At 57.9% G+C, this 115,343-nt stretch carries 95 protein-coding genes and 3 pseudogenes (1 of these 98 only partly in view); 43 read left to right on the forward strand and 55 right to left on the reverse strand.

Going from position 1 to position 115,343, the window contains the following annotated elements; genetic code table 11:
- Nucleotides 1-175 precede the first annotated feature (175 nt).
- The 3 genes from ACZ0A4_RS07965 to ahpF all read left to right on the forward strand — a co-directional run bounded on the left by ACZ0A4_RS07965 (nucleotide 176) and on the right by ahpF (nucleotide 3,502).
- A complete protein-coding gene (locus ACZ0A4_RS07965; RefSeq protein WP_463573960.1) occupies nucleotides 176-1,114 on the forward strand; it encodes a site-specific integrase in 939 nt (312 codons plus the stop codon).
- Nucleotides 1,115-1,251: 137 nt separating this feature from the next.
- Nucleotides 1,252-1,815, forward strand: a complete 564-nt coding sequence (gene ahpC, locus ACZ0A4_RS07970) for an alkyl hydroperoxide reductase subunit C (protein ID WP_007912224.1) — start codon at nucleotides 1,252-1,254, stop codon at nucleotides 1,813-1,815.
- A 124-nt stretch (nucleotides 1,816-1,939) separates the two neighbouring features.
- The gene (ahpF, locus tag ACZ0A4_RS07975; protein WP_463573961.1) at nucleotides 1,940-3,502 is read left to right on the forward strand and encodes an alkyl hydroperoxide reductase subunit F; all 1,563 of its coding nucleotides are present in this window, start codon (nucleotides 1,940-1,942) and stop codon (nucleotides 3,500-3,502) included.
- A 267-nt stretch (nucleotides 3,503-3,769) separates the two neighbouring features.
- Here the strand turns inward: ahpF and gloA are convergent, their stop codons facing one another.
- Nucleotides 3,770-4,291: a lactoylglutathione lyase gene (gene gloA, locus ACZ0A4_RS07980; RefSeq protein WP_463573963.1), complete on the reverse strand. Its 522-nt coding sequence runs from the start codon at nucleotides 4,289-4,291 to the stop codon at nucleotides 3,770-3,772.
- A 139-nt stretch (nucleotides 4,292-4,430) separates the two neighbouring features.
- Here gloA and ACZ0A4_RS07985 point away from each other — a divergent pair, with 139 nt between their 5' ends.
- Entirely contained in the window at nucleotides 4,431-4,949 is a 519-nt protein-coding gene (locus ACZ0A4_RS07985; RefSeq protein WP_463573964.1) for a DUF4946 domain-containing protein, read from the forward strand.
- A 219-nt stretch (nucleotides 4,950-5,168) separates the two neighbouring features.
- Here ACZ0A4_RS07985 and ACZ0A4_RS07990 read toward each other — a convergent pair whose 3' ends face one another.
- From ACZ0A4_RS07990 to ACZ0A4_RS08000, 3 genes are all read right to left on the reverse strand, one after another.
- Complete coding sequence (locus ACZ0A4_RS07990) at nucleotides 5,169-5,534, reverse strand: histone-like nucleoid-structuring protein, MvaT/MvaU family (protein ID WP_077573093.1); 366 nt, start codon at nucleotides 5,532-5,534, stop codon at nucleotides 5,169-5,171.
- 234 nt (nucleotides 5,535-5,768) lie between these two features.
- Nucleotides 5,769-7,304, reverse strand: a complete 1,536-nt coding sequence (locus tag ACZ0A4_RS07995) for an EAL domain-containing protein (protein WP_463573965.1) — start codon at nucleotides 7,302-7,304, stop codon at nucleotides 5,769-5,771.
- A 118-nt stretch (nucleotides 7,305-7,422) separates the two neighbouring features.
- Entirely contained in the window at nucleotides 7,423-8,292 is an 870-nt protein-coding gene (locus ACZ0A4_RS08000) for a LysR family transcriptional regulator (RefSeq protein WP_463573966.1), read from the reverse strand.
- A 78-nt stretch (nucleotides 8,293-8,370) separates the two neighbouring features.
- Between ACZ0A4_RS08000 and ACZ0A4_RS08005 the strand changes: the two genes are divergently transcribed.
- Together ACZ0A4_RS08005 and hppD are read left to right on the forward strand one after the other, a co-directional pair.
- The gene (locus tag ACZ0A4_RS08005; RefSeq protein WP_463573968.1) at nucleotides 8,371-9,318 is read left to right on the forward strand and encodes a DMT family transporter; all 948 of its coding nucleotides are present in this window, start codon (nucleotides 8,371-8,373) and stop codon (nucleotides 9,316-9,318) included.
- A gap of 245 nt (nucleotides 9,319-9,563) precedes the next feature.
- A complete protein-coding gene (gene hppD / locus ACZ0A4_RS08010; protein ID WP_463573970.1) occupies nucleotides 9,564-10,640 on the forward strand; it encodes a 4-hydroxyphenylpyruvate dioxygenase in 1,077 nt (358 codons plus the stop codon).
- Nucleotides 10,641-10,729: 89 nt separating this feature from the next.
- On the opposite strand, the gene rarD is transcribed toward hppD, so the two are convergent.
- Complete coding sequence (gene rarD, locus ACZ0A4_RS08015) at nucleotides 10,730-11,611, reverse strand: EamA family transporter RarD (RefSeq protein WP_463573972.1); 882 nt, start codon at nucleotides 11,609-11,611, stop codon at nucleotides 10,730-10,732.
- Between the two features lie 234 nt (nucleotides 11,612-11,845).
- A complete protein-coding gene (locus ACZ0A4_RS08020; RefSeq protein WP_463573973.1) occupies nucleotides 11,846-12,859 on the reverse strand; it encodes an aldo/keto reductase in 1,014 nt (337 codons plus the stop codon).
- A gap of 225 nt (nucleotides 12,860-13,084) precedes the next feature.
- Here ACZ0A4_RS08020 and ACZ0A4_RS08025 point away from each other — a divergent pair, with 225 nt between their 5' ends.
- Nucleotides 13,085-15,034 (forward strand): Ig-like domain-containing protein, encoded by a 1,950-nt coding sequence (locus tag ACZ0A4_RS08025; protein ID WP_463573974.1) that lies wholly within the window; start codon nucleotides 13,085-13,087, stop codon nucleotides 15,032-15,034.
- A 103-nt stretch (nucleotides 15,035-15,137) separates the two neighbouring features.
- On the opposite strand, the gene ACZ0A4_RS08030 is transcribed toward ACZ0A4_RS08025, so the two are convergent.
- Nucleotides 15,138-16,037 carry a LysR family transcriptional regulator gene (locus ACZ0A4_RS08030; protein ID WP_463573975.1) on the reverse strand — a complete coding sequence of 300 codons (900 nt, stop codon included), beginning with the start codon at nucleotides 16,035-16,037 and terminating at the stop codon, nucleotides 15,138-15,140.
- 98 nt (nucleotides 16,038-16,135) lie between these two features.
- Here ACZ0A4_RS08030 and ACZ0A4_RS08035 point away from each other — a divergent pair.
- Nucleotides 16,136-16,288: pseudogene (locus ACZ0A4_RS08035) on the forward strand (VOC family protein); the annotation flags it as partial.
- A 270-nt stretch (nucleotides 16,289-16,558) separates the two neighbouring features.
- Here ACZ0A4_RS08035 and ACZ0A4_RS08040 read toward each other — a convergent pair.
- A complete protein-coding gene (locus tag ACZ0A4_RS08040) occupies nucleotides 16,559-17,869 on the reverse strand; it encodes an MFS transporter (RefSeq protein ID WP_134177374.1) in 1,311 nt (436 codons plus the stop codon).
- A 171-nt stretch (nucleotides 17,870-18,040) separates the two neighbouring features.
- On the opposite strand from ACZ0A4_RS08040, the gene ACZ0A4_RS08045 reads away from it, so the two are divergent.
- The 4 genes from ACZ0A4_RS08045 to ACZ0A4_RS08060 all read left to right on the forward strand — a co-directional run bounded on the left by ACZ0A4_RS08045 (nucleotide 18,041) and on the right by ACZ0A4_RS08060 (nucleotide 23,576).
- Nucleotides 18,041-19,159 (forward strand): sugar diacid recognition domain-containing protein, encoded by a 1,119-nt coding sequence (locus ACZ0A4_RS08045; RefSeq protein ID WP_463573976.1) that lies wholly within the window; start codon nucleotides 18,041-18,043, stop codon nucleotides 19,157-19,159.
- Nucleotides 19,160-19,377: 218 nt separating this feature from the next.
- A complete protein-coding gene (locus ACZ0A4_RS08050) occupies nucleotides 19,378-20,520 on the forward strand; it encodes a glycerate kinase (RefSeq protein WP_463573977.1) in 1,143 nt (380 codons plus the stop codon).
- 201 nt (nucleotides 20,521-20,721) lie between these two features.
- On the forward strand, nucleotides 20,722-22,347 hold the full coding sequence (locus ACZ0A4_RS08055; RefSeq protein ID WP_463573978.1) for a methyl-accepting chemotaxis protein: 1,626 nt from the start codon (nucleotides 20,722-20,724) through the stop codon (nucleotides 22,345-22,347).
- 41 nt (nucleotides 22,348-22,388) lie between these two features.
- Nucleotides 22,389-23,576 (forward strand): pyridoxal phosphate-dependent aminotransferase, encoded by a 1,188-nt coding sequence (locus ACZ0A4_RS08060; RefSeq protein ID WP_463573979.1) that lies wholly within the window; start codon nucleotides 22,389-22,391, stop codon nucleotides 23,574-23,576.
- A gap of 143 nt (nucleotides 23,577-23,719) precedes the next feature.
- Here ACZ0A4_RS08060 and ACZ0A4_RS08065 read toward each other — a convergent pair whose 3' ends face one another.
- The 8 genes from ACZ0A4_RS08065 to ACZ0A4_RS08100 form a co-directional block, all read right to left on the reverse strand.
- Nucleotides 23,720-24,697, reverse strand: a complete 978-nt coding sequence (locus ACZ0A4_RS08065) for a 2-hydroxyacid dehydrogenase (RefSeq protein WP_463573980.1) — start codon at nucleotides 24,695-24,697, stop codon at nucleotides 23,720-23,722.
- A 13-nt stretch (nucleotides 24,698-24,710) separates the two neighbouring features.
- Nucleotides 24,711-26,009, reverse strand: coding sequence for an MFS transporter (locus tag ACZ0A4_RS08070; RefSeq protein WP_463573981.1), 1,299 nt, complete (start codon nucleotides 26,007-26,009; stop codon nucleotides 24,711-24,713).
- Between the two features lie 57 nt (nucleotides 26,010-26,066).
- The gene (locus ACZ0A4_RS08075) at nucleotides 26,067-27,086 is read right to left on the reverse strand and encodes a sugar kinase (protein ID WP_463573982.1); all 1,020 of its coding nucleotides are present in this window, start codon (nucleotides 27,084-27,086) and stop codon (nucleotides 26,067-26,069) included.
- Nucleotides 27,079-27,861, reverse strand: a complete 783-nt coding sequence (locus ACZ0A4_RS08080; protein WP_463573983.1) for a sugar phosphate isomerase/epimerase family protein — start codon at nucleotides 27,859-27,861, stop codon at nucleotides 27,079-27,081. The genes ACZ0A4_RS08075 and ACZ0A4_RS08080 overlap by 8 nt, the downstream gene beginning before the upstream one ends.
- Before the next feature lie 175 nt (nucleotides 27,862-28,036).
- Entirely contained in the window at nucleotides 28,037-29,065 is a 1,029-nt protein-coding gene (locus ACZ0A4_RS08085; protein ID WP_463573984.1) for a LacI family DNA-binding transcriptional regulator, read from the reverse strand.
- Between the two features lie 141 nt (nucleotides 29,066-29,206).
- On the reverse strand, nucleotides 29,207-29,848 hold the full coding sequence (locus ACZ0A4_RS08090; protein ID WP_463573985.1) for a DUF1345 domain-containing protein: 642 nt from the start codon (nucleotides 29,846-29,848) through the stop codon (nucleotides 29,207-29,209).
- Nucleotides 29,849-30,030: 182 nt separating this feature from the next.
- Nucleotides 30,031-33,129, reverse strand: a complete 3,099-nt coding sequence (locus ACZ0A4_RS08095; RefSeq protein WP_463573986.1) for a multidrug efflux RND transporter permease subunit — start codon at nucleotides 33,127-33,129, stop codon at nucleotides 30,031-30,033.
- A gap of 15 nt (nucleotides 33,130-33,144) precedes the next feature.
- Entirely contained in the window at nucleotides 33,145-34,302 is a 1,158-nt protein-coding gene (locus ACZ0A4_RS08100) for an efflux RND transporter periplasmic adaptor subunit (protein ID WP_463573988.1), read from the reverse strand.
- A 291-nt stretch (nucleotides 34,303-34,593) separates the two neighbouring features.
- Between ACZ0A4_RS08100 and ACZ0A4_RS08105 the strand changes: the two genes are divergently transcribed.
- From ACZ0A4_RS08105 to ACZ0A4_RS08115, 3 genes are all read left to right on the forward strand, one after another.
- A complete protein-coding gene (locus ACZ0A4_RS08105; protein WP_463573989.1) occupies nucleotides 34,594-35,295 on the forward strand; it encodes a response regulator in 702 nt (233 codons plus the stop codon).
- 4 nt (nucleotides 35,296-35,299) lie between these two features.
- Nucleotides 35,300-36,601 (forward strand): ATP-binding protein, encoded by a 1,302-nt coding sequence (locus ACZ0A4_RS08110; RefSeq protein ID WP_463573990.1) that lies wholly within the window; start codon nucleotides 35,300-35,302, stop codon nucleotides 36,599-36,601.
- A 161-nt stretch (nucleotides 36,602-36,762) separates the two neighbouring features.
- Nucleotides 36,763-39,027 (forward strand): hypothetical protein, encoded by a 2,265-nt coding sequence (locus ACZ0A4_RS08115; protein ID WP_463573991.1) that lies wholly within the window; start codon nucleotides 36,763-36,765, stop codon nucleotides 39,025-39,027.
- Here the strand turns inward: ACZ0A4_RS08115 and ACZ0A4_RS08120 are convergent.
- The 3 genes from ACZ0A4_RS08120 to ACZ0A4_RS08130 form a co-directional block, all read right to left on the reverse strand.
- The gene (locus tag ACZ0A4_RS08120; protein WP_463573992.1) at nucleotides 39,011-39,766 is read right to left on the reverse strand and encodes an anti-sigma factor family protein; all 756 of its coding nucleotides are present in this window, start codon (nucleotides 39,764-39,766) and stop codon (nucleotides 39,011-39,013) included. The two genes, ACZ0A4_RS08115 and ACZ0A4_RS08120, sit on opposite strands and share 17 nt — an antisense overlap.
- The gene (locus ACZ0A4_RS08125) at nucleotides 39,763-40,248 is read right to left on the reverse strand and encodes a sigma-70 family RNA polymerase sigma factor (protein ID WP_463577510.1); all 486 of its coding nucleotides are present in this window, start codon (nucleotides 40,246-40,248) and stop codon (nucleotides 39,763-39,765) included. The genes ACZ0A4_RS08120 and ACZ0A4_RS08125 overlap by 4 nt, the downstream gene beginning before the upstream one ends.
- 63 nt (nucleotides 40,249-40,311) lie before the next feature.
- Entirely contained in the window at nucleotides 40,312-40,845 is a 534-nt protein-coding gene (locus ACZ0A4_RS08130) for a tetratricopeptide repeat protein (RefSeq protein WP_463573993.1), read from the reverse strand.
- Between the two features lie 159 nt (nucleotides 40,846-41,004).
- Here ACZ0A4_RS08130 and ACZ0A4_RS08135 point away from each other — a divergent pair, with 159 nt between their 5' ends.
- Entirely contained in the window at nucleotides 41,005-41,778 is a 774-nt protein-coding gene (locus ACZ0A4_RS08135) for a methyltransferase domain-containing protein (RefSeq protein ID WP_463573995.1), read from the forward strand.
- 56 nt (nucleotides 41,779-41,834) lie between these two features.
- On the opposite strand, the gene ACZ0A4_RS08140 is transcribed toward ACZ0A4_RS08135, so the two are convergent.
- A complete protein-coding gene (locus tag ACZ0A4_RS08140; RefSeq protein WP_463573996.1) occupies nucleotides 41,835-42,173 on the reverse strand; it encodes a DUF2834 domain-containing protein in 339 nt (112 codons plus the stop codon).
- A 249-nt stretch (nucleotides 42,174-42,422) separates the two neighbouring features.
- Here ACZ0A4_RS08140 and ilvA point away from each other — a divergent pair.
- Nucleotides 42,423-43,412: pseudogene (ilvA, locus tag ACZ0A4_RS08145) on the forward strand (threonine ammonia-lyase, biosynthetic); the annotation flags it as partial.
- A gap of 30 nt (nucleotides 43,413-43,442) precedes the next feature.
- Here ilvA and ACZ0A4_RS08150 read toward each other — a convergent pair.
- Complete coding sequence (locus ACZ0A4_RS08150) at nucleotides 43,443-43,748, reverse strand: NIPSNAP family protein (RefSeq protein ID WP_064362707.1); 306 nt, start codon at nucleotides 43,746-43,748, stop codon at nucleotides 43,443-43,445.
- A gap of 21 nt (nucleotides 43,749-43,769) precedes the next feature.
- On the reverse strand, nucleotides 43,770-44,255 hold the full coding sequence (gene eco, locus ACZ0A4_RS08155) for a serine protease inhibitor ecotin (RefSeq protein WP_463573998.1): 486 nt from the start codon (nucleotides 44,253-44,255) through the stop codon (nucleotides 43,770-43,772).
- 367 nt (nucleotides 44,256-44,622) lie between these two features.
- Here eco and ACZ0A4_RS08160 point away from each other — a divergent pair, with 367 nt between their 5' ends.
- A complete protein-coding gene (locus ACZ0A4_RS08160) occupies nucleotides 44,623-44,892 on the forward strand; it encodes a DUF1652 domain-containing protein (RefSeq protein ID WP_007912157.1) in 270 nt (89 codons plus the stop codon).
- Here the strand turns inward: ACZ0A4_RS08160 and ACZ0A4_RS08165 are convergent.
- Both ACZ0A4_RS08165 and ACZ0A4_RS08170 read right to left on the reverse strand, forming a co-directional pair.
- Nucleotides 44,889-45,287 carry a hypothetical protein gene (locus ACZ0A4_RS08165; protein ID WP_463573999.1) on the reverse strand — a complete coding sequence of 133 codons (399 nt, stop codon included), beginning with the start codon at nucleotides 45,285-45,287 and terminating at the stop codon, nucleotides 44,889-44,891. The two genes, ACZ0A4_RS08160 and ACZ0A4_RS08165, sit on opposite strands and share 4 nt — an antisense overlap.
- Nucleotides 45,288-45,376: 89 nt before the next feature.
- Entirely contained in the window at nucleotides 45,377-45,646 is a 270-nt protein-coding gene (locus ACZ0A4_RS08170) for a DUF2790 domain-containing protein (protein ID WP_016985200.1), read from the reverse strand.
- Nucleotides 45,647-46,141: 495 nt separating this feature from the next.
- Between ACZ0A4_RS08170 and ACZ0A4_RS08175 the strand changes: the two genes are divergently transcribed.
- Entirely contained in the window at nucleotides 46,142-46,438 is a 297-nt protein-coding gene (locus ACZ0A4_RS08175; protein WP_093431206.1) for a hypothetical protein, read from the forward strand.
- Between the two features lie 70 nt (nucleotides 46,439-46,508).
- On the opposite strand, the gene ACZ0A4_RS08180 is transcribed toward ACZ0A4_RS08175, so the two are convergent.
- The 7 genes from ACZ0A4_RS08180 to ACZ0A4_RS08210 form a co-directional block, all read right to left on the reverse strand.
- Nucleotides 46,509-47,279 (reverse strand): PoNe immunity protein domain-containing protein, encoded by a 771-nt coding sequence (locus ACZ0A4_RS08180; RefSeq protein ID WP_463574001.1) that lies wholly within the window; start codon nucleotides 47,277-47,279, stop codon nucleotides 46,509-46,511.
- A complete protein-coding gene (locus ACZ0A4_RS08185) occupies nucleotides 47,254-48,063 on the reverse strand; it encodes a PoNe immunity protein domain-containing protein (protein ID WP_463574003.1) in 810 nt (269 codons plus the stop codon). Before ACZ0A4_RS08185 ends, ACZ0A4_RS08180 begins: the two co-directional genes overlap by 26 nt.
- Before the next feature lie 190 nt (nucleotides 48,064-48,253).
- A complete protein-coding gene (locus ACZ0A4_RS08190; protein WP_463574004.1) occupies nucleotides 48,254-49,033 on the reverse strand; it encodes a PoNe immunity protein domain-containing protein in 780 nt (259 codons plus the stop codon).
- Between the two features lie 123 nt (nucleotides 49,034-49,156).
- The gene (locus tag ACZ0A4_RS08195; RefSeq protein WP_463574006.1) at nucleotides 49,157-50,101 is read right to left on the reverse strand and encodes a PoNe immunity protein domain-containing protein; all 945 of its coding nucleotides are present in this window, start codon (nucleotides 50,099-50,101) and stop codon (nucleotides 49,157-49,159) included.
- A gap of 191 nt (nucleotides 50,102-50,292) precedes the next feature.
- Complete coding sequence (locus ACZ0A4_RS08200; RefSeq protein WP_463574008.1) at nucleotides 50,293-51,231, reverse strand: PoNe immunity protein domain-containing protein; 939 nt, start codon at nucleotides 51,229-51,231, stop codon at nucleotides 50,293-50,295.
- 4 nt (nucleotides 51,232-51,235) lie between these two features.
- Entirely contained in the window at nucleotides 51,236-52,792 is a 1,557-nt protein-coding gene (locus ACZ0A4_RS08205) for a hypothetical protein (RefSeq protein WP_463574010.1), read from the reverse strand.
- The gene (locus ACZ0A4_RS08210) at nucleotides 52,789-55,080 is read right to left on the reverse strand and encodes a type VI secretion system Vgr family protein (RefSeq protein ID WP_463574011.1); all 2,292 of its coding nucleotides are present in this window, start codon (nucleotides 55,078-55,080) and stop codon (nucleotides 52,789-52,791) included. Before ACZ0A4_RS08210 ends, ACZ0A4_RS08205 begins: the two co-directional genes overlap by 4 nt.
- Before the next feature lie 374 nt (nucleotides 55,081-55,454).
- Here ACZ0A4_RS08210 and ACZ0A4_RS08215 point away from each other — a divergent pair, with 374 nt between their 5' ends.
- On the forward strand, nucleotides 55,455-56,756 hold the full coding sequence (locus ACZ0A4_RS08215) for an OprD family porin (RefSeq protein ID WP_463574012.1): 1,302 nt from the start codon (nucleotides 55,455-55,457) through the stop codon (nucleotides 56,754-56,756).
- 131 nt (nucleotides 56,757-56,887) lie between these two features.
- Here ACZ0A4_RS08215 and ACZ0A4_RS08220 read toward each other — a convergent pair whose 3' ends face one another.
- The 12 genes from ACZ0A4_RS08220 to ACZ0A4_RS08275 all read right to left on the reverse strand — a co-directional run bounded on the left by ACZ0A4_RS08220 (nucleotide 56,888) and on the right by ACZ0A4_RS08275 (nucleotide 70,355).
- On the reverse strand, nucleotides 56,888-57,508 hold the full coding sequence (locus ACZ0A4_RS08220; RefSeq protein ID WP_463574014.1) for a transglycosylase SLT domain-containing protein: 621 nt from the start codon (nucleotides 57,506-57,508) through the stop codon (nucleotides 56,888-56,890).
- A gap of 45 nt (nucleotides 57,509-57,553) precedes the next feature.
- The gene (locus tag ACZ0A4_RS08225; protein ID WP_463574016.1) at nucleotides 57,554-58,492 is read right to left on the reverse strand and encodes a carbohydrate kinase family protein; all 939 of its coding nucleotides are present in this window, start codon (nucleotides 58,490-58,492) and stop codon (nucleotides 57,554-57,556) included.
- A 13-nt stretch (nucleotides 58,493-58,505) separates the two neighbouring features.
- The gene (gene xylB, locus ACZ0A4_RS08230) at nucleotides 58,506-60,002 is read right to left on the reverse strand and encodes a xylulokinase (RefSeq protein ID WP_463574017.1); all 1,497 of its coding nucleotides are present in this window, start codon (nucleotides 60,000-60,002) and stop codon (nucleotides 58,506-58,508) included.
- A gap of 262 nt (nucleotides 60,003-60,264) precedes the next feature.
- The gene (locus tag ACZ0A4_RS08235) at nucleotides 60,265-61,737 is read right to left on the reverse strand and encodes a mannitol dehydrogenase family protein (protein WP_463574018.1); all 1,473 of its coding nucleotides are present in this window, start codon (nucleotides 61,735-61,737) and stop codon (nucleotides 60,265-60,267) included.
- A gap of 15 nt (nucleotides 61,738-61,752) precedes the next feature.
- Complete coding sequence (locus ACZ0A4_RS08240) at nucleotides 61,753-62,856, reverse strand: ABC transporter ATP-binding protein (protein WP_463574019.1); 1,104 nt, start codon at nucleotides 62,854-62,856, stop codon at nucleotides 61,753-61,755.
- Between the two features lie 165 nt (nucleotides 62,857-63,021).
- On the reverse strand, nucleotides 63,022-63,852 hold the full coding sequence (locus ACZ0A4_RS08245) for a carbohydrate ABC transporter permease (protein WP_034154211.1): 831 nt from the start codon (nucleotides 63,850-63,852) through the stop codon (nucleotides 63,022-63,024).
- A gap of 8 nt (nucleotides 63,853-63,860) precedes the next feature.
- On the reverse strand, nucleotides 63,861-64,787 hold the full coding sequence (locus ACZ0A4_RS08250) for a carbohydrate ABC transporter permease (protein WP_038367588.1): 927 nt from the start codon (nucleotides 64,785-64,787) through the stop codon (nucleotides 63,861-63,863).
- Nucleotides 64,788-64,960: 173 nt separating this feature from the next.
- The gene (locus ACZ0A4_RS08255) at nucleotides 64,961-66,271 is read right to left on the reverse strand and encodes an ABC transporter substrate-binding protein (protein WP_463574021.1); all 1,311 of its coding nucleotides are present in this window, start codon (nucleotides 66,269-66,271) and stop codon (nucleotides 64,961-64,963) included.
- Between the two features lie 342 nt (nucleotides 66,272-66,613).
- Nucleotides 66,614-67,519: a helix-turn-helix domain-containing protein gene (locus ACZ0A4_RS08260; protein WP_463574023.1), complete on the reverse strand. Its 906-nt coding sequence runs from the start codon at nucleotides 67,517-67,519 to the stop codon at nucleotides 66,614-66,616.
- Nucleotides 67,520-67,598: 79 nt separating this feature from the next.
- Complete coding sequence (locus ACZ0A4_RS08265; protein WP_463574024.1) at nucleotides 67,599-68,456, reverse strand: phospholipase; 858 nt, start codon at nucleotides 68,454-68,456, stop codon at nucleotides 67,599-67,601.
- Nucleotides 68,457-68,606: 150 nt separating this feature from the next.
- Nucleotides 68,607-69,917 carry a glycosyltransferase gene (locus ACZ0A4_RS08270; protein ID WP_463574026.1) on the reverse strand — a complete coding sequence of 437 codons (1,311 nt, stop codon included), beginning with the start codon at nucleotides 69,915-69,917 and terminating at the stop codon, nucleotides 68,607-68,609.
- A 69-nt stretch (nucleotides 69,918-69,986) separates the two neighbouring features.
- Nucleotides 69,987-70,355: a response regulator gene (locus ACZ0A4_RS08275; RefSeq protein ID WP_463574027.1), complete on the reverse strand. Its 369-nt coding sequence runs from the start codon at nucleotides 70,353-70,355 to the stop codon at nucleotides 69,987-69,989.
- 263 nt (nucleotides 70,356-70,618) lie between these two features.
- Here ACZ0A4_RS08275 and ACZ0A4_RS08280 point away from each other — a divergent pair, with 263 nt between their 5' ends.
- The 5 genes from ACZ0A4_RS08280 to ACZ0A4_RS08300 are packed head-to-tail and all read left to right on the forward strand — an operon-like array spanning nucleotide 70,619 to nucleotide 77,163.
- Nucleotides 70,619-74,110, forward strand: a complete 3,492-nt coding sequence (locus tag ACZ0A4_RS08280; protein WP_463574028.1) for a response regulator — start codon at nucleotides 70,619-70,621, stop codon at nucleotides 74,108-74,110.
- Complete coding sequence (locus ACZ0A4_RS08285; protein ID WP_463574030.1) at nucleotides 74,110-74,943, forward strand: CheR family methyltransferase; 834 nt, start codon at nucleotides 74,110-74,112, stop codon at nucleotides 74,941-74,943. The genes ACZ0A4_RS08280 and ACZ0A4_RS08285 overlap by 1 nt, the downstream gene beginning before the upstream one ends.
- Nucleotides 74,940-75,533, forward strand: coding sequence for a chemotaxis protein CheB (locus ACZ0A4_RS08290; RefSeq protein WP_141125547.1), 594 nt, complete (start codon nucleotides 74,940-74,942; stop codon nucleotides 75,531-75,533). The genes ACZ0A4_RS08285 and ACZ0A4_RS08290 overlap by 4 nt, the downstream gene beginning before the upstream one ends.
- On the forward strand, nucleotides 75,527-76,741 hold the full coding sequence (locus ACZ0A4_RS08295) for a hybrid sensor histidine kinase/response regulator (RefSeq protein ID WP_463574031.1): 1,215 nt from the start codon (nucleotides 75,527-75,529) through the stop codon (nucleotides 76,739-76,741). The genes ACZ0A4_RS08290 and ACZ0A4_RS08295 overlap by 7 nt, the downstream gene beginning before the upstream one ends.
- A gap of 44 nt (nucleotides 76,742-76,785) precedes the next feature.
- The gene (locus ACZ0A4_RS08300; protein ID WP_003225116.1) at nucleotides 76,786-77,163 is read left to right on the forward strand and encodes a response regulator; all 378 of its coding nucleotides are present in this window, start codon (nucleotides 76,786-76,788) and stop codon (nucleotides 77,161-77,163) included.
- 269 nt (nucleotides 77,164-77,432) lie between these two features.
- On the opposite strand, the gene ACZ0A4_RS08305 is transcribed toward ACZ0A4_RS08300, so the two are convergent.
- Nucleotides 77,433-78,242: a hypothetical protein gene (locus tag ACZ0A4_RS08305; RefSeq protein WP_463574032.1), complete on the reverse strand. Its 810-nt coding sequence runs from the start codon at nucleotides 78,240-78,242 to the stop codon at nucleotides 77,433-77,435.
- On the opposite strand from ACZ0A4_RS08305, the gene ACZ0A4_RS08310 reads away from it, so the two are divergent.
- Together ACZ0A4_RS08310 and ACZ0A4_RS08315 are read left to right on the forward strand one after the other, a co-directional pair.
- Nucleotides 78,232-78,747, forward strand: coding sequence for an RHS repeat-associated core domain-containing protein (locus ACZ0A4_RS08310; RefSeq protein ID WP_463577511.1), 516 nt, complete (start codon nucleotides 78,232-78,234; stop codon nucleotides 78,745-78,747). The two genes, ACZ0A4_RS08305 and ACZ0A4_RS08310, sit on opposite strands and share 11 nt — an antisense overlap.
- The gene (locus ACZ0A4_RS08315) at nucleotides 78,744-79,103 is read left to right on the forward strand and encodes a hypothetical protein (protein WP_463574033.1); all 360 of its coding nucleotides are present in this window, start codon (nucleotides 78,744-78,746) and stop codon (nucleotides 79,101-79,103) included. Before ACZ0A4_RS08310 ends, ACZ0A4_RS08315 begins: the two co-directional genes overlap by 4 nt.
- Before the next feature lie 15 nt (nucleotides 79,104-79,118).
- Here ACZ0A4_RS08315 and ACZ0A4_RS08320 read toward each other — a convergent pair whose 3' ends face one another.
- From ACZ0A4_RS08320 to ACZ0A4_RS08330, 3 genes are all read right to left on the reverse strand, one after another.
- Nucleotides 79,119-80,789 (reverse strand): ATP-binding protein, encoded by a 1,671-nt coding sequence (locus ACZ0A4_RS08320; RefSeq protein ID WP_463574034.1) that lies wholly within the window; start codon nucleotides 80,787-80,789, stop codon nucleotides 79,119-79,121.
- The gene (locus ACZ0A4_RS08325) at nucleotides 80,786-82,288 is read right to left on the reverse strand and encodes an ATPase domain-containing protein (protein ID WP_463574036.1); all 1,503 of its coding nucleotides are present in this window, start codon (nucleotides 82,286-82,288) and stop codon (nucleotides 80,786-80,788) included. The genes ACZ0A4_RS08320 and ACZ0A4_RS08325 overlap by 4 nt, the downstream gene beginning before the upstream one ends.
- 131 nt (nucleotides 82,289-82,419) lie before the next feature.
- Nucleotides 82,420-83,475 (reverse strand): tetratricopeptide repeat protein, encoded by a 1,056-nt coding sequence (locus ACZ0A4_RS08330; RefSeq protein WP_463574037.1) that lies wholly within the window; start codon nucleotides 83,473-83,475, stop codon nucleotides 82,420-82,422.
- A 171-nt stretch (nucleotides 83,476-83,646) separates the two neighbouring features.
- Here ACZ0A4_RS08330 and ACZ0A4_RS08335 point away from each other — a divergent pair, with 171 nt between their 5' ends.
- The 3 genes from ACZ0A4_RS08335 to ACZ0A4_RS08345 are packed head-to-tail and all read left to right on the forward strand — an operon-like array spanning nucleotide 83,647 to nucleotide 86,960.
- Complete coding sequence (locus tag ACZ0A4_RS08335) at nucleotides 83,647-85,782, forward strand: FUSC family protein (protein ID WP_463574039.1); 2,136 nt, start codon at nucleotides 83,647-83,649, stop codon at nucleotides 85,780-85,782.
- On the forward strand, nucleotides 85,772-85,972 hold the full coding sequence (locus ACZ0A4_RS08340) for a DUF1656 domain-containing protein (protein ID WP_016987298.1): 201 nt from the start codon (nucleotides 85,772-85,774) through the stop codon (nucleotides 85,970-85,972). Before ACZ0A4_RS08335 ends, ACZ0A4_RS08340 begins: the two co-directional genes overlap by 11 nt.
- Nucleotides 85,973-85,976: 4 nt before the next feature.
- The gene (locus tag ACZ0A4_RS08345; protein ID WP_463574040.1) at nucleotides 85,977-86,960 is read left to right on the forward strand and encodes an HlyD family efflux transporter periplasmic adaptor subunit; all 984 of its coding nucleotides are present in this window, start codon (nucleotides 85,977-85,979) and stop codon (nucleotides 86,958-86,960) included.
- Nucleotides 86,961-87,019: 59 nt separating this feature from the next.
- Here ACZ0A4_RS08345 and ACZ0A4_RS08350 read toward each other — a convergent pair whose 3' ends face one another.
- The 6 genes from ACZ0A4_RS08350 to ACZ0A4_RS08375 form a co-directional block, all read right to left on the reverse strand.
- On the reverse strand, nucleotides 87,020-88,441 hold the full coding sequence (locus tag ACZ0A4_RS08350) for an efflux transporter outer membrane subunit (protein WP_141125555.1): 1,422 nt from the start codon (nucleotides 88,439-88,441) through the stop codon (nucleotides 87,020-87,022).
- Nucleotides 88,438-91,617 carry an efflux RND transporter permease subunit gene (locus ACZ0A4_RS08355; RefSeq protein ID WP_038367649.1) on the reverse strand — a complete coding sequence of 1,060 codons (3,180 nt, stop codon included), beginning with the start codon at nucleotides 91,615-91,617 and terminating at the stop codon, nucleotides 88,438-88,440. The genes ACZ0A4_RS08350 and ACZ0A4_RS08355 overlap by 4 nt, the downstream gene beginning before the upstream one ends.
- A gap of 15 nt (nucleotides 91,618-91,632) precedes the next feature.
- Nucleotides 91,633-92,886, reverse strand: coding sequence for a multidrug efflux RND transporter periplasmic adaptor subunit MexE (mexE, locus tag ACZ0A4_RS08360; protein ID WP_463574042.1), 1,254 nt, complete (start codon nucleotides 92,884-92,886; stop codon nucleotides 91,633-91,635).
- 272 nt (nucleotides 92,887-93,158) lie between these two features.
- The gene (locus ACZ0A4_RS08365; RefSeq protein ID WP_463574043.1) at nucleotides 93,159-94,898 is read right to left on the reverse strand and encodes a dipeptidase; all 1,740 of its coding nucleotides are present in this window, start codon (nucleotides 94,896-94,898) and stop codon (nucleotides 93,159-93,161) included.
- A 197-nt stretch (nucleotides 94,899-95,095) separates the two neighbouring features.
- Complete coding sequence (locus ACZ0A4_RS08370) at nucleotides 95,096-95,611, reverse strand: hypothetical protein (protein ID WP_463574044.1); 516 nt, start codon at nucleotides 95,609-95,611, stop codon at nucleotides 95,096-95,098.
- Between the two features lie 97 nt (nucleotides 95,612-95,708).
- Nucleotides 95,709-96,623, reverse strand: coding sequence for a LysR family transcriptional regulator (locus ACZ0A4_RS08375; RefSeq protein WP_034154182.1), 915 nt, complete (start codon nucleotides 96,621-96,623; stop codon nucleotides 95,709-95,711).
- 270 nt (nucleotides 96,624-96,893) lie between these two features.
- On the opposite strand from ACZ0A4_RS08375, the gene ACZ0A4_RS08380 reads away from it, so the two are divergent.
- The 4 genes and pseudogenes from ACZ0A4_RS08380 (at nucleotide 96,894) to pgm (ending at nucleotide 103,140) form a co-directional block, all read left to right on the forward strand.
- Nucleotides 96,894-97,916: a zinc-dependent alcohol dehydrogenase family protein gene (locus ACZ0A4_RS08380; RefSeq protein ID WP_016983050.1), complete on the forward strand. Its 1,023-nt coding sequence runs from the start codon at nucleotides 96,894-96,896 to the stop codon at nucleotides 97,914-97,916.
- Nucleotides 97,917-98,464: 548 nt separating this feature from the next.
- On the forward strand, nucleotides 98,465-99,931 hold the full coding sequence (locus ACZ0A4_RS08385; protein WP_463574046.1) for a hypothetical protein: 1,467 nt from the start codon (nucleotides 98,465-98,467) through the stop codon (nucleotides 99,929-99,931).
- Nucleotides 99,932-99,986: 55 nt separating this feature from the next.
- Nucleotides 99,987-101,388 (forward strand): annotated as a pseudogene (locus tag ACZ0A4_RS08390) (aminotransferase-like domain-containing protein).
- 105 nt (nucleotides 101,389-101,493) lie between these two features.
- Nucleotides 101,494-103,140 carry a phosphoglucomutase (alpha-D-glucose-1,6-bisphosphate-dependent) gene (gene pgm / locus ACZ0A4_RS08395; RefSeq protein WP_463574047.1) on the forward strand — a complete coding sequence of 549 codons (1,647 nt, stop codon included), beginning with the start codon at nucleotides 101,494-101,496 and terminating at the stop codon, nucleotides 103,138-103,140.
- Nucleotides 103,141-103,209: 69 nt separating this feature from the next.
- Here the strand turns inward: pgm and ACZ0A4_RS08400 are convergent, their stop codons facing one another.
- The gene (locus tag ACZ0A4_RS08400) at nucleotides 103,210-103,905 is read right to left on the reverse strand and encodes a pirin family protein (protein ID WP_141125568.1); all 696 of its coding nucleotides are present in this window, start codon (nucleotides 103,903-103,905) and stop codon (nucleotides 103,210-103,212) included.
- A gap of 279 nt (nucleotides 103,906-104,184) precedes the next feature.
- Here ACZ0A4_RS08400 and ACZ0A4_RS08405 point away from each other — a divergent pair, with 279 nt between their 5' ends.
- Nucleotides 104,185-106,659, forward strand: a complete 2,475-nt coding sequence (locus ACZ0A4_RS08405) for a UvrD-helicase domain-containing protein (protein ID WP_463574049.1) — start codon at nucleotides 104,185-104,187, stop codon at nucleotides 106,657-106,659.
- Nucleotides 106,660-106,708: 49 nt separating this feature from the next.
- On the opposite strand, the gene ACZ0A4_RS08410 is transcribed toward ACZ0A4_RS08405, so the two are convergent.
- Nucleotides 106,709-106,981: a DUF1652 domain-containing protein gene (locus tag ACZ0A4_RS08410; protein ID WP_463574051.1), complete on the reverse strand. Its 273-nt coding sequence runs from the start codon at nucleotides 106,979-106,981 to the stop codon at nucleotides 106,709-106,711.
- 263 nt (nucleotides 106,982-107,244) lie between these two features.
- Between ACZ0A4_RS08410 and ACZ0A4_RS08415 the strand changes: the two genes are divergently transcribed.
- From ACZ0A4_RS08415 to ACZ0A4_RS08450, 8 genes are all read left to right on the forward strand, one after another.
- Nucleotides 107,245-108,057, forward strand: coding sequence for a helix-turn-helix domain-containing protein (locus tag ACZ0A4_RS08415; RefSeq protein WP_463574052.1), 813 nt, complete (start codon nucleotides 107,245-107,247; stop codon nucleotides 108,055-108,057).
- Between the two features lie 52 nt (nucleotides 108,058-108,109).
- Nucleotides 108,110-109,516, forward strand: coding sequence for an NAD(P)/FAD-dependent oxidoreductase (locus tag ACZ0A4_RS08420; protein WP_463574053.1), 1,407 nt, complete (start codon nucleotides 108,110-108,112; stop codon nucleotides 109,514-109,516).
- Nucleotides 109,517-109,545: 29 nt separating this feature from the next.
- On the forward strand, nucleotides 109,546-109,890 hold the full coding sequence (locus ACZ0A4_RS08425) for a cupin domain-containing protein (protein ID WP_016983059.1): 345 nt from the start codon (nucleotides 109,546-109,548) through the stop codon (nucleotides 109,888-109,890).
- A 59-nt stretch (nucleotides 109,891-109,949) separates the two neighbouring features.
- The gene (locus tag ACZ0A4_RS08430; protein ID WP_463574054.1) at nucleotides 109,950-111,035 is read left to right on the forward strand and encodes a polyamine ABC transporter substrate-binding protein; all 1,086 of its coding nucleotides are present in this window, start codon (nucleotides 109,950-109,952) and stop codon (nucleotides 111,033-111,035) included.
- A gap of 172 nt (nucleotides 111,036-111,207) precedes the next feature.
- Nucleotides 111,208-111,666 carry a hypothetical protein gene (locus ACZ0A4_RS08435; protein ID WP_463574055.1) on the forward strand — a complete coding sequence of 153 codons (459 nt, stop codon included), beginning with the start codon at nucleotides 111,208-111,210 and terminating at the stop codon, nucleotides 111,664-111,666.
- A gap of 398 nt (nucleotides 111,667-112,064) precedes the next feature.
- Nucleotides 112,065-113,510 carry a serralysin family metalloprotease gene (locus ACZ0A4_RS08440; RefSeq protein ID WP_463574056.1) on the forward strand — a complete coding sequence of 482 codons (1,446 nt, stop codon included), beginning with the start codon at nucleotides 112,065-112,067 and terminating at the stop codon, nucleotides 113,508-113,510.
- Nucleotides 113,511-113,603: 93 nt separating this feature from the next.
- A complete protein-coding gene (locus ACZ0A4_RS08445) occupies nucleotides 113,604-114,032 on the forward strand; it encodes an AprI/Inh family metalloprotease inhibitor (protein WP_463574057.1) in 429 nt (142 codons plus the stop codon).
- Between the two features lie 203 nt (nucleotides 114,033-114,235).
- Nucleotides 114,236-115,343 carry the 5' portion of a type I secretion system permease/ATPase gene (locus tag ACZ0A4_RS08450; RefSeq protein WP_077572994.1) on the forward strand. It continues 668 nt past the right edge of the window, so only the first 1,108 of its 1,776 coding nucleotides appear in the window; it begins with the start codon at nucleotides 114,236-114,238; its stop codon lies off the right edge, out of view.

A 115,343-nucleotide genomic window follows, 5' to 3' on the forward strand; every position in this document is an offset into this window, starting at 1 on the left:
GAACTCCTACGGTTACGTACTGTGGTACATGCCACTAAAGTACGCAGTGTACCATTCAGAAAATAAAGGTAAACCTTTGATAATAGAGACGCGGGATATACTGGTATTACCCAGTCTCAGACGGCAAAATGCATTTCTGCATCCTTGTATCAGTACGCCAGCGAGAAAACAGCCCATGAGCGATCTGGATCGCTATCTGCAAGCCGCCACACGTGACAACACCCGCCGTAGCTATCGGGCGGCCATTGAGCATTTCGAAGTGAAGTGGGGTGGGTTTCTACCGGCGACCGCCGATAGCGTTGCGCGTTATCTGGTGGCACACGCGCAGGAACTGTCGATCAATACGTTGAAACTGCGTCTGTCGGCGCTGGCGCAATGGCACAACAGCCAAGGGTTTGCCGATCCGACCAAGGCGCCGGTGGTGCGCAAGGTTTTCAAAGGCATTCGCGCGTTGCATCCAGCGCAGGAGAAACAAGCCGAGCCGTTGCAGTTGCAGGATCTGCAGCGCGTCATCGATTGGCTTGAGCATGAAATACAAACCGCGAGAGAGCAGCAGGACCGCCCGTTACTCCTCAAGGCTTACCGTGATCGCGCCTTGATCCTGCTGGGATTCTGGCGCGGTTTCCGCAGCGATGAACTGTGTCGCTTGCAAATCGAGCACGTGCAGGCACAGGCCGGCAAAGGCATCACCTTGTATCTGCCGCGCAGCAAGGGCGATCGGGAGAATCTCGGGCAGACCTATCAAGCTCCGGCATTACTCAAGCTTTGCCCGGTGCAGGCCTATATCGATTGGATCACCGAAGCCGCATTAGTTCGCGGTCCGGTTTTCCGCAGCATCGACCGCTGGGGCAATCTGAATGAAGAGGGCTTGCACGCTAACAGCATCATCCCGTTATTGCGCCAGGCCTTGCAGCGCGCCGGGATTGCCGCCGAAAACTACACCAGCCATTCCCTGCGTCGTGGCTTTGCCACTTGGGCACACCTAAGTGGCTGGGATCTGAAATCGTTGATGAGTTATGTCGGCTGGAAGGATATGAAGTCCGCGATGCGTTATGTTGAAGCCAGCCCATTCCAGGGGATGGCTCGGATTACGGATAAACCGGCTACGTCGTAGAGATCGTTTTCTTCTATTAATACAGTCAGCTAATAGCGAAAACAAATCAGCAGCATCAGGTTTGCCAATGAGCCATCCGTCGAGTGAGTGGGTAGGATTCACCCATCAACTTCATAACCCCTGACGGAGAGTCATCAATGCCTATCATCAACAGCCAAGTAAAACCGTTCAAAGCTACCGCGTTCAAAAACGGCGACTTCGTTCAAGTCTCGGACGCTGACCTGAAAGGCAAGTGGTCGGTCGTGTTCTTCTACCCAGCCGACTTCACCTTCGTTTGCCCAACCGAGCTGGAAGACCTGGCTGACAACTACGCTGCGTTCCAGAAGCTGGGCGTAGAGATCTACAGCGTTTCCACCGACACCCACTTTGCTCACGCTGCCTGGCACAACACTTCGCCAGCCATCGGCAAAATCGAATACACCATGATCGGCGACCCGACCCACGCCATCTCCCGCAACTTCGACGTGCTGATTGAAGAAGTTGGTCTGGCTGACCGTGGCACCTTCGTGATCAACCCTGAAGGCCAGATCAAAATCGTTGAACTGAACGATGGCGGCGTTGGCCGTGACGCTTCCGAGCTGCTGCGCAAGATCAAGGCTGCTCAGTACGTTGCTGCTCACCCAGGCGAAGTTTGCCCAGCCAAGTGGAAAGAAGGCGAGGCCACTCTGGCGCCGTCTCTGGACCTGGTCGGCAAGATCTAAGTCTGTGACACGCAACGCAGGGCGGTACGCCGCACCTTCTTAAGTACGCTGCACCGCCCAATAAAAATGCCCGGGCGAGATTCGCTCGGGCTTTTTTTCGCCTCAAATAAAGGAAATCGCCCGTATGTTGGACGCCAATCTTAAAGCCCAGTTGAAATCGTACCTGGAACGGGTCACCCAGCCGATCGAGATCGTTGCCTCCCTCGACGACGGTGCGAAATCCCGTGAAATGCTGGAACTGCTGAAAGACGTTGCCAGTCTTTCGAGCCAAATTACCTTGATCGACAGCGGTGATGATGCACGCAAGCCATCGTTCTCGATCAATCGCCCGGGCGCTGACATCAGTCTGCGTTTCGCCGGCATCCCGATGGGCCACGAATTTACTTCGCTGGTGCTGGCCTTGCTGCAAGTCGGCGGCCACCCATCGAAAGCCAGCGTTGAAGTAATCGAGCAGATTCGTTCGCTCAAAGGCGAGTTCAGCTTCGAGACTTATTTCTCGCTGTCCTGCCAGAACTGCCCGGACGTGGTTCAGGCGCTGAACCTGATGGCGGTCCTCAACCCGAATATCCGCCACGTCGCTATTGACGGCGCGCTCTTCCAGGACGAAGTCAACGATCGCAAGATCATGGCCGTGCCGAGCATTTACCTCAACGGTGAAAACTTCGGTCAGGGCCGCATGGGTCTGGAAGAGATTCTGGCTAAACTCGACACCGGCGCGATCGAGCGTCAGGCCGAGAAAATCAGCGCGAAAGAAGCCTTTGACGTATTGGTTGTCGGCGGTGGCCCCGCCGGTGCTTCGGCGGCGATCTATGCCGCCCGTAAAGGCATCCGCACCGGTGTTGCCGCTGAACGTTTCGGCGGACAGGTGCTGGACACCATGGCCATCGAGAACTTCATTTCCGTACAGGAAACCGAAGGGCCGAAACTGGCCACAGCGCTGGAAGAACATGTCAAACAGTACGACGTCGACATCATGAACCTGCAGCGCGCCGACAAGCTGATCCCGGGTAAAAACGGCGAGCTGCATGAAGTTCACTTCGCCAGCGGTGCGACCCTCAAAGCCAAGAGCGTTATCCTGGCGACCGGTGCGCGCTGGCGTGAAATGAACGTGCCGGGCGAGCAGGAATATCGCAACAAAGGCGTGGCGTACTGCCCGCACTGCGATGGCCCGCTGTTCAAAGGCAAGCGCGTGGCGGTGATCGGCGGCGGTAACTCCGGCGTTGAAGCGGCTATTGACCTGGCCGGTATTGTGTCCCACGTCACGCTGCTGGAGTTCGACGTACAACTGCGTGCCGACGCTGTATTGCAACGCAAACTGCACAGTCTGCCGAACGTCACCGTGATCACCAGTGCGCAAACCACTGAAGTCACCGGTAATGGCGAGAAGGTCAACGGCCTGCGTTACAAGGATCGCAACACTGACGAGTTGCGTAGCGTCGAGCTGGAAGGGATTTTCGTGCAGATCGGTTTGCTGCCGAACACTGACTGGCTGAAGGGCACCATCGAGCTGTCGCCACGTGGCGAGATCATCGTCGATAACCGTGGTGAAACGTCGATTGCAGGCATCTTCGCTGCTGGCGACGTGACCACTGTGCCGTACAAGCAGATCGTGATTGCAGTAGGCGAGGGCGCCAAGGCTTCGTTGAGTGCATTTGATCACTTGATCCGCACTTCGGCGCCGGCGTAAGCGTCAGGCCTGGAATGAAAAACCCGTGAGCGATCACGGGTTTTTTATTGCGTGTGAAAAGCTGCCCCTCACCCCAGCCCTCTCCCGAAGGAGAGGGAGCCGACCGAGGTGTCTGGCGTTTTCCATCGACCTGAAAGCGCCAGTCGATTATGGATTCAACGCCAATCGTTCAGGTCGGCGTAACTCTCCAATATCCCCCAATCAGTCCCCTCTCCCTTTGGGCGGTCCGACGTTTCGGGAGGGTTAGGGTGAGGGGCTTTTCAGCTTTTACAGTGGCGCTGGCTGAATGATCTCGACCCAGTAACCATCCGGATCCTTGATGAACGCCAGGCTCTTCATGCGGCCATCGCTCAGGCGCTTCTGGAAGTCGCAGCCCAACTCTTCAAAACGCGCACAGGCCGCGACGATATCCGGCACCGAAATGCAGATATGACCAAAACCACGCGGGTCAGTGTTGCCATTGTGATAGGCGAAATCTGCGTCGTTCTCAGTGCCGTGGTTGTGAGTCAGTTCCAGAATGCCTGGAATCGACTTCATCCACTCGGTACGAGCAGCGGCGTCGGACGGGATCTGTGCCTTGTCGACCAGCGCGAGGAAATACAAGCTGAATTCCGCTTCCGGGAAATCACGCTTCTCGACCAGCGAGAAACCCAGTACGCGGGTGTAGAAGTCCAGGGATTTGGTGATGTCTTTGACACGCAGCATGGTGTGGTTGAAGACGAAGTTACGGGTTGCGCTGTCTGGCGTGGCGGTGACGCCAGGGAAAGTGTTGAGTTCGTGCAGGCTCATGGGCCCTCCAATAACTATGGGCGAGTGAATGGGCGCAATGATACGCATGCCTGCCGGCATCGCCAAATGAAAGGGCAGACTTGCCCTGCGTGCGGGCGAGCCTCAGACTTTACCGCTCAATCTGCGAGTGCGCCCGGCAATGATCCGACTGTTCAAATCCCTGTTTGTTTTTTCTGCGTTGTCGCTTGTGGCTGTCTGCGCGTCAGCGGACGAACCGAGCATTACCTGGCCGGCCGGCTGGGAAGTCGAGGCACTGCCTGAGACAAGTGCACAGGTTTCCCGTCAGCGTGCGGTGAAGAATGACGCCGATGGCAATCAGGTCATGGTGATGGAATTGACCATGACTCAGGTTGAGAAGGACCATCAGGTCAATTTGCAGGGCGTGCTGCTGGAGATGCGCAAGTCGATCCAGAAGGACTTCTTCCAGGGTGGCTATCAAAGTGTCTGCAACAAAGTGCATCCGGCCAAGCTAGGTACTTTGCCGGCACTGGAAACCACTTGCACGATCACCGAAAACGGTCGACATGTGTTGTCGCAAACCTTGGTGGCGGCGGTCGAGGCGGACAAGGCTTATGTTCTTTCCTACGCCGGACAGGCGGAGGTTTATAAGGCAAGCGCAGACGAGATAGTGGCGCTGAGAAACAGCTTGAAACTTTAAGTCGCTGTACTCTTCAAGGCTTGATTAGATACCCGAAGGGATTAAGCACAAAGTTTAACGAAGGCCTGCGATCGCAACATTGCGCAGCAAAATGTTTAGCTTTCTGACTCAGCAACGTTACAGAAAAGTCGAAAATTGTTAGATGAAATTCATTTCATTTGTTAGATATTGTCAATAAAAAAGCCCTGCATCATGCAGGGCTTTTTTGTTGGCACGGGATTAACCGCGCAACCAGGAGTCAACGGTGGCCGCACCGTATTGTTCCTTCCAGGCTTTCAGGCCGCGGTGGTTGCCGCCCTTGGTTTCGATCAGTTCACCGGTGTGCGGGTTGTGATAAACCTTGACCACGCGAGCGCGGCGGGTTTTAGGCGCAGCAGAGGTCTGCAGACCGGATTTTGCCGGGTTCGGATCGAGGATGGCGATGATGTCTTTCAGGCCTTTGCCGTAGTGTTTCATCAGCCCCTGGAGCTTTTCTTCGAATTCGATTTCTTTCTTGAGCCCGGCATCGTTCTTCAGCGATTCCAGCTGCTTGAGCTGTTCCTGAAGGGCCTTTTCAGCTGCACGAAATTCAGCGAGTCTGGACAATATCTTTACTCCAATAGTGTGTTTGGCTGATACCAACCGCAAACAAAGCTATAAGCCAAGAGCCTTGAAGCGACTCGGTGATAAATGGCTCACCTGCCAATCTTGCTCAGGTTGAAAAAATTGTAGTAGTTAATGCGCCAAGAGTAAATCCTGATGTTGTCTTCATGTAACAACTGCGGTCTTTTGTATCAATTTGGTGCGCCTGATCGGGACGCTCGTCTTAATCCGGCTTAGTTAATGGTGAGTTAATGCGTTGATGAAGTCCGTCGCCGGCATCGGTTTGCCGAACAGGTAGCCTTGCAGAAAGTTGACGTGATGTGCGGTCAGATAATCGGCTTGCGCCTGAGTTTCGACACCTTCGGCAACAATACCCAGATCAAGCTTGGCCGACAGTTCGATAATGGTGTCGAGAATGTGTCGGGACAGCGCATCGACGCCGATCATGGCGACGAAACTCTGATCGATCTTGAGGAAATCCACATTGAATTTGCGCAAGTAGCCGAGGCTTGAGTGACCGGTACCGAAGTCGTCAATCGCGATCTTCACGCCCAGTGCATGGAGTTGCTCGAACAGTTGGCGGGTGATGTCGGTCGGCTCGATCAATTCGCGCTCGGTCAGCTCCAGCACCAGGCTGATGCTGTCGGGCGCGAACGCGGCTAGAAACGTTCGGCAGTCCTCCACCAGCTCCAGGTCCTTGCAATGGCTGGCGGTGATATTGATACCGATATGAAACGGCGAGGTGAACGCTGGTGACAACGGCCCCAGCAGCGCTGCAGTCTGTTGCATCAGTGCGCGAGTCATCGGCACGATCAACCCCGAATGCTCGGCGAACGGAATAAACAGATCCGGGCGCACCAGGCCTTCTTTGGGGTGAGTCCAGCGCATCAAGACTTCGGCTCCCGACCATGCCTTGCTGTCGCCATGCACCACGGGCTGAAAGTAAGGAATGAACTCGCCTGCCTCGAGCGCCCGGAGCATCTCGTGGCTCGGAGACGTAGAGCGCTTTTGCAAGACATGGCCGATGGCCCCCGACACCACACCAAAAAAGATCAACAGACTGAACAGCGGCGGATATTCATCGGCCATGTAGCGCCAGGTTTCGCCCTCGGGAAACCCCGCAGAAACGCTGAACGCATAACGCGAGGAGTCCAGCGTGTTTTGCGCTATGGGCAACGCGGGCAGGGCGCCGGTGTGTACTTTGCCGTCGGCCGACAGCCAGTTGTCGCCCACTTGCAGCACCAGCAACATGTGCCGGCCGATCAGACGCAACATGTTGCTCAGATGGTAACCGTCCAGTGTCGTGAGGGCGCCGCCGCGACCTTCGCTGAGCCGATAGACCAACAGGGCGGTGTTGGGTGTGACGGGGTTGCCATTCATCAGCCACAACTTGCCCTGGTTGTAGTCACCCGCGTTGACGGCTTCCTTGAAGTCGCCAAACAACGAGCTGCAATAGAGGTTGTCGTCCCACACCAGATTGGTCGAGCGTACAAACGGGCGGCGGGTCACCTGCTCGCGCAAGGCGAGTTTGACGCTCTCGCAGGTCTGGCCGGCCAGTGGCAGCAATTCCTGGGCGGCTTGGGCGGTGTTGTCGAGCATCAATTCGAATTGGCCCAACGCCTCTTCGGCAGTCTGTTGCGAGCCTTGTTCCAGCGTGCGTTCGGCCTGCATATAAAGAATCGCGCTGCCCAGCAATACCGGAAGCAATCCGCTGAGCAGTGTGAAAACGATGCGGGTGTTGCGTTTGCGGCGGGGTTTGACGGTCAACGGCATGGGCGCATCCTGTCGCGGTGGAGTGGGGCTCTCGAATGCAGGCCGGACAACGGCGCGCCGCTGAAAATCAGATCAGCCAGAGGGGAGGATAGATGGCTGAAGGCGCTTGCGCCGCTCATCAGTGCTTCATTCGCGTTGCCAGCTCGATAAAGGCCAGAGTAGCGGGTGACGCCTGACGCTGATCAAGGACGGCAAGCCCAATCTGACGCTGCACGGCGGGCAACAACGGCTTCTTCACGTAACGAGGTGAGGCGTCGTCCGGCAAAGACCCTTCGGCAACAATCGTGATGGCGTCACCACGGCTGACCGTGTCGAGGGTGCTGAGCAGTTGCGAGCAGCGATAGCGAATGTTCGGTTGCAAACGCGCGGCCGTGAACAGCCGCGATACCAGTTCCGAAGAGCCAGCCTCAGTGAGCACGAAAGGGGCGTCGCACAGATCCTTGAGACTCAACGCCGACCGCGCTGCCAGCGGATGATCCAAAGGGACCAGGGCAACCATCTGATCTTCGAGCAAGGCAAACGTGTCGAAGCGCTCTTCGGGCAACACCACAAAACCGATGTCGATCCGCCGCTCTTCCAGCCATTGAGTTACCTGCCGGTCCGGACCTTCATCGATGTGCACTTCGATGCCCGGATGCGCTTCTCGATAGCGTCGCAGGATATTGGGCAACAGTTTGATCGACGAGGTTGGCCCGAACGAGCCGATGCGCAAGGTGCCGCTTTTCATGCCACGCGCATCGGCGGCTTCCTGACGCAAGGTGTTGGCCAGACCGAGCATGGCACGGGCGCGCAGCAATAGTTGCCCGCCGATATCGCTGAGTTCCACTGACGACTGGTGTCGGCGCAGCAGCTCGACGCCGAGTTCCTGTTCCAGCGACTTCATCGCGTGGGACACCGCCGACTGTGAAATCCCAAGCCGATGCGCGGCGAGGGTGAAACCGCGCAGTTCAGCGACCAGCGAGAAGATCTCCAGTTGCGTGAGGGTCATGAGTGTTTGCTCATTTTACGATGATGGGGAATGAGGTGAATGATACGGCAATCCTCAAGTTCTTTGGTCTGGAGCGTCATGCGCAACGTCGAGCAGCTGCACACAACATCGTCGGATATTCCTGTTTACCTGACACTGGCAGCGGTCACCATGATCTGGGGCGGGACCTTTGTCGCCGGGCGGTTCCTGGCTGATAGCCTGAGCCCGGTGTTCGCCGCCAGCCTGCGCTTTTTGCTGGCCAGTGCGGCGTTGCTCGGCTTTTTGTGGCTGGCGCGGATCCCCTTGGTGCGGCCGACCCCACGGCAGTGGCTGCAACTGATGCTGTTGGGGTTCTTCGGGATTTTCTTCTACAACCTGTGCTTTTTTTACGGCCTGCAATACATCAACGCCTCGCGCGCCTCGTTGATCGTCGCGTTGAACCCGGCAGTGATCGGTCTGGCCTCGTGGTGGTTGTTCAAAGAGCGCCTGGGGCGGATGAAAGTCGCCGGCATCGCGACCTGTATTGTTGGCGCCGGCCTGGTGATCGTCAGCCGCAATCCGCAACTACTGGCTGCAGCGCCTGATGCATGGATCGGTGATCTGTTGGTTCTCGGCTGTGTGCTGGGCTGGGGTGTTTACTCGTTGTTTTCCCGTGAACTCAACCAGACGCTGGGTCCGGTGCAGACCGTGACGTACTCGATCCTGAGCGGCACGCTGATGTTGTGGGTTCTGGCGGCCGCGCGCGGCGAACTGAGCTGGAGTGCGCTGAATAATCTCGGCCTGCCGCAATGGCTGAGCCTGATCTACCTCGGTGTCCTCGGCTCGGCGCTGGCCTACATCGGCTACTACGATGGCATTCGTAAAATCGGCGCGACGCGCAGCGGCGTGTTTATCGCTTTGAACCCGTTGACGGCGGTCATCCTTGGCGCGCTGCTGCTGGGCGAGCGGCTGACGCTGGCCATGTGCCTGGGCGGTTCGCTGATTCTGGGCGGTATCTACCTGTGCAACAAACCCCTTGCAGCGGGCGCAAAAAAGCGGATTTTATAGAGAGAGCAGACAAGCCTATTTACGCTGTGTAGAATCGGGTTACGCATACAATAATAATCGTCTTCTGGCAGCAGAAGCCTCGCCCGTAAGAGCCTTGGGTCGACAATGAAGATATTCGGGTTCCAACTGATCTATGGTGACTTCCTCGCCCGTAGTGTGCGTGGCATCTCCTGCGCGCCACCCGCCGACCTCGCATGACTGACAAATAACCCTGGTTAATTGATAAGAAATGATGAGGCGCCACCATGGCAGATTTATACGAAAACCCAATGGGCCTGATGGGCTTTGAGTTCATCGAGCTCGCATCGCCGGTGCCGGGCGCCCTGGAGCCGATCTTCGAGATCATGGGCTTCACCAAAGTCGCGACCCACCGCTCCAAGAACGTGCACCTGTACCGTCAGGGCGCGATCAACCTGATCCTCAACAACGAACCGAACAGCGTCGCGTCGTACTTCGCGGCCGAGCACGGCCCGTCGGTTTGCGGCATGGCGTTCCGCGTCAAGGATTCGCAGAAAGCCTACAACCGCGCACTGGAACTCGGCGCTCAGCCGATCCACATCGAAACCGGTCCGATGGAACTGAACCTGCCGGCGATCAAAGGCATTGGCGGCGCGCCGCTGTACCTGATCGACCGTTTCGGCGAAGGCAGCTCGATCTATGACATCGATTTCGTGTTTATCGAAGGCGTTGATCGCAACCCGGTTGGCGCTGGCCTGAAGATCATCGACCACCTGACGCACAACGTGTATCGCGGTCGCATGGCTTACTGGGCGAACTTCTACGAGAAGCTGTTCAACTTCCGCGAGATCCGCTACTTCGACATCAAGGGCGAATACACCGGCCTGACCTCGAAAGCGATGACCGCACCGGACGGCATGATCCGCATCCCGTTGAACGAAGAGTCGTCCAAAGGCGCGGGGCAGATCGAAGAGTTCCTGATGCAGTTCAACGGTGAGGGCATCCAGCACGTCGCGTTCCTCACCGATGACCTGATCAAGACCTGGGATCAACTGAAGAAGATCGGCATGCGCTTCATGACTGCGCCGCCGGACACCTACTACGAAATGCTCGAAGGCCGTCTACCTAACCATGGCGAGCCGGTTGATCAGCTGCAATCGCGCGGCATCCTGCTCGACGGTGCCTCGGAGCAGGGCGACAAGCGCCTGCTGCTGCAGATCTTCTCGGAAACCCTGATGGGCCCGGTGTTCTTCGAATTCATCCAGCGCAAGGGCGATGATGGTTTCGGTGAAGGTAACTTCAAGGCACTGTTCGAATCGATCGAGCGTGATCAGGTGCGTCGTGGTGTACTTGCCACTGAGTAATCGGCCACTGAAATGAAAAATCCCGGCCTGCAGCGATGCAGAGCCGGGATTTTTTGTTTCACACAAGCCCCACATTTTTGTAGTTGCAGTCAGGGGCGGCGTTGGCGCATCAGGTGTTTGAAGCCTTCGAAGACCAGCACCACAACCGCCAGCCAGATCGGAATGTACGTCAGCCATTCCCCGGATTTGATGCTTTCACCGAGCAGCAACGCCACACCGAGCAGCAACACCGGCTCAACGTAACTCAACAAGCCAAAAAGGCTGAACGGCAGCAAACGACTGGCGATGATGTACACCACCAGCGCCGACGCACTGATCAAACCCAGTAAGGGAATCAACCACATCAGCCCGGGATAATGATCAAACACGCCAAAGCCTTGCTCGCCACCCTGCACAAACCACCAAGCCACCGGCAGCATCAGCGTCATGTCCACCCACAATCCGCCAAGATTGTCGGTCTTCAGGTATTTGCGCAGGACGAAGTACAGCGGATAACCGACGACCACCACCAGTGTCGCCCAGGAAAACCCGCCAACCTGATACAGCTCGTTCAACACACCGAGGATGGCGAAGAACACCGCCACCTTTTGCAGGTACGACAGGCTCTCGCCATAGGCAATCCGTCCGGTCAGGACCATCGCCAGCGGCAGCAGGAAGTAACCGAGCGACACGTCGAGGCTGTAGCCGTTGAGCGGCGCCCACATGAACAGCCACAGTTGCACGCCGAGCAGTGCGGCCGAGATGATCAGGCCGGCGACCAGTTTTGGCTGTGCCGCGACCATCCGAATCAGCTCCAGCACCCGCCGCCATTCCCCGGACACCAGCATGAACACGGTCATGCACGGCACGGTCAGCAGCATCCGCCAGCCGAAAATCTCTACGCCACTCAACGGTGTGAGCAGCGAAGTGTAGTAATACATAACGGCAAACAGCACCGAGGCTGAAACCGATAGAGCGATACCTTTAGACAAACTGTCCTCGCGGGTTGATGGTCAAACGGGGCGCGAAGGATACGTGGTTTTTGTGCTGAATATTGGCCAAGTGATCAATATTCCCCACATCCTGAAGATAAGCACAAAACCTGTGGGAGCGAGCCTGCTCGCGAAAGCGGTGTGCCAGACAACACAGATGTTGAATGTGCCGGCCTCTTCGCGAGCAGGCTCGCTCCCACAATGGATTTGTATTGCGCCCCCAATCTGCTTACTTCAAGCCGAACGCGGTTTACGCCCAGACACAAAATGACTCACATCGTTGAACCCGGGTGTCGATGAATGCCCCGGTGTAACCAGCGAATCGATAAACGCCTCATCCTCAGCCGTAATCTTCACCGTCTGCGCCAGGGTGTACGCATCCCATTGCGCCTCAGTGCGCGGCCCGACAATCGCTGACGTTATCGCGCCGTTGTTCAACACCCAGGCAATCGCAAATTCAACTATCCCGACACCGCGCTGCTCGGTGTACTGCTGAATCTGTTGGGCAATGCGCAGCGATTCCACGCGCCATTCGGTTTCCAGAATGCGCTTGTCCTGACGCCCGGCGCGGCTATTGGCGTCCGGTGTGGCGTCCGGCGCGTACTTGCCACTGAGCACGCCACGGGCCAGCGGGCTGTAAGGCACCACGCCAAGGCCATAGGTTTGCGCCGCAGTGATCTGCTCGGTCTCGGCCTGGCGGTTGACGATGTTGTACAACGGCTGGCTGATCACCGGGCGATCAACGCCGAGGTTGTCGGCGACGCGAATCACCTCGGCAATCCGCCAGCCGCGATAGTTCGACAAGCCCCAGTAGCGAATCTTGCCCTGCCGAATCAGATCGCCGATCGCCGACACGCTCACTTCCAGCGGCGTGTTGTGGTCTTCGCGGTGCAGGTAATAGATGTCGAGATAGTCAGTGCCGAGCCGGGTCAGGCTGGCATCGATGCCATTGAAGATGTGCTTGCGGCTCAAACCGCTGCGATTCGGCACGCCGTCCACCGGGCCGAAACCGACCTTGGTCGCCAGCACCCACTCATGCCGATGACGGGCAATCGCTTCACCGACGATCTCTTCGGAACGGCCGTTGGTGTAGACGTCGGCGGTGTCGATGAAATTGATGCCCTGATCCCAGGCCTTGTCGATGATGCGCAGCGAATCATCTGCGCTGGTCTGCTCGCCAAACATCATCGTGCCGAGGGTGAGGGTGGACACCTGCAAGCCCGAGTGACCGAGTGTGCGAAAGCTCATACCGAAATCCTTTTGTCGGTGGGAAAGGGTTAATCAAATACCAGAAGCGCTGAAGCCGGCCAACCGTTTTGTCCAGAAAGTATCTTTCAGAACTCCACGCAAACATGACCATTCGTCGTGACTGTCAGATCTGACAGTAGGCAGATAAGTGGCCGTTCAGGCCTGATCTCAACCACGGCCTTGTTGAAAAAGGCTCTGTCTTTCCTTGACATCAGGAGCGTATTCATGAACACACAGTCTTTCGATGAGGTATTGCCCGAGGACGCCGAAGTAAGCCTCTACGCGCCGCAACTTCCGGACAGCAATACATCTGTGGCCGGTGCCGATTGCGGTATCGCCAAGGCGTTTTACGATCTGCGACCGAATGGCGCAACAGTCATTATCAATCCGGTTCTGGGTCAGCAACCCGGCACTACGTTCAGAATTCATGTGAACGGCATCATGCGGGTCGACAGCCAGCAGGCCCAATCCACGAATGACGCCGTGACCCTGCATATTCCCAAAAACCTGTTGAGATCCGATCCGGGTTTCGTCAATAAGCTCAATTACTCCGTTGAACGCACCACCAGCCCTGAAGAAACCTACGAGCCGCCATTGACGATTCTGTACAACGCCGTTCGCCCGGGTATGGAAGACCAGAACGGCGATGAAGGACACTCCGAACTCGAGTTAGAACTGCCTCGGGATTTGCTGGAAGACGGTATCGATGCCGACCGCGCAGCACGGGGTGTGCAGATCTGGTTCTCTTATCCCTATTGCCGGCCATTCGACCGGATTGTGCTCAATTGTAACGGCCATGATGTTGTGTGGGAGGTGCATCCGGACGAGGCTCCGGCGACACCGACCAGTACACCCACTCGCATTGGGCGTCTATTGGAAAAAGCCGATCTGGAGGCGGCAGGCGACCATCCTCAGTTCTCTTTCACCTATACGGTGTTCGACCAGATTGGCAACGGTGCCGATTTGAATTCACCATGGTCGGCGGCGATACGCGTTGTTGTTGACCTCAAGGGAGCGCGGATGACGGCTCCCGATGTTGCCGAAGACCCGGATGACCCGTACGACGAGCCGGAGACCGTTGACCTGATCAAACTGGACAACAAGGATCTGACCATCCAGGTGCATGTCCTGGAACCTCTTTGGGCCACCAACGATATTGTCCGCGTGAAATACACCGCGACGCCAGGCAGCGGACCCGTTGTCGCACATACGGTTGATGAGCAGGTCGGCAGGCTTCCTTTTGTGCACAGGTTGATGATTCCTAATGCCAAGGTCATTGGTGACAGCGTGATAGCTGCGCTGTATGAGCAAGTACGTGGGGGAACCGTAATTGCAACATCTAAAGTTGCGCGACCAAGGGTGATTGTTAAACCCGTTATTTTGGAAGTTAAGAACTCGTCCGGAGCGGAAGTGCAGAATGGCGGCACGGTTTCGGACAATAAAGTGGTGTTCTCGGGGTCTGCGCTGGCGGGGATGGTGTTGCAGGTTTTTGATGGCGCGGGGTTAATTGAAGAGGTTCAAACCGGTGCGAACTATAAGTGGCAGAGTAAATTGATACCAATTGCGGTCGGGCAGCACAACTTTACCGTGAAGGAAAAAACCGGGAATCAATTTGAGTCTGATCCTTGGCGGTTTCAACGTTTGGGGTTGAGCATCGACCGGACGCAGATGAAGCTGGATGGGTTCTCGGTGAAGATTCCGCAGTGGCCGAAAACTGGGGAGGATTCGATTCGTAATACGGATTTTCGCGGACCGACGGGTGGGGTTCCGCCCTATGACTATGCGTCTTCGGATCCGTTGACTGCGCCGGTGACTGCGGCAGGTAAGGTGACTGGACTCAAGCAGGGTGTGGCGATGATATATGTCACGGATCGGGAGGGTGAGACAGTTAGTTACCTAGTGGCTGTTACGAATGTTTTTAAATTGCAAATCAGCAGCGAAAAACTGTCCGTAGATGCCGCTGTTGATTGGATGCATGCATTAGGCGGGCGACATGTTTACAACTCCAGCTTGACTCGGGATATACGGCGAGTTTACCTGCCATCTGTGCCGGATCATGTCTATACGTGCTATGGATATGGAGGCAATACGTATGTTTATATGCGTCCCGACCTTAGCCACTTTGCTACTGGTTTACAGCATATATTCACTGCATGGTGTTATACGCCACTATAAATGGAATGGTTAATTTTAATTTGTTGTCCAACGCTCTGCTTGGTAACGCCACAGCCCAATGCGGAGCGTGGGAACAATCAAAGCTCGCAACGGAGAAAAGTGATTATCGAGCCAGGCCTGCGCAGCGTTCGAGCAGAAACGCCTGCAACACCCTGACCCGCTCTGATACTTGAACCCGATGCGGACACAGAACATTGAACGGCGCAGTTTCGCCGTGCCACTCATCAAACAACGTCACCAGCCGCCCGGCGCGGACATCTTCGGCAATGTCGAGCCAGGCCTTGTACGCGATGCCATGCCCGGCCAGCGCCCAGCGGCGGGCGACTTCACCGTCGTCGCTGAGGTAGTCGCCGTGGACTTCCACTTCCAGCGTTTCGTCGCTGCGACTGAAACGCCAGCTGTTATAGGGCCGGCCATTGCGCAGATAGAGCAGGGCGCTGTGCTCGCTTAATTCACCGGGATGTTGCGGGGTGCCATGGCGTGCCAGGTAGTCAGGGCTGGCGCAGGCGACACGTCGGTGTTGCGGCAGAATCGGCAACGCCACCAGCGTCGAATCGCTAGGCACGCCAAAACGCAACGCCACATCGACGGTTTCGCGAAACAGATCGGCATGCCGGTCGTTGAGCAGCAGTTGCAGTTGAATATTCGGGTGTTCGCGCTTGAAATCGTCGAGCCACGGCAACAACACGTTGCGCCCGAAGTCCGACGGTGCGGCCAGTTGCAACACGCCGCTCAGGCCTTCGTTTTGCTGCTTGATTGCCTGTTCGCCCTCGGCCAGTGCGGCCAGCGCCAGACGCACGCTTTGAAGATAGCGCCGGCCTTCCTCGGTCAGACGGATGCTGCGGGTGGAGCGGGCGAACACACGGATGCCGAGGCGGGTTTCCAGACGTTTCAACGCGATACTGGCGGCGGCTGGCGTCAGCTCCAGCGCGCGAGCAGCGGCGGAAATGCTGCCGGCATCGGCAACGCGGACGAAGATCTCCAGATCGAGAATCGAGCTCATTGCTAAAAATCCTTTAAAGATCTTTGCATTTTTGCGGGATTTTTTCGTGATTGGCAAGGGTGGATACTGCAATCAATCAACTATCGCAGGAGAATCGCATGAGCTGGACATTCGATCACCTGGCGTTCAATACCGCTGACGGGCAGACGTTGCAGGAAGATTTCGCCCTGTTGCTCGGACTGAAGCCGGGCCGGCGGCCGCCGTTTCCGTTTCCCGGGCGTTGGCTGTATCAGGATGAGCACGCGATGGTGCAGTGATCGAGCTGGATGCCAAAGCACAGCCCTCAACCTCTCCCAGAGGGAGAGGGAACCGACCGAGGTGTTTGAGCGAGCTACACCGACATGCGATACCGAGTCGAACTCAGGTCTTGAAAAGCACCAAAATCGGCTCCCTTTCCCCCTCGCCCCTTGGGGGAGAGGGCTGGGGTGAGGGGGAAAAGATCTCCAGGACACCACAAAAACCAAGTCGAACCTCCAATAAAAAACGGCCCTGAAAGGGCCGTTCTTCATCACGCCAAAACCTTAAGCCCGCAACGTCCGCGTCATGCGCAACGCCAGCAGACTCCCGCCAACAATCACACCTGCCAGCAGATACAACGCCGCATCCGTCGACCCGGTGCTGTCCTTGACCCAACCCACCAGGTACGGACTGAGGAACCCGGCCATCTGCCCCATCGAGTTGATCAACGCCAGCCCACCGGCCGCAGCACCCGCGCTCAACATCGCCGTCGGCACCGGCCAGAACATCGGCAGACCCGTCAACGCGCCCATGGTGGCAATGGTCAGACCGAGAATCGCAATTGCCGGATTGGCCGCGAAATTCACCGCGATCACCAGACCGATCGCGCCCATCAGCATCGGCACCACCAAGTGCCAGCGACGTTCCTTGCGCAAGTCCGCCGAGCGCCCGACTACCAGCATAAACACCGCCGCCAGCAGATACGGAATCGCACTCAGCCAACCGATCACCAGGTTATCGCTGAAACCGAGGTTCTTGATGATCGATGGCAACCAGAAGTTGATCGCGTACACGCCGCTCTGGATGCAGAAGTAGATCAGGCCAAACGCCCAGATTGCCGGGTTCTTGAACACCGCCAGCAGTGAGTCCGACGTGGTTTTCGGCTTGTTCGCCAGGTCTTCAGCCTGATCCGCCTCAAGCACCGCACGCTCATGCGGGCTCAGCCACTTGGCGTTGGCGAAGCTGTCGCTCAGGAGGAAATAGGCGAGGGCGCCGAGGATCACCGTCGGAATGCCTTGCAGCAGAAACATCCATTGCCAGCCGGCCAGACCGCCCTGGCCTGCCGCGAAGTGATTGAGAATCCAGCCAGAGAACGGGCTGCCAAGCAAACCTGACACCGGGATCGCCGACATGAACAGCGCCATGATCCGCCCACGGCGGAAGGTCGGGAACCACTGCGAAAGGTACAACACGACGCCCGGGAAGAACCCGGCTTCTGCCGCACCGGTGAACAGGCGCAGGGTGTAGAACTCGGTCGGGGTGGTGACGAACAACAGGCAGGTCGACAGCGTGCCCCAGGTGATCATCATCACGGCGATCCAGCGCCGTGGGCCGAATCGGGTCAATGCCAGGTTGCTCGGCACGCCGCACAGCACGTAGCCGATGAAGAAAATACCGGCACCGAGGCCGTACACGGTTTCGCTGAATTTCAGTGCATCGAGCATCTGCAGTTTGGCAAATCCAACGTTGACCCGGTCGAGGTAGTTGAACAAGTAGCAGATGAAAATGAAGGGGATCAAACGCAGGGTGATGCGTTTGTAGACGGCGTTTTTATCGTCAACGATGGTCTGGGTAGCTGCGGCGCTCTGCGACATAGCGGCTCTCTCTTTATTATGATTTTTTGCGATGCAAAGGGTAACGTTGATCGCCCCGAGAGTCTCGGTCACCTTTGGCCGGATTGTCTTTGTGCCTGAGCACAGGGTTTGCCGCCAGACCCTGTGCGGGTGAACAACCGCCAGTGCCATAAATCAAGGATTGCCGCCGCTATGTTCGAACTCGATCACGACCTCGCCCAGGACATCGTCGACCGGGCCATGGCCATTTTGCCCTACAACGTCAACGTCATGGACAGCCAGGGGCTGATCCTCGGCAGCGGTGAGCCGGAGCGCATCAACACCCGTCACGAGGGTGCGCAACTGGTGCTGGCCAACGGTCGCGTGGTCGAGATCGACGCGCAGACCGCTGTGCATTTGAAAGGCGTGCAACCCGGGATCAACCTGCCGCTGTTACTCGATCAGCGCTTGATCGGTGTGCTCGGCATCACCGGTGAGCCAGAGCAGTTGCGTACGTACGCCGAACTGGTGCGTATGACCGCCGAAATGCTCGTCGGCCAGCGCAATCAGCAGGCCGAGCAGCAATGGCGGCGCCAGCGTTGCGACGATCTGCTGGCGTTGCTGTTGAGCGAGGCGGGGGACTCGCCGCGTCTGCTCGATGAAGCGCAGCAACTCGGGCTAAAACCGCAATTGACGCGGGTGCCGTACCTGTTCGAACTGGGTCTTGAACACGGGCCGGGGCAAACCGTTGAGGCGTTGAGTGCCTGGCTGATGTTGCGTTATCCCGACAGTTGGTGCGTAAGTTCGGCGAAGTCGTCACTGCTGTGGTGTCGGCCGGCGAGTCAGCATGTCGAGCATAATCGCCTGCTGGAAAAACTCGATGGTCTGGGCTGGAAGGTTCTGCGCATCGCCGTAGGCGGGCAGGCCGATGGACTGGCGGGGCTGCGCCGTTGTTATCGGCGAGTCGGTGATTTGCTCGCCTATGGCCGCGAAGTGTTGCCGCATTCGCGTTTGCTGACGCTAAACCGCTATCGCTTGCCGGTGATGCTGTGGCGGCATCGCAATGACGACGCACTGGACGAACTGCTCAAACCCCTGCGCAAAGTGATTGCCAAGGACAGCAACGGCCAGTTACTGGCGACGCTGCGCAGTTGGTGCGAGCACGATGGCCAGAGTCAGGCGTGTGCCGATGCGTTGGGGATTCATCGCAACAGCTTGCGTTATCGGATGGAGCGGATTGCCGAGTTGAGCGGGGTTGATCCGTTAAGGCTGGACGGGATGCTGGCGCTTTATCTGGGGGTGCAGCTTCTTCCCCAGACCGATCAGAACTGATTGGGCGCCTTTAAGGATGCCTTCGCGAGCAAGCTCGCTCCCACAGGGGAACGCATTTCAAATGTGGGAGCGAGCTTGCTCGCGAAGGCGTCAGCGCCTTCAACAAAAATCTTTTTTGTGAAAATGAACAATAAACGCCCCCGCCACTTGTGCAGCGGACCGGCGTCAACGCGCAGGCAGACTGGCAGCATGAGGGGCATTGCAACCGGAGAAATCGCATGAAGATCGTCATCGCCCCCGACTCGTTCAAGGACAGCCTCAGTGCCCAAGGCGTCGCCGAAGCCATTGCCCTCGGTCTGGCCCAGGTCTGGCCGCAGGCAACGATGATCAAATGCCCGATGGCCGACGGCGGCGAAGGCACGGTCGAATCGATTCTTGCGGCCTGCGAAGGCGAACTTCGCCGCACTCGTGTGCGTGGCCCGATGGGTGCACCGGTCGATGCGGCGTGGGGCTGGTTGCCACACAACCACACAGCGATCATCGAAATGGCCGAGGCCAGCGGCCTGCAATTGGTACCGCTCGGCCAACGCGATGCCTGCATCAGCAGCACCTTCGGTACCGGCGAACTGATTCGCGCAGCACTGGATGCCGGCGCGCAACGGGTGATTCTGGCGATTGGCGGCAGTGCGACCAATGATGGCGGCGCTGGGGCAATGCAAGCGCTTGGCGTGAAGTTGCTCGATGCGCAGCGTCAGTCGCTGGTGCCCGGCGGTCTGGCGTTGGCGCAACTGGCGAAGCTGGACCTGAGCGAACTCGACCCGCGTCTGGCGCAGGTGCGTTTCGATATCGCTGCTGACGTCAACAACCCGCTGTGTGGCCCGCACGGTGCGTCGGCGATTTTCGGCCCGCAGAAAGGTGCATCTCCTGCGCAAGTGCAGCAACTCGATCAGGCGTTGGGGCACTTCGCCGAACTCTGCGCACATGCGTTGGGCAAAGATGTTCGTGACGAGCCGGGCTGCGGTGCGGCGGGTGGTCTTGGGTTTGCGGCCAAGGCTTTTCTCGGCGCGCAATTTCAAGCCGGGGTCGAAGTGGTGGCCGAGCTGGTCGGCCTCGCCGAAGCCGTTAAAGGTGCCGACCTGGTAATCACCGGGGAAGGGCGCTTCGATGCCCAGACCTTGCGCGGCAAGACGCCGTTCGGGGTTGCGCGGATTGCCAAACAGCAGGGCGTACCAGTGATTGTCATCGCCGGGACCTTGGGCGAGGGTTATCAGGAACTCTACGATCATGGCATCGATGCGGCATTCGCTGTGACCAGTGGCCCGATGACGCTGGAGCAGGCCTGCGCCGAAGCACCGCGCCTGTTGCGTGAACGTGCGACTGACATTGCCCGCGTTTGGCAAATGGCCAAACACAACGTGTGAAACAGGTGCACAGGGTGTTTCAATCTTGTAACACCCTGAAAAAAAGTTGCGCTTGACCCGCAATCTTCCTAAAGCCTGGCCGATACAGCTAACAGGCGCGCACATAACTTCCTAAAACAGTGACGCCGGACTGAAGCCCGTCCCCTCGGGCCAGTGATGACGCATGGACGCTCGTAGTTTCTATCTTTCGAGAGCTCAACTATGTCCCTGCGTAACCTGAATATCGCGCCCCGTGCCTTCCTCGGTTTTGCCTTTATCGCCTTGTTGGTGATCGTGCTCGGCGTGTTCGCCGTTAACCGCATGTCGATCATCCGTCAGGCCTCCGTCGAGATGGATTCGACGCAACTTCCCAGCGTGACCCAGCTCAGCGTGGTGACTGAAAACGTTCTGCGTCTGCGGATTCTGTCGTTCCGTGTGCTGGTCAACCGCGAAGCGGCCGGTTTGCAGGAGGCGCAGACCCGCATCGGCGTTCTGGTCGACAAGGTTCGCGCCGCGCAGGCCAGTTACGCCGCATTGCCGGCCGGTCCGGAAGAACGGGCGTTGTACCAGAGCTTCGCGACCACGCTGGACAACTACCTGCAAGCGCAGAACCAGATGATGGACCTGTCGCGCCAGGACAAACTCGACGAGATGCGCACCCTGATCAACACGCGGATCAAGGACGGCACCGACCAGATGGGCGAGCAGCTCAACAAACTGATCGCGATCAACGCCGCTGACGCTAAAGCTGCGTCGATCCAGGCCGGTGAACACTACGACAGCGCCATCACCGGGATCATTATTGTCGCCGTAGTGGCGGCGCTGGCCACCGTGTTGCTGGCCTGGCTGCTGACCCGCAGCATCGTCACGCCGCTAAACCGCGCCGTGCAGGCCGCACAAACCATCGCCAGCGGCAACCTGACCAAAGCAATCGAAATCGACGGCAAAGACGAACCGGCCCGCCTGCTGGAAGCGCTCGCGGCGATGCAGAATAACCTGCGCAAAACCATCGAACAGATCGCCGGCTCCGCCACGCAACTGGGCGCTGCCGCCGAAGAGCTCAGCGCGGTGACCGAGGAAGCCTCCCGTGGCCTGCAGCAGCAGAACAACGAAATCGAGCAAGCCGCCACCGCCGTCAACGAAATGACCGCCGCCGTCGAGGAAGTCGCACGCAACGCCGTGTCGACTTCCGAAGCCTCGAACCAGTCGACCCACGCCGCCCGCGAAGGTCGCGATCAAGTGGTGAAAACCGTCGACGCGATCCAGACCATGACCCACGACGTGCAGAACACCGCGCAAATGATCGAAGGCCTCGCCGCGCAGGGCCGCGACATCGGTAAAGTCCTCGACGTGATCCGCGCCATTGCCGAACAGACCAACCTGCTGGCGCTCAACGCAGCGATCGAAGCGGCGCGCGCCGGGGAAGCCGGACGTGGTTTTGCCGTGGTCGCAGACGAAGTGCGGGCGTTGGCCCATCGCACGGCGCAGTCGACTCAGGAAATCGAAAAAATGGTCGCCGGCATTCAAAACGGCACCGGCGAAGCGGTGTCGTCGATGCAGCAAAGCAACCAGCGCACCCAGTCGACCCTGGAAATGGCCCGCGCGGCCGGCGTAGCGCTGGAGCAGATCACCCAATCGATCCATCAGATCAACGAACGCAACCTGGTGATTGCCAGCGCCTCGGAAGAACAGGCGCAAGTCTCGCGCGAGGTCGACCGCAACCTCGTCAACATCCGCGATCTGGCCACGCAATCGGCCGCCGGGGCCAATCAGACCAGCGCTGCGACCCACGAACTGTCGCGTCTGGCGGTGGATTTGAACGCCATGGTGGCGCGTTTCGTGATTTGAGATACGGTGAAGGCTGGAGACCGCGCAATCAGGAGACGTACATGCGCTATTCAGCCTTGACCCAACGAATTGCCGGCGAGGGGGCAGCCGCCTGGCAGATTCACGACCGAGCGCTGGAGTTGCGCGCCGAGGGTGTCGATATCCTGCTGCTGAGCATCGGCGATCCGGATTTCGACACGCCTCTGCCGATTGTCCACGGCGCGATCGACAGTTTGTTGGCCGGCGATACCCATTACTCCGAAGTACGTGGCCGTTTGGCACTGCGCACGCTGATCGCCGAACGCCATCGTCGACGCAGCGGGCAAGCGGTGGAGGCCGACCATGTGATCATCATGCCCGGCGCGCAATGCGCGGTGTATTCGGTGGCGCAATGTTTGCTGGATCCGGGCGATGAAGTGATTGTTGCCGAACCGATGTATGTCACCTACGAAGGCGTGTTCGGCGCTTGCGGCGCGACGGTGGTCCCGGTGCCGGTGCGGCCGGAAAACGGCTTTCGCGTTGACCCGCTCGATGTCGCTGCGCGGATCACCCCGAAAACCCGCGCCATGCTGCTCAACAGTCCGAACAATCCCAGCGGCGCGAGCCTTTCACTGCTGATCTGGCAGGAACTGGCGGCTCTGTGCGTGCGGCATGACTTGTGGCTGATCAGCGACGAGGTCTACAGCGAACTGCTTTACGAAGGGCAGCACGTCAGTCCGGCGAGTCTGCCGGGCATGGCTGAGCGCACGGCGACCATCAACAGCCTGTCGAAATCCCACGCCATGACCGGTTGGCGCATCGGCTGGATGATCGGGCCGAAATCGCTGGCCGGGCATTTGGTCAATTTGTCGCTGAGCATGTTGTTTGGGTTGCCGGATTTTGTGCAGAAATCCGCGGAGATTGCGTTGCAGTCAGACCTGCCTGAAGTGACGCAAATGCGCGATGAATATCGCCTGCGGCGGGATCTGGTCTGCGAACGTCTAAACGGTTGTCCGGGGTTGTACCCGATTCGCCCGGATGGCGGCATGTTTGTGATGGTTGATGTGCGTCAGACGGGCCTGGGCGCTCAGGCGTTTGCCGAGCAGTTGCTGGAAGGCTATGGGGTTTCGGTCCTCGCTGGTGAGGCGTTCGGGCCGAGTGCGGCGGGGCATATTCGCATTGGTTTGGTGCTGGACCGGGTGAAACTGGCGGATGCCTGTGCGCGGATTGCGCTATGTGCGGCGCAGCTTCTGCAGATGCGCAGTGCCTGATGGTTTTGTGTTGCCTGTACCGGCCCCATCGCTGGCAAGCCAGCTCCCACAGGGATTTGAGGTGGACATGATATTTGTGTCCGCCCGAGAAACCTGTGGGAGCTGGCTTGCCAGCGATGAGGCCAGATCCGGCAATGAGGATCTCAGCCCTGCCAGGCCGACGGATTCACCAGATTCGCCGGTTTCTCCCCCGCCAGCGCCGCGAGCAGATTCTCCACCGCACAGCGCGCCATCGCCTCGCGCGTTTCATGCGTCGCCGAACCCATGTGCGGCGTCGCCAACACATTATTCAATTGCAACAATGGCGAGTCATGATTCAACGGCTCACGCTCGAACACATCCAGCCCCGCCGCACGAATCCGCTGCTGGCGCAGTGCATCAATCATCGCCGCCTCATCCACCACCTTGCCCCGCGAGATGTTGATGAAGATGCTTTCCGGGCGCATCAGCGCAAACTGCTCAGCGCCAATCAACTTTTCGGTCTGCGCTGTCAGCGGCAAGGTCAGGCAAATGAAGTCGGCGTGTTTCAGCAGATCCTCAAGGCTGCGATATTGCGCATCGAATCGCGCCTCGACCGCCGGTTTGCGCGACTGGCTGTGATAGATCACCGGCATGCCAAACCCGAAATGCCCACGCTGCGCCAACGCCTCGCCGATACGGCCCATGCCGATAATCCCAAGCGTCTTGCCATGCACATCAGTGCCGAAATGCGCCGGGCCAATGTTGCGGTTCCATTGGCCGCTGCGCACCATGTTCGCCAGTTCCACCACACGCCGGGCGGCGGCGAGGATCAGCGCGAAACCGGTGTCGGCGGTGGTTTCGGTGAGCACATCCGGAGTGTTGCTCAGGAGGATCTTGCGTTGGCTCAGGTAAGCGATGTCGTAGTTGTCGACACCCACCGAAACGCTAGCGATAGCCTCAAGTTGCGGCGCCAGATCGAGCAACGCCGCGTCGAGTTTCAGGCTGGCACCAAGCAAGCCGTGGGCACGGGGCAGGGCGTCGCGCAGTTGCATCAGTCCGTCGGCGTCGAGGCTGTCGATCAGTGTCACCTCGCACTGTTCTTGCAAAAGCGCCATCAGCGCGGGCGAAAGCTTCTTGTACAACACGACCTGTTTTTTCATGGCAGAAGTCTCTTCAGGAATGCGCTGGCACGGTACGCGTGGCAGCGGCTTTGGCGACGACGCGATCACTGGCGCCGGGCTTGAGAAAAATCGTCAGCACCACCGACAGCAGCAACGCGCTACTCATCAGCAGATACGAAGCGCCGGGCGAACCGGTGGAGCTGTTCAGATAACCGACCAGATACGAGCCGCCGAACGAACCGAGCGCGCCCATGCTGTTGATCAGCGCCATCGCGCCACCGGCAACGTTGGCCGGGAGAATTTCCGGGACGATGGCAAAGAACGGCCCGTAAGGCGCGTACATGCACGCGCCGGCAATTACCAGCAGCGTGTACGACCACCAGAAATGCTCAGCGCCCAGTGCGTAAGAACCGTAAAACGCGATGGACGCGATCAGCAGCGGCGGCCAGACGAAGCGTTTGCGCTTCTGCAATTTGTCCGAGCCCCACGACACCAAAAGCATGCCGATCACTGCCGCCAGATACGGCAGTGCCGACAGCCAGCCTGCTTCGATCATGTCCATTTTCGCGCCGGCCTTGAGGATTGACGGCAGCCACAGCACAAAGCCGTAGACACCGATGCTCCAGCAGAAAAACTGCAGCGCCAGAATGATCACCTTCGGCGAACGGAACGCCTCGGCGTAATTCTTCACCGCTTTGATGCCGACCTGTTCGGCGGCCAGAGCGCTTTCCAGATCCTGCTTCTCCTGATCGCTCAGCCACTTGGCCTGGGCAGGACGATCATCGGCCAGACGCCACCAGATAAATGCCCAGAGCACCGCCGGCAGACCTTCGATGATGAACATCCAGCGCCAGCTGAAATGCTGCACCAGATATCCCGAAACCACTGACATCCACAGCATCGTCACCGGGTTACCGAGGATCAGAAAGGTGTTGGCGCGCGAGCGTTCGGCACGGGTGAACCAATGGCACAGATACACCAGCATCGCTGGCATTACCGCCGCTTCAACCACGCCGAGCATGAAGCGGATGACGATCAGCCAATAGGCGTTGGAGACCACGCCGGTCAATGTGGCGAGACCACCCCAGAGAATCAGGCTGATGAAAATCAGCTTCTTCACGCTGTGCTTTTGCGCGTAGATCGCACCGGGTACCTGGAAGAAGAAGTAACCGAGAAAGAACAGCGCGCCGAGCAGCGACGACAGGCCCGGGGTGATCATCAGGTCGGCAGCCATGCCGGACGCGGCGGCGAAGCCGTAGTTGGCCCGATCGAGATACGCCAGGCTGTAGGTGATGAACACGATCGGCATGATGTACCACCAGCGGCGGGTGGCGAGTGTTGCGGTTTTCATGGGTCTTGCTCCTGAGCTTGTTGTTTTTGTCGCAGCAGGTTCAATTGTTTGCGGTGATCAGGCTGGCCTCTTCGCGAGCAAGCTCGCTCCCACAGGGGAATGCATTTCAAAACCGGGAGCGAGCTTGCTCGCGAAGGCGGCCCCAAACTCAACGGATAATTCCAGGCGTGTCGGCAACCCTTCCATATCCCCGCGACTCTGCACCGCCCGACTGCCAATCCAGTTCGCGCGCTGCACCGCCTCGGCAAAACTCAGATGTTCCAGCAGGGCACTGATCATCCCCACCGCAAAGCCATCACCGGCACCGACTGTGTCGACCACATTGGCCACCGGCACGCCCGCGACAAATCCCGACGCCAGATGCGTTCGGTAATAAGCGCCTTCCGGGCCAAGCTTGATCGCCACGGCCTCTGCACCTTGGTCGAGATAAAACGCCGCAATGTCCGCCGGATCGTCAAAACCAGTCAGCAAGCGACCTTCACTCAGCCCCGGCAACACCCAATGGGCGAGGGCGGCGAGGCGGTTGATTTCGGTGATCATTTCGCGTTCGCTGGCCCACAGGCTCGGGCGCAGATTGGGGTCGAACGACACGCTGCGCCCGGCATTGCGCATGCGCGTCATCAGTTCGAAGGACATCTCCCGCGCCGAGGCGGAGAGCGCCGGTGGAATGCCGGTGGCGTGCAGATGGCGGGCGCTCAGCAGGCTGTCGGTGATCGACTGCGGCGACAGATGACTGGCCGCCGAACCGCGCCGGAAATACTCGACCTGCGGGTCGCTGCCATCGTCGTTGCGCGATTTGAACTGGAAACCGGTCGGGTGCTGTTGATCGACATCGACATGGCTGCAATCCAGGCCTTCCTTGATCAGGGTCTCGACCACAAAACGCCCAAGCGAGTCATTGCCAACCCGACTCAGCCACGCGACGTTGAAACCCAGCCGCGACAGCCCGATCGCGACATTGCTGTCGGCCCCGGCAATGCGTTTGTGGAAGTGCTCGACCGCCGCCAGATCACCGGTCTGCTCGGCGACCAGCATCGCCATGGTTTCGCCGAACGAGAGAATATCGATCTCAGACATGGGCAGGCTCCAGACGGGATTGGCCGAGGCGGGCGAGGGCGGCGACGTGCTCGGCGGTCAGTTGCACCAGGTCATCGCCCTGCAACGGGTATTCGGCCGCGCGCATAACGCCTTGGGCCATGTGCCGCAACAGTTGTTCCCATAGATGCAGGTCACTGACGGCGGGTGGCACCGCGACCAGTTTGCCGTCGGCGCGACGGGCAACGGCTTTGCAGTGGACATAGCCGACATGCCGGCCGAGCAGGCGGGCAGCGCTGGCGGCGGACTGGTCCTGCCACTGCCAGTTGCCAATGTCGAAAGTCATCTTGATCGGCAAGTTGTGTTGCTCGACGGCAGCGAAGAAACGCTGAAATGGCTCGATGCGCCCGCCATGTAAAGTCTGGTCGTTCTCCACCAGCAACTGCACCGGGCTGTGTTTCAAACGCTCGGCCAAGGCCTGCAGATCGTTGTTGTCGGTGAAGTAGCCGAGAGACACCTTCAACCATTTCGAACCGAACGCTTCGGCCTGTTGCAGCGCGGTGATCAGTTCGGGATTCGGTTGTGCCTGACCGGCCAGCCACAGTTCGGTGGGTGAGGAATAGATGCTTTGCAGGCCCTGCGCCTGGGTGGCCTGCGCCAGTTGCGCGGGGTCTTCACGCGTCAGCAGCTCCTCGCGCCACTCAATGCGATCGGCCCCGGCCGCAGCCAGAACATCGATGAAAGCGTCCTGCCCGCGCTGGCGCACAAGCTCGGCGCCGTAGCTGGACAGACTGATGGAAACGGCGGGTTTATTCATTGTTATTGACCTCTGAAACCGGTTTCATTTTTGTTCAAAAAAATATCAGATGTTTCTGTGTTGTTCTTTTGGGCCTCATCGCTGGCAAGCCAGCTCCCACAGTGTTCGGGTCGTACACAAAGGCTTGGTACACCTCTAAACCTGTGGGAGCTGGCTTGCCAGCGATAGCGTCAGATCAGACGCCGCCAACCTCACGGGTCGACCCACGCTCAACCAGCACCGACGCAAAATCCACCACCCGCGCCACCTCGTCATCCCCACGCAAACGCTTGAGCAGACACTCAAACGCCCGCGCGCCAATCTCTGCCGTCGGTTGAGCCAGCGCGGTAATCCCGCTGCCCACCAACGGATACCAATCCAGATCATCCAGGGCAATCAGCCCGACATCCTCAAACAATCGGCAACCCATCTGGCGCAAATCCGTCGTCGCGGCCAACGCTGCCACACCATTGGCGCAAAACAGCGCTTTCGGGCCATTGCCGGGGGTATTCAAGAAAATTTGAAGTTGTGCGCTCAGATCATCGCCGGTTTCCAGCACCACCCCAGTCAGCGCCGGCCGCTGGGCAATCTGTGCCTGAAAACTGCTGACCCGCTCAATCCGCGAACTGGTGCCGTCATACGGTTCAGTCACCAGCACCAGATCCCGATAACCACGCTGCTCGAGATGCGTGATCGCCATCTCCACGGCTTGCGGGTTATTCAGCCCGACCATGTCACTGTCGAGCCCGTCGACCTTGCGATCCACCAACACCAGCGGCATCTCGCTGCGCAACTCGTGCAGTTCGTTACGGTGATGGCCCAGGGTGTTCACGATCAGCCCTTCGATGTTGTACGAGCGCAACAGCGCCAGGTGCTGGCGTTCCTGCTCGTCATCGCGGTCGGTGTTGCACACCACCAGGCTGTAGCCGTGCGTACGGCAGGCGGTTTCCACCCCGTGCATCACGGCAATCGAATAAGGATTACGAATGTCGGCCACCAGCATGCCGATCAGGCGGGTACGCCCGCGTTTCAGGCCGCGAGCCATCTGGTTTGGGCGGTAGCCGAGTTCGCCAATTGCCTGCTCGATGCGCAGGGCAATGGCATCGGAGAGCAGGGCGCGATCATCGCCAATGAAGCGCGAGACGCTGGCCTTGGATACGCCAGCGCGTTCAGCGACATCAAGCATGGTCACGCGGCTGCGCTGGGCGGCGGAGAAGTCGTTCACGGTCTGAAACCTTGTTATTGGATTTATAGGTTGCGCGTCTGCAAGCAGTGCTGAAACCGGTTTCAGGAAACACCAAAAACAAATCTTCCGTCAAGTGAATGATCACCTGACGAACAGTCAATGCCGACAAGCGGGATTGAGTCAGCCGAACAAACCGGCAGCGATGTTGATCGAAAAGCCCAGAATCGCGGTGTTGAACACGAAGCCGATCAACGATTGCGCGAGGACGATTTTGCGGATATCGCGGGTGGCCACGCCGACATCGGCAGTCTGCACGGCCACGCCGATGGTGAACGAGAAGTACAAGAAGTCCCAATAATTGGGGGTAGTCAGCCCTTCGGCGAAGCGCAGCGCCGGTTCCTTGCCATCCCAGGTGTAATACAACCGCGCGTAGTGCACGCAGAAAATAACCCCGATCAGCAACCACGATCCGATCACGGTCAGTGCGGTGAAACCGTAATGCATGAGCTTGCGCGTGGTTTCCAGGTCTTTGCTGCCAGCAAGCTCGAAGGTGATGGTCGCCAAACTCGCCAGCGCGGCGATGCACACCACGAACAGCACCAGCCCGGCGTTTTCGTCTTCGACTTCAGCGATGCGTTTGACGTCCGGAGCCTTGGCGCGCACGGTCAGCCAGAACATCAGGATCAGGTAAGTCCAGACGCCAGCGTTCCAGCCAATAAGGATTTTGCTGACAATGGAATCGACGGGGACGAGGAGTCCGGTGGCAAGGCCGAGCAGGGCGGCGGCAGACAGGCGAGGGTGGGTGCGGGCGAGGAAGCGCATGGGGACTCGATGGGCCAGGGTGGTTCAGACACCTTAGCCCAGCGATGGCAGGTGTGACCACAGCGCTGGATGTTTGCAGAATCCCTGTGGGAGCGAGCCTGCTCGCGAAGGCGTCCGGTCAGTCAACATCGACGTTGAATGTACCGACGCTTTCGCGAGCAGGCTCGCTCCCACAATTAAGATCAGTGGGGTTTGGTGAAGCGTTGTACGAGCTTCATGACGACGACGAAGAAGACCGGGACGAAGATCACCGCCAGCGTCGCGGTGATCATCCCACCGATCACGCCGGTGCCGATCGCTTGCTGGCTCGCCGAGCTGGCACCCGCGGCGATGGCCAATGGCACCACGCCAAGAATGAACGCCAGCGAAGTCATCACGATCGGCCGCAGACGCAACCGCGCTGCCTGCAACGTTGCATCGATCAGGTCGTGACCTTCGTCATACAGGCTCTTGGCGAACTCGATGATCAGGATCGCGTTCTTCGCCGACAGACCGATGATGGTAATCAGACCAACCTTGAAGAACACATCGTTGGGCATGCCGCGCAACGTCACCGCCAGCACCGCGCCGAGCACGCCCAGCGGCACCACCAGCAACACCGAAGTCGGAATCGACCAGCTCTCGTACAGCGCCGCCAGACACAGGAACACCACCAGCAACGACAGGCCCAGCAGGATCGGGGCCTGGTTGCCGGACAAGCGTTCCTGCAACGACAGCCCGGTCCATTCCTGACCCAGACCTTTCGGCCCCTGCGCTACCAGACGTTCAATTTCCGCCATGGCCTCACCGGTACTGTGCCCCGGTGACGGTTCGCCGGAAATCGCGATCGCCGGGTAACCGTTGTAACGGGTCAACTGCGCCGGGCCCTGAATCCAGTTGGCCTGCACAAACGCCGACAGCGGCACCATGTGCCCGGCGTTGTTGCGCACATGCATTTTCAACAGATCGGCGACCTGGCTGCGTTGATCGCCTTCAGCCTGCACGACAACGCGCTGCATGCGCCCCTGATTGGGGAAGTCGTTGATGTAGCTGGAGCCGACCGCAGTGGACAGCACGTTGCCAATGTCGGCAAACGAAACACCCAAGGCATTCGCCTGTTTACGATCCACGATCAATTGCACTTGCGGCGCTTCGGCCAGCGCACTTTCGCGCACGTTCATCAGCACCGGACTTTTTTCGGCGGCTGCGAGCAGTTCGGTGCGCGCCTGCATCAAAGTCGCATGGCCAAGACCACCGCGATCCTGCAAGCGGAACTCGAAACCGCTGGACGTACCGAGGCCATCCACGGGCGGTGGCAGTACCGAGAACGCCATGGCGTCCTTGATCTCGCTCAGCGCGATGTTGGCGCGATCGGCAATCGAGCTGGCGGAATCATCGCTGCCACGCTGCGACCAGTCCTTCAGCGTCGAAAACGCTAATGCTGCGTTCTGGCCGCTACCGGAGAAGCTGAAGCCGAGAATGACCACACTGTCACTGATCCCCGGCTCGCCGGCGTTATGCGCCTCAAGCTGTTCCGCAACGGCCACTGTACGATTTTTGGTGGCACCGGGCGGCAGTTGAATATCGGTGATGGTGTAGCCCTGATCTTCCACCGGCAGGAACGAGGAGGGCAGGCGCGCGAAGCACAGGCCGAGTCCGATCAGCAGCACCACGTAGATCAGCAGATAACGGCCACTGCGTTTCAGCGCATAGCCGACCCAGCCTTGATAGCGATCGGTCAAGCGCTCGAAACGGCGGTTGAACCAGCCGAAGAACCCGGACTTTTCATGATGCTCACCCTTGGCAATCGGCTTGAGCAGCGTCGCGCACAGTGCCGGCGTCAGGGTCAGGGCGAGGAACGCCGAGAACAGAATCGACGTCGCCATCGACAGCGAGAACTGCTGGTAAATCACCCCGACCGAGCCCTGCATGAACGCCATCGGAATAAACACCGCTACCAGCACCAGGGTGATGCCGATGATCGCCCCGGTAATCTGGGTCATGGCCTTGCGCGTGGCTTCCTTGGGCGACAGGCCCTCGGTGGCCATGATCCGTTCGACGTTCTCCACCACCACGATGGCGTCGTCCACCAGAATGCCAATCGCCAGCACCATGCCGAACATGGTCAGCACGTTGATCGAGAAGCCCAGCGCCAGCATGGTCGCGAATGTGCCCATCAGCGCCACCGGCACCACCAGCGTCGGGATCAACGTGTAGCGCACGTTCTGCAGGAACAGGAACATCACAGCGAACACCAGCAGCATCGCTTCGCCCAGGGTGTAGACCACTTTGGTGATCGAGACTTTGACGAACGGCGAAGTGTCGTACGGAATCTTGTATTCCACGCCTGCCGGGAAGTAGCGTGCCAGCTCATCCATCTTCGCCCGCACCAGTGTCGCGGTGTTCAGTGCGTTGGCGCCCGGCGACAGCTGCACGCCGACGGCGGTGGACGGCTTGCCGTTGAGGCGCGTGCCGAACTGGTATTCCTGACTGCCGATTTCCACGCGTGCGACATCGCCGATACGCACGGTCGAGCCGTCGCGATTGGCCTTGAGCACAATGTCGGCGAACTCTTGCGGCGTCGACAACTGGCCTTTGACCAGAATGGTCGCGGTGATTTCCTGGCTCGACGGATTGGGCAGGTCGCCGATGCTGCCGGCGGAGACCTGAGCGTTCTGCGCGACGATGGCTTCATTGACGTCAGCCGGTGTCAGGTTGAACGCGATCAGCTTCTGCGGATCGATCCAGATGCGCATGGCCCGTTCGGCACCATACAACTGCGCCTTGCCAACACCGTCCAGACGCTTGATCTCGTTCATCACGTTGCGCGCCAGATAATCACTGAGCGCGACGTCATCGAGCTTGCCGTCGCTGGACGTCAGGGTGATCAGCAACAGGAAACCGGACGAGACCTTTTCGACCTGCAAACCTTGCTGATTGACCGCTTGCGGCAGACGCGACTCGACCACCTTGAGGCGGTTCTGCACATCGACCTGCGCCAGTTCCGGGTTGGTGCCCGGCTGGAACGTGGCTTTGATCGTCGCGCTGCCGAGGCTGCTTTGCGATTCGAAGTACAGCAAATGATCGGCGCCGTTGAGCTCTTCCTCGATCAGGCTGACTACGCTTTCATCGACGGTCTGCGCCGAGGCGCCGGGATATACGGCGTAAATCTCGATTTGCGGCGGGGCAACGTCGGGGTATTGCGCCACCGGCAACTGCGGGATGGCCAGCGCACCGGCCAACAGGATGAACAACGCGACGACCCAGGCAAACACCGGGTGGTCGATAAAGAACTGCGGCATAGAAAAGCGTCCTGCTTACTGACCAGAGGTCTGGGCAAGTGGAAGAGGGGTGTCGTCGATCTGCACGGTTTCGCCGGGACGGGCGTGTTGCAGGCCTTCGATGACGATGCGGTCGCCGGGCTTGAGGCCGCCGGTGACGATCCAGCGATTGTTCTGCACCGCGCCCAGTTGCACCGGTTGTTCGGCGACGCGCATCTGTTCGTCGACGGTCAGCACCTGGGCAATGCCGGCGCTGTCACGCTGTACGGCGCGTTGCGGCACGGTAATACCGTTCTGAATGGTTGCCTGCTCCAGGCGCACGCGAATGAAACTGCCCGGCAGCAAGTCGAGATCCGGGTTGGGGAATTCGCTGCGCAGGATGATCTGGCCAGTGCCCGGGTCGACGGTGATGTCGCTGAAGAGCAATTTGCCCGGCAGCGGATACAGGCTGCCGTCATCCTGAATCAGCGTGGCCTTGACCTGATCCTGGCCGACTTCCTGCAACTGCCCGGAGCGGAACGCGCGGCGCAATTCGTTGAGTTCACGGGTCGACTGAGTGAGGTCGGCGTGAATCGGGTTGAGCTGTTGAATCAGCGCCAGCGGCGTGGTTTCGTTCTGCCCGACCAGTGCGCCTTCGGTGACCAGCGCACGGCCGACACGGCCGGAAATCGGCGCGGTGACGGTGGCATAACCGAGGTTCAGTTTTGCGCGCTCGACAGCAGCCTTGTTGGCCGCAACATCAGCAGCAGTCTGCCGGGCATTGGCGCGGGCGTTGTCGTAGTCCTGACCGCTAATGGCTTGGTCATCGATCAACTGGGCATAGCGCTGCTCTTGCAGTTTTGCCTGGAAGGCATTGGCTTCGGCCTTGCGCAGTGCGGCGTCGGCGCTGTCGAGGTCAGCCTTGAACGGTGCCGGATCGATGCGGAACAGCACGTCGCCCTTTTTCACGTCGCTGCCTTCGCGGAAGGTGCGCTGCAACACCACGCCGGCCACCCGTGCACGCACTTCGGCAATCCGGGGCGCGGCGATACGGCCGCTGAGTTCGCTGCTGATCGTCAGGGGATGCGCCTCGACCTTCTCGATGCGCACCGTGGCCGGTGGTGCCTGATCCTCGGTTTTCGAGGACGAATCACAGGCGCTCAGCGTCAACGCCATCGCGATCAGGCCGAGCCCGGCCAGCAGTTTGTTCGACATGTACAACCCCCAATATTGATGTCCGCATCCTACGGGCAGACGCCGAGATTAGCGGTGAAGCTTTGTAGGCGCTGTGTGAAATTGTGTAAGGGTTTTGCTCAGGGATGGGCGAGGGCGTATATCCTTCAGGTCTTGAAATTTATTGCGACAGATAAACCGCCATCGCGGGCAAGCCCGCTCCCACAGGGATTGGTTGTGGACACAGATTTTGTGTTCGACCCGAATACTGTGGGAGCGGGCTTGCCCGCGATGAGGCCCGAACAGTCGCCACAGCACTTTCTGGATCACCCCATGCCCAACATCCTCCTGGTCGAAGACGACACCGCCCTCGCCGAACTGATTTCCAGCTACCTGGAGCGCAACGGATATTCCGTCAGCGTGATCGGCCGTGGTGACCACGTGCGAGAGCGGGCGCGGGTCAATCCGCCGGATCTGGTGATCCTCGACCTGATGCTGCCGGGCCTTGACGGCCTGCAAGTCTGCCGCTTGTTGCGCGCCGATTCGGCAACGCTGCCGATCCTGATGCTGACGGCTCGCGATGACAGTCACGATCAGGTGCTGGGCCTGGAAATGGGCGCTGACGACTACGTGACCAAACCTTGCGAACCTCGGGTTTTGCTGGCGCGGGTACGCACGCTGTTGCGCCGCAGCAGCCTCGGCGAACCGCTGACCGTCAATGACCGCATCCTGATGGGCAATCTGTGCATCGATCTGTCCGAGCGCACCGTGACCTGGCGCGATCAGCCGGTCGAGTTGTCCAGCGGCGAATACAACCTCCTGGTGGTGCTGGCCCGACACGCCGGTGAAGTGTTGAGCCGCGACCAGATCCTGCAACGCCTGCGCGGTATCGAATTCAACGGCACCGACCGCTCGGTGGACGTGGCAATTTCCAAGCTGCGCCGCAAGTTCGACGACCATGCTGGCGAGGCACGCAAGATCAAGACCGTGTGGGGCAAAGGCTATCTGTTCAGCCGTTCCGAGTGGGAATGCTGAGCTGATGTTTCGCATCCTGTTTCGCCTGTATCTGGTGACGATCGTCTCGTACAGCGCGGCGATCTATCTGGTGCCGGATCTGGTGGTCATGGCCTTCCGGGATCGCTTCGTCACCTACAACCTCGACTATTCGCGCGGTCTGCAATCGCTGATTACCCGCCAGTTTCACGCCGTGCCGCATGAGCAGTGGCCGGCGCTGGCGGCGTCGATGGACAAGGATTTCCAGCCGCTGCACATCGTCCTCGCGCGAATCGATGATGCTCAGTTCACCGCCATTGAGCAGGAGCGACTGCGGCGGGGTGAAAACGTCGTGCGTATCGGCGATTGGGGTTGGCGCACGCTGGCGGTGACGCCGCTGGACGACATCTCGGCCGTGCAAATGGTCGTGCCGCCGGACCCGCTGGACGTCAATCTGTTGTACTGGAGCATCAACGTTTTGGTCGGCGCGACGCTGCTCGCCTGCCTGCTGATGTGGCTGCGCCCGCACTGGCGCGATCTGGAACGGCTCAAAGGCACCGCCGAACGCTTCGGCAAGGGCCATTTGGGCGAGCGCACGGAAATCGCCCCAAGCTCCAACATCGGCAGCCTGGCCAACGTCTTCGACACCATGGCCGGCGATATCGAAAACCTGCTCAACCAACAACGTGATCTGCTCAACGCTGTGTCCCACGAACTGCGCACGCCGCTGACGCGTCTGGATTTCGGTCTGGCTCTGGCCCTGTCCGATGACTTGCCGAGCGCCAGCCGCGAACGCTTGCTGGGACTGGTCGCGCACATTCGTGAGCTGGATGAACTGGTGCTGGAGTTGCTGTCTTACAGCCGCTTGCAGAATCCGGCGCAATTGCCAGAGCAGGTCGAAGTGTCGCTCGATGAGTTCATCGACAGCATTCTGGGCAGTGTCGATGAAGAGCTGGAATCTCCGGAGATCGTCATCGACGTGTTGTTGCACGGTCAGCTGGAGCGTTTTTCGCTCGATCCACGCCTGACCGCGCGGGCGATCCAGAACCTGCTGCGTAACGCCATGCGCTATTGCGAAAAACGCATTCAGATTGGCGTGCAGGTCAATGCCGAGGGCTGTGAGATCTGGGTCGATGATGACGGCATCGGTATTCCCGATGACGAACGTGAGCGGATTTTCGAGCCGTTTTATCGGCTTGATCGCAGTCGGGATCGGGCTACGGGCGGGTTTGGTCTTGGTCTGGCGATCAGCCGTCGGGCACTGGAAGCGCAGGGTGGCACGTTGACGGTTGAGTCTTCGCCGTTGGGTGGCGCGCGGTTTCGGCTGTGGTTGCCATCACTCGTTTGATCGGGTGTCGCTCAGCGCTGATTAACCGATGAATGGTCACGATTTGGCTAAATACCTGTCAGATCTGACAGTTGCGGTTGCCAGTGTTGCGGTGTCAGATGTCAAGGACAGGTTTCTTGTCCTTTTCAATCACGGATACCTGCACATCAAAGGACTGACTCATGGCCGCGCCAACCCTCGAAAAGCCTGTGGTTCCAGGCATGAAACAACCGGTTTCCACACCTCAGGCTGCCGATGCGGGATTGCCGCTGGCACTGACATATCTCTACCCTGAAGGCGCCAAAGTGGTCATTGACCCGCCGCCCACTGCGCAGGCGGACGACACACTGGTCCTGCGCCTGAACGGTGATGCGGTTGCCACTAAAGTCATCATGGCGGGCGAGGAAAATCAGCGTGCAAGCCTTTACGTGCGTGCAAAGCTTTGGCAAGACGGGCTCAACACGCTTGAGTACGGACTTGAGCGAGCCACTGTCGAGCTGGAAACCTCATACCCGTTGCGGATCTGGTTTCACAGCAAGCGCCCGGGCCTGGTGGATCGGTTTCCGGAGCAGGACGGGCACTCGGAATTAGCGCTGGAGATTGCGCAGTCGATTCGCGATGGGGGCGTGAATGCCAAGCGAGCCCGCGAGGGGGTCGAAGTCGCGTTGTTTTATCCATTGATGAGAGCGTTCGATACGCTGCTACTCGACTGCAACGGCGTAGTGTTGAGCCATGACGTGACCCAGGCTGAAGCGGACCTCGGTCAACCGGTGATGATCACAATTGATGAGGCGACCTTTGTCGCGGCGGGCGACAGCCCGGATTTTCGTGTGAGTTACACCGTGCTCGATTGTGTGGGCAATGGCCCGGATACGAACAATCCCGACTCGGCGAGCCAGTTCCTTTACGTCAACCTCAAGGGCAATTGGTTCGAAGCGCCGATTATCAGTGAGGATCCCGCCGACGCCGAAGATGATCCGGATACCATTGACCTGCAAAAGCTCGATGGCAGGGCCGCCACTGCCCAGGTTTATGTATCTCGCAACTGGTTGAAAGGCGATGAGATCCAGTTGCGCGCGCGCTTCCGTGATGCGAAGGATAGCGAGGAGTCTTTGACATTGACCGAAACAGTGAAGAACACACCGTTCATGTACTCGATTCCCGTGCCAAACAAGCATTTTGCTGATGCCTCGGGTGGCACGGCGGTTTTCTATTTCACGCAGGTGAGCGGCGGTATTTCACTGGATCGTTCAGAGGCGATCAGCGTCAGTATTGTGGGTGCCGCGACATCAGACCTGCCGCCGCCGACATTGGTCGGCAGTGGCTACGAACTGGATCCGCTCGGTTTTGCAGAGGGCGTCTACGCGCGCGTCGAGTTTAAGGATGCGCGTGAGGGCGATATGGCCAGGCTTGTGCTTGAAGGTGTACCAGGGCTTGGTTCGCCGCTTTTTCAACCGGTCAGGTTCAATCAGAATCAACGTGCCAATTTCCTGATCAAACCGCAGGTGCTGGCGGCTAATCACGGTACAACGCTGAAGCTGTCGTGGGAGTTGATACAGGCCGCAGGTACTCGAATCTCAGCTGTACGCGATGTCATCGTGCGGCGCATTGAACCCGCCGACGGGCGTCTGCCAAGCCCTGATATCCCTCAAAGTCTGGGTAATGTGCTCGATCTGGGCGCATTTACCGGCCCCGGTCAGGCTACCTGCAAACCTTGGCCGGCAATGGCTGTCGGGCAGTTGCGCTGGTTTCGCGTGTATGGCACCGGTCACGATGATTTGCCCTATGAAATTCCGATCGCCCGCGAAGCCCCGGTGACGGCGCCCGAAGTCATTGCCGGCCTGGACAATGCCCTGCCTCGTGAACTGCTGCTGAAATTCAAACCGGGCAGCATGCTATCGGTAGAGTTGATGGTGGGGTTTGCGGGGAACAAGGACGACAGCGACGCAGTGTTGTTCCAAAGGGTTGAGTACGAGGTTCTGAACCTGCCTGCGACGCTGTTGGAAGACTTCGCCCTTGCCCCGGCGCAAGCCGTGAAAAAGGGTGGTGTGATGGAAACCGCGAGCCTGCACTTCACTTTCGTCTCGGGCGACGGTGAATGCGCAATCATGCCCCGTGACGAAATCGGTGAGTCGTTTCCGGGGCGGATCGACGGCCAGGTATTGAGCATTGGTCGCGATGCATTCGGCACAGAACCGGTCGTGGTTGAATTGGAACTCAAGAAAGCCTGTACGCGAATCAGCTTCTGGCAGGTGAGCGTCAACTACGAGAACAGCGTTGTGGAGTATTTTTCTGCCGACAAGACATTGCTCGGCAGCAAAAAGCTGGGTTCGTCCTATGGTGTGCCGATGAGTGTGCTGTTTGCTGCGCCTGCAATCAAATCCATCAGGATCAACTGTCCCACTGCCGATTGGTTCTCCGTGGACCGCATCAAAGTTGATTACTGATCAGCTTCTGAGCCATGCCTTGCAGCAGTGATGGCGGGTTGTAACCGATCAGCATCCAGGCATGCTCGCGCGCGGTCCAGTAGACCACATTCATCTCACGCCGACGCTCATGGGCCAGCGGCTGACTGCCGCTGTTCGAACGTGTCACGCACAGCGCCAGCGGCCCATGTTTCGCGTCCAGATACACGATCTGCGCAATCGGCACGCCGTCGTACTCAAGCATTTGCGCCCGTTTGAATTCGGCACCCGGCAGCTTCAAAGTCGCTGGCGAAAGGTTAAGGCCAAGGCGTGCATCAATCGTGCGCAATTGCGCGCGTTGGGAAGCTTCGTCGGTGGGCAGATGATCGAGCGTCTGGGGCACGTACAGCGCCATGTAATCGCCGACCAAGGCGCGCCAGTTGTTCGATTGCGCGGCATGCCAGCCGAGGAATAACCGGTCGGCCAGCACGCCACCGGCCAGCAGCGCAGCGGCGGCGCCACCGATAAACCAGCGTCGGTTGAAGCCCGGACGCTGCGGCGAAGGAATTGCATCCAGCCGCGCTTGCAGACGATCCAGCGGTGCCTGTTGTGCCAATTCGTCATAGGCTTTCTTGTACGGCAGATTGCTGCGGCTGAGCCATTGCACGCGCAGGCTGAGCAGCGAGTCTTCGGCAATGGCACTGTCGAGTTGATCGCGATATTCACGGTCAAGTTCGCCATCCAGATAAGCGACCAGTTGTTCATCCGAAGGTGCGTTCATGATCGGTCTCCTTCGGTAGGTTTCGGCACTGCCTGCAGCGGTGGGTATTCGGCGAGTTTGAGGCGGGCGGTGGCCAGTCGACTCATGACCGTGCCGATCGGCACTTGCAGGATTTCGGCAACTTCGCGGTAGGACAAGCCTTCGACATAGGCCAGATACACCGTCTCGCGCTGGGTTTCCGGCAAGGCGTCGACGCGGCGAATCACCTGCGCCGCCATCACGTGAGTCTGCGCCGCATACTCACCATCGAACGCCAGCTGCCCATCGGCATCGACCTGACCCGCACCCTGACGCACGCGACGAGCGCGCACGTCGTTGAGCCAGATCGAATGCAGAATACTCAGCAACCAGCGATCCATACGCGTGCCGGCCACGTACTGATCAGCGCGCTCCAGCGCCCGCACACACGTGGCCTGCACCAGATCCTCGGCCAAATGCCGGTTGCGCGACAGCAACAAACCGTAGCGCCACAGTCGCGCCAGATGCTGTCCGAGTTCTGCTCTGAATGCCTGATCGTTGACGATGATGGCGGCCCTTATAAGTGCTCAGGTTTTCGATGAATCGTTGATGGCTTCGGCCAGGTCCTGATATTCCTCGCAGGACGTGCCGCAAATCGATTGGATCTGCTGCAACTGCTCCTGCGCCAGGTCGACGCGGCCTTTGATCACATAGGCCTCGCCGAGGTATTCGCGCACTTGCGCGTATTGCGGGTCGAGCTTCACCGATTGCAGGTAATAGCCGATGCCCTCGTCGGTGCGTCCCAGTTTGCGTGTGGCATAACCGCGATAGTTGAGAGCCTTGGCGGTGTTCGGTTGTTTCAGCGTATCGAGCAGCGCCAAAGCTTCTTCGTAGCGATCAGCCTTGGCGAGGCGATAGGCGTAATCGGTACGGTCGGCATCCGAAAGTGCTTTGCTGACTTGCATCACACACTTCTGGGTTTTGCTGTCCCAGACCTGGCCTTTGGGGCACTCGGGTTTCTGCACCGGAGCTTCTTCATCACCGTTGGCGAAGGCCAAATGGCTGGACATCGCGGCGGCCAGTAACAACGGGGCGGCGAACATAACGGAACGGATAGTCATGGGCAAGGCTCCACAGAGGGTTATGTTTCACTTTGAACACCACAGGGTGAATTTTTATTCATTGCTTTATCAGTGACTGTTCAAGTTCAGCGTAAATTCAAGCGCTATGCTCGTCAGCGTCTGCCGTCGATCCGATGTTTTGTCGTAAGGAGCGTTGCCATGACCGACCACGTCCATCACTCAGCCGCTGCCGGCTACAAAACCGCCGCCGACACCTACGTCAAAGGGCGGCCGGACTATCCACCGCAGGTCAGCGAATGGCTGACCGCAACACTGGGCCTGGATGGGCACAAGACCGTGATCGATCTGGGCGCGGGCACCGGCAAGTTCACCGGGCGTCTGGTGGCGACCGGTGCGCAAGTGATCGCGGTTGAGCCGGTGGCACAGATGCTCGAAAAACTCTCGGACGCCTGGCCTGAAGTGCTGGCCGTGAGCGGCACGGCGACTGACTTGCCGTTGCCCGACGCTTCCGTCGATGTGGTGATTTGCGCGCAAGCGTTTCATTGGTTCGCCAGTGCCGAGGCGCTGACGGAGATCGCCCGGGTGCTCAAGCCCGGTGGCAAGTTGGGGCTGATCTGGAACCTGCGCGACACCCAAGTCAATTGGGTGCCGAAACTGGATGCCATCGTCAACGCGCTGGAGGGTGACACGCCGCGCTATTACACCGGCGCCTGGCGCAGATCGTTTCCGCACCCGGCGTTCACGCCGCTGCAGGTTGAACGGTTTCACCATGGTCATACCGGCTCACCGGAAGATGTGATCTTCAACCGCGTGCGCTCGACCAGTTTCATCGCCGCGCTGCCGCAAATGCAGCGGACGCAGGTCGATGAGCAGATACGTGCGTTGATTGCCGCAGAACCGGAGTTACGAGGCAGGGACGTGGTGACAGTGCCTTATGAAACCGCCGCGTTCGTCGCCGTAAAAAAGCCCTGACATGTGGGAGCGAGCCTGCTCGCGAAGGCAATCTACCCGGCATCCGATAACCCGGATCAACCCACCCGAGCCAGATCCACCGCCTTCTTGTTGCGCTCACGAACCCCACGCACCACCAGATACAACAACGGCCCAATCGACACGAAAACCGCCGTCAACAACAAATAAGGCGCCACGGACCAGACCGACTGCCCACGCGACCGGGCGTCCTTGACCATCCACACACCCGCCAGTGTGGCCAGTAGATACAGATCAATCACCACCTGCGCGGTATCGGGCCGCGACATCAGGCTGATGCCAAAATCGATCAATGACTGTTCAGCCTGGAGCATCACCGAAACGGTATAACCGGTAAACGCGAGCAAAGCCGTGAGGGGCAGGGCGATAGCCATCATGCAATCCTTCCTTGGTGTGATGAGAGAGTCGCCAGACTAACGTCGCCACGCAAAATTGGCCATTGACTTGCCAGCAGCGCGCAGGCTAATTTCCAGCCTATGACCTCAACTGTATCGCGTCGCCAGCCAATTATTATTACCGCCATTCCTCATTTGGCGGGCTAGCTCACGACTGCAGCACCCAACCCGCCCTAGAGGCGGGTTTTTACTTTCTGTCTCCGGGGTTTTGAAAAATGTCAGGAGACGACCATGCCGCACAGCCACGATCAGCAAACCCTGCTTGAGCACTACGTGAAAAAGATCCTCGCCGCGCCGGTGTACGACCTCGCGGTGCGCACGCCTTTGCAAGCGGCGCCGGCGCTGTCGGAGGCGCTGGGCAACCGGATTCTGCTCAAGCGTGAAGACCTGCAACCGACGTTTTCCTTCAAGATCCGTGGCGCCTACAACAAACTGGTGCAATTGAGCGACGAACAGAAGACGCTCGGGGTGATCACCGCATCGGCCGGCAATCACGCACAAGGTGTGGCGCTGGCAGCACGCGAGCTGGGTATCGCGGCGACCATCGTCATGCCGGCAACAACGCCGGAACTGAAAGTGCTGGGTGTGCGCAGTCGTGGCGCTGAAGCGTTGCTGCATGGCGAGAGTTTCCCGTTTGCGCTGGCCCATGCGCTGCAACTGGCGGAACAGACTGGACGCACCTTCGTGTCTCCGTTCGACGACCCGGAGGTGATCGCCGGGCAGGGCACCGTGGCGATGGAAATCCTCCGCCAGCATCAAGCCACGCTGGATGCGATTTTTATCCCGGTGGGCGGTGGCGGTCTGATCGCCGGCATCGCGGCCTACGTCAAATACCTGCGCCCGGAAGTGCGGATCATCGGCGTCGAATCAGAACACTCCGCGTGCCTGAAGGCTGCGCTCGAAGCCGATCAACGCGTCGTGCTGCCCACTGTGGGGACGTTCGCTGATGGCGTGGCGGTAGCGCAGATCGGCGCGTTCGGATTTGAGGTATGTCGCTTTTGCGTCGACGAAGTGATCACCGTCAGCAACGATGACCTCTGCGCGGCGATCAAGAATATCTACGACGATACCCGCTCAATCACCGAACCTTCTGGCGCCCTGGCCGTGGCCGGAATCAAGCAATACGTCGCGCGAACCGGGGTGCGCGAGCAGACATTCGTGGCGATCGACTCGGGCGCCAATATCAACTTCGACAGCCTGCGTCATGTCGCCGAGCGCGCCGCGGTGTGCGGCGTCTCGGCGTGAAGAGGTCTACGGCAGCAACGGGCGCAGGAAGCTGCGCTCATAGCTGACGATGAACTTCTTCTCGACCAGGCTGGCCACCAGTGCAGTGCTCTCCGGGTCAGTCATCGCGATGTGCCGATAGCTTTCGTAATCCGCCAGTGACGGAAAGCTGAACAGGCAATAAGCGATGTTGCTCGCGCCCTCGGACGGCAAAAAGTAGCCGTGATGCGTGCCGCCCAAGCGCTCGACGATGCCGAGCCAGGCCTTGGCGTAGGCCTCGAACTCGGGCAATTGGTATGGATCAATGACATATCGGACGTGGCAGGTAATCAAACGAAGCACTCCTTGCTCGGGTTATTCCTGCAGGGCTGTACCGACTTTGTCCGACGCCGACCAGATGCGATAGCGCACTTCGACGTCGGAGGGTGCATACACCACGACCGGCAACTTGCTGTTGTAACGCAGCATGAAACCGTCACCGACGACCGGCACGAACGCACGTTTCTTCTGGCTGCCGGGCGGGCAGGCCATCATCGTGCTCATCGGCCCAATGACCTTTTCCAGTCGATAGAACGGATAACCCCAGCCTTCAAGATTCTTCTCATCGAGAACACCGCCCAGACGCTGGCGATTGCAGTCCACTTCAAGGGTTTTGCCGGCGAGGATTTCCACCTGGAAGTTCTCTTCCTGCTCTTGCTTGGGCAAGTGAATGACCTGGCGGGTGAACCCGGCTTCAGCCTTCGGGTACGGCGCGACGTCTTCAAGCTTGGCGGCGTGGGCGAGGGTGGACAGGCTGGCGATGAACAGCCCGGTGGTCGCGTAAATGCGGAAAGAACCCATGGAAGCCTCCGTGCGGGCGTAGGGTGGATGACGGGCATTCTTACCGTCATGGGCCGTGATTGCAAACCAGCGTCGAATTGCAAATTGCAGTACCCGCCGAGGCCATTCTTGCAAATTGCAAGTAGCCAAATACTGGCACCACCGCCAAGTGCTTGATTTCATGAGGGTGAAAATGAACCGATGAAAGGCACGCTTTATGCGTCTTTTCAGTGCGGCGCACCGGCCTTGGGCGCCTACACTCCAATGGGCATTTCGCAGTACCACCGCTTGTCGCACCAGGGAAACAGCGGGGACACACCCGTGCAGGGGCAGCAACGGTCAGCGTGAATACTTGATTGGCATCTCACAGTAAGGAGAGGGTTTCGCCATGTTTCTGTCTGCCTTGGAACTACGCAATATCATTGAAAGCAGTTTTCTGCCGAAACGCTGCCAGTGCACGCTGTCGCCGGACTTGTCGATGACCGTCAAGGTTTTCGGCGATCACCAGACCGATCAGGTCGATCTGCTGGTCAGTGGCATCGACGCCAGCCACCTCAATGGCTGTCGTGAAATCAACGAACTGATCGCCGGGCTGCGCTCGGATCTGAACCAGCAAACTGTGCAACATCACTACAGCCCACGCTCCAGAGTCGTTTAACGCACCGTTTCACCCAGTTCGACCGTCACGCGCCGGGCCTGCACAAAGCCAAGGCCCAGCGCGAACTCGACCAGCACCGCGAGCAAAATCCCGGGGCCGGCATGGCCGTTCAGCCATTCCGCAAACCCCAACACAGCCAAACCAAAACAACCGACGATAAACCCGTTGCTCAGCGCATTGCGCCCCAGCGACGGCGGTGCGTTGCGCACCAGATAAAACATCACGCCCAACGCCGCAAACAGCACCGCACTGCGCCGCGCGACAAACCCGGCCCCTTCGGAATATTCAATGCTCCAGATCGCAAGCAGCATGTCCGGGACAAAGCCCCAGGCCAGCGCCAGCAAAAAACACAACGAACACGTGAAGCCCGACAACGAGCGAAACGACAACTGCATGGCCAATCCTTGCGGCAGTGAGGAGGGCTCCGAGCATAACCGCCGAAACTCCCCACGCCTACCGCAAACCCGCAAATCAGACGTTTCTGTCAGTTCTGGAAGTTGCACGCGTCAGACAATTTCCGGTAGCTGATCTCCTCGGGCTTACCGGCATTGTCGATGTACTTCATATCGGCCGTAACCACTTTGCACAGTTGCGTTGGCGGCTCGGTCAACGACACCACTTTGGCCACATGCAGCGGCATGCCGTACTCATACGGCACGGCTTTGGACGTGGCAGAGGTGTCATTGGCCTGGGCCAGCCCGGCAAACGCGGTGCAGGCGAGGGCGGCAGTGAGCAATAAAGGACGAATGTTCATGAAAGGACTCCCGAGTGACGGTTCTAGAGTTCGGCGTGATGCACCCGAACCTGCCGCACTGGGCGACAGCCAAAACGGCTGAGGGCGTGCGGTTCAGTAGAGTTTTTGACCACGGCGTTAAGGGATGGTTAACCGAGCTGAACGCCGGCTGTCAGGGAGTGCGGCGGTTTTCTTTGGAAGGTTTGGCGAATTCCTACAAAGGCTGGTGCCTTGTCTGCTTTCGACGGCTGGAGCGGGGCGGTTATTGTCGGTTGCCGCTGCAAAATCAGTGGTTCGGGTTTGGTCACCTGACAACCTCCCCATTGCAGATGTGCCATCATTTGCGCTGCGGACATCTACGTCCGTGCGGTGCATAGCTGTGGCGGCTGTGTGCAGGACGCCTTCGGGCGAGCTGAGTTGGGGTTGTTCTCGGTTGACCAAGTCTGCACACAGTCCGCCTCCCACTGTTTGGTCACAGTGCTGGCGGTTACTTTCGCCCCAATTGAGTAATCACCTATGCCGATAATCAAACTGCTACAAAACCGCTACCTCCCCCTCACAAGCAACGTCACCGAAACCCCGACACTGCTCATCGACACCCAAGCCAACCCGAAAGACATACTCGAAGCCGCCGTCCAGCGCATCCGCGCCGCCGCCGACCTGCTCGAAACCCTGCATTGCCTGTGCTTCAAGCACGCCGACGTGCAAGACATTCCGCACATTACCCATGCGCTTTACCTGCTGACGCAGGATGGCAATGACTTGCTCCAGGTCGCGCAGCAGCAAATGTTGAACTGGAAAGCGCCTGCTTGAGTTCACCCCTCAAAAAAGCCTGCCGTCGAAAGAGGGCAGGCTGAGTGGTTTAGCGATGGATTCGAAAAGCTCATTGTGATTGCAGGCTGCGAGCGTATTCGACCAGATCCTTGGGGTAGACCATGTGATCGATTTTGCTGTCGTCAATGCCATACAGAAAGGCAACAGCGCCTGCTTCAAATGCCCAATACCCTACGTAGGTTCCTTCCTCTCCTTGAAGATGGGAATCGTGCCAAGGGGCTTGCTTGAAGGCTCGATACCATTGCTGGCAGTATTTTTTAAGAAGTTTAGGCGGTTCGCCTTTCGTGTCGCTGTAGATTGCTTGGATAAGTAGTGTATAGACGTCGTGATACCACTCATCTATGTCGCGCCGATGTGGAATAACTGTGTTTAGCAAAGCCTCATAAAGGGTGTCTTCACCTGCATACCCTGCGTCGTCAATGAGTTTCACAAAGCGTAGGAGCAGGTCAGTCCGATGTAAAAGTATGCAAAGACTGATGACTTGAACGGCTTCTTCGTACTGATTGGGCCAGTCGTCGATTGCCAGAGGAGAAATGTTCGGCACGCCTAAATACTCGGCCAAAGTCTTTTGGCGAATTTCATATTTATCTATCAGTTCTTCAAGCATAGGAATAAGCTTTTCTATACGCTCACCCGCTGTATAGGTGGCAAATAGCTTTTCCAAAGCGAGCGTCTGGAAATATCTGGCGCGCTGAGATGCTTCCTCTAACGCACAGTCTGATTTGAATTTGTTTGTTGAGAACAAATTTAGAAGCTCATCATATTCCCTGAGGAAATTTTCATAGCGTGCGGCGCTAAAGAGTGTCTGTCGTATGTTCATGAGTATTCTGCTCCAATCGAATGGCCACATTTCTGGCGTATTCGACCAGGTCCCTTGGATAAATCATGTCATCTATTTTGCTATCGTCTATCCCGTATAAAAATGCGATAGCTCCCGCTTCTATAGCCCAGTACCCTACGTAATTGCCATCTTCGCCCTGTAAGTGCGAATCGTGCCATGGAGCTTGCTTAAAAGCGGGGTACCATTGACTACAGTATTTTTTCAGAAGTCTCGCTGCTTTCTTTTCGCTGTCTGCGTAGATAGTCTGTACTAAAGGAGAATAGACGTCGTGATACCACTGATCTATATCGTGTCTGCCAGGTAAAATTTTGCAAAGCAAATCTTCATAGAGTGTATCGGTGCCTTCGTAGCCGGCATTATCGATCAAAATTACAAAACGCTTAAGCAGATCTGTGCGATGTAATAGGATGCAAAGCCCTATGACTTGAACGCATTTTTCATATTGATAGGGGTAATCACTAATTGCTAATGGTGATATGTTAGGGCTCTTTTCGTATTGTGCTAGATTGATTTGCCATTCTTCATACTTGGAAACTAGATCTTCAAGTATCGGAATGAGCGCGGGAACTGCTTCTCCTGCTGTGTAAGTCGCTAAAAGCTTGTTCAGGGAAAGCCTTTGAAAAAATCTAGAGCGAAGCATTTCTTCTTCTTTGGAAGAATCTGATTTGAATTTTTTAGTGCGGTAAAAATCTATAGCATCGTCATATGCCTTCAGGAAGATGCTGTAATGATTTTCGCTATAAAAATGCTGTCTTTCCATCATGGTTGTTCCTCAAGCCTTGGTGGCGGTAATGCAACATGCCTTAGCTAAAGATTTGTCGTGGTTGCTTACGAGTGGTTTGGTTTTTCCCATAATGAAAGTAATTCTGGTTTTATTGGAGCGCCCGGAGTGTCGCTGCGCGAGGCGATACTTTGACAACGAAGATTCTTGCCCGGTTTTATGAATCTGGAATTTAATATTCATTTGCTGGCTTATGATTTCGGGCGTATTCGACCAAGTCCTTTGGATAAACCATGTGATCAATTTTGCTGTCATCTATCCCATATAAAAAGGCAATAGCACCTGCCTCAAAGGCCCAGTATCCGACATAATTTCCTTCTTCGCCCTGCAGATGAGTATCATACCAAGGAGCTTGTTTAAAGGCCGGGTACCATTGGGTGCAATATTCTTTTAGAAAGTTTGTGGCTTCTTCTTTGGTTTTTGCATATATGGCTTGCACTAGCGGAGAATAAACATCGTGGTACCATTGGTATATATCAGCTCTACCAGGTAACATTTTGCAGAGTAGATCTTCGTACAGTGTATCGTCGCCCGCATACCCAGCATTATCTATCAGATTAACAAAGCGCTTAAGCAGGTCTGTGCGATGTAATAGGATGCAAAGGCCTATAACTTGCACGCATTCCTCATACTCGTGTGGCCAATCGTCTATTGCGAGTGGTGAAATTTCTGGAGATTGTTCAGATGCGGCTAGTGCAGTCTGCCGGATTTCATATTTTTCAACTAGATATTCTAGTTGAGGAATCAGCAAGGATATTTCTTCGCCTGCTGTATACATGGCCATTAGCTTTCGAAGTGCTAAACGTTGAGAAAATCTTGAACGAAGTGTTGCTTCACCTTCGGATGTGTCGGACTTGAATTTGGTTGTTTTTAAGATTTCATTAGCTTCGCCGTGCTCTCTCAGGAAATTCTCGTAGTGGGCATCACTGAAGAATTTTTGTCTTTTCTGCATATATTAATGCCTAAACTTGGCTGTAACGGCAATTTATTGTAGAGCAATAGTCCATATCTCTAATTTAAATGTGTTATCAATATGTTTCGCTCAGTACCGAAAAATAAGCGCTGAGCGAACGATTCATTCTTCTCCTGACCAATACCAGAGTGTATCGCCCCAGCGGGAGTCGGTGATGTCAGGAAAAATTTCACCCTGTTGAAAGTGTCTCCGAGAGTTTTCCTGGGCTGGCGTAAACCAAAAATCTGTTTTGCTACAAGGTTGGCCCGCTTCAATGCGGTTGATAGTGTTATTTTTATCTGAAGTACTATGGCCTCGTGCGTATTCAACAAGATCCTTTGGATAAACCATATGGTTGATCTTGCGATCATCTATGCCGTATAGAAACGCGACAGCACCTGCCTCGAACGCCCAGTATCCAACATAGCTTCCTTCGTCACCCTGCAGATGAGAGTCGTGCCAAGGCGCTTGTTTAAATGCCGGGTACCATTCTTTGCAATATTCCGCCAACAGATCAGATGCTTCATCTTTTTCATCTGCGTAGATGGCCTGGAGAAGAGGCGTATAAACTTCGTGGTACCAGTCGTCAATGTCTTCTCTGTCGGGGAGCACTTTGCATAGAAGATCCTCATACAAAGCATCTTGACCATTGTAGCCTGCTTTATCAAAGAGTACGACGAATCGCTTTAGTAGATCTGTGCGGCGCAGCAGTATGCATAAGCTAATTACTTGAACACACTCTTCGTACTCATCTAGCCAGTCGTCAATGGCAAGCGGCGATATATCTACTATATTTTCAGATAGAGATAGTTTTTCCTGGCGGTTCTCATAGTGTGTAATGAGCTCTTCGAGAAGCGGTACTAACGAGGTTATTTCTAATCCGGCGGTGTACGAGATGAACAGTTTCTTTAGGGCTACGTTTTTGAAGTGCGTAGCTCTTAATGAGGCTTCTTGCTCTGGAGTGTCTGACTCGAATGTATTGTTCGCCCAGAACTCTTTAGTTCCCTCGCTATAGGCGAGGAAGTCGAAATGTCTGGCCTCGGTTAAAAATTCTTGTCTTCTTTTCATAACAGAGCTTTCAATCAAGGGTAAAAGTTATATCTGAAATTTTTTAGTATTTGTTGTGCAGCTTACTTGCAGGAAATTTCATTTGGTGAGGCGTGGAGTGGTGCCGGAAGTGTATCCAAGTATGATTATTTCCCGCGTCACATTCCTCGCTCAGCGCCTGAATAACAGCGCCGAGCGACCATTAGATTAGTCTATTCTTCGCCTGACCAATACCAAATAGTATCGCCCCATTTCGAATCGCCGAAACTAGGCATGATTTCTCCTTGATTGAAATGGCGGCGAGATTCCGCTTGAGCGGGGGTGAACCAGTATCCTGCTCTACTGCATGGTTGTCCGGCGTCTACGCGAGAAACCTCAGAAGTATTTGCAGGCTTGTAGTTTCTTGCATATTCAACCAAATCTTTCGGATAAACCATATGGCTGATCTTACTGTCATCGATACCATACAGAAAAGCTATCGCTCCAGCCTCAAGCGCCCAGTACCCAACATAACTTCCCTCATCGCCATCGCTATGTGTATCATGCCAAGGCGCTTGTTCAAAAGCTGGATACCAATTTTTGCAATATGTATCTAAATGCTCGGAAGCAATCTGTTTTTCCTCAGCATAAATTGCCTGAATTAGTGGTGTATAGATATCGTGATACCATTGATCTATATCTTCCCGATTGGGCAGTACTTTAATTAGTAGATCTTCATAAAGAGTGTCTGTGCCTGCATACCCTGCAGTGTCTATCAGTTGTACGAAGCGTTTTAAAAGATCTGTCCTGTGAAGAAGGATGCATAGACTTATCACCTGCATGCATTCTTCGTACTCATCCAGCCAGTCATCTATGATCAGCGGGGTGATGTTGGGTATCTGCTCGTAAATTGCAAGTTTATCCTGAAGAGTTTCGTAACTTTCTATCAGGTTTTCTAACGGTGACTCTAGGTTTCTTATTTCTTCTCCAGCTGTGTAGAGCATTAAAATATTTCTCAAGTAAAGTGCTTGGAAATTTCTCGCCCTTAAAGATTTTTCTTGCTCTGGAGAATCGGCCGTAAATAACTTGTCTTCCCAGAAGATGAACTCTTCTTTGTAGTTGTTTTTGAAATTCTCATATCGTTGCTGGGTTAGAAATTTCTGTCTTCTCATAGGTTTATGCCTCAATTTTTAGGGTGTCTAAGTTGCCGTACTTTTTAATTAGTGAGCGTTTTCTTTTATTGACGGCAGCTTTAACTGCATCTTCTTGGTAGTGAATCGCTTTGTGTTCTGCATGTGACTCCGCCTCGGATCTCTCGAACCTTGCTTTGGCATGAAGCTCAGAACTCTCAAGGTAGAGTGGTGAAAAAAACAAGTGTCGACTATATGAATATTTTACTTCTCTTACCAAGTTTTCAGGGACTGACTTGATAAGGTTTTTGTCAATCCACTCGTGACTCATCTGCACGTAAATACCTTTGCCAATTGGTTTGGTTTCGGGTTTTTTACCAGATGGCTTTGGTTTCCTTTTTCCACCATTTGACGGTGTAGCACCTCTTTTCCCTGTATTTTCAGGTTTTTCTTCGATGGGCTCCAGTAGCGTTGACGCGTCTACACCGTTTACTCCAAGTTTTGAGGCGATACTTGGCAAGCGTGTATTGCCAGTTTTTCGCATAAACTTTGGGGCATCTTCATCGCGGCTAGCTTTAGCTTCAACTATAGCGTATTTTTTATTGCTATTATTTTCTGGGGTTGCCCGCCAAACTGCATCGATACCCGTACCGTTGGCTGCATCGGTTAGTTTATACAGAATGTTCCAACGCTTGCTGCTGCCACCTTTAGATATTTTGCCCATCTTATTGGAACCGGGCTTGCCATTTATCCAGCTACCCTCAATGCCCTTATCGTGCCCGCTCCATTCTTTCCCCCAACCTAGAATCTCCGCGCATATATAATCAGCAATATGTTCGCCGCTTACACCTAAAGCCTCGTTGGTAACATCAAGTAGTGGGTTACGTCCCAGTTTGGTTGCATCGCTTTTCTTATCGGATGACCTGCTTGGATCGTCATTTCCTTGTTTGGCGACAGCAGGATCTTTTCCTGCAGGCTTCTTAATCTTGGCGGGTTTTGTTGTGCCTGATGCCGTTCCGGAGCTATTGCGCTGCATGCCTTTCCATTTCACCAGTCGTTTTTCAACGATCCCGACCATGGCCGGCATGTTGTCGCGGGAGGAGGCGAGGACGGTGACGACGGAGGTTTTTGCCCAGTTGGGCAGGCTCTGGAACGTCGAGGAGCCTTTGACGCCGGTGATGATTTCATCGAGTTCGCCGCGTAGCTTGCCAGCGTTGAATATCTGCTTGAGCAGTTCTTCGGGGCTGGTTTTGATTCCGCACTCTTGCAGGACGAAGCGGAGCAGGTCGAACAGTACCGGGGCATAGCGCTGCGGGTCTTTGTTGACGATGCGCAGGCTTTTTTTCAGGCCGTCGCCGGGGCCTGGAATCCAGCCGATGACGGCCATCAGCAGGTCGAACTGTGCGTCTTCCTTGCCATCGGTCGACTCTGCGTTGTAGAGGACGATTGCGGACTCAATGGTGTCGTAGGCATCGATGGCTTGCCCCAGGAACGGCACTGCGCCTAGCGCGATGCCTTTTGCCAGCTCAACGGCGGCTTCTTGATAGGCGGCGCTACGGTCTTCGCCGCCGTCGTTTGCGCTCTCAGCTACTGCCTCGCTCATGTCAGCCTCCCTGCGGCTTTCTCCACTAATGCTTGTAAATCAACCTGGTTCGGGTCCAGGCCGAGCTTGCGTAAATCTTCGTTAACTTTTTCGTCCGAGTTCTGCACCACCGCGACACTTTCGCGGCTGAACGGCCGTGGATCTTCGCCGTAATAGACTTTGGCTGGTCCTTTCGGCACGTCTTCCAACCGGGCGAAGCCGTCATCGTCCAGCACGCCTTCGCGGGTCGAGCCATCGGCAAAATCAACGCGATAAGACGCGCCCGGCACCGGTTCCAGATTGTCGTAGTGCAAATTCAACTCAAGCCACGTCGGGTTGGCCTTGGCTTTTTCCATCAGCCTTCCGGCGATGTCTGCCGCCGCCAACCCCGGAATCAACGGCACCAAAATCCCGATCCCGGTGCCCACGCCAGGCGCGCCGCCGGTATTGACCTTCACTTCAGCGCCGCTGATGGTCACGCCGCCGGCGTCGACCTTGACGAAACTGCCGCCAGCCTTGGCGGTGAGTTCCATGCCGGCGTTTACCACGACCTTGTCGCCGGCGTGGTAGTGGATTTCGCTGCCGGCTTCGACGAATTGAGCGGTGCCGACTTTTACGTGCTGGGTCACGCCGACGGTCAGGTGCTCGTCGGCGCGCATTTCGCTGATGCGGTCCAGATGGGTGATGCGGTGTTCTTCAACCTTGAATTCGCTCAGCGTGTTGGCTTCGACGGTGTCATGCCGTTCGTTGCCGACACGGATTTTCTGGTCGTGCTCGATGTTTTCGTCCCAGTCGCGTTGGGCGTGGATGTAGATCTGCTCGACGCCTTTCTTGTCTTCGATGCGGAACTCGTTGTAGCCCTTGCCGCCCGGTGAACTCAGGGTTTTGAAGGTGCTGCGGGTCTTGTTTGCCGGCAGGTCGTAGGGGACGACGTTTTCCTTGTGGTACAGGCAACCGGTGACCAGTGGCTGGTCGGGATCGCCTTCGAGGAAGGTGACGAGGACTTCCATGCCGATGCGCGGGATGGCGATGCCGCCGTACGCGGCGCCGGCCCAGCCGCTGGCGACGCGCATCCAGCAGGTGGTTTTGTCGTTGGACTGGCCGTCGCGGTCCCAGTGGAATTGCACTTTGATGCGGCCGTACTGGTCGCAGTGGATCTCTTCGCCTGCGGGGCCGGTGACGACGGCGGTCTGGCTGCCGAGGACTTTTGGTTTCGGGTGTTCAAGGGCAGGGCGGTAGTGCGCGTCCCATGGGGTGGCGAGGAAGCTGTTGCGGTAGCCCTGGTGGAAATCGCTTTTGTTGTCGGTGACGTCGCTGGTGACGTTTTCGCCGAGCACTTGCGGTTGTTTGCCTTCGTGGAAGACTTCCAGCAGCAGCCACAGGTCATTCCATTCGGCGCGCGGGTGTTCGGCGAGCGTGAGGAAATGGCCGCTGGTGAGGGTTGGTTCGTCACCTTTGCCTTCGGCGAGTTTGTAGTCGCTGCGATGGCGTTCGAGGGCGCGGGTGGAAAGGAACTTGCCGCGCTCGCGGGTGGTGAAACGGCCGGGGTAGTCGTAGTCCTCGAGGTCCGGGGCAAAGGGGCTTTTCGCCGTGCCTTCGGGGAGGATCTGCGGTTTTTCGAAGTCGTAGTCGCGGCGGCTGACGCGGGTGGTGCGGGTTTCCAGGCGCAGGTTGAAACGCTTGATCACCGGTTTGTCGGCGGCCATGCCAGAGTCTTGCTGGTAGCTCACCGGTTTCAGTTTGCGGAACACGGTCTGGTCATCGCCGAACACCAGTTTGTGGCCGCTGCTGCTGTGCTGGAAGTGGAAGTGAATGCCTTCTTCCTCGCACAGACGCTGGATGAAATGCAGATCGGATTCGTCGTACTGCACGCAGTAGTCGCGCTCCGGGTATTCGCCGCTGAGCTGGAAGCTGTAGGCGTCGGCAAGAATGCCGCGATCTTCCAGTACCTGAGCGATGATCTTCGGCACGGTCAGTTGCTGGAAAATCTGTTGATCGTGGTTGTGCCGCAGGTAGGCCAGTTGTGGCACCAGGCTGAGGCTGTAACGGGTCAGGGTCTTGCCGGAGTCGCCTTGCTCGATGCGATAGACCAGACCGTGGATCTTGCCTTCGCCGGTCGGGCCGAAAGTCAGGACGCCGGGCTTGTGCAACAGCTCTTCGAGTTTGAGGTCGGGGCGCGCGCTGACGAGTTCGAGGTCGAAACGGAACGGTTCGTTGAGGGCTTCGCGACCGGTGAAGCTGAGGACTTGCAGGTCGGCGTTGGCGCCTTCAAGCGTGAGGGTGATGTGGGTTGCGTTGGCGTCCAGCATGCCTTGAATTCCGTCCGTTGAATAAGCAGGTGACGGATGATGGAGGATTCGGCGGCCTCGTTCAAGGCACAAAAGCCGTAGGTCTGGCAGGTTTGCGGTATAGGGAAAACCCTTAGATGGGGTGTTTGGCCCAATGGAGCCGGGCATTTGTTGCGAGTTGGCGTTGATTGCCGGCAACTTTTCCCACAACCCTGGGTTGAAGAATCCTCAGTCAGATTCAGACTAAAGTCGCCTGTAGCACGTCAAAGCCATCTGCCATCATTGCCGCTCACCCCTGCGTGTTCACTTTCTCCTGGTTCAATCTGACCCGGGACGGGAGCTATTTTTCTGGCTTGTTGCGCGCTTGCGCAAACGCTGCATTGTTGGAGTTTTTCATGCGTCCCCCATTTCCCCTCATCACCCCGCGCCAGTCGTTTGGCTTCGGAGCCTTTGTGCTGTGCGCAGGTTTTACCGCACAGGTTCAGGCCAGCGGATTCTTTGAAGACACCACGGCGAAAATCGAATCGCGCACGGTGTACTTCAACCGCGATTTCCGTGATGGGCACACCGCGAACGATCAGGGCGCGTCCAAGCGTGAAGAGTCGGCACAGGGCTTTATTCTCAACCTGCAATCGGGCTACACCGAAGGTACCGTGGGTTTTGGTATTGATGCGCTGGGCATGCTCGGCTTTCAACTCGATTCCAGCCCGGATCGCAGCAACAGCGGCTTGCTGCCATCGGGCGGCAACGACCCGCGCGGCTCGAAAGGCCAATACGCGAAAATGGGCCTGACCGCCAAGATCAAGGTCTCGGACACGGTGTTGAAGTACGGCGCGCTGTTGCCGGATCTGCCGCTGCTGAAATACAACGACGGACGTTTGCTGCCGACGATGTTCAACGGCGCCATGCTGACTTCTAAAGAGGTGAAGGATCTGACCTTCATGGCCGCGCGCCTGGACAAGTACACCGCGCGCGATTCCACCGATTCGCAAGACATCCGCGTGCACTGCAAGAACAAGCGTTACGCCTGTAACACCACCGCCGATCATTTCGACATGTACGGCTTCGACTACAAGATCAACGATCGCCTGACCGCGCAATATCACTACGCCGAACTGGAAGACATTTATCGTCAGCACTTTGTCGGGCTGTTGGGTAATCAACCGTTAGGTGGCGGTGTACTTAAAGCGGATCTGCGCGTGCTGAAAAGTGCCGATAGCGGTGATGCCAAGGCCGGTTCCATCGATAACCGGGCGTTGAGCGGCATGCTGTCGTATGCGCACAGCGGTCACACGTTCAGCGCCGGTTGGCAGCGCATGAACGGCGATAACTCGATGCCGTACCTCGATGGCAGCAATCCGTATCTGGTCAACTATGTGCAGGTCAACGACTTCGCCGCTGCGCAGGAACGTTCCTGGCAACTGCGTTATGACTATGACTTCAAGGCCATTGGCATTAATGGTTTGAGCTTCCTGACCCGCTATGTGAACGGTGATCACATCAAGGTGTTGGGCAGTGATCAGGAAGGCAAAGAGTGGGAACGCGACAGCGAGTTGAAGTATGTGATTCAGACGGGCACGTTCAAGGATGTGAGTCTGCGTTTGCGTAATGCGACTTACCGTACCAACTATGAGAAGTTTGCCCGGGATGTGGATGAGACACGGTTGATTGTGAGTTATAGCTTTTCCGTGTTGTAAGGCATCGATCTGTAGCGTCTGATCGACTGCTTTCGCGAGCAGGCTCGCTCCCACATGGGTTCAATGCCGGACACAACATCTGTGTTCACTGAAGATCTATTGTGGGAGCGAGCCTGCTCGCGAAGGCGTCCTTACAACCAATGCCAGAACCGGCTCCAGAATCCCCGATTCAAATCCTCTTTGCACCCGGCATACTGCCGCGCATACACGTCCGAACGATTCTGCACTTTACGCGCTGTGGGCATCAGCCAGGCTTTGCTCGCGTAGGTCTTGTTGCGGAACCCGCCCCAGCCTTCGTGGTAGTTGAGGTACTGGTTATAGGCGTCGTATTTGTACACGCCGTTGATCGACGTGGTCTTGTCCATGTACCAGCCGACAAAGTCGATGGCGTCGTCGAAATCTTCGCGGTCGGCCCAGTTGCGGCCGGTGCTTTTCTGGTAATCGGCCCAGACTTCATCTTTGGCTTGCGCATAACCCGAGGCGGTTGATACGCGGCCCCACGGGATCACCCACAGCAGGTATTTGCGCGGGGTCTTGGCGTCGTAGCGGTAGCCGGATTCCTGATACATGATCGCGAAGGGCACCTGAATCGGCGCGCCCCAGCGTTTTTGCGTGACTTGCGCAGCGTCGTACCAGTCGCTTTTTTCGCGGAAGATTTCGCAGATGTCTTCCGGCGAACGGGGCGGCGAGGTGCCGCACCCGCTCAGTAGCGTTGCCAGTGTCAGTAGTCCAAGCGTCTGCCTGTAATTCAAAAGCGGTTATCCCGTCGTGCGCAAAAAGGCCGACAGTCTACGCGCTCAGCTCAATTGATGACGATAGGGCAGATCCGGGCCGGTCTTGCTGCAGGTCAGGGCGGCGGCTTGGACGGCGAACCTGAGCATGGCGTCGATCTGCTCGCGAGCGAGTTGCTGCACGCCTTTGACCGAATCCAGACCGTGCTCGGTCAGCCAGGTGATCAGCGCGGCCTGGAAGGTATCGCCCGCGCCAACGGTGTCGGCGATCTTCACCAAGGCTGCCGGGACTGACCAGCTGCCATGCTGGCGGCTGAACACGCTGGCGCCGTCGCCGCCACGGGTGAGGAAGACGATCTGGCAGCGATGTTCGAGCCAGCCTTCGATCACGCGTTGCGGGTCCTGTTCGGGGTAGAGCAGGCTCAGGTCTTCGTCGCTGACCTTGATCAGATCGGCCAGTGGTACCAGCGTCGCGATGCGTTCGCGCCACAAGTCGATGTTCGGCTCGGGATTGAGGCGTACGTTCGGGTCGAGGGTGATCAGGCGTTTGCCGCTCTCGCGCTGCACCAGTGTCAGCAAGGTGTCGCCGATCGGCTGCACCACCAGCGAGAACGAGCCAATGTGCAAACCGCGTACCTCGGGGCCAAGCGTCGGCAGATGCGCAAGACTCAGTTGCCGATCGGCACAGCCTTCGCCACGAAAGCTGTAGTGCGGCGAGCCATTGGCACCGACGGCGACCATGGCCAACGTGGTCGGGGCGGCGAAGTCCACCAGATAGTCCGGGCACACACCTTCATCCTGCAGCACTTGCTGCAAACGACGGCCGAGGTAGTCGGTGGACAGTCCACCAAACAAGGCCGAGTCCACGCCCAAACGGCGCAAACCGACGGCGACGTTGAACGGCGAACCGCCGGCAATCGCCTTGAAATTCACTTTCGAGGCCAGACCGCTGGCATCGTCTTCGCTGAAAAAATCAAACAGGGCTTCGCCACACACCAAATACATAATTGTTTGCTCTTTATAGGGTTGCGACATGCTGTTGATAGCGTTCATAGGCCTGCTGGAACGCCGCGACGTTGGCGGCAATCGGCAGGGTTTCACTGCTGGAATCGAGTTTCACGCAGCGCTGGCACAGGTCGGCGAGGCTGTCTTCGTGGCCGTTCGACCAGGATTTGCACCACGCCGCCTGAATCGCTGCGCCGAGGGCGGCGGCTTCGCTTTGTTCGGTGCAGATCACCGGGGTGTTCATGATGTCGGCGACGATCTGCCGCCATACCGCGCTTTTCGATCCGCCGCCGATCAGACAAATGCTGCGGCTTTGTAAACCATTGTGGCGGAGCAAATCCAGCCCGTAGCGCAAACCGAAGGTGGTGCCTTCGACGGCGGCGCGGCACAGATTGGCCTGGGTCAGGTTGTCCAGCGTCAAGCCGTGCAGGCTGCCGGTGGCGTGGGGCAGGGCGGGAACGCGCTCGCCGTTGAGGAATGGCAGCATGCTTACGCCGTCGGCACCGATGGGGGCCTGGGCGACGAGGTCGTTGAATTGTTCCAAATCAAGGTCGAACAATTCGCGAATCGCGCCAGTCGCATTGGTCAGGTTCATGGTGCAGATCAGCGGCAACCATCCACCGCTAGATGAGCAGAACGTCGCGACCGAGGCGTCCGGGCTGACTTTCGGCACTTCGGAATAGGCGTACACCGTGCCGGAAGAGCCGAGGCTCATGGTGATCGCGCCGGGCTGAATGTTGCCGGTGCCGATGGCGCCCATCATGTTGTCGCCGCCGCCGCTCGATACCAACGCGTCGGGGTTGATGCCGAGGTGTTCGGCAATCGCCGGCAGAATGGTGCCGACAGATTGATGTGCATCGATCAGCTCAGGCAGTGCGGCTTGCAGGCGTCCGCTGGCGTCGATGTCGCGCAGCAGTTGCAAGTCCCACTGGCGGGTGCGCACGTTGAAGTAGCCGGTGCCCGAGGCATCGCCATATTCGCTGCAGGCGCGACCGGTGAGCCAGAAGTTCAGGTAGTCGTGGGGTAATAGAATGCGTGCGATGCGCGAAAAGACCACGGGGTGCTGCTCTTTGGTCCAGAGCAGTTTCGACACGGTGTAGCCCGGCGCGATGACTACGCCGAGGCGTTCCAACGAGCCTTTTTCTCCGCCCAGATGCACCAGCAGACGGTCGTTTTCGGCGCTGGTTTCGGTGTCGCACCAGAGTTTGGCCGGGCGCAGGACTTCACCTTGATCATCGAGCAGGACCAGGCCGTGTTGCTGGCCGGAAACGCCGATGCCGAGGATTGACTGGCCATCGACATTTGCCGCCAGTAGTGCGCGGCGGGTGGCGAGGGCGAAGGCTTCGAGCCATTGCTGGGTGTCTTGCTCGCGGCGGCCGTTGGCGCCGCTGATCATCGTGTGTGCGGCGGCGCCCTGGCCGAGGACTTGACCGTTGGCGGCGTCGAGGATGATGGCTTTGGTGCCTTGGGTGCCGCAGTCGATGCCTAGGAACAGTTGTTGTGTTGTCATGTGTGAACCCGTTGGGTTGCGGTGAAGATCAAGAGCTACCCCCTCACCCCAGCCCTCCCGAAACGTCGGACCGCCCCCAAGGGGGCGAGGGGGAAAGGGAGCTGATCGGGGGCTGTTCAAAAGCTGAGTTCGACTCCGGTTCTCTAAATCAGGTGCTGTTCAATACCTGAGTTCGACTCCGGGCGTTCAGGTCGATGTAACTTGCACAGACCACTCGGTCAGTCCCCTCTCCCTTTGGGAGAGGGCTAGGGTGAGGGGCTTTTCAGGCAAGAATCCGCTCCAGCGTCCGCGTCACTCCATCCTCGCGCAAGCTATTGCAGCACCACTCAAACGCCGCGACAAACTCCGCCGAACGCGGTATCGCCGTGCCGAAAATCTCCTCAACCGCCAACAACCGCTGCGTAATTAAAGCATCGTCCGCCACCAACGCCTGACAAAACGCCGCGCGTGGATCAGGAATCGAATAGGTATCACCATTCTCATCGACACCCTTCAAATACAACGCCCAAGCAGCGGCCACCAACGCCGCACGCTTGGTCTCCTGCCCATCGGCAATCAACCGGTTGATCGTCGGAATGGTGAACTTGGGAAACTTCGACGAACCGTCCGAACACACCCGCTCCAGCTGATCGGCAATCGCCTGATTGGAAAAACGCGCCACCAATGTGTTTTTGTAATCCGTCAGGTCAATACCCGGCACCGGCGCCAGTTGCGGTGTCACGTCCAGGTCCATATAAGCACGCATATAGCGCACGAACAGCGGGTCATTCATGGTTTCGTGAACAAACCGATAGCCCTTCAAAAAGCCCAGATACGTCAGCGCCAGGTGGCTGCCGTTGAGCAGTTTGATTTTCATTTCTTCATAGGGCGAAACATCGTCGGTGAACTGCACGCCGACCTTTTCCCAAGCCGGGCGACCGTTAACGAATTTGTCTTCCAGCACCCACTGCACGAACGGTTCGCAGACCACCGGCCAGGCATCGTCGACGCCGTGTTTGTCGGCCAGTTGCAGGCGATGTGCGGTGCTGGTCATGGGGGTGATGCGATCGACCATGGCGTTGGGGAAACTGACGTTGGCGTCGATCCAGCTGCACAGATTGCTATTGCGTAGCGTGGCAAACGCCAGCAGCGCCTTGCGCGTCACGGCGCCGTTGTGCGGCAGGTTATCGCAGGACATCACGGTAAACGCCGGGATGCCCGCCGCGCGGCGTTTTTCCAGTGCTGCACACAAGAAGCCGAACACGGTTTTCGGGTTTTGCGGGTGGGCCAGATCGTGTTGGATCTGCGGCAAGTGCGCCATGAATTCGCCGTTGCTGTCGTCGATGCAGTAACCGCCCTCGGTGATGGTCAGCGAGACGATACGAATCTGCGGGTCGGCGAGCTTGTCGATCAACGCCTGAGCACCGTCCTCGGACAGCAGCATGTCGCGAATCGCGCCAATCACGCGGACTTCGGTGTCGTCGCTGTCGCCGAGTTCGAACAGGGTGAACAGGTAATCCTGTTCCTTGAGGTCATCGCGGGCGCGGCGGTCTTCGGCGCGCAGGCCAACGCCGCAAATCGCCCAGTCGAGGGCTTCGCCGGTGTTCATCAGGGCGTCGGTGTAATAGGCCTGATGCGCGCGGTGGAAGCCGCCGACACCGATGTGGGCGATGCCCTGACGGGTGTCGCTGAGGCTATAGGCCGGCAGTTGCACTTCGGCGGCCAGACGATGGAGGTTCTGTTGATTGAGTTTCATCGGGAGTTCTCGAAATCAGGCCGCAGCGCGCAGCGGGCGGGTTAACGCGACACCTTCGGCATCGAATAAATGGCAGTGCGCCGGGTCGAGGTGCAGGCTCAGTTGTTCGCCGTAACGGCTGGCCAGATCACCGCGTACGCGCATGGTCAGCGCTTCGCCGGCGTTGGTGGTGACGTGGCAGAAGGTGTCGCTGCCCAAGCGTTCACTAACGTCGGCGGTGACTTGCAGGGTGCAGTCGCCCGCTTGCGCCAGTTCCAGATGTTCCGGGCGAATGCCAAGGGTTACGGTGCTGCCGACACTCAGGTTGGCGGCGTTGAACGGCAGGGTGATGCGCGTGCCAGCGTCCAGTGACACTTCGCAGCTCTGGGCATCGACGCGGGCGATCTTGCCCTTGAGGAAACCCATTTTCGGTGTGCCGAGAAACCCGGCGACGAACAGATTGGCCGGTTGGTGATACAGATCCAGCGGTGAGCCGACCTGTTCGATCTTGCCGCCATTGAGTACCACAACCTTGTCGGCCATGGTCATCGCTTCGACCTGATCGTGGGTCACGTAAATCATCGTCGCTTGCAGGTCTTTGTGCAGACGCAGCAACTCCAGACGCATCTGTACGCGCAGCGCGGCATCGAGGTTGGACAGTGGCTCGTCGAACAGGAAGATTTTCGGGTTGCGCACGATAGCGCGGCCAATCGCGACGCGCTGACGCTGGCCGCCGGAGAGCTGTTTGGGCTTGCGCTCAAGCATCGGGCCGAGCTCGAGGATGCGCGCTGCCTCGCCGACTTTCTTCTCGACTTCGGCTTTGGGTACGCCGGCCAGATCGAGGGCGAACGACATGTTTTTCTTCACGGTCATGTGCGGATACAGCGCGTAAGTCTGGAACACCATCGCCAGATCGCGCTTGGCCGGGCTGACTTCGGTGATGTCGCGGCCATCGAGTTCGATGGTGCCGTCGCTGACTTCTTCCAGACCGGCGATCAGCCGCAGCAGGGTGGATTTGCCGCAGCCCGACGGGCCGACGAAGACCACGAATTCCTTGTCGTTCACTTCAAGGTCGATGCCTTTGATGATGGAGAAGCCTTCGAAGCCTTTTTGCAGATTCTTGATTTTCAGGTTGGCCATGATGATGGGCCTCCGCAATTTATTATTCAGATGAACCGGATCGGCTTTTCTGTGGGAGCGAGCTTGCTCGCGAAGGGGGCGTGTCAGTCACCATCATTGTTGGATGACACTCCGCTTTCGCGAGCAAGCTCGCTCCCACAGGGGATAGGGTTGGGTTCGGGATCTTCATTTCACGGCGCCAAACGAGAGGCCGCGCACCAGTTGTTTCTGGCTGATCCAGCCGAAGATAAGAATCGGCGCACACGCCAGGGTCGACACCGCCGACAACTTGGCCCAGAACAACCCTTCCGGACTCGAATACGAGGCGATCAACGCCGTCAGTGGCGCGGCTTTTGACGAGGTCAGGTTCAGCGACCAGAACGCCTCGTTCCAGCACAGAATCAACGACAGCAGTACGGTCGAGGCGAGGCCGCCCTTGGCGATCGGCAGCAGTACGCGAACCATTTCCTGCCACAGCGTAGCGCCGTCGAGGCGGGCGGCTTCGAGGATGTCTTTGGGGATGTCTTTGAAGTAGGTGTAAACCATCCAGACCACGATCGGCAGGTTGATCAGCGTGTAGATCACAATCAGTGCGATGCGCGTGTCGAGCAGGCCGAAACTCTTCGCCAGCAAGTAGATCGGCATCAGCACGCCCACCGGCGGCAGCATCTTGGTCGAGAGCATCCACAGCAGCGTGCCTTTGGTGCGCTGGGTTTCGTAGAAGGCCATCGAGTACGCCGCCGGCACCGCAATCAGCAGGCACAGGGCCGTGGCGCTAAAGGAAATCACCACCGAGTTCCAGGCGAAACTGAAGTAGTCGCTGCGCTCGTTGATGTGCAGGTAGTTCTCAAGCGTCGGCGTGAAGATGAACTGCGGCGGCGTGGCGAACGCGTCGATTTCGGTTTTGAAACTGGTCATCACCATCCAGAAGATCGGGAAGAAAATCACGATCGCGATGGCCCAGGCCAGGGTGCCGAGCAGCAGGCTTTGCAGCCGGCGGGATTGTTGGAGAGTCATGGCAGGCCTCAGGCTTTGTCAGTCAGGTTTTTGCCGATCATCCGCACCAGAATGATCGCGGCAATGTTGGCGATGACCACGGCAATCAAGCCGCCCGCCGAAGCCATGCCGACGTCGAACTGCACCAGCGCCTGGTTGTAGATCAGGTAGGCGAGGTTGGTCGAGGCGTAGCCGGGGCCGCCGTTGGTGGTGGTGAAAATCTCGGCGAACACCGACAGCAGGAAGATCGTCTCGATCATCACCACCACGGCAATCGGACGCGCCAGATGCGGCAGGGTCAGGTGCCAGAAGATCGCGATCGGTCCGGCACCGTCGAGGCGCGCGGCTTCTTTCTGTTCCTGGTCCAGCGACTGCATGGCCGTCATCAGGATCAGGATCGCGAACGGCAGCCATTGCCACGAGACAATGATGATGATCGACAGCAGCGGGTAGTGCGCGAGCCAGTCCACCGGTTGCGCGCCGAACAGCTTCCAGATGTAGGCGAGGATCCCTGAGACCGGGTGGAAAATCAGGTTCTTCCAGATCAGCGCGCCAACCGTGGGCATGATGAAGAACGGCGAAATCAGCATGACCCGGACGATGCCGCGCCCGAGAAACTCACTGGCCTCCAGCAAGGCACTGATCAACACGCCAAGGACCACGCTGATCAGCAACACGCTACCGACCAGCAACAGCGTGTTGGTCGCGCCGGGCATGAAACCCGAATCCGTCAGGAAGTAAGTGAAGTTCTCCAGCCCGACGAATTCGTTTTCACCGGGGTAGAGCAGGTTGTAGCGGATCATCGAGAAGTAGATGGTCATGCCCAGCGGCACGATCATCCACAGCAGCAACAGGGCCACCGAAGGGCTGACCAGAAACCAGCCGGGATTGCGTACGCGGACCTTGCGCGCAGGTTGCGACAGGTCGAGGTGGGCTTTGGCAGTTGAAGTATTCATGGCGATCACAACCAATTGGGTGCAGAAACATGTTCAGGAAAGACAACATTCCTGACATCGGCGCGGACCCTGTGGGAGCTGGCTTGCCAGCGATAGCGATAGTTCAGCCGATAGCAATGTCGAAGGTGCCGGCCTCATCGCTGGCAAGCCAGCTCCCACAGGTTTAGAGGCGGTTACTTGGGATAACCGGCGCGCTTCATCTCGCGTTCAGTGGTTTGCTGCGCGGCAGCCAAAGCTTGATCCACCGTGGTCTGGCCGATCAGCGCCGCTGAGAACAGCTTGCCAACCTGCGTACCCACGGCCTGGAACTCAGGAATGGTCACCAGTTGAATGCCGATATAGGGCACCGGTTTCAACGTCGGTTTGCTCGGGTCAGCCGCTTTCAGCGATTCCAGAGTGACCTTGGCGAACGGCGCGGCGCTCATGTAAGCGTCGCTGTAGGTCGAGGCGCGGGTACCGGGCGGAACGTTGGCGATGCCGTCGGTCTTCGCCACCAGCTCGCCGTACTCTTTTGACGTCGCCCAGGCACTGAATTCTTTGGCGGCGTCTTTGGCTTTGGAGCTGGTCGGAATCGCCAGCGCCCACGAGTACAGCCAGGCCGAACCCTTGTCGGTGACTTGGTGCGGGGCAAAAGTGAAGCCGACGTGATCGGCAACCTTGCTTTGAGTCTTGTCGGTAACGAACGAACCGGCGACGCTGGCATCGACCCACATCGCGCATTTACCGCTGTTGAACAGCGCAAGGTTTTCGTTGAAACCGTTGCTGGAGGCACCCGGCGGGCCGGATTTCTTCATGGTGTCGACGTAGAAGTTCAGCGCGTTTTTCCACTCAGGCCCGCTGAATTCCGGTTTCCACTGCTCATCGAACCAGCGCGCGCCGTAAGCATTGGCGACGGTGGTGATCAGCGCCATGTTTTCGCCCCAGCCAGCCTTGCCGCGCAGGCAGATGCCGTATTGCTCTTTGTCTTTGTTGGTGAGTTTTTCGGCGAACCCGGCGATCTGCTCCCAAGTCGGCCGTTCCGGCATGGTCAGGCCGGCATCCTTGAACAGGTCGGTGCGGTAATAGGTGATCGAGCTTTCCGCATAGAACGGCAGGGCGTACAGCGAACCCTTGACTGACAGGCCTTCACGCACCGACGGGAACACATCGTCGAGGGCATAACCGGCCGGCAGATCCTTCATCGGTTCCAGCCAGCCTTTGGCGCCCCACAGTGCGGCTTCGTACATGCCGATGGTCAACACGTCGAACTGACCGCCCTGAGTGGCGATGTCGGTGGTCAGGCGTTGGCGCAGAACGTTTTCTTCGAGCACCACCCAATTGAGCTTGATGTCCGGATGCTCGGTCTCGAAGGTTTTCGAGAGCTTTTGCATGCGGATCATGTCGCTGTTGTTGACGGTGGCGATGGTCAGGGTCTGGGCGCCAAGGCTGACGCTGCTGAGGGTCATGCAGGTGAGGGCAAGCAGAGCTTTTGCAGTGGGTTGCATCGTGCACTCCTTTTCTGCACCCGGTGGGTTACAGAAGGACAGTTATTGTTTTTGTGTCTTCCTGTGCAGGAAGAATGTGCACTGATTACAGCCTTCAATCGCAGGGCTGACAAATCATCCCTAGCACTTTTATCGATACTTTTTTGCACTGGTGTTTGACGGCGAAAACGCAAGGAAGGGGTTTTCAGCGGTGCTTGGCTTTCGGTTGCGTATTGGTTTCAGCGGCAAATGCGCAAACCTGTGGGAGCTGGCTTGCCAGCGATAGCGGTGGGGCAGTCAATGAAGATGTCGGCAGTGAGGGCCGCATCGCTGGCAAGCCAGCTCCCACATTAGTCCGGAGTGTCAGTGGTGGTTCTGTTCAGTCAGGCGCTGCACCGCGAGCCTCCGGTAGTGCGACGGCGTCATGCCCTTGAGTTGCTGAAAGCGCCGATTGAAATTGGAAATATTGTTGAACCCGGACTCGAAGCACACCTCGGTCACCGGTTTGTCGCCATCGGCCAACAATTCGCAGGACTTGCTAATGCGCAGGCGATTGACGAACTCGATGAAATTGCGCCCGGTGGCTTGTTTGAACACCCGGCTGAAATAGGTCGGCGTCATGCCCAGATGCTCGGCGACTTCCTCTAGCGAGATGTCGCGGGCGTAGTGGCTGAAGATGTAATCGACCGCCCGGTTGGTGCGATCGATGTTGTGCTCATCGGCCAGTTGCGGAGTGGTGGCGCCGGACAACAACTGGAAATCATCGCTGGCGGCAAGCAACTCCATCAGGATGAAAAAGTGCCCGAGGCGGGTGATGCCCTTGCTGTCGGCGATTCGCTGCATGAGCGTCATGGCCTGGCGGATGGTGCGCTTGCAGCGAAACTCGATGCCGTACTGCGCACGTTCCAGCAGGGGCGCCAGGGTTTTCAGTTCCGCAAACACCTGGTGGCCACTCTCGAACAGTTCGTCAGTGAAGTTGACCAGCATGTCGCGCTTCTCAATGACCTCGTCCTCGGCCACCTGGCTGATCCAGTTGTGCGGCAGGTTGGGGCCGGTGAGGAACAGGGTTTCGGGGTAAAAATTGCCGATGTAGTCGCCGATGAACACCTTGCCGGAGCTGGCCACGATCAAGTGCAGCTCGTATTCCTTGTGGAAATGCCAGCGCACCAGCGGGCACGGAAAACCGTGCTGGCGGTAGATGATGGACAAGCCGTTATGGTCATCCATCAACTCGTATGAGGGGTCGGTCACGCGGGCGGTTCGGGTCATGGCGGGGCGCTTTTGTTGTTCTCGCGGCCGATCATGCCTCTTTCCGGTCCAGTTGTGCCAGTGCGTAAAAACGGTCCGATCAGGTGGTACGCCGACGCGCCTTGATCAGGTTGGCTGTGCGGCAAAGGTCGACGATGCGCGATTCTTCAATGAAATCGACATTGATGATATTGCACTTCTGTGCCCATTCACTTTTTTCAGGATCGAACCAGGCGTCGAGTTCGGTGTGAATATCGACCGGACCTCCCAGCGCTGCGTAACTCGTTGCAGACAATGACCAAGGCGACCAGGTGCCTTGAGTCTTCTGCAGTACTTTGGTGATGAATTCCTGCAACTCTTTAGCGTTGACGACGGTTTCTCCTATCCACTCATGTTCTATCTGGCTCATAAAGAAGTCGCTGTCCAACTCATAGTGAGATCGCGCGCCGACCAGTATTCGCTGAACAGGGCTGATGCGTTTTAGTTGGTCAAGACCAAGATTTCTGTTTTTTGTCGGGATCAAACGATCTCCCAGAAAATGAATCATCATTTTGTTGAGAAAGGCAAAATCAAAGTCACTCCCGTCGAGCTTGTGAAAGTCCACGATAATGAACTCGTCGGGGTTTTCATTGAGAAAACGATCGAGGTCGGTTACCAGATTTCCAAGTGTCCGCGAATTCCGATAACCATTGTGATGCATCGCAAACTTCGCCAGTCCTTGCTGTTTGGAATCGTAGGTCATACGAATGTCCAGAGCCCTGGAACCATGGCGGAGCTGACTGTAGAAAGAGTTATGCTGGCAGGCTAGCCAGTGGCGCGGCGGACTGAGCAAAGGGTACGAGGCTTTCCAGTCACTGCCGGCATTGTGAGTGCCCGGCAGTGTCAGTTCGAAGAGCGATAAGGTGTCGATAGCGGGCGTTGCCGTCATCCACTGATGATTGTTGTATGGGGTGTCCATTGTTTAAACCTGCATTAACTTGTTTTAGAAGAGCGCTGTCGTAATGTTTTATATAAGTAGCGCTTGCAGGTTTTTATAGAGGTTGTGTTGTTTGTTGGCAATCTCGAAAGTGATGCGGGTTGTTTTGTTGTTTTAATCCGAGTGCTGTTTTTAAAGGTTTTTTTCTTGTGTGGTGTGGCGGTTCTTTGCCTCGATCCATTGCGACATATATTGCGTGCTTTTATGCGAGTGATGGCGAAGCATGCTGCCCGTGAAGTTGATGGCTCTGAGTGTATGCAGATGGTGTTGGCAATATTGCAGTTTCTCTATTAATGCCAAACCGTGTACGGATTTTCGGTAGCGATCATTCAGCAGCGTATATCCCGCTTGACAGGCCACCTGCCAACGCGCCTCGTTGTTATAAAGCGCCACGGCACTGTTCGCGAACTCGACAGCATTGCTCGTAACCACGCCGGCCCAGGCCTGATCGCCATGCATTGCCTCCGCGCCAACGGGCGTCGTCACGCTGGGTGTGCCGCATAGCATGGCATCGATCAGTTTGCCCTTGATGCCGGCACCAAAGCGCAGAGGTGCAAGGCACACTCGCGCGGCAGACATCACCTGCAACGCATCTTCGGCCCAGTTCATGATGTGGAAGCCTTCGCTGGCGTTGTGCAGCGCCGTGGCTTTCGGTGGCGTATAAGCACCATAGATGTGCAGTTGTGCCTGTGGCAATTGCTGGCGAATCAGCGGCCAGATCGTGCTCTTCATCCACAGCACGGCATCCCAGTTGGGCGCGTGACGGAAGTTACCGATACTCAAAAAGTGCGCCCGATCTGCAAAATTTGCAGGGCTGGTCGCAGGCGGTTCGATCATCAACGGGCACCAGTGCAGCAACTGCCGGGGCAAGCCGAACTGTTCGATCAACAATTCGATTTCCACTTCGGAGATCATCAAGTTCAGATCGCACCGATAAAGTGCGGCAATTTCGCGCTTGGCCAGATCGGTTTCGGCCATGAGTTCGAACTCGTCGCGCAGGGCCGGGGCAAATACATCACTGAAATCATTCTGGTCTGGATTGACCTTGAGGCGCGACTTGAGCCGTTGGTGACGCGCATGCCGCAAACTCTGCAGGTCGGAAGTTTCCAGCACGCGCAGTGCCTGCGGGCAGTGCTTTTCGACGCGCCAGCCGAACTGTTCTTCCATCATGAATTGGTCGAACAACACGATATCCGGTGCCAGTTCGCTGATGAATGCATCGAAACTGCTGTTGTTGAGTTCGATTGGCACCTCACGAATGCCGAGCGCAGCAAGATCCGCCTTGTGTTCACCGGGGCCGGCCGGACTGCTGAAGGTGATGTCCCAGCCTTGTTGCAGGAACGTCTCGAGGATCTGCATGACATGCCCGCTGGCAGCCGAAGAACGTGGTTCCGGCCAGACGTAGCCAATAACCAGGACCTTGGTGGAGGGGAGTTGACTCATGCGCGGGTATTCCTTGAGGCGGGCTGTGGCAAAAAATGGCGCGCAATTAAACCACAGCCGGCCCGGGCCTTAGTTGCCCAGGTTGAGAACACCCTTCACCTTGTCGCGCAGTTGATCAATCGAGAACGGTTTGCCGATCACATGCATGTCTGCGGGCACATCAATTGTTTCGGCGTAACCGCTGGCGAACAAAATAGGCAGGGCGGGGCGCAATTTGCGTGCTTCGGTCGCCAGCTCACGGCCATCCATGCCCGGCAGGCCGACGTCGGTCATCATCAGGTCAATGTGGAGACCCGGGTCATTAAGCTTCTCCAGTGCCTGTTCGCTACCGTCTGCTTCAAGCACCTTGAACTCCAGCTCCTCCAGCACATCGACGATCAACATGCGCACGATGTTGTCGTCTTCTACGACAAGGATGGTGGAGGCGGGGGTAGACATAATAAGGCTCTCAAAAGTCAGTTCAGGGTCGCCGGTCGATCAAAAGTGCCGGGCTCTTTCATCAGTAAATGGCGCAGTGCCACAAGTTCCCTGCCTGACACAAAAAAAGCATAGCTGCAGACGGGGCGGCAAGGATAACGGTTGCCGACCGCGTAGGTGCGGTTGAGTGTAGGAATTTGCGGCGAAAGGTGTGAGAAAAATGGATCCATACCGCCGTTTTGGGGCAAACTGCCTGTTTTTGAACAGTTCGACAAGGCTGCCCCATGTCCTCTCCGTCTACGGTTGATGAGCAACGGTTTCGCAAACTCCTGAGTCGCAACGTCAGTCTGCCTTTGGGCGTCGGTGTGCTCAGTGCGGTGTTCTTCGTGTCGCTGATCACTTATCTGCTGTCGGTTATCCAGTGGGTGGAGCACACCGACCGGGTGATCAATAACGCCAATGAAGCGGTGAAGCTCACCGTGGACCTGGAAACCGGCATGCGTGGTTTTCTGCTCAGCGGTGACGAGCACTTCCTCGACCCGTACGAAACGGCCAAGCCACGCATCGCCGTGGCGCTCAACACCTTGCTTGAATTGACCGCCGACAACCCGGTGCAAACCGATCGTCTGCGCCGTCTGCAAGCCTTGCAGATTGAGTGGGCCAATTACGCGCAATCGATGATTGATCTGCAGCGTTCCAGCGGTGATTACCGGGGCGCGGTCAAGGCCGGACGCGGCAAGCGCCTGACGGACGAAATCCGCAAGCAATTCGAAGACGTTATCGAGACCGAACAGGTTTTGCGCACCACGCGCAATGAAGACGTGCGCCGCACCACGATCTGGAGCATCAGCCTGTACCTGTTGTTCATTGCCGGTATCAGTGGCTTGCTGGCCTATATTGGCCGACGTGATCTGGTCAATCTGTCCACTAACTACGGCGCCAACCTTGCCGCACAGCAAGCCAGTGCCGAGCGTCTGGAACAGCAGGCGTGGTTGCGCAATGGTCAGACCGAACTGGCCGAGCAGGTGCTGGGGCAACTGACGCTGAATCTGTTGGGGCGCAATATTCTGCAGTTTTGCGCGCAATACCTGGGCACCGCCGTGGCCGCGCTGTATGTGCGTGAAGAGCACGGAGGCCTCAAGCGTGTGGCCACTTACGGTTTCTCCCGCGAGCAGGAAGAGCAAGACCAGTCGATCTACAGCGACGAAGGCATCGTCGGTCAGGTGGCGCAACAGGCGCGGCTGATTCGTCTGGACTCAGTGCCGTCGGACTACTTCAAAGTCAGCTCAGGTCTGGGCGAAGGTTTGCCGCACAGCGTGCTGGTGGTGCCGACCAGCGATGACGATCGGGTCAACGGCGTGATCGAACTGGGTTTCCTGCGGCCGCTCAATGATCGCGATATCGAACTGCTGGAGCTGATTGCGGGCAACATCGGCACCTCCATCGAAGCCGCGCGCTACCGTCAGCGCTTGCAGGAAGTGCTGGCCGAAACCCAGCAGCTCAACGAAGAATTGCAGGTGCAGCAGGAAGAGTTGAAAACCGCCAACGAAGAGCTGGAAGAGCAGTCGCGGATTCTCAAGGAGTCCCAGGCGCATCTGGAAACCCAGCAAGTCGAACTGGAACAGACCAACGAACAGCTTGCCGAACAGGCGCAGACCCTGGCCGAGCAGCGCGACGCCATGGACCTGAAGAACACCGAACTCAATCAGGCTCAGGTGCAACTCGAAGAACGCGCCGAAGAGTTGCAGCGCTCGAGCAAGTACAAGTCCGAATTCCTCGCCAACATGTCCCACGAACTGCGCACGCCGCTGAACAGTTCGCTGATTCTGGCCAAGTTGCTGGCGGAGAACCCGCAGGACAACCTCAGCGCCGAACAGGTCAAGTTTGCCGAGTCGATCTATTCTGCCGGCAACGATCTGCTCAACCTGATCAACGACATTCTGGACATCTCCAAGGTCGAGGCGGGCAAGCTCGAAGTCATTCCCGAGAACACCAGCGTCGCGCGTCTGGCCGATGGTTTGCGCAGCGTGTTTGAACCGTTGGCGGCAGACAAACAGTTGACCTTCAGTGTCGATCTGCAGCCCGGCGCGCCTGGCATGCTGTACACCGACCGTCAGCGTCTGGAGCAGGTAATCAAGAACCTGCTGTCCAACGCAGTGAAGTTCACCGAGAAGGGCACGGTCAGTCTGACCATCGCTGGTCAGCCTGATGATCGGATTGCGTTCATCATTCGCGATTCGGGTATCGGTATCGCCGCCGATCAGCAGGAAAGCATTTTCGAGGCCTTCCGTCAGGCCGACGGTACCACCAACCGCAAATACGGCGGCACTGGGCTGGGCCTGTCGATTTCACGGGATCTGGCGACCTTGCTCGGCGGCTCGATCAGCGTCAGCAGTACGCCGGGGCAGGGCAGCGTGTTCACGCTGGTGTTGCCGCAGCAGTACAACGAGTCCAACGAAGTTCCGTTCGCGCCATCGACCTTTACGCCGCCAGCCACAATGGTCAGCGCACCGCTGGCGCCAGTGGTTTCGCCATTGGCACCGGTGCACATTCCGCGCTTCGCCGACGACCGCGACAAGGCTCCATTCGCCACGCGCTGCATTCTGGTGGTGGAAGACGAGCCGAACTTTGCGCACATCCTCTACGATCTGGCGCATGAACTCGGTTATCAGTGTCTCGTGGCCCATGGCGCAGACGAAGGTTATGACCTGGCGAAAGAGTTTGTGCCGGACGCCATCCTGTTGGATATGCGCCTGCCGGATCACTCTGGCCTGACCGTGCTGCAACGTCTGAAAGAGCACGCCGAAACCCGGCACATTCCGGTGCATGTGATTTCCGTCGAAGACCGTGTCGAAGCGGCCATGCACATGGGCGCGATCGGTTATGCGGTCAAACCGACCACCCGCGAAGAGCTCAAGGACGTGTTCGCCCGTCTCGAAGCCAAACTGACGCAAAAGGTCAAACGCGTGCTGTTGGTCGAGGACGACGATTTGCAGCGTGAAAGCATTGCCCGACTGATCGGCGACGAAGACATCGAAATCACCGCTGTCGGCCTCGCGCAGGACGCTTTGGAGCTGCTGCGCACAACGATCTACGACTGCATGGTCATCGACTTGAAATTGCCGGACATGCTCGGCAATGACCTGCTCAAGCGCATGTCCACCGAAGACATCTGCTCGTTCCCGCCAGTGATTGTCTACACCGGGCGCAACCTGACCCGCGATGAAGAGGCCGAACTGCGCAAGTATTCGCGCTCGATCATCATCAAGGGTGCACGTTCGCCGGAGCGTTTGCTGGACGAGGTCACACTCTTTCTGCACAAAGTCGAATCGCAGTTGTCCCATGAACGGCAGAAGATGCTCAAGACCGCGCGCAGTCGCGACAAGGTCTTCGAGGGTCGCAAAGTGCTGTTGGTGGACGACGATGTGCGTAACATTTTCGCCCTCACCAGTGCGCTGGAGACCAAAGGTGCAGTCGTGGTGATCGGCCGTAACGGTCGTGAGGCGATTGAAAGACTCAATGAAGTCGAGGACATCGATCTGGTGTTGATGGACGTGATGATGCCGGAAATGGACGGTTTCGAAGCCACCATTGAAATCCGCAAGGATCCGCGCTGGCGCAAGCTGCCGATCATCGCGGTGACGGCCAAGGCCATGAAGGACGATCAGGAGCGCTGCCTGCAGGCGGGCGCCAATGATTACCTGGCCAAGCCCATCGACCTTGATCGGCTGTTCTCGCTGATTCGCGTGTGGTTACCGAAGATGGAACGCATTTAGTGGAACGCAGTACGCCAGCCGAACGAAACAGTGAAATCGAACTGCGCTTGTTGATCGAGGCGATTTACCTCAAGTACAGCTACGATTTTCGCGATTATTCCGGCGCTTCAATCAAGCGCCGGGTGCAGCACGCATTGAGCCAGTTCGAGTGCGCGACCATTTCGGCGTTGCAGGAAAAAGTCCTGCATGACCCGACGGCGTTCATGCAGTTGCTGCAATTGCTGACGATCCCGGTCAGCGAAATGTTTCGTGACCCGTCGCACTTCCTCGCCATTCGCAGGGAAGTGGTGCCGTTGCTGCGCACCTATCCGTCGATCAAGATCTGGATCGCCGGGTGCAGCACGGGCGAGGAGGTCTATTCGATGGCGATTCTGCTGCGCGAAGAAGGCCTGCTCGATCGCACGATCATTTATGCCACTGACATCAACCCACGCTCGCTGGACAAGGCCAAGCAGGGGATTTTCTCGATGGAGAATGTTCGCGCGTACACCGCCAACTATCAGCAGGCCGGTGGTCAGCGCTCGTTTGCCGACTACTACACTGCAGCTTACGGTTACGCGATTTTCGACAAGAGCCTGTGCGAGAACGTAACTTTCGCCGACCACAGTCTGGCGACGGACAGCGTGTTCTCTGAAACCCAATTGATTTCCTGCCGCAACGTGCTGATCTACTTCAACAAGAAGCTTCAGGATCGGGCGTTTGGCTTGTTCCATGAATCGCTTTGCCATCGTGGTTTTCTGGTGCTCGGCAGCAAAGAGACGCTGGATTTTTCCAGTTATGCCAACGAGTTCGAGCCGCTGGTGAAACAAGAACGGATTTACCGCAAAACATGAACGAGGCCGTGGCTTTACCTCGCGTCGAGGCGATTGTGGTCGGTGCTTCCGCCGGTGGCGTTGAGGCGCTGCTGAGCTTGCTCGGGCCGCTGCGCCGAGGCTATGGGTTGCCGATCATTGTTGTTCTGCATCTGCCTGAAGAGCGCCGCAGCCAATTGGCCGAGGTGTTCGCCAGACGCGTCGATATGCCGGTGCACGAGGCTTGTGACAAACAGGACATTGTCGCCGGCAACGTGTATTTCGCGACGCCGGGCTACCACCTGTCAGTCGAGCAGGATCGCAGCCTTTCGCTGAGTCTTGAGGACCGTGTGCATTATTCCCGTCCTTCGATCGACTACCTGTTTGAATCGGCCGCCGACGCGTACGGTTCATCACTGGCCGCTGTCCTGCTGACCGGCGCCAATCACGATGGCGCGCGGGGGCTGGCGCAGGTCAAACGCTGTGGCGGATTGACCATCGTCCAGGATCCCGAAGAGGCGCAAGTCGCCACCATGCCCCGGGCTGCACTGAACATTCAGCAGCCGGATCATGTCCTACCCATTCACGGCATCGGCCGTCTGCTTGTCGAGCTGGAACGAATCGCATGCTGAGTAATATCCAAGCCAAACTGCTGATCGTCGACGATCTGCCGGAGAACCTGCTGGCACTCGAAGCGCTGATCAAGCGTGAAGACCGTACCGTCTACAAAGCGTTGTCGGCGGATGAGGCGCTGTCGTTGCTGCTGCAACACGAGTTCGCCATGGCCATCCTCGATGTGCAGATGCCGGGCATGAACGGCTTCGAACTCGCCGAGTTGATGCGCGGTACCGAGAAAACCAAAAATATACCGATCATTTTCGTCAGCGCTGCCGGCCGTGAACTCAATTATGCGTTCAAGGGTTACGAGAGCGGGGCGGTGGACTTTCTGCACAAACCGCTGGATATCCATGCGGTGAAGAGCAAGGTCAACGTCTTCGTCGATCTGTACCGCCAGAGCAAGGCGATGAAGCAACAGCTCGAAGCGCTGGAACAGGCTCGACGCGAGCAGGAAGCGCTGTTGCAACAACTGCAAAGCACTCAGCTGGAACTGGAACAGGCAGTGCGCATGCGCGACGACTTCATGTCCATCGTCGCTCACGAAGTGCGCACGCCGCTCAACGGCCTGATCCTCGAAACCCAGTTGCGCAAGATGCACTTGGCCCGTGACAACGCCGCAGCGTTTACCCTCGACAAGATGCACGCCATGGTCGACCGCGATGAGCGGCAGATCAAAAGCCTGATCCGCCTGATCGAAGACATGCTCGACGTGTCACGTATTCGCACCGGCAAGTTGTCGATTCGGCCGAGCCGTTTCGATCTAGTGCAACTGGTGAGCAATCTGCTGCAAAACTTCGCGTCACAGATTGAAGCTGCGGAAACCGAAGTGTCGTTTACCGCGCCAGCGCCGGTGGAAGGCAATTGGGACGAGTTCCGCATCGAGCAGGTGGTCACCAACCTGCTGACCAACGCGCTGCGTTATGGCGGTCGGAGTCCGATTCAGGTGCGGGTTTACCGCGAAGGTGACGAGGCGCGCGTCGAGGTGCAGGACCATGGCATCGGTATTAGCCAAGAGAACCAGAAGCGTATTTTCCAACAGTTCGAACGGGTTTCCGCCAAGACGGTAGTGGCCGGGCTCGGGCTGGGTCTGTTCATTTCCGAGCAGATCGTCGCCGCCCATGGCGGCTCCATCGTCGTCGAGAGTGAAATCAACGAAGGCGCCCAGTTTCGCGTTTGTCTGCCAATTCAGGAAAACGGCACATCCGACGCAACCTCTGATTGACCGTACGGTCGTATCAGCAGCTATTGACCGAACAAAGGCTTCCCATGAGCGTAGATGCACAAGATGTAGTACTCGTCGTCGAGGACGAACCGGTTATCTTGATGGTCCTGACGGATTACTTGTCAGGGCAGGGGTATCGCGTGTTGCAGGCGGAAAACGGCGAGCAGGCGTTCGAAATTCTCGCGAGCAAGCCGCATCTGGACATGTTGATCACCGACTTCCGTTTGCCGGGCGGGATCTCCGGCGTGCAGATCGCTGAACCGGCGGTCAAGCTGCGCCCGGACCTGAAGGTGATTTTCATCAGCGGTTATCCGCAGGAAATCCGCGAAACCGGCAGCCCGATCACGCGCAAGGCGCCGATCCTGGAAAAGCCGTTCGATCTCGATGTATTGCAGGAAAAGATTCAGGAATTGCTCGCCTGAAGACACGACGAATGGCGCCATACCTGTAATTTCTGACAGTTGACGCCATCAAGGCGCGCGCCCATAAAAGACCTCATTATCGAATGAGGTCCACGCTCATGCATCGGCATACACCTGCAATTACTGTGTACGACGCTCGCGGTGCCACCGCACGCACGGTTGTCTATTGCAGGCGGTCTGCCGCGGATGATCCGCAGCCGCGTATTACCCAGACAGTCGACGACTTCAAGCATCGGGCCAGCCATGTTCGCGACCCGCGATTGTTCGCGTTATTGCAGGATGACCCCGCAACCCCCTCCAATCACACCACAATCGCCAGCCTGTCTGGCGGCGCTTTGTTGTCCGTCAATGTCGACGCCGGCTGGCATTTGAGCCTGCCGGGAGCGTCGGGGCAGCCGTTGCAGAGCTGGGATCAAAAGCTCAATCAACACAGGACTGTGTACGATGCGTTGCTGCGTCCGGCATTCGTCTTCGAGGCTGCAAACGATCAAGGGGAATGGCGCGCCGAGTGCTTCTCCTATGCTGACGCCAATACCGAATCCGCACGGCACAACCGTTGCGGACAGCTGATAAGGCATGACGACACGGTGGGTACGCAACTCTTTAATGAGTTCGATATCCTGGGAGCTCCGCTTGAGCAAGCGTGGCGCTTTCTCAATACGCCGCAGGTGCCGGACTGGCCCCTCGATCCCCTCGAACGCGACGCGCTGCTGGAAGCTGAAAGTGCGGTTTCCCACACCGGCTATAACGCATTGGGGGAGCAGACCCGCCATCTCGATGCAGCGGGCCATGAGCAATATGTGCGGCAGACGCTGGCGGGTGAACTGGCCGCAATCGGCCTGAAAATGGCCGGTGCCCGGCAAGAGACCACGCTGGTTGGTGAAATTCACTACAACGCTGAAGGGCAGATCGAGCAGCAAACGGCTGGTAACCAGGTTGTCACTCGTTGCTCGTTTGATCCCGAGAGCGGACGCTTGAGCCGTTTGCTCGCCCATCTCGCTGACAAGCCTGCGCTGCAGGATCTGGCGTACACCTACGATCCCGTCGGCAATCTCATCAGTATCAATGATGGCGCTCAACCCATTCGTTACTCGCGCAATCATTTACCGGACGGTGCGTTATTCGGGGCAGGAGCGGGATGCAACGGGTTTGTATTACTACGGGTTTCGTTACTACCTGCCGTGGCGGCAACGATGGCTGAGTGCCGATCCGGGTGGCGTTCACGACGGGCTGAATTTGTACCGTATGGTGGGCGGGAATCCGATCGGGTTTGTGGACTTGCAGGGGCTGGCCAAAACGCGAGTGACCCCGACCCAGCGCCTTAAGGCCATTCCATCCGGAATGGGCCGGGGGATTGTGAAGGGCGCTGCGGGGTACACTGCCAAGTATGTTGCGAAGACCGTGATGAAGTTGGCTGCGCGGGAAGCTCTGAGAAGCGCGGCAATGATTCTGAGCGGTGCTTCATGGGCTTACGCGTCAGCAGGCCTCGCGGGGCATTATCTTGAAGCTGCTGGCGTGAGCAGAATCTCGAAAGGTTTGGGAATGGGGCGGCGGATCCGACGTTCCCGACACTCGAAGACATGAAAACATTCGGAAAAGGCTTTCTGCACGATACCGCTATGTCTTCGGTCTACGGCGTAGGTGATGTATTGATCAACCGTGGGATAGGTCCTGCTCTGGGGAATCATGTGGTAGACCCGGTTTTACGAGCCGGCTTCGAAAATCTTCAGCTCGCCGGTCAGTTCGACGCCCTCGTAGGTGAAAGGGTTTTGTCTGGGGTGGGCCTGCATGAGGTCAACGCCGTTCCCAATGTAACGACGCCCAGAGCCGATACCGACAGAAATCTGTTATCCGCTGCAGATAAACGAAGACTCTATAAAGAAACCAGGAATAGTAAAAACAGCCAACGACTGCTGAACAGTGCTACGACGTCTGTCTGATGAGTGAGCAATCGTTCATTGCCTGATCATCTCTCTGACCTTCGCCGTCAGCAGATCGAACGTAAACGGTTTGGTGATCATCTGCATCCCCGAATCGAGGAACCCGCCGCGCACTGCTGCGTGCTCGGCGTATCCGGTGATAAACAACACCTTCAGACCTGGCCGATATTGACGGCCGACTTCCGCCAGTTGCCGGCCGTTCATGCCCGGCAGGCCGACATCGCTGATCAGCAGATCAATGCGCTGCGTCGAGTTCAGAATCGGCACGGCGCTGTCGGCATCCCACGCTTCGACAAAGGCATAACCCAACTCACCGAGCACCGCGCAAACCAGCACGCGCACGGCCGGGTCATCTTCGACGATCAGCACGGTTTCGCCGTCCAGCGCATCGGGTGCCTGTTGAATGTCGGCGTCGGGACTTTCCAGTTCTTCACCGCGAAAACGCGGCAGATAAAGTCTGACCGTGGTGCCCTCATCGATTTCGCTGTCGATCGACACATGTCCGCGCGACTGCTTGCTGAAACCGTAGATCATCGACAGGCCCAGCCCCGTGCCCTGGCCGATCGGTTTGGTGGTGAAAAAAGGGTCGAACGCACGACTGATCACACTCTGCGGCATGCCGCTGCCGTTGTCGGTGACACTGAGCATCACGTAATCACCGGGTTCGAGGTTGCTGTAGGCTTCAGTAAATTCGCGTTTGAGCACCTGATTGCTGGTCTCGACCACCAGTTTGCCGCCGTCGGGCATGGCATCGCGGGCGTTGATCACCAGGTTGAGCAGGGCGCTTTCCAGTTGATTGGGATCCGCCTCGGCGACCCACAGTTTGTCGTTGAGGCGCATGTCCAGTTGAATGCTTTCGTTGAGGCTGCGTTGCAGCAGCTCACCCATGGACAGCACCAGCGTGTTCATCTGCACGGCTTTGGAGTCGAGCGACTGGCGGCGCGAAAAGGCCAGCAAACGATGGGTCAGGCCGGCGGCGCGATTGGCCGAGGTCACGCCCAGGTCGATCAGGTTGTCGAGGTCATCCGTGCGCCCACGGGCCAGACGCCGACGCAACAACTCAAGGCTGCCGATGATGCCGGTGAGCATGTTGTTGAAGTCGTGGGCGATGCCGCCGGTGAGTTGGCCGACCGCTTCCATCTTCTGCGATTGGCGCAGCGCTTCTTCATTGTGGCGCAGTTGCGCGGTGCGCTCTTCGACCTGTTGCTCAAGGGTTTCCAGGGTCGATTGCAGGCGTCGTTCGCTTTCGCTCAAATCGATCAGCCGGTCGCGGGCCTCGTACTGTCGTCGTCGGCCGCGCAACGCGGCCGAGACCATACTGACCAGCGTCGCCGGATGAAACGGTCGCTCAAGGAATGTCACGTTGCCCAGCAGATCGCTCAGGCGCGAGGAGGGGCCTTGTTCCTGACCGCCGTGATGGGTCAACAGCACAATGGGCAGATCCGACCAGGCTGGTTGCTGTTCGAGGTACAGGAACAGCGCCTCCAGTTCCGGCCCGCGCAACGCTTCGGCGGCGACCAGCACCAGACCGGCACCCAGTTCCAGTTCGGTGCACAGCGATCCCAGACCGGGGGTGACCAGCCCTTCATAACCGGCCTCGTTGAGGATCATCAGCGCAATCTGGCTGTCGCGACCCACGGGCGCCAGAATCAGCGCCCGTTCGGCCAACGGCACCTGGACCGTCACAAGTTCTCTTCCTGCAACAACGGGTTGCTCGCGCCGAGGTAGGTGGGGACGCCACGCAGCACGCCCTGAAAGGCTTCCAGCGGTTCGCCGATGGTCATGCCTTGCGTGGAAATGCGGTATTCACGAATGGTCGATTCGTGGCTGCCGGTGCGTTTCTTGATGATCGAGATCGCGCGGCGGACTTTGCCCAGTGCTTCGAAGTAGCGCAACAGAATCACCGTGTCAGCCAGATAAGTAATGTCGACCGGCGCTTGCATGTCGCCGACCAGACCATGTTGAGCGACGGTCATGAAAGTCGCCGCGCCTTTGCGGTTGAGGTACAGCAACAGTTCGTGCATGTGCAGCACCAGCGCATTTTCTTCCGGCATTGCTGCCTGATAGCCGTTGATGCTGTCGATGACTACGGTTTTGATTTGACCTTCATCGACGCAGCGGCGCACGCGATGGGAGAACTCGCCCGGCGACAGTTCAGCGGCGTCGACTTGTTCGATCAACAGATTGCCGGTGGCTTGCAACGCCTTGAGGTCGATGCCGATGTTCTTCATGCGTTCGAACAGCAGGCCGAGCTCTTCGTCGAAGATAAACAGCGCTGCCTTTTCGCCGCGTCCCACAGCAGCGGCGGCGAAGATCATCGAGATCAGCGATTTACCGGTACCGGCAGGGCCGAGAATCAGCGTACTGGAACCGGTCTCGATGCCGCCGCCGAGCAGGGCGTCCATTTCCGGGATGCCGCTGGTCAACTGCAAGCGCGCATACTCGCCGCGATGTTCAGCCGCCACCAACCGTGGGAACACATGCACGCCATCACCCATGATGGTGAAGTCGTGAAAACCACCGCGATACTTCTGGCCGCGGTATTTGACCACCCGAACGCGCCGGCGCTCGGCGCCGTAGTTGGGCGTCAGCTCTTCAAGGCGAATCACCCCGTGAGCGACACTGTGCACGGTTTTATCGAGGGATTCGGTGGTCAGGTCGTCGAGCAGCAGTACGGTGGCGTTGTAACGCACGAAGTAATGCTTGATGGCCAGAATCTGTCGGCGATAACGCAACGAACTCTGCGCCAGCAAGCGGATCTCCGACAGGCTGTCGAGCACTACACGCGTGGGCTTGAAACGTTCGACCGCTTCGAAAATCTGTTTTGTGGCTTCGCCCAGTTCCAGGTCGGAAGAGTACAGCAGGCTCTGCTGGTGCTCAGCATTGAGCAGGCTTTCCGGGGGCGTCAGCTCGAAGATCTTGACGTTGTCATCCAGCGTCCAGCCGTGGGACAGCGCCCCTTGCCTTAGTTCGCGCTCGGTTTCCGAGAGCGTGATGTACAACGAGCGTTCGCCGGCTTTGGCGCCGGCCAGGAGAAAATGCAAAGCGACCGTGGTTTTACCGGTACCGGGTTCACCCTCCAGCAGGAAAACATGACCGCGAGACAAACCACCGGCCAGGATGTCGTCCAGACCCACAATGCCGGTAGCGGCTTTCGCACTGATCAACTCGTTAGAAGTAGACAAAAAATGCCCTCTCATGACTAAGGGAAGCGAGGCCGCCAACTTATCGAGCGGCCTGAATAACTTGACCTTGCGCCGTGATGGCAGTTCCGAAATTCCTTGCGAGATGTGTCGAGCGTACTGTCGAAAGTGGTTCAGAGGCCTTGCTGCAATGCCGGATCATCCGGGTTGAGCTGTTCCAGCTGCGCCAACAGAATCTGTACGTTCTGCAGTTGGCCGCTTTCCTTCCAGTAGTTGATCAGCAAAACCCGCGCCTTGCGGTCAGCGGGGTGGCGCTGGACGATTTCCTGCAATTGCTTTTGTGCCGCTTCCAGTTCTTCGGCGCTGTGCAGGGTGGTGGCGAGGTCGTAGCGGTAATCCTTGTTGTCTGGCTCAAGTTCGACGGCTTTGGACAAACCGAGCAGGGCATATTCGCGCTGATCGTGGTGCAACAGCCAAAGACCCAAGGCATGTTGCAGATAAGCCGAGTCAGGTTGTGCCTTGAGTTGCTGGCCCAGCAGTTGCCGGGCGGCGTCGGTTTGGCCCTGGCGATCGAGGACATCGATCTGCATCACCAGCGCCTGCAGATTGCCGGGTTCCAGGCGCAGGGTATTGTCGAGCGCGACCTGCGCCTCCTTGAGTTCTGCGTTGTGTAGATGCAGCCGGGCGAGTTGCGCGTAGTTGGCGGCGCTTTCCGGTTGTGCCTTGAGCGTTTGTTCCCAGCCGTCGATTGCTTGTTGCAATGGCGCGAAATACAGACCCAGTTCATCCGGCGTCAAGCCCAGCAGGGCATTGATCGCGGCAAAGCGCACGGTTTGCTCCTCATCCTCAAGCAGGGGGCCGAGCAACAGGCTGCGTTGCCCGCCCGGCACCAGTCCCACCACGCTTTTGATTGCCGCCAGCCGCACCGCGGGGGCTTCGTTCTGTAAGTCAGTGTCAGCCAGTTTCAATGCTTGCGGGCTCGGGTAATTAGGCAGTTCACCATGCAGCCACACGCGGCGCTTGATCGAGATGTCCGGTCGGCCCAGTTGCTGATACAGCTGACGCGCCGCGCCCGGCTCGCCGGTGCGTGCGGCATTCAGCGCTTCGCTATAACCGTGCTTGATCGCATCGGGTATGACCGGGGCGGTACTGCGCACAGATAACCAGGCCACGACGACGACAAGCACAAGGCCCAGGCTGATAAGCAGGTAGCGGCGAGACTGAGGCATGCAGGTTTCCGAAACAGGCGTTCTTGAGCGGAGCGGCAAGCTTCGGTCAGCTCGGGCCACGAGTCAAACCCTGTGCATGCGAATCCCCCTACAAGTTGCGTCGACTCAGTTACCCGTCAAGCTTTCGATGCAGTGTCTACGCTTGCAGAAGTCGTTTCGTTGAGTGTGCCCATGCAAGCCCTGTTCACTTACTTCAAGGCGGTGATCCATCCGGGTCTGGCTGTCCTGCTGTTTGCCCTGCGAACCATTGTGGCGGGATTGTTGACGCTGTATCTGGCGTTCCTGTTCGATCTCGATCAGCCGAAGTGGTCGATCATGGCGGTGGTCATTGTCAGCCAGCCGTTGGCCGGGATGGCGCTGGCACGCAGTTTCGGCCAGGTGATTGGCACGACCCTCGGGGCGGCGGTGGCGGTATTGATCATGGCCATCTTTCCTCAGGCACCGCTGCCATTCATTACCACCCTGGCCCTGTGGCTGGCGCTGTGCACGGCCGGCGGTACGTTGCTGCGCTACACCAGTTCGCAGGCGTTTGTGCTCAGTGGTTACACCGCTGTAGTCGTGGCGTTATTGGCGATTCCGGACCAGGACGGTACGTTTTTACTGGCGGTTACCCGTGTTACCGAAACCCTGTTGGCCGTGGCCTGCGTATGCGTGGTCAGCCTGTTGACGGCACGCCCGCAAGCGGTCGCCAAGGGGTATTTCGCCAAGGTTGATCAGGTTATCAAACTGGCCGCCAGTCACGCTGCGGCGGTGCTTCGCACGGAAGAAAGCGAGGCCGATTTCCAGCGCCGGCAAATGCAATTGCTCGGTGAGATCAGTGCCCTCGAAGGCCTGCGCCGGCACTTGTATTTCGATGCGCCACGGTTGCGCAGCGCCAACCATCTGGTGCTGCTGCTGGGCAATCAACTGATGCTGTTGACCTCGCGATTGACTGCACTGCGTCATCAGCGCGAATTGCTCACCGAGCGCTGGGAGGGTGATCTGCCATTGGACATTCAACGCCTGCGCGCTGAAGAGCTGGCGTTACTCGACCAATTGGCAGAGCAGGGGCGCTCGCTGCCTGCAAACACGCGTCATCAGTTCGTCACGCTGCAACATCAGTTCGAGGTTCTGGCATATCAGGCCGAGCAACTGACTGAAGACATGAGCGCCACTTTGCGTTCACTGGCCTGGGCGTTGCGCTGGGAGCAGGCGCGGCTGTTGCAGCAACTCGAGCAGATCCTCGAATTGAGCGATGCCATTCAGGAAGGGCGCGAGGCCAGTTGCCTCTATCGCGGTCAGGTCAGCCCGCTGCATCTGGATTTCACCCTGGCGTCTATGAATGCGATCCGCGCTTTCACCGCGTTGCTGGTGGCCGGGTTGATCTGGATCGAAACCGCTTGGGACGGTGCACGGGGCGGAATGATCCTGGTGGGAATTCTCTGTTCGCTGATGGCGACGTTTCCGCGTCCACTCATGGCGGCGCAGAGTTATGCCCGAGGCCTGGGCCTGGCGCTGGTGGTCTCGGCGCTCTATCAATTCATGCTGGTGCCAGCGATCAGCGATTTCGAGCTGTTGGCATTGTTGCTGGCGCCGCTGCTATATGTGATTGCAATCGGTCTGGCCAGCCCGGCCACTGCGGGAATCGGCATGGGCCTGGGATTGTCGAGTTTCCTGATGCTCGGCCCGCAGAATGTCGGGACTGGGCAGAACACGGCGATTCAATGGTTCGAGTTCGCCGGCGCCTACATCAGTGCGGCAATGCTCGCCTTGATCGTTTATGCGTGGATTTTCCCGTTTCGTCCGGCATGGCGCCTTCGCCGGTTGTATAACGAAGCGCGCGAGCAGGTGTATGCGCTGAGCAAAACCCCGGCGACCGATGAACAACAGTTTGCCTTTGAAAGCCGCATGGTCGATCGCCTGACCAGCATGCTCGGCCTGCTGCCAGCGGTGAACAACCGTGCCATGCAGCAACTCTATGAAATCAGCCTGGGCTGCGTGGCACTGGGTGTGGCAATGCACCAGTTGCGTCAGCAGGCGCACAACAATGCGCTGCTGACAGATGCCTTTACTCAGCGTCTGGCTTCGGCCGTGCACAAGACCGGGCGCTTTGTCGCCGGGCGGCAAGATGTGCAACTGGCGCCGTTGTTGACCACGCTGCATACACTGGGCGATGAGCTGGATGAACTGCATGTCGCCAGCCATGAGCATGTGTGGTCGCTGTTTCGTATGCGAGTGGCCCTGTTGATCGTCGTGTCATTTCTGCAGCGCCACGGTGACGTTATCCAGCACTCTGTCCCGGAAGGAGAAGCGGCCCTTGCCCATTGATTTCGAGATTGGCGGCGTCTACCTGCCGCCCATTGCCCAGGCGTTGTTGTTGGCCATACCGATATTCATGGTTCTGGATTGGGGGCTGCGGCGTCTTGGCGTACTGCGTCTGGTCTGGCATGAAGCGCTGTTCGAAGGCGCTTTGTATGCCTGCGTCTGTGCCACGCTGATTTTGCTGATGGGAGCCTGATGCCTTGAAAGTGTTATTCACGCGATTGATCACATTGGCGGTGGTGCTGTTGGCGATCGTGCTCGGCTGGTTTGCCTGGGAGCATTACACCCGCGCGCCGTGGACTCGCGATGCCCGGGTAAGGGCGGATGTGGTGACGTTGTCGGCGGATGTCTCCGGGCGCATTGTCAGCCTTGCGGTGCAGGACAACCAGCATGTCGACAAGGGCCAACTGCTGATGGAGATCGACCCGGCGCGTTACCGTCTGGCAGTGGAGCACTCGCGCCGCGAGGTGGAAGTGGCGAAGGCAACGCTGGGTCAGTCGCAAGCGGCGATCGTTGCCAGCGAAGCACTGCTCAAACAGCGGCAAAGCGAAGAGCGCCGACGGCGCACGCTCAAGCAGGGTTTCGCGATTTCCGGGGAAGAATGGGAGAAATCCAGTACCGACGTGGCGGTGGCTCAGGCCGACCTGCTGCGCAATCAGGCCAATCTCGGCCTGGCCGAAGCCAATGTGCAACTGGCTATCGCAGCACTGACTCAGGCGGAACTGGATTTGCAGCGCACCCGCGTCGAGTCCCCGGTTAGCGGTTATGTCACCAACCTGCTGACCCGCGAAGGTGACTACGCGGTGAGCGGCGGGGCTTTATTGGCACTGGTCGACAGCGATTCGTTCTACATCAGCGGCTACTTCGAAGAAACCAAACTGCCGCGCATCGGCGAGGGCGATCGGGTGCGGGTGCAATTGATGAGCGGAGAAACCTTCGGCGGCACGGTGCAGAGCATTGCCTTTGCCATTGCCGACCGGGAAAACGCGCCGGGCAGTCGGCTACTGGCCAATATCAACCCGAGTTACACCTGGGTGAAACTGGCCCAGCGGGTGCCGGTGCGGATCGACATTGATGGCGACTATGCCGGCAAGGATCGCCTGCGCGCAGGCACCACGGCAACCGTTACTGTCCTGGAAAACAACACTGAAAAAAAGGCACAAAAAAACCCCGCGACCGAATGATACGCGGGGCAAAAAATTTGGTTGGTTGCGGCCAACCAAAGGAGCTCTTTAACAATCGATTACTTGCTGGCAACAGTCTCCGGTTGCCAGCCGCCGCCAAGGGCCTTGTAGATCGCGACGATGCCGCGATACAGGTCGACTTCAGCCTGGGCCTGACTGTCTTCGGCATTCAGCCGTTCACGCTGCGCGTCGAGCAGCACGAGGAAGTCAGTCGTGCCTTCGCGGTAGCGGATTTCAGCCAGGTCGGCAGCCTTGCGGCTGGATTCGCTCTGACGGATCAGCGAGATCAGACGTTGCTGACGCTTGCCGTAATCACTGAAGGCGTTTTCCGACTCTTCAAGCGCAAGCAGTACTTGCTGCTCGTAGTTCGCCAGGGCGCCTTCGGCATCAGCATCGGCGCCACGCAAACGGGCGCGCACGCTGCCAAGGTCGAACGCGGCCCACGTGATGCTCGGGCCGAGTGCCCAGGCGTTGGCCGCCGAGGAACCGATCTGCGAACCGCGCCCGGCCGTCCAGCCGAGGAAGCCACTGAGGCTGACCCGTGGAAACAGATCAGCTTTCGCGACGCCAATACGCGCCGTGGCCGAAGCCAGATTGCGCTCAGCGCTGAGAATGTCCGGACGACGCTGCAGCAGCTCGCCCGGATCCCCGATTGGCAGAGCCTTGGCAATCGCCGGCAAGTCTTTCGGGCTCAGATCGACAGTCAGTTTGTCCGGACGCTCGCCCAAGAGGGTGGCGATACGGTTTTTCTGCCGAACCTGTTCTGCCTGCAATTGCGGCACGCTGGCTTCGACCGAGGCCAGACGCGCATCGGCGCGTTCGACGTCGAGTTGATCGCCAACGCCGGCATCACGCAGGCTGATGGTGATCTTGCGCGATTCCACCTGATTGTTCAGGTTGGCCACGGCGATCTTTTCGCGCAGTTGCGCACCACGCAGTTGACCGTAAGCGTCCACCAGTTCGGCAATCATGGTGACTTGCAGTTGGTACAGATCGGCTTCGGCCGCTTGCTGGTCGGCGTCGCTGGCTTCCAGATTGCGCTGGATGCGGCCAAACAGGTCCAATTCCCAGGCCATGTCCAGACCGAGGTCATAGCGTTCGCTATTGACCCGGTTGGTGGTCTGGCCAGGGATTTGCCCCTTGGCCAGATCACTGCTGGCGCGGCTGGTGATGGTCGGCATCGCATCGTTGCTGGCGTCGTCGCGGATCGCCCGGGCGGCTTTCCAGCGGGCGAACGCCACGCGCAGTTCGCGGTTGCCTTGCAGCGATTGGGTCACCAACTGGTTGAGGGTCGGATCGTCGAATTGCTGCCACCAGATGCCTTCGAATTTCGAACGGTCGAAGTTCTTTTGCCCGGCGGCGCCGTCTGTGACGGCCGTGATATTGGCCGCCTCCGTGGCTGGGGTCTTGTAGTCGGGGCCGACAGCGCAGGCGCTGAGGGCCAGCACCAGCAGACTCGGCAGGAAGACTTTCAGACTCATTGTTGCGCCTCCAGTTTCAGAGCTTTGGCCGCTTTTCGGGCTTCGCCGCGTTCAACAAAGTTACGGATCAGTACGTAGAACACTGGCGTCAGCAACAGACCGAAGAAGGTCACCCCGAGCATCCCGGAGAACACCGCCACACCCATGGCGTGACGCATCTCGGCACCGGCACCGCTGGAGAACACCAGTGGCACCACACCCATGATGAACGCGAAGGAGGTCATCAGGATCGGCCGCAGACGCAGACGGCAGGCTTCCAGTACCGCAGCGAGCGGGTCGAGGCCTTCTTCCTGTTTGTCCTTGGCGAATTCGACGATCAGAATCGCGTTCTTACAGGCAAGCCCCACCAGTACGATCAAGCCGATCTGGGTGAAGATGTTGTTGTCGCCGCCCGAGATAATCACACCGGTGATGGCCGACAGCAGGGTCATCGGTACGATCAGGATCACCGCCAGTGGCAGGCTCCAGCTTTCGTATTGAGCGGCCAGTACCAGGAACGCCAGCAGTACGCAGAGCGGGAACACGAACAGCGCGGTGTTGCCGGACAGAATCTGCTGGTAGGTCAGGTCGGTCCACTCGTAGGTCATGCCGTTCGGCAGTTCATCCTTCAGCAGTTTCTCGATGGCTTTTTCGGCCTGACCGGAGCTGTAGCCCGGGGCAGCCGCGCCGTTGATTTCTGCGGTGATGAAGCCGTTGTAGTGCATCACGCGATCCGGACCCGAGGTGTCGCTGACCTTGATGAAGGTCGCCAGCGGGATCATTTCGCCTTTGTTGTTACGTACTTTCAGCTGGCCAATCTGGTCGGATTCGAGACGGAACTGCTGCTCAGCCTGAACGTTGACCTGATAGGTGCGCCCGAAGCGGTTGAAGTCGTTGGCATACAACGAACCCAGGTAGATCTGCAGGGTATCGAAGATGTCGCTGACGGCCACGCCGTGGGTCTTGGCTTTTTCACGGTCGATAGCGGCATCGACCTGCGGCACGTTCACCGTGTAGCTGGTAAACAGGCCAGCCAGTTCCGGCACGCTGTGGCTCTTGTTGATGATGTTCATGGTTTCCTTGTACAGCTCGTCGTAGCCCAGGTTGCCCCGGTCTTCGATTTGCAGACGGAAACCACCAATGGTGCCCAGACCTTGTACCGGCGGTGGCGGGAAGATCGCCATGTACGCCTCTTGAATGTTCGCGTACTGGCCGTTCAAGGCCCCGGCGATTGCACCGGCGGACATGCTCGGGTCTTTACGTTCGTCGAACGGTTTCAGGGTCACGAAGACGATGCCGGCGTTCGGGCTGTTGGTGAAGCCGTTGATCGACAGGCCCGGGAACGCCACGGCGCTTTCCACGCCTGGTTGTTTCAGTGCCATGTCGGACATGCGCTTGATCACTTCTTCGGTGCGATCCAGGCTCGAAGCGTCCGGCAGTTGTGCGAAAGCTACCAGGTACTGCTTGTCCTGGCCGGGGACGAAACCGGTCGGCGTGCTGGAGAAACCGAAGAAGGTCAGCACCATCAGGCCTGCGTACAACAGCAGGGCGATGCCGCTGCTACGGATAACCCGGCGCACCGTGCCGACGTAGCCATGGCTGGCACGATCGAAGAAACGGTTGAACGGACGGAACAGCCAGCCACCAAAGATCTTGTCGAGCACCTTGGAGAAGCGGTCTTTCGGCGCGTCATGGCTTTTCAGCAACACAGCGGCCAGTGCTGGCGACAGGGTCAGCGAGTTGAACGCCGAGATCACGGTCGAGATGGCGATGGTCAGTGCAAACTGTTTGTAGAACTGCCCGGTGAGGCCGGAAATGAACGCCGCCGGAATGAACACCGCACACAGCACCAGAGCCGTGGCAACGATCGGGCCGGTCACTTCACGCATGGCGCGCTTGGTGGCTTCGACTGGATTCAATCCGAGCTCGATATTGCGCTCGACGTTCTCCACCACCACGATGGCGTCGTCCACCACGATACCGATCGCCAGTACCAGGCCGAACAGCGACAGCGCGTTCAGCGAGAAGCCGAACAGGTGCATCACCGCAAACGTACCGATCAACGACACCGGCACCGCCACCAACGGAATGATCGAGGCACGCCAGGTTTGCAGGAACAGGATCACCACCAGCACCACGAGAATCAGCGCTTCGAAGAGGGTGTGAACCACCGCCTCGATCGAGCCGCGCACGAAGATCGTCGGGTCATAGACGATGCTGTAGTCCATGCCTTGCGGGAAGTTTTTCTTCAGCTCGTCCATCTTTCCGCGAACTTCGTTCGAGATGTCGATGGCATTGGAGCCTGGGCGCTGGAAGATCGGGATGGCCACCGCCGGTTGGTTGTCCAGTAACGAGCGCAGGGCGTATTGACTGGAACCGAGCTCAACGCGCGCGATGTCTTTGAGACGAGTGATCTCACCATTGTCGCCTGCGCGAATGATGATGTTCTCGAACTCTTCCTCGCTGACCAGACGGCCCTGCGTGTTGACCGACAGCTGGAAGCTCTGGGCATTCGGGGCAGGGGGTGCACCCAACTGACCGGCCGCCACCTGACGGTTCTGCTCACGAATCGCGGTCACTACATCGGTAGCGGTCAGATTGCGCGAAGCGGTCTTGTTCGGGTCGAGCCAGACACGCAGCGAGTAGTCGCCCATACCGAACAACTGCACATCACCGACACCGTTCAGTCGAGCGAGCTCATCCTTGATATTGAGGATTGCGTAGTTGGACAGGTAGAGCATGTCGTAGCGCTTGTCCGGCGAGGTCAAGTGCACAACCATGGTCAGGTCGGGCGATGCCTTGTCGACGGTGATACCGATGCGCGTCACTTCCTCGGGAAGCTTCGGTTCGGTACGGGTCACCCGGTTCTGCACCTGCACCTGCGCGTTGTCCAGGTCAGTGCCCAGGGCGAAGGTGATGGTCAGGGTAATCTTGCCGTCGGCGGTCGACTGCGAGGACATGTACAGCATGTTCTCGACGCCGGTGATGGCTTGCTCCAGCGGAGCGGCCACGGTTTCACCGATGACTTTAGGGTTGGCGCCCGGGAAGTTGGCACGCACCACCACGGTTGGAGGCACGACTTCCGGGTATTCGCTGATCGGTAGCTGGAACAGCGAGATCGCACCGGCGATCAGGATCAACAGCGAAAGCACCGCTGCGAAGATCGGCCGTGAAATGAAGAATTGGGAAAAATTCATCGGAGTTGTCGTCCCTTAACCGCGTGGGGTCGTAGCAGCCAGCTTCACAACCGAACCGGACGCACCTTTGGCAGGAGCGACTTTGGGCAGGTTGCTGGCTTCCAGCGCTTGACGTTGTTGAGCGAGTGCCGCGATGGTCTGTTCGCTGGCCATCGGCACCACTTCTGGAGTGACCGGCGAGCCAGGACGAACCCGTTGCAGACCCTTGACGATAATCGTGTCGTCCTTGTTCAGACCGGTACGGACGATGCGCAGGCCTTCGATTTTCGGACCGAGTTCAACGGCGCGGTATGCGGTTTTGTTGTCCGCATCCATCACCAGTACGAATTTCTTGCCGAGGTCGGTACCGACCGCTTCATCGTTGATCAACATGGCGTTGTAGGTGCCGCTGCCGACCAGTTTCAGGCGTGCGTACAGGCCCGGGGTGTAGGTGCCGTCGCTGTTGTCGAACACCGCGCGACCACGGATGGTGCCGGTTTTCGGGTTGACCTGGTTGTCGACGAAGTTCATCTGGCCGAGGTGCGGGTTGCCGTCTTCATTGGACAGGCCCATGTACACCGGAGTGGTGGCACCGCGCTGACCATTACGGGCGAGCTGGGTGTACTTGAGGAACACACGCTCGTCGGCGTCGAAGTAGGCATAAACCCGGTCGGTGGAAACCACGCTGGTCAGGGCCGTTGTATCGGCGGTCACCAGGTTACCGGCGGTGATTTCGGCACGGCTGACGCGGCCACTGATCGGCGCGGTGACGCGGGTGAAGCTCAGGTTCAGTTTGGCCAGGTCCAGTTGCGCTTGCAGGGCACCGACGGCGGCGCGGGCTTCTTGTGCAGCGCTGGTGCGCGAGTCGGCCAGTTCGGCGGAAATGGCGTTGCTGGCGCGCAGACGTTCGCCACGGCCGGCTTCGTTTTCACTGCGGGTGGCGTTGGCGCGGGACTGGGCGACCAGGGCTTCGAGGCGGCGCACCTCAGCCTGGAACGGACGCGGGTCGATCTGGAACAGCAGGTCGCCTTTCTTGACCAGTGCGCCTTCGGTGAAGGCTACCTCGTCAATCTGGCCGGAGACCCGAGGACGGATTTCAACGGTTTCCGGCGCTTCGAGGCGCCCGGTGAATTCGTCCCACTCGTTGACCGGTTGTTCCAGCACCTTGGCCACGCTGACTTTCGCAGCGGGCAGGGTGGCGGCAGTCTCCGGAGTCTTGCCGCAGGCGCTCATCACCAGTACGGCCAACATGGCCAACGGGAAGCGCAAATGTTTGAGTGACTGTTCCATGGATGCATCCGCCAATGTATTGAAGATGGGCGGATGATGCTCGGCGGGGGGTGATGGCACGAATCGAATGAAGCAAAGGTAACTATCATTCGGAATGATATAAGAGCCGAACGAGCCCTCTAGCATGCACCTTTCGTTAGGTGGCTATCAATCTGCTTGATGGCAATTCTCTGTTGCCTGACCTGCAAAAGTCAGGAGCGAGGCTGCGCGGCGGGGATTATGCGGGGATTAAAAATGCCGAACCCGCCATGGTGGCGGGTTCGGCACTGCGGTCAGAGTTTCGGCAACTGGCCGATTCGGCCAATCATTTCCGTGACGATCTGCAGATCCAGCTGGAATTGCTCCACGGTCTTGAACTCGCCATCGGTGTGACCGGTGTATTTCACGTTCGGCATGGCCAGACCGAATTGCACGCCGTTCGGCAACTCATGCACCGAGGTGGCGCCGGCGGAGGTGCCGAACTCGTGTTTCATGCCCAGATTTTCAGTCGATACCGCCAGCAGCGCTTTGACCCACTCGCCCTCAGGATTGCGGTACATCGGCTCGGCGATCGAATAGTCGAAGGCTACGGCTACGTGGCTTTTCTTGTCCCACGCCGCCAGTTTATCGGCGATTTCAGCCTTGAGCTTCTCCGGCGACTTGCCCTTCGGCACGCGCAGGTTGACCGCCAGTTTGAAGGCTTTTTCGTCCATGCCGACGTAGGTCAGCGAAGTTGTCAGTGGACCCATGAAGGCGTCGGAGAAACCGACATTCAACTTGTTGCCCAGGTAATCCAGCCCCCAGTTGTCGGCAGCGTAACGTGCGGCATCGGTGATGTGGTTGTGCTTGAACGCGACTTTGCCATCAAGGCTATTGATAAAGACCAGCATCCGCGCGACCGGGTTGACCCCGGACTCGGGCTCGGAGGAGTGTGCGGACACACCGGTCACGGTCAGTTTGACGTCTTTGCCGTCGACCTTGGCGCTCACCTGGAAATCGCCGACGTTGCGCTTGGCAAACGCGTCACCGGCCTTTTGCAGGCTGGCAGCCAGTTCAGCAGGTTTGTCGGTGATCAGGGTGGCGACCGACGCCGAAGGAATCTGGTTGGTCGCGAGGCCACCGGTCATCGAGATGATTTCGGCACCTTTGCCTTCACCTTTGCGCTTGGCAAAGTTGGCCATGACGGTGCCGTAGCCTTTCTCGGCAATCACTACCGGGTAGCCACCATCCAGCGCCAGGTTGTAGTTCGGCGTCGGGTTGCGTTCGAAGTAGTAGGGGATTGCGTCGCCCGTGGTTTCTTCAGTGGTGTCGACCAGCAACTTGAAGTTGCGCACCAGCGGCAGTTTTTCTTCCTTGATGACTTTCATGGCGTAGAGCGTGACCACAATGCCGTTCTTGTCATCTTCGGTGCCGCGACCGTACATGCGATCGCCAATCAGGGTGATCTTGAACGGGTCGAGGCGCGTGCCATCCTTGAGCACCCAGTTTTCCGGTGTGACCGGTACTACGTCGGCATGCGCGTGAATACCAACCACTTCATCGCCACTGCCATCGAGGGAAATCTCGTAGACGCGGTTGTCGATGTTGCGGAATTTCAGATTAAAGGAGTCGGCGAGACTTTTGATCTTCGCGGCGATCTTAATGAATTCCGGGTTGTCATGCTGCTCGACACCGTCCTTGCGATAGGTCGGGATCTCGACCAGTTCGCGCAGGGTTTCAGTGGCGGCAGCGCTGTATTTCGCGCGCGTATAGATACCCAGCAGACGATAGATTTCGTTCTGCTGCTCGGCGGTCAGGGTCTTGTTATCAAGATACGCACCAATCGCCGGGCCGATGTCGGCAGTTTTCGCCAGATCGCTCTTGCCCAGGCTGCCGAGGAACTGGCGGAAGTCGGTGGCTTTGTCTGCGCTGTAAGTTTTGAGAATTTCAACGCTCTGTTGCGCAGTGATATTGGCTTGTGCGGGCGCCGTGAACACGGCAAGACCGGCCAGCATCAAGGTGGTGGCAGCCAGTTTTTTGAAAGAGACATTCATTACGAAGGGCATTCCTTTGCAGGGCAGTGAGTGAGGCGTGTCTCAGCGCTGAGACACATACACTTACAAACTAACACCGTGCCAGAGCCTTGCGGGAGTCCTGAAAGGGGATGTGTCGCACAAAAATGCAAAAGAGGCGCACAAATGAAAAAGCCCGGGACGGTTACCGGGCTTTTTTATGGGGACGACGATCGGGGTTATCTGAAAATCTGTTGAATCATGACCGTGGAGGGGATGAATAACGTGTTCGTGTAATAGGCCTCATACCCATAGGCGGTTATGCGAACTTTGCACGGGATTGAAGTTTGCGACGTCAGCAACGGTTTGATGGCGTCGTAGTCATTCAAGTCGCGTTGCGTACCATCCGGATTGGTGTAGTAGAAGATCAGATCGGAGGAAAACTTGTAATTGGGCCTGACTTGACCGCTTGCGTTCACTCGCCCTTCGGCTTTTACCGCGATTGGATGCTCGGATGAGAATTCCGTGTCTCGATTGAGAGAGCAGATCAGGGTAGGGGGGAGCTGGTTGGCTTTTTCGGCATCGTTAAAAACGTTCTGCAAATCCACGGTGGAGTTGAATTGCGCCGTGAACAGATTCGTGGGGCCGAGTCCGAACGACGATAACGTGAGATTTGCCGGTGGAATGCTGGCTGTTTTGACACAGCCAGTACAAAGAAGCGCAGCAAGGCAAGTGATGGAGCAGAGCCTGTTCATTGCTGAAATACCAACTCTTCGTTGTGATGGCCCTGCATCGTGATCACTGCGATTCAGCCATCTGCGCCATCTGATTGTTGTTTTCAGAGGCGGGATATCAAAGACTATCCGGATCCCCAAAAAACATCTGAATCCGCGACCGCAACCACCGCTCACCCGGATCGTTATCCTGCGACCCACGCCAGGCCATATGCAGCTCAAACGTGCGCGTCGGCAACGGCGGATCTTCCGCGCGAACGCCGCCAGCCGCCGTCAACGCATCCGCCGTGTAATCCGGCACGGTCGCTACGATGTCAGTGCCTGCCAGCAACGTACTCAACCCGTTGAACTGCGGAACGGCCAGCACCACATGGCGCTTGCGCCCCAGTTTCTCCAGTTCTTCATCAATAAACCCACTGAGGTCGCCGGCAAACGACACCAACGCATGTGGCCGCGCGCAGTAGTCATCCAGGCTCAGCGGCCCCGGTACGGTATCGGCGCGCAGCAATTTTGGTGCGCTGCGACGCAAGACCTTGCGCTTGGCGTTGGCCGGCAGGTCCGTGGTGTAGCTGACGCCAATGGATATCTCGCCGGAGGCCAACAGGCCCGGCATCAATATGTAGTTGACGCGGCGGATCACCAACACGATGCCAGGCGATTCGGCGCGCAGGCGTTTGAGCAGCATCGGCAGCAGGGCGAATTCGACGTCGTCGGACAAGCCGATCCGAAATACCGAAGTGCTGGTGGCCGGGTCGAATTCGGCTGCACGGCTGACGGCTGTCGAAATCGAATCGAGGGCCGGCGAGAGCAGGGCGAAGATTTCCACCGCGCGGGCGGAGGGTTCCATGCTGCGCCCGGTGCGCACGAATAGCGGGTCATCGAACAGGCTGCGCAGGCGCGAGAGCGCCGCACTGATCGCCGGTTGACCGAGAAACAGTTTTTCTGCCGCCCGGGTCACACTGCGTTCGTGCATCAATGTTTCGAATACGATCAACAGGTTCAGGTCGACACGACGCAGGTCATTACGATTCATCTGGAGTCCTGGCAGAGTCATCAAGCTTGACGAGAGCGGCCATATGAGAACAATGGCCGGCATGAATCTTACGGGGAAAGGCTGGTACTCTGCACCGGAAAATTCAGCTTTACTGAGACGGTGGCAGCAGTTTTTTCATGGATTTTGCCAATGCCGCCCATACTGCGGAATCAATGACAGGCATGTCGACTATTAATAGCCACTGATAGTCTTGGGTCAAAAGCCCAGATAGAGTTCATGGCATTAGAGGTTACTTTGACGAGGTTTGCGATGTCCCGCACGATCCGTTTTCACAAGTTTGGTCCGGCCGAGGTGCTCAAATGCGAAGAGCATGCGGCCGCTCAGCCAGGTCCTGGCGAAGTGCAGGTGCGTGTCGAGGCGATCGGCATCAGCTGGTATGACACGCTTTGGCGTCAGAATCTGGCCTCGTCTCAGGCGCGACTGCCTGCGGGTCTTGGTCACGAGATGGCCGGTGTGATCACCGCTGTCGGCGACGGTGTCGATGATCTGGCAGTGGGTGACAAGGTCGCCAGCTTTCCGGCCGAGAGTGCGAACGACTACCCGGTCTACGGCGAGTCGATCGTGCTGCCGCGTACCGCACTGACCCGTTATCCGGATGTGCTCAGCCCGATCGAAGCCAGCGTGCATTACACGCCGTTACTGATCGCCTACTTTGCCTACGCCGATCTGGCGCGGGTCAAGCCAGGGCAGTTCGCACTGGTGACTGACGCCAGTCACTGTGCCGGTCCTTCGTTTGTCCAGTTGGGCAAGGCGATGGGTGTGCGGGTGATTGCCGCCACCAAAGAAGCCGAGGAGCGCGAGTACCTGCTGTCCCTTGGCGCAGAAAAGGTCATCGTCACCGAAGAGGAAGATCTGTTGATGCGAATCAACAAGATCACCGACAACCGTGGTGTCGACGTGGTGTTCGACGGCCTCGGCGGTCCGCAGATGTCGTTGCTTGGCGATGTGCTGGCGCCGCGTGGCAGCCTGGTGCTGTACGGCTTGCAGGGCGGCAATCAAACGCCGTTCCCGGCTTGCGCAGCGTTCCAGAAGAACATCCAGTTCTTCGTGCATTGCATCGGCAACTTCACCGGCAAGCCGGAACTGGGCATTACTCAGGATCACGTCGCCTTGCAGCGTGCCTTGCGTGACATCAACCAGTTGACCGCTGATCGCGTGTTGCTGCCGCTGAAGACGCGTGTATTCCCGTTCAACGAGTTCGTCGAAGCGCATCGCTACATGGACGAATGCCCATGCCGCGAACGGGTCGCGCTGCAGGTCGAGCCGGCGTAAGCCCAGTCATCAGAGTCCGTGGCCCCACGGACTCTTGTGCGTTTACTTCCCTGCGGAAAAACAGAGCTCCCTGGCGCTATGCCCGGGGCCGTTCAGCAACTGAACTGGTTTTTGCTCTCCATCTGTATCTTCTAATCACAATGTAAGCCCTGATAATTGAATGATTACTTTCATCTCAAGGAATGAGTCATGGCTGTGCATTCAATTTGTCCTGCGCGATATCAAACGAATAAATCGATTGATCTAGCCAACTTTTGTTTAATTGTTGTAGGGCTATTCGGAAACCGCTTCTCTTTTTCTTGTGCTCACTTTCCGTGGGACGTTGTGGGAAGTTTCCTAGGATTGCGTTCTGGAAAAAATATCTCAACAATTACAGCGGCTTGGAGGCAGAGCTTGGCAGTTTAAGGGGGTTTGTCAGTTCAAGTGTTTCAAATAACTACAAACTTGTAAGTGTTAGCATTCGAGCGTCTATTACTTATTGATGAATTGTCGCCTGACTGGTTTTGCAGTCCGCGTGGCATGAAACTTTCGATACCGGGTAAATACCGATGAGCACGATCCATGATCAGGCAATGAACTATGTCTACCAGCAAGTATTGCAACGTTTGCTGAGTTTCTTCTCTCGCGCAGAACGCACGGCGCTGCAGTTGCTGATCCAGCGACTGGCGGTGGCTGCCGGCGGTATGGAGAGCATTGGTCATTTCAAGGTACTGGTGAACCAGTCAGGGTCGCGCGACAGTTGTTATACGCTGGCATTGTTACGAGCCGCCCAGTTGACCATCGCTGGCCGTTCGCCCGCGACCTTTCAATTGCGGGTCGCCAACCTGCGCTGGAATGGCAGCAGCCGGGTGTCGCTGCAAAACATGCATCGCAGCTATAGCGCACTTTTTCTCTATGACGATCCTCGGGTCGAACTGGTGATGGTGGATGACCGCGAGGTTCTGCCGTTTGACCATCAGGCACCTATTGGCGAGGCGGGGCGTGAGGCCAACCGCATCAATCTGCTGTTGATCGGGCATCGTCGAACCTGGAACGAACCGCTCGAGCTATGGGATGACGCTTATCTGGCCACGGCCGAGTTCTATGGACAGGTTGCCCGCTGGAACAATGGCGTCGATGCGATGATCGGCAGTGAGTCTACGCGCCGTCAGAAGCACTTCCTCGACGGATTGGGTCGCGCCGTACAGAAAGCCACGATCGCCGGACCCCAAGTGAGCACTGTCGGTTTTGACATGCTGTTCCCGCTGCTCGATGGGCTCGGTGGCGATTATTATCGCGAGTTTTACCCCGAGGAGGAGCGGGTAGCCTGGCGTCCCGAAGGTCAATTCGAGGCGTGTCGGCGCACCAGTTTTGTCAGTATCAACGACATGATTGTCGGCAAGCTCGAAGAGCGCTGGCCTTTGCTGAGTGATTTTCTGGGTTTTCAAGCGGATGACCTGGCGCTTTATCAAGGTGATGACGAACACGTCGAGCCTTTGGTGGCCGCGCATTTGCGAGGCATGCAGGCTCAATTCATCGAGGGGCGGGCCTATGCGGCCGGCGTCAGCGAATACCTGAAAGACAGCCTGATCGCCATGCGTCAAAAACAGGTCCCGGAGCCCGTTTGCGAACAGTTGCTGGCGAGCTTCGGCAATCTGCAGGAGCCCGAGCAACTGCGCATGCAGGCGGAAAGTACTCTGCTGGCCAATTTTGAACTGAATGAAATCCAGCTCACGTGCCTGTTGTTCTCACCGTTCATTAATGCGGGTGCCGGGCTCGAGCGCTTCCTGCGCAATTGTCATCCCGGCATGCTGGTGGCGTTGCCGGAGCTGCATCGGGCCATGCGGGGCCTGCATGCGCCGGAACAGGTCATGAAATGGATGACGGATGTCAGTGGGCTGCCGGTCAGGTTGATTGTGCGTCTGTATGCAATGGGGCCTGTTTGCATGTCTGCACCCGACGAAGCGGCAGCGCAGCGCCACGACGAGGATGACGCGGTAGCCAAACCTTTCGCCGATCGATCGGCGGAAGGCTGATCGTGAGCCACTTGCCTGGAAATGAAGGCATGCCCATGCCCATGGATGCGGGTTCGTGAAAGCGTCGAGGGAGAACGACTTCGTTTATCAGGCGGTTTATCGATATCTGACGCTGCTGATAGAGGAGGCCGGGAGTAGCTCGGCGGTGCGTCTGCCCTCACTGCGACAATTGGCGGATCGGCTCAATGTGTCGATCTCGACTGTCCAGTACGCGTATTCGCTTCTGGAAAAGGAAGGTCGGGTCTATTCGATTGCCAAATCCGGGTACTACGCGCAAGCGCTACATGTGATGGACTCACCTGACAGTGGCAGTGATTTGCTGGAAACCGTTTACGTCAATGCCAGGCGCTGGGGCATGTGTGTGCTGAGTGCCGATGAGCCGGCCTCCCTGCAACCGCTGGACAATCCATTACTGATGCTGGAGCGTGAGCTGCTGCGTCAATATCCGCGCCAGCCGCAAGCGCTGGTACAACCCTGGGGAGAGCTGGAGCTGCGCACCGTATTGGCCGCACGCTATACCTCGTCTACGGCCAATTACTGGCGGGCGGATGACATCTATATCGGCGCAGATCTGCGCGGTGTACTGGAAATTCTGATTTCCGTGCTTGAACTGCGTCGGGCCACTGTGGTTGTTGAATCGCCCTGTGACTGGGTGATTTTACGTCTGCTGGAAGCCGCCGAGGTGCGCGTTATCGAGTTGCCGTTGCTCGCCGGTGGCGTGATTGATTTGCAGCGGCTGGAGTCGGTGCTCAAAAATGAGCCGGTGCGTTTGATGCTGTTGTCGTCAGTGCTGAGCATGCCCAGGGGCAGCCATCTGCCGCTGAGTAACCAGCAGGCCGTCGCGCATTTGCTCGGGTGTCATGGCACCTGGGTGCTGGAAAACGACTGTTACAGCGAGCTTCATGAAAGCGCTGATGCCCAACGGTTGCGCGACTGGCTTGATCCTGATCGTTTGCTGGTGTTTTCCACGTTCGAAAAATTCATCGGGGCCGAGGCGCCTTTTGGCATTTTGCTCTCACGTCATTGGCGCAATGAGTTGCAGCGGCAATTCCTGTTACGCGCGTTTCGCTTGTCGCCGATCCGCCAGAAGGCCGTTGCCAGGCTGCTTGGGGGAGGGCGGCTGGATCAGCATTTGCTGGTACTGAGACGGATGCTCAGGGAGCGTCGCACGCAATTGATCGAGTTGTTGCGAGAGCGTCTTGGCGATGCGCTGCAGATTGTCGAACCGCAAGGTGGCGCGACGATTTGGGTACGTTCTCTGCGCCCGGTGAACATGGCTCAGGTGTTCCAGCGCCTGCTCAGACAGCAAATCATCATTGCACCGGGCGAGCTGTTCAGCCTGCAAGGCCTGCATGCGCACCACTCTGCGGCTGAGCCCGCTGAACCATGGCGACCATGACCTGGCCAGCGTCGTCGGACTGCTGGGCGACGCCTTGCGTCTGGCGCCTGCTGAATAACGTTAAAAAACATCGGGAGTGTCCCGGATAGATCCCATCGCACTGCGGTCAAACTGCCAGTAAACTGCGCTCTATTCCTGAACCACTCTATTTCAGAGGTTTTGCATGACACTCAGTCCTTTTGCGGGCAAACCGGCACCGGCAGAATTGTTGGTCGATATCCCGCGACTGGTAACGGCTTACTACACCGGACAGCCCGACGCCTCGATTTCCACTCAGCGTGTGGCATTCGGTACATCCGGACACCGGGGCAGCTCGTTCGACTTGAGTTTCAACGAGTGGCACGTTCTGGCCATCAGCCAGGCGATCTGCCTGTATCGCGAAGCCCAGGGGATCACCGGGCCGTTGTTCGTCGGCATCGACACGCATGCACTGTCGACCCCGGCCGGGGCCAGCGCGCTGGAAGTTCTGGCCGCCAACAATGTGACCGTGATGATCGCCGAAGGTGATGAGTACACGCCGACACCGGCCATTTCCCACGCGATTCTCTGCTACAACCGTGGCCGTACCTCGGGCCTGGCGGACGGCATCGTGATCACGCCGTCGCACAACCCGCCACAAAGCGGTGGTTACAAATACAACCCAACCAATGGCGGGCCGGCTGACACCCACATCACCAAGTGGATCGAAGCCAAGGCCAATGAGCTGCTGGCCGCCAGACTGGCCGGTGTGAAACGCATCAGTTACGAGCAGGCGCTCAAGGCCAGCACGACGCATCGCCACGATTACCTGAACACCTACGTAGCCGACCTGATCAATGTGATCGACTTCGACGCCATTCGTGACGCCAAACTGCGTCTGGGCGTTGATCCGCTGGGCGGAGCAGGGGTGCGCTACTGGTCGGCGATTGCCGAGCATTACCGTCTGGACCTGCAAGTGGTCAACAAGGAAGTCGACGCGACGTTCCGTTTCATGACCGTCGACTGGGATGGCCAGATTCGTATGGATCCGTCATCCAGCCACGCGATGCAAGGTCTGATTGGCCTGAAAGAGCGTTTCGACGTTGCCTTCGCTTGCGACCCGGATCATGACCGCCACGGCATCGTGACGCCGTCCGGTGGTTTGCTCGCGCCGAACAACTATCTCGCCGTTTCGATCGATTACCTGTTTCAGAACCGCCCGCAGTGGCGTGCGGATGCCGGTGTGGGTAAAACCGTGGTCAGCAGCGGTCTGATCGATCGAGTGGCCAAGCGCTTGGGGCGTCGTCTGTACGAAGTTCCGGTCGGTTTCAAATGGTTCGCCGACGGCCTGTTCGATGGCTCGCTGGGGTTCGGTGGAGAAGAGAGCGCCGGCGCATCGTTCCTGCGCAAGGACGGCGGAGTGTGGAGCACCGATAAGGATGGTCTGATCCCGGCGCTGCTCGCCGCTGAAATGACCGCACGCACTGGCCGCGATCCGAGCCAGGCCTACAAGGCATTGACCGATGAGTTGGGCGAACCGTACTCGGTGCGCGTTGACGCCAAGGCCAATCCGGAGCAGAAAGCACTGCTGAGCAAGCTGTCACCTGACCAGGTCACCTCGACTGAACTGGCCGGCGAGAAAATCCAGAGTATTCTCAGCCATGCACCGGGCAACGATCAGGCAATTGGCGGTCTGAAAGTGATGACTGAAAACGGTTGGTTCGCCGCGCGTCCGTCGGGCACCGAAGACATCTACAAGATCTACGCCGAAAGCTTCATCAGTGACGAACATCTGAAGCAATTGGTCGTTGAAGCGCAGACACTGGTGGATGGCGCCATCTCCAGCAAGTGATGCTCGCAAGCGCATGAAAAAAGGGGCAACCGTGATGGTTGTCCCTTTTTTTGTCTGCCCTTCAGGCGATTACGCCAAATCCACCAAGACGATTTCACTGTCCTCAATGGCCGTGACGCTCAGCACGCGCTCATGCGCTACCGCCACACCGTCCCGAGCTTGTGCGCGCAAGCCGTTGACTTCAATCACGCCAGTGCTTGGAACAAGATACGCGCGACGGCCTTCATCCAGATGATATTCGGCAGTTTCACCGGCCTTGAGGTTGGCCGCGACCAATCGCGCATCAGCGCGAATCCGCAGGCTCTGGTCATCGCCATCCTTACCGCTGGCCAACGTGACAAAGCCTTCGCGCTGGCCTTTCGGGAACGGTTTTGCGCCCCACGATGGCGGTGCGCCGGTTTCCGTCGGCAGAATCCAGATCTGGAAGATCTTGGTGTCTTTCGCTTCCAGGTTGTATTCGCTGTGAGCGATGCCGGTGCCGGCGCTCATCACTTGGACATCACCAGCTTCGGTGCGGCCCTTGTTGCCCAGGTTGTCCTGGTGAGTAATCGCACCTTCACGGACATAGGTGATGATTTCCATGTCGCGATGCGGGTGCTGCGGGAAGCCAGTGCCTGCTGCAATCACGTCATCGTTCCACACCCGCAGGTTGCCCCAGCTCATGCGCTGGGGGTCGTAGTACTCGGCGAACGAAAAGTGATGATGGGCATCCAGCCAGCCGTGATGGGCGCCGCCCAGCGAGCTGAAAGGTCTGAGTTCAAGCATGATCGTCTCCTCAAAAGGTTCGTCATGGGGCGTGAATGGTTGACACCCGACGCGACACCGGTGGTTTATGACGGCCATCATCTATCAGTTAATGATCGGTAAAAAGCGTAAAAGTTGCGGCGTTATGATCGAGATTTCAGATAGGAAAACAGCTCGAAAGCGTCTCATCTCACCTTCAGTTCATCGCCTAAACCGATGACCTGTAAGCATTTCGCTAGAACTGAGCGGCAAATACAGACACCATAGCCGCAACAGCCTCACACACTGGAGCCCGTCAGCGTGGCGCAACACACCCCCGATCTTCCTCCCGAACTTCGCCCCTTGGCCGAAATGCCTTGGTTCAAACGCCTGGCGGCGCGCTTCTTCGGCCATGGTTTGACACGTCTGCGCGCGCAGCACCGTGCATCGTGGTTGCACGGTCAGGCCGACGGCTTCCGCAGCGGCCACACCGCTGGCGTCGAATATGGATTCAGGGAAGGCAAGCTTGAGGGGTTGGAAGAAGGCCGGCAGGTGCTGCTGATCCGTGACAGCCGCAACACTGAGCATCGCCCGCCGAGCGTCGATAATCATCTGTTCGACGATTGGCGCCTGCCACTGACGGCCGAGCTGAAAAAGCGCATGAAGGCTGATGTCGCGTGCTTATTGCCTGAGTACGCTCAGCCAAGTGCTGCGCAATGGAAAATGATTTTCAGCGAAACGCCCTCGACATCTGTGGTCGCCGGCGCTGGCGCGGGCAAATCCACCACGCTGGTGTTGCGCATCCTCTTGCTCAACCACTATCTGGGCTTTGAGCTGGACTCGATGACCGTGGTGACCTTCACCCGCGAGTCGCGCAAGGATTTCATTAATAAGCTGATCGAGCTGTTCGGACTCTGGGGCCAGACGCTGAATCTACGCCAGGCTCGCGAACTGGTGCGCACTTTCCACTCGCGCATCCTGCCGATGGTGCGTAGCTTGCCGGGTTTCGAGCGCTTGCAGGCTTTTGAAAACCTCAGCCATCGAGCGCAAGGAGCCGACGAAGAGGTCGACAGTAATCCGTTCGACCTGCGCATTAACGATGCGCAGCGTCAGCAACTCAACGCCTGCTATCACCGCTTGTTCAACGAGGACGAGCGTTTCCGTCAGCTGATTCAGCCATTGTCCCTTGCCGGTCTACAGCTCAAGGAGCTGGAACGTGATCACCCGGACGTGCAAAAGCGTGTAGCGGTGACGCAGTTGGCCGCCCAGCGCGATGAAGAACTGTGCGATGCCATTGAGGATCTGTGGTTCCGCGCGGGTGCCTGGCCGATCAAGGGTATAGAGCCGAACCGGCAGAGTTTCGATATCAACGGCGCGAAATTTCATTGCCATGGCTACATCCCGAGCCTGGATGCCTGGGTGGTACTCGGTTTTGATCCGAGGGAAAATCCGCAGGTCAGCCGGCCAAACGCCAAACTCAGCGTCCGCGCAGAGTGGGCGGTGAAGCGCACCCTGTTTCAAGCTTTCTGTCGTAAGCCTTTGATTTGGCTAGATACTTACGAGTCATCACGGCGCGTTCTAGCGACACTGGCAGGCGATGCCAGTGCCGGGCCGGGCTTCGATTACAAGGTCAAAGGCGAGTTGGCACCGGCGCCGTTGCTCGACTGTTTTGTCGCCGCAGCAGGTTTCATCGAGAACCTCGGCCTGGACGTGCCTGACGCGGTCGCTCGCATGAGTTTCGCCAAAGACGATTCTGACCGTTTCTTCTTTGAGGCCCTGAGTCTGTTCTGGCGGGCATTTGAAGATCATCTGCTGGATCAGAAACCGCCGGTCATGACCTACAACCGCATGTTCGCGCTGTTCAGCGAGCACTCGCCGGAAAACCTCAAGCTGTTGAGCGATGAGTTGCTCCGGCCGCTGGCACACCTGATGATCGATGAGTTTCAGGATGTATCGCCGCAGATCGTTTCGTGGATACGCGCGAGCCTCAGCGAAATACGCAGCCGAGGCCCGGCCATGCACGTCGGGCGGGGGGCGCAGCGTTCATCTTTGCTGTGCGTCGGTGATGACTGGCAGTCGATTTACGGCTGGCGCGGGAGTTCGCCAAGTTATTTTATGGCGTTCGACAAGGAGTTCCCGTCGCCGAGCACCACGCGTGTGATGCTCAGTGACAATTACCGCAGCCATCAACACATCATTGATGCCGCTGAGCACATCGTCCGCGCGGCGCCGGCGATCCCCGGCAAAAAAGCCAAGGCTAGCGGCGCGCCTAAACCGTTGCAGCCAGTCAACGTGCTGGAGCGCGATGATCACGCATTGGGCCAGCGCCTCGCCGAACATTATCGTCAGGGGCATTCAATCTTGATGCTTTATCGAAAAAGCAGCGATAAGTCATTGATTCAAGAACATATTCAGTCTGTAGTTAATGTGGATTCGAGCTTGCCGTACGAAGCGCGACGCCTGAAGCAACTGACCTACCACAGCGCCAAAGGCTTGCAGGCCGATGCGGTATTTCTGCTCGGTGACTGTCAGCACCTGACCAGTTCGCCGTATAAAAATCAGGTCTACCGCATGGCCGGATTGGGTAAGTCTGGCGACAGCGAGCCGTATGACACGGCGCAAAAGGACGAGATCCTGCGCTTGGCCTATGTCGGCATCACCCGTGCGGTCAGTCATTGCTACTGGTACGTCGAACCGCAGGAAACGCAAGCGGTGAACATGCCCCGGGCATCGGACCGGGTGGCGAAGGGCAAGCCGTTCTTCGTTGATCACCGCATTGCCAAACAAACCGTTTAAGCACAAAAAAGCCCACATCGCTGTGGGCTTTTTGTTTTAAATCATAAGCTTATGCGTAACTCCTGAGAGACTCCGGAGGTACGAAAGCTTCCAGCTCGTCCTCCACAGCCTCGATGATTCGCTCCACATCCGCTGCATTCATTACCGTCGCGCACGGAATGCCGGCGATGGCGATCATGGTTTCGCCACTGGCGCGATCGAACAAGCGGGCGACCATGCTGCCCGGTGCGTCCATCGTCGCCTCGAAACCCATGGGATGAAAATGCCAGCGCATCAGTTGGCATGCATTGGGGAACGTGACTTTGCTTGACCCTTTATTCATGTGTTGCCCGCCTTCTTCATCGAGCGCTTCCGTTTGCTCATGTTAGGTGGGAAGAGCCTTCATTGGCTCAACCGGTGACTGACATTAAAAGTAGCATCCTGATGTGAAATCTCTGTGAGATTTTTCAGTTCTTTTTGCGATTGCTTCGTATTTTTTGATGTAAGTCACGGCCTACGCAATCATCGCCAAATAGCCACTACGGATTAATCATTGAAGCCTGTGGTGAACTTGGGCAAGCTCGATTCTTTTTCGCCGAGCTCCCTATGCACGCCGACGACGGCCCGGAACAGACCCAAGCCACGGCGGCCACGGTCATGCGCTATCACCTGAGCTGGAAGCACCGTGACCTCGACAGCGTCATGGCGCTTTATCACCCGGACATTCAGTACAACGATTTCTTTCAGAACCGCGTGCTCGGTCGCGAGGAGTTACGTGAGTACGTGCGTGTCAGCATGCCGCGTGAATCCGACGAACTGCTTGAGCATTGCGACCGCATTCGCGTCGACGGCAGCACGGCGTTCATTCAATACGAAGTGACGTTGCGCGGCGGCGACGGTCTGGTGTCGTTCCGCTCAAGCGAAGCGATCACGGTCAAGGACGGGCTGATCTGGCGCGTCAACGAATATGCCTCGCTGGTGCGCACGCAAACTGCTGGCACGGCCTCGTCAAGTCAGCGCCCGGCAGTCAGTCGCCTGGGCCTGTCGCCGCGCCAGTTGAGTTTTATGGCTGAAGACCTGCAGCAGTATTTCGAAAAACAGCAGCCGTACCTCGATCCCGAACTCGACTTGCAGCGGGTGGCGAAGGAGTGCGGGTACAGCCGCAATCAGATTTCCTATCTGCTCAATCAGGTCCTCGGGCAAAGCTTCTATCGCTACGTCAATCAGGCGCGCCTGCAACATCTGCTGCGCTCGCTGGATAACGCCACAGCACCGCTGCGCATCGATGAGCTGGCCTTTGCCGCGGGTTTCAATTCGTTGTCGGCGTTCTACAGCTGTTTCCGCCAGCACACCGGTCAGTCGCCCAAGGCTTACGCCAAACAAATTTCTTTGCGGGCACGCGCGCAAGACATCAACTGAGCACAGCCACTAGGATCGACGCCATCGAAGCATTTCAGTGGCGGAGTCTTGCATGCCGGCGTGGCGCACTATCAGTTTGTGGATGGATCAACTCGATGAGCCGCTGACCGCGCGGCCCGAGCTTGAGCGAGACCTGGATGTCGACGTGGCGATCATCGGCGCGGGCTACACCGGCCTGTGGACCGCGTACTACCTGAAGAAACTGGCACCGGGGCTCGACATTGCGATTGTCGAAGCACAAACCGCCGGTTTTGGTGCTTCCGGTCGCAATGGCGGCTGGCTGATGGGCAACCTGCTCGGCGAGGATCGCTTGCTGGCCGGGCTGTCGCCAGAGCAGCGCCGTGTGTCGTTCGATCTGCTGCACAGCATTCCTGATGAAGTCGAGATCGTCCTCGAACGCGAAGGTATCAACTGCGATTACCGCAAGGGCGGCGTGCTGTATTGCGCGGCGCGCTATCCGGAGCAGGAAGCCTCTCTGCGCGAATACCTGGGCAAACTGCATGCCCAAGGCCTGACCGACGACGATTACCGCTGGCTCAGCCCCGAACAACTCGCGCAGCAGATCCGTGTGGCCAAGCCTTATGGCGGGATTTACGCGCCACACGTGGCGACCATCCACCCGGCGAAACTGGTGCGCGGTCTGGCGCGCACCGTGCAGAACATGGGGGTGAAGATCTACGAAAACAGCCCGGTCACGCACTGGCAGTCGGGCAGCTTGCGCACCGCCAAAGCCAGCGTGCGCAGTCGCTGGATCGTGCCGGCCGTCGAAGGTTATTCGGTGACCTTGCCGCCGCTGGGTCGCTATCAATTGCCTGTGCAGAGCCTGATCGTCGCCACTGAACCGTTGTCTGCCGCGACCTGGGACGAAATCGGCCTCAGTCGTGGCCAAGCGTTCAGCGAATTCAGCCGACAGGTTACTTACGGCCAGCGCAGTGCCGACAATCGTCTGATATTCGGCGCCCGTGGCGGTTACCAGTTTGCCGGCAAACTGCGCCACAACTTCGATCTGACCCGTGATGAAGTCGAGCTGCGCCGTTACCTGTTCAGCGAACTCTTCCCGCAACTGAAAAACGTGCAGATCACCCATGCCTGGGGCGGCAATCTCGGCATGTCCCGGCACTTCAAACCACACATGCTCTGCGATCGCGCCAACGGCATCGCGCTGTCCGGCGGTTACGGTGGGGAGGGCGTCGGCGCCAGCAATCTCGGCGGGCGCACACTGGCGGATCTGATTCTTGAGCGCGACACCGAATTGACTCAACAGCCGTGGGTGCTGCCCAACGGCGGCGTTCATGCGCTGCGTGCGTGGGAACCGGAGCCGTGCCGCTGGCTCGGCTACAACGCGATCATCAAAAGCTTCGTCCACGAAGACCAGACCCTGGCCAACCCGGCGACCGCGCCATGGCGGCGCAAGCTCGCCAGCCAGGTCGCGGGTTTCATGGAAGGTTTCATGCACTAAAGCCGTTAATTTAAAAGACAGGTCAGACCATGAGCATTACCCAGTTCAAAAACACCGCGACATTGCAGCTCGACGAATCCAGCCCGGTCGCCGTGCCCCTCGGCGAACCGATCGCGATTGCCTCGACCACCAGCGTCGAACGCGACGACGGCGTCGAAACCGGCGTCTGGGAATGCACGCCCGGGCGCTGGCGTCGGCAGATCACCGCGCAGGAGTTCTGCCACTTCATTTCCGGGCGCTGCACGTTCACCCCCGACGGTGGCGGCGAAACCCTGCACATACAAGGTGGCGACGCACTGATGTTGCCGGCCAACACGCTCGGTGTCTGGGATATCCAGGAAACCGTGCGCAAGAGCTACGTGCTGATTTTCTGATTGTTTTGATCCTTTGATTGCCTGCCAACAAAAAAGAAAACCCACACAGGAATCGATCCATGATCCGCAAGACCCTCGCTCTGGCACCGCTGATGCTCGCTGTTTCCCTTGCTCAGGCAGCGGAAACGGTCAAGATTTACAACTGGTCCGACTACATTGCGCCGGACACCACCAAGAACTTCGAGAAAGAAACCGGCGTGGGTGTCACCTATGACGTCTACGACAGCAACGAAACCCTCGACGGCAAGTTGATGACCGGCAAATCCGGTTACGACGTGGTGTTTCCGTCCAACCACTTCATGGCCCGGCAGATTCAGGGCGGGGCGCTGAAAAAGCTCGACAAGAGCCAGTTGCCGAACTGGAAGAATCTCAACCCGGTGCTGCTCAAGGCCCTGCAGACCAATGACCCGAACAACGAACACGGCTTTCCGTATCTGTGGGGCAGCACCGGCATCGGCTACAACATCGCCAAGGTCAAAGCGGTGCTGGGCGATGACGCACCGGTGGATTCCTGGGACCTGATCTTCAAGCCTGAGTACATGGAGAAGCTGCAGAAGTGCGGCGTGGCGATCCTCGACAACGGCCCGGAATTGCTGCCGGCGGCGCTCAACTACCTGGGCTTGCCGCACCACAGCAAAAATCCCGAAGACTATAAAAAAGCTGAAGCACTGCTGATGAAAGTGCGGCCGTACGTCAGCTATTTCCACTCCTCGAAATACACCAGTGACCTGGCCAACGGCGACATCTGCGTGGCCGTCGGTTTCTCTGGCGACATCCTGCAGGCCGAAAACCGTGCCAAAGAAGCGAAAAACGGTGTCGATATCGGCTACGCCATTCCCAAGGAAGGCGCGGCGATCTGGTTCGACATGGTCGCCATGCCGGCGGACGCCCCGGATGAGAAGGCCGGTTACGCGTTCATGAACTATCTGCTGCGCCCGGACGTGATGGCCGGCATCAGCAACTACGTGCACTACGCCAATGGCAACGAGCAGGCAGACAGTCTGATCGACCCGGCGATCAAGAATGACACCAAGGTTTATCCAAGCCCGGAGATGATGGGCAAGCTGTTTGCGCTGGAGGCGATGCCGTTGAATATCGACCGGATTCGCACGCGGGTGTGGAACAAGATTCGTACGGGGAGTTGAGAGTAATCCGCCGGGTATTGATGCCCGGCGAGTCCTGTCTTTCGTCACTTTGGAATAAAAAGCTCGGTTTTTTATACCTGTCATATCTGACAGGTTTCAACTGGATCATTTTCCTTTCTAATGAAAAAACGAAGATCGCACCGCTCTTCGACATAGAAAAAGGAAAAGGAAAATGTCTCAGCCCAAAATTTTTTCTGAATTACCCGGTAGCCATAAAGGCCAAAAAGGAGAGGTCTCAGGCACGATCAAGGGGACGGTGAAGAACCTGAAGACGGGAAAGGGTCATGCCTTCAAGGATGCGTGGATCTGGCGTGACACACAGGAGGAAACATTGCGTTTTCATGGCGTAGTGGACGATCCGGAAACGCCAGGGAAGCAGGTCGCGATCGGGTTACAGCTTTCGAGCGCTTCGCAACCGAGTGGTGAGTTCAAGGTGGGCGATCCGAAAATCCTCCATCTCAGCTATACGAAATATGGTGAACCGGACGTTTATTTTAGGGCTGAGTCAGGTTTGGTGAAGCTCCAGAGACAAGCAAATGATCGTATCAATGGCTCTCTCAAGTTCAAAACGATCACCATTGGTGACAACCAATACGATGTTGATGTGATCTACGACATCGGAGCACCTTGATCGATTTGTCCGAGCGAAAAACCGTGGGAGCAAGCTCGCTTCCACAGGTTTTTGCGCATTTATCTGGTTGATATCAATACACTGGCAGCGCACTAATAAAGTGCAGCAAAGTGAGACGCGCCTAACAAAAAACAACTTACCGATATTTAATATTTAAATAGAAAATCGTCAGACAATTAGGCAAAAGCCGCGCAACTAAAACATTCTTTCATCCCCGCACGCTTTGTTTACGGCAGTTTTGCGAAACAGCCCGATTTGATCTCAAAAAAATCCTTTACGGCAGATTTCAAATTGTGTCAGGTTTCTTACGCCTTCATTGGGCGAGTGATAGGACGACCTCGCCAGAGATCGTCCTGTCGGACAAAAACTGTTCCATTGCTAAACAAGGAAGTGTGTTTATGTCGAAAGTTAAAACGAATGCTATTGATACCGCCGAACAGGCTTTTCAGCTGTCAGCCTTCAGCTCGGCGTACAACCAGATCAATAGCTTCAGCCATCAATACGATCGTGGCGGCAACCTCACGGTCAATGGCAAACCCTCCTTCTCCGTCGACCAGGCCGCAACCCAGTTGCTGCGCGACGGCGCTGCCTACCAGGACAAGGACGGCAGCGGCAAGATCGAACTCACCTACACGTTCCTGACTTCGGCATCGTCCAGCACGATGAACAAGCACGGGATCACTGGGTTCAGTCAGTTCAGTGCGCAACAACAAGCCCAGGCCAAGCTCGCCATGCAATCCTGGGCTGACGTGGCCAACGTGACCTTCACCGAGAAAGCCTCGGGCGGTGACGGCCACATGACCTTCGGTAACTACAGCGGTGGCCAGGATGGCGCTGCAGCGTTCGCTTATCTGCCAGGCACCGGCGCCGGTTATGACGGCACCTCGTGGTACTTGATCAACAGTGGCTACACGCAAAACAAGAACCCGGATCTGAACAACTACGGTCGTCAGACCCTGACGCACGAAATCGGCCACAGCCTGGGTCTCGCTCACCCTGGCGACTACAACGCCGGTAATGGCAACCCGACTTACAACGACGCGTCCTACGGGCAAGACACCCGCGGCTACAGCGTCATGAGCTACTGGAGCGAAAGCAACACCAATCAGAACTTCAGCAAGGGCGGTGTCGAAGCGTATTCGTCCGGCCCGCTGATGGACGATATCGCTGCCATCCAGAAGCTCTACGGTGCCAACACCACCACCCGTACCGGTGACACCACCTACGGTTTCAACTCCAACACTGGCCGCGATTTCCTCAGCGCTTCGTCGTCGAGTGACAAAGTGGTGTTCTCGGTGTGGGACGCGGGCGGCAAGGATACCCTGGACTTCTCGGGTTTCACCCAGAACCAGAAGATCAACCTCAATGAAGCCTCGTTCTCCGACGTTGGCGGCCTGGTGGGCAACGTGTCCATCGCCAAGGGCGCGATCATCGAGAACGCCATTGGCGGTTCGGGTAACGACCTGCTGATCGGCAACAGCGTGGCCAACGAGCTCAAGGGCGGTGCCGGCAACGACATCCTCTACGGCGCTGGCGGTGCTGACAAGCTGTGGGGCGGTGCCGGTTCGGACACCTTTGTGTTCGCCGCCAGTTCCGATTCCAAGCCGGGTGCGATTGATCAGATCCTCGATTTCGTCAGCGGTCTCGACAAAATCGACCTGACCGGCATCACCAACGGCGCAGGCCTGCACTTCGTCAGCAGCTTCACCGGTGCTGCCGGTGACGCAGTCCTGACCTCGTCGGGCGGCAACAGCTTGCTCTCGGTGGACTTCTCCGGGCACGGCGTGGCCGACTTCCAGGTCAGCACCGTTGGCCAGGCAGCGACCAGCGATATCGTGGCGTGATGTAGCAGTGGAAAGCGGCGCGTGATGCGCCGCTTTCTTTGCTTGCATCGTATTGGCAGGTGAGCAAGGCTACACGCCGGAGCGAATATTCCTATGATCGATAAAGCTTTTACCTACACGGTAGCGGCGTGGCTCTCGGCGGCGCTCTTCATGATTTCAGGAGAAACCAGCATGGCAAGCAGCCTCAGACTCGAAGATCCCTCCGTATTTGCCGGGCAGTGGCAAGCTGTTTTAACTGCACCTGATGACGCCCCGCAGGCGCAATCATCGCAAGACAAACCCTCCAATACATGCCTGATCGACCTTGAACCCAATCAGACGTTGGGCAAGGGAGCGGACTGTCTCGGTGCATGGATTGAACAAACCCCGATCGGCTGGTTTCCCGATCCCGACGGTCTCTCGATTACCGGCAAGGAAGGCTCAAGAATCCAGTTTTTCAGCCGACAACGTGACGGGCTTTATCTGGCGACTTTGAAGTCGGGTCTGGTGATTACGCTTGAGCGCTCAGCGCACCAGCCTTGATTATTCAACCGGCGACAAAGTTTTAATATAAAGCGCCACGCGATGGTTATAAGAAACGCTGAATGGCAACTGCACCGCAGTTAATCGCGCAAGTTGTTATGAAAGTGTAAGCGGTAGACGAAAAAGCAAGTTCCGACGTTGCACGGATCATTAATTCAAATCTTGCCAATGAATGGCAGGACATATTTTTCCAGGAATAATCAATGAAGATGGCGAAGGCCCCAGCCACCGCTCCCTTATTCAAGGCATTGGGTGACTATAAAAGCATTCTGATCAGCGTCGGCTGCTTTACCGCGCTGATTAACGTGCTGATGCTGGTGCCCTCCATCTATATGCTCCAGGTTTATGACCGGGTACTGTCGTCGCAGAACGAAACGACTCTGGCGATGCTGTCGTTGATGGTCGTCGGCTTCTTTGCCTTCATCGGCATGCTGGAAGTGATCCGCAGTTTTATCGTGATCCGCATCGGCAGTCAGTTGGAGCGCCGCTTCAACCTGCGTGTTTACCAAGCGGCGTTCGAACGCAACCTGTTCAAGGGCGAGGGCAACGCCGGGCAATCGCTGGGCGATCTCACGCACATTCGCCAATTCGTTACCGGCCCGGCGCTGTTCGCGTTTTTCGATGCGCCATGGTTCCCGGTCTATCTGTTTGTGATCTACCTGTTCAACGTCTGGCTCGGCGTACTCGCGACAGCGGGCGCTCTGCTGCTGATCGGCCTGGCCTGCCTGAACGAATACATGACCAAAAAGCCGCTGGGCGAAGCCGCCGGTTATTCGCAGAAATCCAGCCAGTTGGCTACCAGCCATTTGCACAACGCCGAAACCATTCAAGCGATGGGCATGCTCGGTTCCCTGCGCAAGCGCTGGTTCCAGGTGCACTCGCGCTTCCTCGGTCTGCAGAATCAGGCCAGCGACACCGGTGCGGTGATCAGCTCTGTGAGTAAAACCCTGCGCCTGTGCCTGCAATCGTTGGTGTTGGGCCTGGGCGCGCTGCTGGTGATCAAGGGCGACATGACCGCAGGGATGATGATCGCCGGTTCGATCCTGATGGGCCGCGTACTCAGCCCGATCGACCAGTTGATTGCCGTATGGAAGCAATGGAGCGGGGCGAAACTGGCTTACCGTCGTCTTGATGCGCTGCTGCAAGCGTTCCCGCCGAGTGACGACGCCATGGCGCTGCCTCCGCCGAAAGGCCAGATTACCTTCGAACAGGTCAGCGCCGGCCCACCGGGGCAACGCGCGGCAACCCTGCAGATGGTCAATTTCAATCTGAATGCCGGCGAAGTGCTCGGCGTGCTCGGTGCTTCCGGTT

The organism is Pseudomonas sp. AC172, from assembly GCF_979258595.1.

Excerpts from the sequence above, each read along its gene's own strand:
- ACZ0A4_RS08090 (WP_463573985.1), bottom strand. The coding sequence starts at position 29,848 with ATGCGCTTCCTCGCCCGCACCCACCCTCGCCTGTCTGCCGCCGCCCTG.
- ACZ0A4_RS08310 (WP_463577511.1), top strand. The coding sequence starts at position 78,232 with ATGGCGCTCAACCCATTCGTTACTCGCGCAATCATTTACCGGACGGTG.
- ACZ0A4_RS07965 (WP_463573960.1), top strand. The coding sequence starts at position 176 with ATGAGCGATCTGGATCGCTATCTGCAAGCCGCCACACGTGACAACACC.
- gloA (WP_463573963.1), bottom strand. The coding sequence starts at position 4,291 with ATGAGCCTGCACGAACTCAACACTTTCCCTGGCGTCACCGCCACGCCA.
- ACZ0A4_RS08180 (WP_463574001.1), bottom strand. The coding sequence starts at position 47,279 with ATGAACATACGACAGACACTCTTTAGCGCCGCACGCTATGAAAATTTC.
- ACZ0A4_RS08280 (WP_463574028.1), top strand. The coding sequence starts at position 70,619 with ATGTCCTCTCCGTCTACGGTTGATGAGCAACGGTTTCGCAAACTCCTG.
- xylB (WP_463574017.1), bottom strand. The coding sequence starts at position 60,002 with ATGACAACACAACAACTGTTCCTAGGCATCGACTGCGGCACCCAAGGC.
- ACZ0A4_RS08210 (WP_463574011.1), bottom strand. The coding sequence starts at position 55,080 with ATGCTGGACGCCAACGCAACCCACATCACCCTCACGCTTGAAGGCGCC.
- ACZ0A4_RS08115 (WP_463573991.1), top strand. The coding sequence starts at position 36,763 with ATGGCCGCGCCAACCCTCGAAAAGCCTGTGGTTCCAGGCATGAAACAA.
- ACZ0A4_RS08050 (WP_463573977.1), top strand. The coding sequence starts at position 19,378 with ATGAAGATCGTCATCGCCCCCGACTCGTTCAAGGACAGCCTCAGTGCC.
- ACZ0A4_RS08415 (WP_463574052.1), top strand. The coding sequence starts at position 107,245 with ATGCACGCCGACGACGGCCCGGAACAGACCCAAGCCACGGCGGCCACG.
- ACZ0A4_RS08095 (WP_463573986.1), bottom strand. The coding sequence starts at position 33,129 with ATGCCGCAGTTCTTTATCGACCACCCGGTGTTTGCCTGGGTCGTCGCG.
- ACZ0A4_RS08265 (WP_463574024.1), bottom strand. The coding sequence starts at position 68,456 with ATGGACACCCCATACAACAATCATCAGTGGATGACGGCAACGCCCGCT.
- ACZ0A4_RS08040 (WP_134177374.1), bottom strand. The coding sequence starts at position 17,869 with ATGTCGCAGAGCGCCGCAGCTACCCAGACCATCGTTGACGATAAAAAC.
- ACZ0A4_RS08170 (WP_016985200.1), bottom strand. The coding sequence starts at position 45,646 with ATGAACATTCGTCCTTTATTGCTCACTGCCGCCCTCGCCTGCACCGCG.
- ACZ0A4_RS08445 (WP_463574057.1), top strand. The coding sequence starts at position 113,604 with ATGATCGATAAAGCTTTTACCTACACGGTAGCGGCGTGGCTCTCGGCG.
- ACZ0A4_RS08350 (WP_141125555.1), bottom strand. The coding sequence starts at position 88,441 with ATGAGTCTGAAAGTCTTCCTGCCGAGTCTGCTGGTGCTGGCCCTCAGC.
- ACZ0A4_RS08375 (WP_034154182.1), bottom strand. The coding sequence starts at position 96,623 with ATGAATCGTAATGACCTGCGTCGTGTCGACCTGAACCTGTTGATCGTA.
- ACZ0A4_RS08235 (WP_463574018.1), bottom strand. The coding sequence starts at position 61,737 with ATGAAACTCAATCAACAGAACCTCCATCGTCTGGCCGCCGAAGTGCAA.
- ACZ0A4_RS08365 (WP_463574043.1), bottom strand. The coding sequence starts at position 94,898 with ATGAATGTCTCTTTCAAAAAACTGGCTGCCACCACCTTGATGCTGGCC.
- ACZ0A4_RS08385 (WP_463574046.1), top strand. The coding sequence starts at position 98,465 with ATGAGCACGATCCATGATCAGGCAATGAACTATGTCTACCAGCAAGTA.
- ACZ0A4_RS07995 (WP_463573965.1), bottom strand. The coding sequence starts at position 7,304 with ATGCCGTTGACCGTCAAACCCCGCCGCAAACGCAACACCCGCATCGTT.
- ACZ0A4_RS08380 (WP_016983050.1), top strand. The coding sequence starts at position 96,894 with ATGTCCCGCACGATCCGTTTTCACAAGTTTGGTCCGGCCGAGGTGCTC.
- ACZ0A4_RS08025 (WP_463573974.1), top strand. The coding sequence starts at position 13,085 with ATGAACACACAGTCTTTCGATGAGGTATTGCCCGAGGACGCCGAAGTA.
- ACZ0A4_RS08260 (WP_463574023.1), bottom strand. The coding sequence starts at position 67,519 with ATGACCCGAACCGCCCGCGTGACCGACCCCTCATACGAGTTGATGGAT.
- ACZ0A4_RS08030 (WP_463573975.1), bottom strand. The coding sequence starts at position 16,037 with ATGAGCTCGATTCTCGATCTGGAGATCTTCGTCCGCGTTGCCGATGCC.
- ACZ0A4_RS08205 (WP_463574010.1), bottom strand. The coding sequence starts at position 52,792 with ATGAGCGAGGCAGTAGCTGAGAGCGCAAACGACGGCGGCGAAGACCGT.
- ACZ0A4_RS08175 (WP_093431206.1), top strand. The coding sequence starts at position 46,142 with ATGCCGATAATCAAACTGCTACAAAACCGCTACCTCCCCCTCACAAGC.
- ACZ0A4_RS08005 (WP_463573968.1), top strand. The coding sequence starts at position 8,371 with ATGCGCAACGTCGAGCAGCTGCACACAACATCGTCGGATATTCCTGTT.
- ACZ0A4_RS08270 (WP_463574026.1), bottom strand. The coding sequence starts at position 69,917 with ATGAGTCAACTCCCCTCCACCAAGGTCCTGGTTATTGGCTACGTCTGG.
- ACZ0A4_RS08240 (WP_463574019.1), bottom strand. The coding sequence starts at position 62,856 with ATGGCCAACCTGAAAATCAAGAATCTGCAAAAAGGCTTCGAAGGCTTC.
- ACZ0A4_RS08135 (WP_463573995.1), top strand. The coding sequence starts at position 41,005 with ATGACCGACCACGTCCATCACTCAGCCGCTGCCGGCTACAAAACCGCC.
- mexE (WP_463574042.1), bottom strand. The coding sequence starts at position 92,886 with ATGGAACAGTCACTCAAACATTTGCGCTTCCCGTTGGCCATGTTGGCC.
- ACZ0A4_RS08165 (WP_463573999.1), bottom strand. The coding sequence starts at position 45,287 with ATGCAGTTGTCGTTTCGCTCGTTGTCGGGCTTCACGTGTTCGTTGTGT.
- ACZ0A4_RS08065 (WP_463573980.1), bottom strand. The coding sequence starts at position 24,697 with ATGAAAAAACAGGTCGTGTTGTACAAGAAGCTTTCGCCCGCGCTGATG.
- ACZ0A4_RS08185 (WP_463574003.1), bottom strand. The coding sequence starts at position 48,063 with ATGATGGAAAGACAGCATTTTTATAGCGAAAATCATTACAGCATCTTC.
- ahpC (WP_007912224.1), top strand. The coding sequence starts at position 1,252 with ATGCCTATCATCAACAGCCAAGTAAAACCGTTCAAAGCTACCGCGTTC.
- ACZ0A4_RS08080 (WP_463573983.1), bottom strand. The coding sequence starts at position 27,861 with ATGAATAAACCCGCCGTTTCCATCAGTCTGTCCAGCTACGGCGCCGAG.
- pgm (WP_463574047.1), top strand. The coding sequence starts at position 101,494 with ATGACACTCAGTCCTTTTGCGGGCAAACCGGCACCGGCAGAATTGTTG.
- ACZ0A4_RS08100 (WP_463573988.1), bottom strand. The coding sequence starts at position 34,302 with ATGTCGAACAAACTGCTGGCCGGGCTCGGCCTGATCGCGATGGCGTTG.
- ACZ0A4_RS08330 (WP_463574037.1), bottom strand. The coding sequence starts at position 83,475 with ATGCCTCAGTCTCGCCGCTACCTGCTTATCAGCCTGGGCCTTGTGCTT.
- eco (WP_463573998.1), bottom strand. The coding sequence starts at position 44,255 with ATGGGTTCTTTCCGCATTTACGCGACCACCGGGCTGTTCATCGCCAGC.
- ACZ0A4_RS08440 (WP_463574056.1), top strand. The coding sequence starts at position 112,065 with ATGTCGAAAGTTAAAACGAATGCTATTGATACCGCCGAACAGGCTTTT.
- ACZ0A4_RS08300 (WP_003225116.1), top strand. The coding sequence starts at position 76,786 with ATGAGCGTAGATGCACAAGATGTAGTACTCGTCGTCGAGGACGAACCG.
- ACZ0A4_RS08245 (WP_034154211.1), bottom strand. The coding sequence starts at position 63,852 with ATGACTCTCCAACAATCCCGCCGGCTGCAAAGCCTGCTGCTCGGCACC.
- ACZ0A4_RS08130 (WP_463573993.1), bottom strand. The coding sequence starts at position 40,845 with ATGACTATCCGTTCCGTTATGTTCGCCGCCCCGTTGTTACTGGCCGCC.
- ACZ0A4_RS08020 (WP_463573973.1), bottom strand. The coding sequence starts at position 12,859 with ATGAGCTTTCGCACACTCGGTCACTCGGGCTTGCAGGTGTCCACCCTC.
- ACZ0A4_RS08060 (WP_463573979.1), top strand. The coding sequence starts at position 22,389 with ATGCGCTATTCAGCCTTGACCCAACGAATTGCCGGCGAGGGGGCAGCC.
- ACZ0A4_RS08215 (WP_463574012.1), top strand. The coding sequence starts at position 55,455 with ATGCGTCCCCCATTTCCCCTCATCACCCCGCGCCAGTCGTTTGGCTTC.
- ACZ0A4_RS08140 (WP_463573996.1), bottom strand. The coding sequence starts at position 42,173 with ATGATGGCTATCGCCCTGCCCCTCACGGCTTTGCTCGCGTTTACCGGT.
- ACZ0A4_RS07985 (WP_463573964.1), top strand. The coding sequence starts at position 4,431 with ATGATCCGACTGTTCAAATCCCTGTTTGTTTTTTCTGCGTTGTCGCTT.
- ACZ0A4_RS08435 (WP_463574055.1), top strand. The coding sequence starts at position 111,208 with ATGTCTCAGCCCAAAATTTTTTCTGAATTACCCGGTAGCCATAAAGGC.
- ACZ0A4_RS08200 (WP_463574008.1), bottom strand. The coding sequence starts at position 51,231 with ATGAGAAGACAGAAATTTCTAACCCAGCAACGATATGAGAATTTCAAA.
- ACZ0A4_RS08420 (WP_463574053.1), top strand. The coding sequence starts at position 108,110 with ATGCCGGCGTGGCGCACTATCAGTTTGTGGATGGATCAACTCGATGAG.
- ACZ0A4_RS08430 (WP_463574054.1), top strand. The coding sequence starts at position 109,950 with ATGATCCGCAAGACCCTCGCTCTGGCACCGCTGATGCTCGCTGTTTCC.
- ACZ0A4_RS08295 (WP_463574031.1), top strand. The coding sequence starts at position 75,527 with ATGCTGAGTAATATCCAAGCCAAACTGCTGATCGTCGACGATCTGCCG.
- ACZ0A4_RS08290 (WP_141125547.1), top strand. The coding sequence starts at position 74,940 with ATGAACGAGGCCGTGGCTTTACCTCGCGTCGAGGCGATTGTGGTCGGT.
- ACZ0A4_RS08400 (WP_141125568.1), bottom strand. The coding sequence starts at position 103,905 with ATGCTTGAACTCAGACCTTTCAGCTCGCTGGGCGGCGCCCATCACGGC.
- ACZ0A4_RS08275 (WP_463574027.1), bottom strand. The coding sequence starts at position 70,355 with ATGTCTACCCCCGCCTCCACCATCCTTGTCGTAGAAGACGACAACATC.
- ACZ0A4_RS08335 (WP_463574039.1), top strand. The coding sequence starts at position 83,647 with ATGCAAGCCCTGTTCACTTACTTCAAGGCGGTGATCCATCCGGGTCTG.
- ACZ0A4_RS08070 (WP_463573981.1), bottom strand. The coding sequence starts at position 26,009 with ATGAAAACCGCAACACTCGCCACCCGCCGCTGGTGGTACATCATGCCG.
- ahpF (WP_463573961.1), top strand. The coding sequence starts at position 1,940 with ATGTTGGACGCCAATCTTAAAGCCCAGTTGAAATCGTACCTGGAACGG.
- ACZ0A4_RS08195 (WP_463574006.1), bottom strand. The coding sequence starts at position 50,101 with ATGAAAAGAAGACAAGAATTTTTAACCGAGGCCAGACATTTCGACTTC.
- ACZ0A4_RS08110 (WP_463573990.1), top strand. The coding sequence starts at position 35,300 with ATGTTTCGCATCCTGTTTCGCCTGTATCTGGTGACGATCGTCTCGTAC.
- ACZ0A4_RS08225 (WP_463574016.1), bottom strand. The coding sequence starts at position 58,492 with ATGTATTTGGTGTGTGGCGAAGCCCTGTTTGATTTTTTCAGCGAAGAC.
- ACZ0A4_RS08160 (WP_007912157.1), top strand. The coding sequence starts at position 44,623 with ATGTTTCTGTCTGCCTTGGAACTACGCAATATCATTGAAAGCAGTTTT.
- ACZ0A4_RS08425 (WP_016983059.1), top strand. The coding sequence starts at position 109,546 with ATGAGCATTACCCAGTTCAAAAACACCGCGACATTGCAGCTCGACGAA.
- ACZ0A4_RS08000 (WP_463573966.1), bottom strand. The coding sequence starts at position 8,292 with ATGACCCTCACGCAACTGGAGATCTTCTCGCTGGTCGCTGAACTGCGC.
- ACZ0A4_RS08410 (WP_463574051.1), bottom strand. The coding sequence starts at position 106,981 with ATGAATAAAGGGTCAAGCAAAGTCACGTTCCCCAATGCATGCCAACTG.
- hppD (WP_463573970.1), top strand. The coding sequence starts at position 9,564 with ATGGCAGATTTATACGAAAACCCAATGGGCCTGATGGGCTTTGAGTTC.
- ACZ0A4_RS08120 (WP_463573992.1), bottom strand. The coding sequence starts at position 39,766 with ATGAACGCACCTTCGGATGAACAACTGGTCGCTTATCTGGATGGCGAA.
- ACZ0A4_RS08250 (WP_038367588.1), bottom strand. The coding sequence starts at position 64,787 with ATGAATACTTCAACTGCCAAAGCCCACCTCGACCTGTCGCAACCTGCG.
- ACZ0A4_RS08045 (WP_463573976.1), top strand. The coding sequence starts at position 18,041 with ATGTTCGAACTCGATCACGACCTCGCCCAGGACATCGTCGACCGGGCC.
- ACZ0A4_RS08255 (WP_463574021.1), bottom strand. The coding sequence starts at position 66,271 with ATGCAACCCACTGCAAAAGCTCTGCTTGCCCTCACCTGCATGACCCTC.
- ACZ0A4_RS08315 (WP_463574033.1), top strand. The coding sequence starts at position 78,744 with ATGAAAACATTCGGAAAAGGCTTTCTGCACGATACCGCTATGTCTTCG.
- ACZ0A4_RS08055 (WP_463573978.1), top strand. The coding sequence starts at position 20,722 with ATGTCCCTGCGTAACCTGAATATCGCGCCCCGTGCCTTCCTCGGTTTT.
- ACZ0A4_RS08105 (WP_463573989.1), top strand. The coding sequence starts at position 34,594 with ATGCCCAACATCCTCCTGGTCGAAGACGACACCGCCCTCGCCGAACTG.
- ACZ0A4_RS08075 (WP_463573982.1), bottom strand. The coding sequence starts at position 27,086 with ATGTCTGAGATCGATATTCTCTCGTTCGGCGAAACCATGGCGATGCTG.
- ACZ0A4_RS08355 (WP_038367649.1), bottom strand. The coding sequence starts at position 91,617 with ATGAATTTTTCCCAATTCTTCATTTCACGGCCGATCTTCGCAGCGGTG.
- ACZ0A4_RS08370 (WP_463574044.1), bottom strand. The coding sequence starts at position 95,611 with ATGAACAGGCTCTGCTCCATCACTTGCCTTGCTGCGCTTCTTTGTACT.
- ACZ0A4_RS08190 (WP_463574004.1), bottom strand. The coding sequence starts at position 49,033 with ATGCAGAAAAGACAAAAATTCTTCAGTGATGCCCACTACGAGAATTTC.